General features: G+C 42.6%; 100 protein-coding genes, 7 tRNA genes and 1 rRNA gene (2 of these 108 only partly in view). 25 read left to right on the plus strand and 83 right to left on the minus strand.

The genetic code is table 11. The features are described from left to right. The 4 genes from WC441_03245 to WC441_03260 all read right to left on the minus strand — a co-directional run. On the minus strand, positions 1-81 hold the start of the coding sequence (locus WC441_03245) for a DUF3160 domain-containing protein (GenBank protein MFA5163519.1). 2,289 nt of this gene lie to the left of the window's left edge; only the first 81 of its 2,370 coding nucleotides appear in the window; the start codon lies at positions 79-81; its stop codon lies off the left edge, out of view. A 4-nt stretch (positions 82-85) separates the two neighbouring features. Beyond that, positions 86-1,033: an endolytic transglycosylase MltG gene (gene mltG / locus WC441_03250; protein MFA5163520.1), complete on the minus strand. Its 948-nt coding sequence runs from the start codon at positions 1,031-1,033 to the stop codon at positions 86-88. 2 nt (positions 1,034-1,035) lie between these two features. Then, positions 1,036-1,530, minus strand: a complete 495-nt coding sequence (locus WC441_03255; GenBank protein ID MFA5163521.1) for an adenylyltransferase/cytidyltransferase family protein — start codon at positions 1,528-1,530, stop codon at positions 1,036-1,038. 72 nt (positions 1,531-1,602) lie between these two features. Then, a complete protein-coding gene (locus WC441_03260; GenBank protein ID MFA5163522.1) occupies positions 1,603-2,601 on the minus strand; it encodes a reverse transcriptase/maturase family protein in 999 nt (332 codons plus the stop codon). A 7-nt stretch (positions 2,602-2,608) separates the two neighbouring features. Here WC441_03260 and WC441_03265 point away from each other — a divergent pair, with 7 nt between their 5' ends. Further along, a complete protein-coding gene (locus WC441_03265) occupies positions 2,609-2,965 on the plus strand; it encodes a four helix bundle protein (protein ID MFA5163523.1) in 357 nt (118 codons plus the stop codon). A 9-nt stretch (positions 2,966-2,974) separates the two neighbouring features. On the opposite strand, the gene WC441_03270 is transcribed toward WC441_03265, so the two are convergent. The 5 genes from WC441_03270 to WC441_03290 form a co-directional block, all read right to left on the minus strand. Beyond that, positions 2,975-3,169, minus strand: coding sequence for a hypothetical protein (locus WC441_03270; GenBank protein ID MFA5163524.1), 195 nt, complete (start codon positions 3,167-3,169; stop codon positions 2,975-2,977). Positions 3,170-3,480: 311 nt separating this feature from the next. Then, positions 3,481-4,110, minus strand: a complete 630-nt coding sequence (locus tag WC441_03275) for a hypothetical protein (protein ID MFA5163525.1) — start codon at positions 4,108-4,110, stop codon at positions 3,481-3,483. Between the two features lie 154 nt (positions 4,111-4,264). Next, positions 4,265-5,932, minus strand: coding sequence for a chaperonin GroEL (groL, locus tag WC441_03280; protein ID MFA5163526.1), 1,668 nt, complete (start codon positions 5,930-5,932; stop codon positions 4,265-4,267). A gap of 21 nt (positions 5,933-5,953) precedes the next feature. Then, on the minus strand, positions 5,954-6,241 hold the full coding sequence (locus WC441_03285) for a co-chaperone GroES (GenBank protein ID MFA5163527.1): 288 nt from the start codon (positions 6,239-6,241) through the stop codon (positions 5,954-5,956). 158 nt (positions 6,242-6,399) lie between these two features. Further along, positions 6,400-7,242 carry a hypothetical protein gene (locus WC441_03290; GenBank protein ID MFA5163528.1) on the minus strand — a complete coding sequence of 281 codons (843 nt, stop codon included), beginning with the start codon at positions 7,240-7,242 and terminating at the stop codon, positions 6,400-6,402. Between the two features lie 159 nt (positions 7,243-7,401). Between WC441_03290 and WC441_03295 the strand changes: the two genes are divergently transcribed. Together WC441_03295 and WC441_03300 are read left to right on the plus strand one after the other, a co-directional pair. Continuing rightward, complete coding sequence (locus tag WC441_03295; GenBank protein ID MFA5163529.1) at positions 7,402-7,731, plus strand: nucleoside triphosphate pyrophosphohydrolase family protein; 330 nt, start codon at positions 7,402-7,404, stop codon at positions 7,729-7,731. Between the two features lie 4 nt (positions 7,732-7,735). Continuing rightward, a complete protein-coding gene (locus WC441_03300) occupies positions 7,736-8,503 on the plus strand; it encodes an undecaprenyl-diphosphate phosphatase (protein ID MFA5163530.1) in 768 nt (255 codons plus the stop codon). A gap of 68 nt (positions 8,504-8,571) precedes the next feature. Here the strand turns inward: WC441_03300 and WC441_03305 are convergent, their stop codons facing one another. The 6 genes from WC441_03305 to atpA are packed head-to-tail and all read right to left on the minus strand — an operon-like array spanning position 8,572 to position 14,308. Then, positions 8,572-9,393: a hypothetical protein gene (locus WC441_03305; protein ID MFA5163531.1), complete on the minus strand. Its 822-nt coding sequence runs from the start codon at positions 9,391-9,393 to the stop codon at positions 8,572-8,574. A gap of 41 nt (positions 9,394-9,434) precedes the next feature. Continuing rightward, on the minus strand, positions 9,435-9,872 hold the full coding sequence (gene atpC / locus WC441_03310; GenBank protein ID MFA5163532.1) for an ATP synthase F1 subunit epsilon: 438 nt from the start codon (positions 9,870-9,872) through the stop codon (positions 9,435-9,437). A 7-nt stretch (positions 9,873-9,879) separates the two neighbouring features. Continuing rightward, the gene (gene atpD / locus WC441_03315) at positions 9,880-11,274 is read right to left on the minus strand and encodes a F0F1 ATP synthase subunit beta (GenBank protein ID MFA5163533.1); all 1,395 of its coding nucleotides are present in this window, start codon (positions 11,272-11,274) and stop codon (positions 9,880-9,882) included. 29 nt (positions 11,275-11,303) lie between these two features. Further along, positions 11,304-11,825 carry an ORF6N domain-containing protein gene (locus WC441_03320; GenBank protein ID MFA5163534.1) on the minus strand — a complete coding sequence of 174 codons (522 nt, stop codon included), beginning with the start codon at positions 11,823-11,825 and terminating at the stop codon, positions 11,304-11,306. A gap of 2 nt (positions 11,826-11,827) precedes the next feature. Beyond that, positions 11,828-12,778, minus strand: a complete 951-nt coding sequence (gene atpG / locus WC441_03325; GenBank protein MFA5163535.1) for an ATP synthase F1 subunit gamma — start codon at positions 12,776-12,778, stop codon at positions 11,828-11,830. A 9-nt stretch (positions 12,779-12,787) separates the two neighbouring features. Continuing rightward, positions 12,788-14,308 carry a F0F1 ATP synthase subunit alpha gene (gene atpA / locus WC441_03330; GenBank protein ID MFA5163536.1) on the minus strand — a complete coding sequence of 507 codons (1,521 nt, stop codon included), beginning with the start codon at positions 14,306-14,308 and terminating at the stop codon, positions 12,788-12,790. Positions 14,309-14,384: 76 nt separating this feature from the next. On the opposite strand from atpA, the gene WC441_03335 reads away from it, so the two are divergent. Then, positions 14,385-14,606 carry a hypothetical protein gene (locus tag WC441_03335; protein MFA5163537.1) on the plus strand — a complete coding sequence of 74 codons (222 nt, stop codon included), beginning with the start codon at positions 14,385-14,387 and terminating at the stop codon, positions 14,604-14,606. A 64-nt stretch (positions 14,607-14,670) separates the two neighbouring features. Here the strand turns inward: WC441_03335 and atpH are convergent, their stop codons facing one another. From atpH to mrdA, 13 genes are all read right to left on the minus strand, one after another. After that, on the minus strand, positions 14,671-15,072 hold the full coding sequence (atpH, locus tag WC441_03340) for an ATP synthase F1 subunit delta (GenBank protein ID MFA5163538.1): 402 nt from the start codon (positions 15,070-15,072) through the stop codon (positions 14,671-14,673). Between the two features lies 1 nt (position 15,073). Beyond that, on the minus strand, positions 15,074-15,562 hold the full coding sequence (gene atpF, locus WC441_03345; GenBank protein MFA5163539.1) for a F0F1 ATP synthase subunit B: 489 nt from the start codon (positions 15,560-15,562) through the stop codon (positions 15,074-15,076). Positions 15,563-15,619: 57 nt separating this feature from the next. Then, positions 15,620-15,832: an ATP synthase F0 subunit C gene (atpE, locus tag WC441_03350; GenBank protein ID MFA5163540.1), complete on the minus strand. Its 213-nt coding sequence runs from the start codon at positions 15,830-15,832 to the stop codon at positions 15,620-15,622. A 61-nt stretch (positions 15,833-15,893) separates the two neighbouring features. Further along, positions 15,894-16,754, minus strand: a complete 861-nt coding sequence (atpB, locus tag WC441_03355; protein MFA5163541.1) for a F0F1 ATP synthase subunit A — start codon at positions 16,752-16,754, stop codon at positions 15,894-15,896. 2 nt (positions 16,755-16,756) lie between these two features. Then, positions 16,757-17,059: an AtpZ/AtpI family protein gene (locus WC441_03360; protein ID MFA5163542.1), complete on the minus strand. Its 303-nt coding sequence runs from the start codon at positions 17,057-17,059 to the stop codon at positions 16,757-16,759. Between the two features lie 108 nt (positions 17,060-17,167). Further along, complete coding sequence (locus tag WC441_03365; GenBank protein MFA5163543.1) at positions 17,168-18,025, minus strand: TatD family hydrolase; 858 nt, start codon at positions 18,023-18,025, stop codon at positions 17,168-17,170. Positions 18,026-18,140: 115 nt separating this feature from the next. Further along, complete coding sequence (gene dnaJ, locus WC441_03370; protein MFA5163544.1) at positions 18,141-19,214, minus strand: molecular chaperone DnaJ; 1,074 nt, start codon at positions 19,212-19,214, stop codon at positions 18,141-18,143. 59 nt (positions 19,215-19,273) lie between these two features. Continuing rightward, entirely contained in the window at positions 19,274-21,175 is a 1,902-nt protein-coding gene (gene dnaK / locus WC441_03375) for a molecular chaperone DnaK (protein MFA5163545.1), read from the minus strand. An 80-nt stretch (positions 21,176-21,255) separates the two neighbouring features. Next, a complete protein-coding gene (locus tag WC441_03380) occupies positions 21,256-21,684 on the minus strand; it encodes an Hsp20/alpha crystallin family protein (protein MFA5163546.1) in 429 nt (142 codons plus the stop codon). 60 nt (positions 21,685-21,744) lie between these two features. Beyond that, positions 21,745-22,365 (minus strand): nucleotide exchange factor GrpE, encoded by a 621-nt coding sequence (gene grpE / locus WC441_03385; GenBank protein MFA5163547.1) that lies wholly within the window; start codon positions 22,363-22,365, stop codon positions 21,745-21,747. Between the two features lie 8 nt (positions 22,366-22,373). Beyond that, positions 22,374-23,057, minus strand: a complete 684-nt coding sequence (locus WC441_03390; GenBank protein ID MFA5163548.1) for a hypothetical protein — start codon at positions 23,055-23,057, stop codon at positions 22,374-22,376. 90 nt (positions 23,058-23,147) lie between these two features. Further along, on the minus strand, positions 23,148-23,639 hold the full coding sequence (locus tag WC441_03395) for a hypothetical protein (GenBank protein MFA5163549.1): 492 nt from the start codon (positions 23,637-23,639) through the stop codon (positions 23,148-23,150). A 19-nt stretch (positions 23,640-23,658) separates the two neighbouring features. Then, the gene (gene mrdA / locus WC441_03400; protein ID MFA5163550.1) at positions 23,659-25,743 is read right to left on the minus strand and encodes a penicillin-binding protein 2; all 2,085 of its coding nucleotides are present in this window, start codon (positions 25,741-25,743) and stop codon (positions 23,659-23,661) included. A 116-nt stretch (positions 25,744-25,859) separates the two neighbouring features. Here mrdA and WC441_03405 point away from each other — a divergent pair, with 116 nt between their 5' ends. From WC441_03405 to typA, 5 genes are all read left to right on the plus strand, one after another. After that, positions 25,860-26,528 carry a response regulator transcription factor gene (locus WC441_03405; protein ID MFA5163551.1) on the plus strand — a complete coding sequence of 223 codons (669 nt, stop codon included), beginning with the start codon at positions 25,860-25,862 and terminating at the stop codon, positions 26,526-26,528. Between the two features lie 313 nt (positions 26,529-26,841). Then, a complete protein-coding gene (locus WC441_03410) occupies positions 26,842-28,239 on the plus strand; it encodes a HAMP domain-containing sensor histidine kinase (protein ID MFA5163552.1) in 1,398 nt (465 codons plus the stop codon). A gap of 4 nt (positions 28,240-28,243) precedes the next feature. Continuing rightward, positions 28,244-29,533 carry a hypothetical protein gene (locus WC441_03415; protein MFA5163553.1) on the plus strand — a complete coding sequence of 430 codons (1,290 nt, stop codon included), beginning with the start codon at positions 28,244-28,246 and terminating at the stop codon, positions 29,531-29,533. Positions 29,534-29,565: 32 nt separating this feature from the next. Then, positions 29,566-32,106, plus strand: a complete 2,541-nt coding sequence (mgtA, locus tag WC441_03420) for a magnesium-translocating P-type ATPase (GenBank protein ID MFA5163554.1) — start codon at positions 29,566-29,568, stop codon at positions 32,104-32,106. A gap of 77 nt (positions 32,107-32,183) precedes the next feature. Beyond that, complete coding sequence (gene typA, locus WC441_03425; protein MFA5163555.1) at positions 32,184-33,971, plus strand: translational GTPase TypA; 1,788 nt, start codon at positions 32,184-32,186, stop codon at positions 33,969-33,971. Positions 33,972-34,016: 45 nt separating this feature from the next. On the opposite strand, the gene WC441_03430 is transcribed toward typA, so the two are convergent. The 4 genes from WC441_03430 to WC441_03445 form a co-directional block, all read right to left on the minus strand. Continuing rightward, positions 34,017-34,087 (minus strand) — tRNA-Gln (locus WC441_03430). A gap of 79 nt (positions 34,088-34,166) precedes the next feature. Beyond that, positions 34,167-35,075 (minus strand): permease-like cell division protein FtsX, encoded by a 909-nt coding sequence (locus tag WC441_03435; GenBank protein ID MFA5163556.1) that lies wholly within the window; start codon positions 35,073-35,075, stop codon positions 34,167-34,169. A gap of 8 nt (positions 35,076-35,083) precedes the next feature. Beyond that, complete coding sequence (ftsE, locus tag WC441_03440; protein ID MFA5163557.1) at positions 35,084-35,764, minus strand: cell division ATP-binding protein FtsE; 681 nt, start codon at positions 35,762-35,764, stop codon at positions 35,084-35,086. Between the two features lie 4 nt (positions 35,765-35,768). Beyond that, positions 35,769-37,244, minus strand: a complete 1,476-nt coding sequence (locus WC441_03445) for an RlpA-like double-psi beta-barrel domain-containing protein (GenBank protein ID MFA5163558.1) — start codon at positions 37,242-37,244, stop codon at positions 35,769-35,771. Between the two features lie 50 nt (positions 37,245-37,294). Here WC441_03445 and WC441_03450 point away from each other — a divergent pair. After that, a tRNA-Gly gene (locus WC441_03450) sits at positions 37,295-37,366 on the plus strand. A 13-nt stretch (positions 37,367-37,379) separates the two neighbouring features. Continuing rightward, positions 37,380-37,452, plus strand: a tRNA-Thr gene (locus tag WC441_03455). Between the two features lie 6 nt (positions 37,453-37,458). Here WC441_03455 and WC441_03460 read toward each other — a convergent pair. The 10 genes from WC441_03460 to WC441_03505 form a co-directional block, all read right to left on the minus strand. Then, positions 37,459-37,887 carry a septum formation initiator family protein gene (locus WC441_03460; GenBank protein ID MFA5163559.1) on the minus strand — a complete coding sequence of 143 codons (429 nt, stop codon included), beginning with the start codon at positions 37,885-37,887 and terminating at the stop codon, positions 37,459-37,461. A gap of 97 nt (positions 37,888-37,984) precedes the next feature. Then, positions 37,985-39,598: a glycosyltransferase family 2 protein gene (locus tag WC441_03465; GenBank protein ID MFA5163560.1), complete on the minus strand. Its 1,614-nt coding sequence runs from the start codon at positions 39,596-39,598 to the stop codon at positions 37,985-37,987. Positions 39,599-39,605: 7 nt separating this feature from the next. Continuing rightward, positions 39,606-40,184 (minus strand): 3'-5' exonuclease, encoded by a 579-nt coding sequence (locus tag WC441_03470; GenBank protein MFA5163561.1) that lies wholly within the window; start codon positions 40,182-40,184, stop codon positions 39,606-39,608. A gap of 59 nt (positions 40,185-40,243) precedes the next feature. Further along, positions 40,244-42,055 carry a type IV secretion system DNA-binding domain-containing protein gene (locus tag WC441_03475; protein ID MFA5163562.1) on the minus strand — a complete coding sequence of 604 codons (1,812 nt, stop codon included), beginning with the start codon at positions 42,053-42,055 and terminating at the stop codon, positions 40,244-40,246. A 4-nt stretch (positions 42,056-42,059) separates the two neighbouring features. Further along, the gene (locus WC441_03480) at positions 42,060-42,350 is read right to left on the minus strand and encodes a hypothetical protein (GenBank protein MFA5163563.1); all 291 of its coding nucleotides are present in this window, start codon (positions 42,348-42,350) and stop codon (positions 42,060-42,062) included. A 5-nt stretch (positions 42,351-42,355) separates the two neighbouring features. Then, entirely contained in the window at positions 42,356-43,054 is a 699-nt protein-coding gene (locus WC441_03485; protein ID MFA5163564.1) for an anaerobic ribonucleoside-triphosphate reductase activating protein, read from the minus strand. A 36-nt stretch (positions 43,055-43,090) separates the two neighbouring features. After that, positions 43,091-43,231, minus strand: coding sequence for an anaerobic ribonucleoside-triphosphate reductase (gene nrdD / locus WC441_03490; GenBank protein MFA5163565.1), 141 nt, complete (start codon positions 43,229-43,231; stop codon positions 43,091-43,093). 107 nt (positions 43,232-43,338) lie between these two features. Beyond that, positions 43,339-45,387, minus strand: a complete 2,049-nt coding sequence (locus tag WC441_03495) for a ribonucleoside triphosphate reductase (GenBank protein MFA5163566.1) — start codon at positions 45,385-45,387, stop codon at positions 43,339-43,341. A 22-nt stretch (positions 45,388-45,409) separates the two neighbouring features. Next, positions 45,410-45,868 carry a transcriptional regulator NrdR gene (gene nrdR / locus WC441_03500; GenBank protein MFA5163567.1) on the minus strand — a complete coding sequence of 153 codons (459 nt, stop codon included), beginning with the start codon at positions 45,866-45,868 and terminating at the stop codon, positions 45,410-45,412. Positions 45,869-46,090: 222 nt separating this feature from the next. Further along, positions 46,091-46,975: a hypothetical protein gene (locus tag WC441_03505; GenBank protein MFA5163568.1), complete on the minus strand. Its 885-nt coding sequence runs from the start codon at positions 46,973-46,975 to the stop codon at positions 46,091-46,093. A 192-nt stretch (positions 46,976-47,167) separates the two neighbouring features. On the opposite strand from WC441_03505, the gene WC441_03510 reads away from it, so the two are divergent. Beyond that, positions 47,168-47,719: a hypothetical protein gene (locus tag WC441_03510; protein ID MFA5163569.1), complete on the plus strand. Its 552-nt coding sequence runs from the start codon at positions 47,168-47,170 to the stop codon at positions 47,717-47,719. Between the two features lie 77 nt (positions 47,720-47,796). On the opposite strand, the gene ftsZ is transcribed toward WC441_03510, so the two are convergent. The 14 genes from ftsZ to WC441_03580 all read right to left on the minus strand — a co-directional run bounded on the left by ftsZ (position 47,797) and on the right by WC441_03580 (position 64,356). Further along, positions 47,797-48,963 (minus strand): cell division protein FtsZ, encoded by a 1,167-nt coding sequence (ftsZ, locus tag WC441_03515; GenBank protein ID MFA5163570.1) that lies wholly within the window; start codon positions 48,961-48,963, stop codon positions 47,797-47,799. A gap of 20 nt (positions 48,964-48,983) precedes the next feature. After that, entirely contained in the window at positions 48,984-50,246 is a 1,263-nt protein-coding gene (gene ftsA, locus WC441_03520; GenBank protein ID MFA5163571.1) for a cell division protein FtsA, read from the minus strand. A 106-nt stretch (positions 50,247-50,352) separates the two neighbouring features. Next, the gene (locus WC441_03525; GenBank protein MFA5163572.1) at positions 50,353-51,174 is read right to left on the minus strand and encodes a prepilin peptidase; all 822 of its coding nucleotides are present in this window, start codon (positions 51,172-51,174) and stop codon (positions 50,353-50,355) included. Positions 51,175-51,196: 22 nt separating this feature from the next. Continuing rightward, entirely contained in the window at positions 51,197-53,593 is a 2,397-nt protein-coding gene (locus tag WC441_03530) for an O-antigen ligase family protein (GenBank protein ID MFA5163573.1), read from the minus strand. 91 nt (positions 53,594-53,684) lie between these two features. Beyond that, positions 53,685-54,599, minus strand: a complete 915-nt coding sequence (gene secF / locus WC441_03535) for a protein translocase subunit SecF (protein MFA5163574.1) — start codon at positions 54,597-54,599, stop codon at positions 53,685-53,687. Between the two features lie 22 nt (positions 54,600-54,621). After that, a complete protein-coding gene (locus WC441_03540; GenBank protein ID MFA5163575.1) occupies positions 54,622-56,205 on the minus strand; it encodes a preprotein translocase subunit SecD in 1,584 nt (527 codons plus the stop codon). Positions 56,206-56,374: 169 nt separating this feature from the next. Next, entirely contained in the window at positions 56,375-58,033 is a 1,659-nt protein-coding gene (locus WC441_03545; GenBank protein ID MFA5163576.1) for an aromatic amino acid ammonia-lyase, read from the minus strand. A gap of 2 nt (positions 58,034-58,035) precedes the next feature. Further along, on the minus strand, positions 58,036-59,442 hold the full coding sequence (gene hisS / locus WC441_03550; protein ID MFA5163577.1) for a histidine--tRNA ligase: 1,407 nt from the start codon (positions 59,440-59,442) through the stop codon (positions 58,036-58,038). Between the two features lie 154 nt (positions 59,443-59,596). Continuing rightward, the gene (locus WC441_03555) at positions 59,597-61,576 is read right to left on the minus strand and encodes a urocanate hydratase (protein MFA5163578.1); all 1,980 of its coding nucleotides are present in this window, start codon (positions 61,574-61,576) and stop codon (positions 59,597-59,599) included. 163 nt (positions 61,577-61,739) lie between these two features. Next, positions 61,740-61,812 (minus strand) — tRNA-His (locus WC441_03560). Between the two features lie 59 nt (positions 61,813-61,871). Continuing rightward, positions 61,872-62,540 carry a M15 family metallopeptidase gene (locus tag WC441_03565; protein ID MFA5163579.1) on the minus strand — a complete coding sequence of 223 codons (669 nt, stop codon included), beginning with the start codon at positions 62,538-62,540 and terminating at the stop codon, positions 61,872-61,874. Between the two features lie 65 nt (positions 62,541-62,605). After that, complete coding sequence (locus WC441_03570) at positions 62,606-63,184, minus strand: GNAT family N-acetyltransferase (GenBank protein MFA5163580.1); 579 nt, start codon at positions 63,182-63,184, stop codon at positions 62,606-62,608. Then, positions 63,171-63,935, minus strand: a complete 765-nt coding sequence (locus tag WC441_03575; protein ID MFA5163581.1) for a hypothetical protein — start codon at positions 63,933-63,935, stop codon at positions 63,171-63,173. Before WC441_03575 ends, WC441_03570 begins: the two co-directional genes overlap by 14 nt. Before the next feature lie 91 nt (positions 63,936-64,026). Continuing rightward, on the minus strand, positions 64,027-64,356 hold the full coding sequence (locus WC441_03580) for a YerC/YecD family TrpR-related protein (protein MFA5163582.1): 330 nt from the start codon (positions 64,354-64,356) through the stop codon (positions 64,027-64,029). Between the two features lie 133 nt (positions 64,357-64,489). On the opposite strand from WC441_03580, the gene clpP reads away from it, so the two are divergent. Next, positions 64,490-65,071: an ATP-dependent Clp endopeptidase proteolytic subunit ClpP gene (clpP, locus tag WC441_03585; GenBank protein ID MFA5163583.1), complete on the plus strand. Its 582-nt coding sequence runs from the start codon at positions 64,490-64,492 to the stop codon at positions 65,069-65,071. Positions 65,072-65,132: 61 nt separating this feature from the next. Here clpP and tyrS read toward each other — a convergent pair whose 3' ends face one another. The 4 genes from tyrS to WC441_03605 all read right to left on the minus strand — a co-directional run bounded on the left by tyrS (position 65,133) and on the right by WC441_03605 (position 68,423). Then, positions 65,133-66,314 carry a tyrosine--tRNA ligase gene (gene tyrS / locus WC441_03590; GenBank protein ID MFA5163584.1) on the minus strand — a complete coding sequence of 394 codons (1,182 nt, stop codon included), beginning with the start codon at positions 66,312-66,314 and terminating at the stop codon, positions 65,133-65,135. A gap of 126 nt (positions 66,315-66,440) precedes the next feature. Then, complete coding sequence (locus tag WC441_03595) at positions 66,441-67,484, minus strand: hypothetical protein (protein ID MFA5163585.1); 1,044 nt, start codon at positions 67,482-67,484, stop codon at positions 66,441-66,443. A gap of 3 nt (positions 67,485-67,487) precedes the next feature. Beyond that, a complete protein-coding gene (locus tag WC441_03600) occupies positions 67,488-67,679 on the minus strand; it encodes a hypothetical protein (protein ID MFA5163586.1) in 192 nt (63 codons plus the stop codon). A gap of 12 nt (positions 67,680-67,691) precedes the next feature. Continuing rightward, on the minus strand, positions 67,692-68,423 hold the full coding sequence (locus WC441_03605; GenBank protein MFA5163587.1) for a hypothetical protein: 732 nt from the start codon (positions 68,421-68,423) through the stop codon (positions 67,692-67,694). 338 nt (positions 68,424-68,761) lie between these two features. Here WC441_03605 and WC441_03610 point away from each other — a divergent pair, with 338 nt between their 5' ends. Continuing rightward, the gene (locus tag WC441_03610) at positions 68,762-70,636 is read left to right on the plus strand and encodes a T9SS type A sorting domain-containing protein (GenBank protein ID MFA5163588.1); all 1,875 of its coding nucleotides are present in this window, start codon (positions 68,762-68,764) and stop codon (positions 70,634-70,636) included. A gap of 65 nt (positions 70,637-70,701) precedes the next feature. Here the strand turns inward: WC441_03610 and WC441_03615 are convergent, their stop codons facing one another. Genes WC441_03615 through WC441_03635 form a run of 5 tightly spaced genes read right to left on the minus strand, consistent with a single transcriptional unit; the run spans position 70,702 to position 85,657 of the window. After that, complete coding sequence (locus WC441_03615) at positions 70,702-71,016, minus strand: hypothetical protein (protein MFA5163589.1); 315 nt, start codon at positions 71,014-71,016, stop codon at positions 70,702-70,704. A gap of 9 nt (positions 71,017-71,025) precedes the next feature. Next, entirely contained in the window at positions 71,026-74,133 is a 3,108-nt protein-coding gene (locus WC441_03620) for a hypothetical protein (GenBank protein MFA5163590.1), read from the minus strand. Between the two features lie 19 nt (positions 74,134-74,152). Beyond that, positions 74,153-77,509, minus strand: coding sequence for a DUF4215 domain-containing protein (locus WC441_03625; protein ID MFA5163591.1), 3,357 nt, complete (start codon positions 77,507-77,509; stop codon positions 74,153-74,155). A gap of 25 nt (positions 77,510-77,534) precedes the next feature. Beyond that, positions 77,535-82,952 carry an Ig-like domain-containing protein gene (locus WC441_03630; protein ID MFA5163592.1) on the minus strand — a complete coding sequence of 1,806 codons (5,418 nt, stop codon included), beginning with the start codon at positions 82,950-82,952 and terminating at the stop codon, positions 77,535-77,537. 20 nt (positions 82,953-82,972) lie between these two features. Next, entirely contained in the window at positions 82,973-85,657 is a 2,685-nt protein-coding gene (locus WC441_03635) for an Ig-like domain-containing protein (GenBank protein MFA5163593.1), read from the minus strand. A 54-nt stretch (positions 85,658-85,711) separates the two neighbouring features. Between WC441_03635 and WC441_03640 the strand changes: the two genes are divergently transcribed. Beyond that, complete coding sequence (locus tag WC441_03640) at positions 85,712-87,193, plus strand: RelA/SpoT family protein (GenBank protein MFA5163594.1); 1,482 nt, start codon at positions 85,712-85,714, stop codon at positions 87,191-87,193. 47 nt (positions 87,194-87,240) lie between these two features. Here the strand turns inward: WC441_03640 and WC441_03645 are convergent, their stop codons facing one another. The 8 genes from WC441_03645 to WC441_03680 form a co-directional block, all read right to left on the minus strand. Next, entirely contained in the window at positions 87,241-87,474 is a 234-nt protein-coding gene (locus WC441_03645) for a hypothetical protein (GenBank protein ID MFA5163595.1), read from the minus strand. Beyond that, the gene (gene hisS / locus WC441_03650; GenBank protein MFA5163596.1) at positions 87,467-88,819 is read right to left on the minus strand and encodes a histidine--tRNA ligase; all 1,353 of its coding nucleotides are present in this window, start codon (positions 88,817-88,819) and stop codon (positions 87,467-87,469) included. The genes WC441_03645 and hisS (WC441_03650) overlap by 8 nt, the downstream gene beginning before the upstream one ends. An 8-nt stretch (positions 88,820-88,827) precedes the next feature. Continuing rightward, on the minus strand, positions 88,828-89,388 hold the full coding sequence (gene lepB / locus WC441_03655; protein ID MFA5163597.1) for a signal peptidase I: 561 nt from the start codon (positions 89,386-89,388) through the stop codon (positions 88,828-88,830). A gap of 123 nt (positions 89,389-89,511) precedes the next feature. After that, on the minus strand, positions 89,512-90,570 hold the full coding sequence (gene queA / locus WC441_03660) for a tRNA preQ1(34) S-adenosylmethionine ribosyltransferase-isomerase QueA (protein MFA5163598.1): 1,059 nt from the start codon (positions 90,568-90,570) through the stop codon (positions 89,512-89,514). A 186-nt stretch (positions 90,571-90,756) separates the two neighbouring features. Continuing rightward, positions 90,757-91,314: a hypothetical protein gene (locus WC441_03665; protein MFA5163599.1), complete on the minus strand. Its 558-nt coding sequence runs from the start codon at positions 91,312-91,314 to the stop codon at positions 90,757-90,759. Positions 91,315-91,544: 230 nt separating this feature from the next. After that, on the minus strand, positions 91,545-92,567 hold the full coding sequence (gene ruvB / locus WC441_03670; GenBank protein ID MFA5163600.1) for a Holliday junction branch migration DNA helicase RuvB: 1,023 nt from the start codon (positions 92,565-92,567) through the stop codon (positions 91,545-91,547). 11 nt (positions 92,568-92,578) lie between these two features. Continuing rightward, positions 92,579-95,569: an ATP-dependent DNA helicase gene (locus WC441_03675; GenBank protein MFA5163601.1), complete on the minus strand. Its 2,991-nt coding sequence runs from the start codon at positions 95,567-95,569 to the stop codon at positions 92,579-92,581. A gap of 140 nt (positions 95,570-95,709) precedes the next feature. Next, positions 95,710-96,978, minus strand: a complete 1,269-nt coding sequence (locus WC441_03680) for a pitrilysin family protein (GenBank protein MFA5163602.1) — start codon at positions 96,976-96,978, stop codon at positions 95,710-95,712. Between the two features lie 114 nt (positions 96,979-97,092). Here WC441_03680 and radC point away from each other — a divergent pair, with 114 nt between their 5' ends. Then, positions 97,093-97,821 (plus strand): DNA repair protein RadC, encoded by a 729-nt coding sequence (gene radC / locus WC441_03685; GenBank protein ID MFA5163603.1) that lies wholly within the window; start codon positions 97,093-97,095, stop codon positions 97,819-97,821. 2 nt (positions 97,822-97,823) lie between these two features. Then, positions 97,824-98,117: a hypothetical protein gene (locus WC441_03690; protein MFA5163604.1), complete on the plus strand. Its 294-nt coding sequence runs from the start codon at positions 97,824-97,826 to the stop codon at positions 98,115-98,117. Here WC441_03690 and WC441_03695 read toward each other — a convergent pair. From WC441_03695 to WC441_03735, 9 genes are all read right to left on the minus strand, one after another. Next, positions 98,051-99,316 (minus strand): O-antigen ligase family protein, encoded by a 1,266-nt coding sequence (locus tag WC441_03695; GenBank protein MFA5163605.1) that lies wholly within the window; start codon positions 99,314-99,316, stop codon positions 98,051-98,053. The genes WC441_03690 and WC441_03695 overlap by 67 nt on opposite strands. Further along, on the minus strand, positions 99,303-100,229 hold the full coding sequence (locus tag WC441_03700) for a hypothetical protein (protein MFA5163606.1): 927 nt from the start codon (positions 100,227-100,229) through the stop codon (positions 99,303-99,305). Before WC441_03700 ends, WC441_03695 begins: the two co-directional genes overlap by 14 nt. A 14-nt stretch (positions 100,230-100,243) precedes the next feature. Beyond that, a complete protein-coding gene (locus WC441_03705; protein ID MFA5163607.1) occupies positions 100,244-101,344 on the minus strand; it encodes a DNA recombination protein RmuC in 1,101 nt (366 codons plus the stop codon). A gap of 150 nt (positions 101,345-101,494) precedes the next feature. Then, the gene (gene mscL / locus WC441_03710) at positions 101,495-101,899 is read right to left on the minus strand and encodes a large-conductance mechanosensitive channel protein MscL (protein MFA5163608.1); all 405 of its coding nucleotides are present in this window, start codon (positions 101,897-101,899) and stop codon (positions 101,495-101,497) included. Between the two features lie 42 nt (positions 101,900-101,941). Next, a complete protein-coding gene (gene gyrA, locus WC441_03715; protein MFA5163609.1) occupies positions 101,942-104,524 on the minus strand; it encodes a DNA gyrase subunit A in 2,583 nt (860 codons plus the stop codon). Positions 104,525-104,538: 14 nt separating this feature from the next. After that, positions 104,539-104,967: a hypothetical protein gene (locus tag WC441_03720; GenBank protein MFA5163610.1), complete on the minus strand. Its 429-nt coding sequence runs from the start codon at positions 104,965-104,967 to the stop codon at positions 104,539-104,541. 16 nt (positions 104,968-104,983) lie between these two features. Continuing rightward, entirely contained in the window at positions 104,984-105,598 is a 615-nt protein-coding gene (locus tag WC441_03725) for a nucleoside-diphosphate kinase (GenBank protein MFA5163611.1), read from the minus strand. A gap of 24 nt (positions 105,599-105,622) precedes the next feature. Then, positions 105,623-106,267 carry an MBL fold metallo-hydrolase gene (locus tag WC441_03730; protein MFA5163612.1) on the minus strand — a complete coding sequence of 215 codons (645 nt, stop codon included), beginning with the start codon at positions 106,265-106,267 and terminating at the stop codon, positions 105,623-105,625. A 183-nt stretch (positions 106,268-106,450) separates the two neighbouring features. Beyond that, the gene (locus WC441_03735) at positions 106,451-107,347 is read right to left on the minus strand and encodes a hypothetical protein (protein ID MFA5163613.1); all 897 of its coding nucleotides are present in this window, start codon (positions 107,345-107,347) and stop codon (positions 106,451-106,453) included. Between the two features lie 651 nt (positions 107,348-107,998). On the opposite strand from WC441_03735, the gene WC441_03740 reads away from it, so the two are divergent. The 3 genes from WC441_03740 to WC441_03750 all read left to right on the plus strand — a co-directional run bounded on the left by WC441_03740 (position 107,999) and on the right by WC441_03750 (position 110,796). Beyond that, positions 107,999-109,477 (plus strand): 16S ribosomal RNA (locus WC441_03740). A 247-nt stretch (positions 109,478-109,724) separates the two neighbouring features. Next, positions 109,725-110,300 (plus strand): hypothetical protein, encoded by a 576-nt coding sequence (locus WC441_03745; GenBank protein MFA5163614.1) that lies wholly within the window; start codon positions 109,725-109,727, stop codon positions 110,298-110,300. Further along, on the plus strand, positions 110,278-110,796 hold the full coding sequence (locus WC441_03750; protein MFA5163615.1) for a hypothetical protein: 519 nt from the start codon (positions 110,278-110,280) through the stop codon (positions 110,794-110,796). Before WC441_03745 ends, WC441_03750 begins: the two co-directional genes overlap by 23 nt. Positions 110,797-110,863: 67 nt before the next feature. On the opposite strand, the gene trpS is transcribed toward WC441_03750, so the two are convergent. Beyond that, entirely contained in the window at positions 110,864-111,847 is a 984-nt protein-coding gene (gene trpS / locus WC441_03755) for a tryptophan--tRNA ligase (GenBank protein ID MFA5163616.1), read from the minus strand. Positions 111,848-111,962: 115 nt separating this feature from the next. On the opposite strand from trpS, the gene WC441_03760 reads away from it, so the two are divergent. The 5 genes from WC441_03760 to der all read left to right on the plus strand — a co-directional run. Next, positions 111,963-112,033, plus strand: a tRNA-Pro gene (locus WC441_03760). A 14-nt stretch (positions 112,034-112,047) separates the two neighbouring features. Further along, a tRNA-Ala gene (locus WC441_03765) sits at positions 112,048-112,120 on the plus strand. A gap of 14 nt (positions 112,121-112,134) precedes the next feature. Further along, positions 112,135-112,205: transfer RNA gene (locus WC441_03770), tRNA-Pro, on the plus strand. 166 nt (positions 112,206-112,371) lie between these two features. Continuing rightward, positions 112,372-113,955, plus strand: a complete 1,584-nt coding sequence (locus tag WC441_03775; GenBank protein MFA5163617.1) for an LCP family protein — start codon at positions 112,372-112,374, stop codon at positions 113,953-113,955. 2 nt (positions 113,956-113,957) lie between these two features. After that, a protein-coding gene (gene der, locus WC441_03780; GenBank protein MFA5163618.1) for a ribosome biogenesis GTPase Der crosses the window boundary here: on the plus strand, positions 113,958-115,343 show its 5' portion. 33 nt of this gene lie beyond the right edge of the window; only the first 1,386 of its 1,419 coding nucleotides appear in the window; its start codon is at positions 113,958-113,960; its stop codon lies off the right edge, out of view.

Raw genomic sequence — 115,343 nt, forward strand, 5'->3', positions numbered from 1 at the left:
CCGACGCGGTTTACGGCCCAGATTGCGATTCAAAACGGTCTTTTCATTAAGCTTGAATTCAGGCTTAACGGAATCGAACATATATTTATTTTAGATATTTCAATTTATTAGCGACATGTTCCTCGAAGCTACGGGAGAAGATGACCTGGCGACTATCACTTGGAGTCAGGAAATAATTATAATCGGAATCAATGGGATAGACTGCCGCTTCTAGAGCTAAGAGCCCGGGGTTGCAAATCGGAGTAGGTGGCAAACCGGGGTATTTATAAGTGTTATAGGGGGTATTAACTTCTAATTGGGCGCCGCTGTGCCGGCTATTCTTGTCGCCGAACCAATAAGACAGGGTGGCGTCAGACTGCAGGGCTTGGCCGATCTTTAGGCGATGCCAGAAAATGCCGGAGATTAGGCGCGCCTCGCGGTTCTCCTTGTCATTAGAATCAAAGGGCGCTTCTTTTTCTAAAATTGAAGCCATGATAACAACTTGATACAGGCTACGACCCTGATTAGCGATTTCCTTCCTCATCTCCGGACTTAACTTTTTTCCGAAATTATCCAACATCTTGAATATCGCCTCTTCGGCCGTGGAGGAGGCGTGGACACGATAAGTATCAGGAAAAAGAAAGCCCTCTAAACTATAATACTTCGGCTTATCTTTTAAAAAATCATAACGATCGGAATAATCCTTGGGCCAATCAGCTAATTTTTCCTGGCGATAATCATACTTAGGGGAGCCGGTTAAGCTTAGAAGCTCGTCGCTTGGCCACAAACCCTCACGTTCGAAATACTGGCTGATTTCACGAATATTCCAACCCTCGAGAACCTTAATGGTCTTTTCCTCTTGATAAACAATTTTGTTTTCTAAGTCACGATGCGTAACTTTTTCAATCACCTTGCGCCATGAAACTGGTAATTTCTTCTCATTGGGGATGACAAAAGTATGATAAATCAACTTAAGATTAAACAGACAAACCACTATACCAGTCAAAAAAATAATCCAGCCGCTCAGGATGAGATAACGGGTCAACTTTTTCATAACTACTTCTTCTTAGTTTTTAATTCTGCGGCTCGAGCAATCAAATGCGAGCTAGCTCTAATTTTCCGACCTAAACCATCGACCATCCTAATCCCTAATTTCTTGCAAACCTCGTATTCTGGCACATCATTAATATTGTGACGGTCACCGCCGTTAGCAAAAATATCTGGCTTCAGCTTAGCTAGAGACTTAATAACCGTCTTGTCCTTATCGGTCGATAAAAATACTTGGTCGACATCACGCAAAGCTGCTACAATCGCCAAACGATCCTTTTCCGGCATAAAAGGCACGCTACCCTTCAAGGCCACCTGCTTATCATTATTTACGATCGCCACTAATTTATCCCCCAACTTCTTAGCCTTACTGATCATCTCTAGATGACCGACGTGTAGGGGATTAAAATAGCCAGAAACGGCTACTAAGACTGGCTTTTTAGAGCTAGCCGCTTTAGTTTTACAGCTCTTCCGAACTGGCGGACAACAACAATTATGAGACATAATAAAAAATAAAAAAGTTTATCTTTAATAGTTATATTATAGCAGATAAATAAGGTGCTTCCAAATAGTAATTTAATCGGAATATAACCAATAAATATCTAATAAACGCTTTCTCAAATTAAAGGTCTGGCCACTACTTAAAAGCCCTAAATAAGAAGCTAAGTTCGCCGGCTCTGAACGACAAGACATCTTTCTTAACATCCGCCGCCTAGTCTTGGTTCTTAAAATATAGTAATCGGGAAAATATATATGCCCAAGAAAATCAACACCACTAGCTAAAGTTTTTAGATGCAATTTGGTTGGATGGAGTTCTAGTTTCAATCTTTCTCGCAAAAAACCTTCTAACAAGGTCAGCTTGTCTGACAGATAATCACAATTGTCAGATAATATGGCAAAATCATCGGCATAACGAAAATAATATTTTACCTTCAAATCATTTTTTACAAATTGATCAAATTCATTCAGGTAGATATTAACGAATAATTGTGAGGTAAGATTACCCAAGGGCAAACCTTTACCGGGCTGGCAAGAAAAACTCCTAATAATATTTTCTAAAAGGCTCATAATCCTCTCATCATCAATATATCTCCTTAAAATGACTATCAAAATTTCTTGATCAATACTATCAAAAAATCTCTTGATATCCGCCTGCAAAACCCAGACTGTTCTAGTTTTATTTAAACTAACTTTTCCACTAGCGCGACGAAATGCCAGCCCGGCTCGATGCGTCCCCTTGCCTAGCTGACAGGAATAAGAATGGGCAATAAAAAGCTGACTAAAAAACGGGTAAAGTTGGCGACAAACGGCATGATGGACGAGACGATCACGGACGCTGGCTTTATGAATATGTCTTAATTTAGGATCGCTGACATAAAAATCTTGATATCCTCCGTGTTGATACGAACCATTGGCAAGCTCAACCTGAAGTTGTAAAATATTATCGCCCAGATGTAAGGAAAATTTTATCACATCTTTTTTATTTTTCTTACCAATAATAAATTCGCGCCAAGCCGCTAACAAATTTTCGCCATTACTTATCTCTGAAAATTTAATTAATGATTTTTTACTCATGTAAAATATGCTAATATTACCCCCCCCCGATAAAAATTTTTCAATTCTCACAAAATTAAATGGAGCCTATCTTTTTTGGCAAGTTTCTTTCTTGCAAATGTCACGTTTGCATCGTTATTCCTTAGGAATCAAGATAGACAATCTTTTTACTGAAACATTAAAATTAATTCTAGCGGCCAAATATTCTCACCGCGACCAGAAACTAGAATTCATTAACCAAGCGATAATAGAGCTGGACACTTTAAAATTTTTCCTCCAAATTAGCTGGCAAAATAAATCCTTGGATGACAAGAAATATCTGCAACTTAGTGCTTCCCTAGCCGAAGTTGGAAAGATTATAGGTGGTTGGAAAAAACTGTTTTAAAAACCCGCTTCAAAGAAGCGGGAAAACAAAATACTTGCAAACAGCCAGGAAACGGCAATTCTCATTCCAGTCATTGTCAAACCAGTTGAGATTGAGCTTACGCCTGTTGTCGTCGACATCCAGATAAGGCGCGTTGCGATTGCCATTGGCATTCTGCCAAATAGAACCCAGTAAAAAATCGTCTCCCGCCTTCCTGGCCACCACCCCTTCAATATTTCGTCGGGGTTGAATATAACTTGGGATTTTTAAATCCGCCAGCGGGAAACGCCAAGTATTTTATTTTTAAAAAATAATAACCGGCACGCTAACCAACCGTTTAATTGATTATTCTGACCAAAATATTATTTTAGAATTCGGCCGCTTACAGCCGTAACCGTAAGCTGATTCGCCTACTATCCAAAGTCATCTTAGCATATTTTTATCTACAAAAAAACCGCTTCTTCAACTTGAGAAGCGGTTTTTTACAAAGAGCTAAGAGACTGAGGGCGAGGGCTAAGAGTTAAAGCGCTAAGCGCTTACTTGCAAACAGCCAGGAAACGGCAACGCCCAACCCAGTCATTGTCAAACCAGTTGAGATTGAGCTCACGCCTGTTGTCGTCGACATCCAGAAAAGGCGCGTCGCGATTGCCATTGGCATTCTGCCAAATAGAACCCAGGGCGATAATGGGAAATTTTCTCTGCAAGTCTGGGTATGATGCGCCCAGGGCGAGCAGTTCGACCAAGGTGGCAGGACGATAGCCTTGTTTATCCATTTCTTCAATGGCTTTCTGACTACTGATACTGTGGCCGAAATGGAAAAGCTTGGCTTGGACCTGAAGGCTTTGCCCGGATAGTTCTACTGGCAAGGGGAAATTTCTAGCATTAACGTCGCCGTTATTCCAGTCATAACGACCAGCGGCAATCATTTGCTCCAGAGTGAGAGAATAGTCAATTTTGAGCAGGAACCCGGATTGTTCGGGTTTAGCCGAATTAACATCGATTTTGACCGGGTCTATCTGTCCGGTAACTACTGCGTACATCTTTTTAGCCAGCGCATTGTCGCGGCTGTTTATGATTTCCTGACAAAGTTCGTCAGTGAATCCGGCTTTTTTAAGAGCCAAGAAGAACTCATGCCCTTTTCCGAGAGCGGCACACATTTCGTTCATGGTGTATAGATTTTAAAATAGCTATTACTCAACTACTAGGCCGTTGAGATTTGGCATTATTAATGAAGATATTAAAGCATTTTTTATTAATTATGTCAATATTAAACAAAAAGAGCCATCTCTGGCCCTTTTGTTTATTATGTATTAGCTAAGATTACATCATCCCCATATCTCCATAAGCTCCTTGGCCATGATCATGCTTATGCCCGCAAGACTTCTCTTCCGGCTTATCAGCAATAACAGCCTCGGTCGTTAGAAACATCATCGCGGCTGAAGCAGCATTCTCTAAAGCTGATCGGACTACTTTAGTCGGATCAACTATACCAGCCTTGATCATTTCCACAAATTCCCCGCTAGCGGCATTATAGCCCATGATATTTTTTGCTTTTTTGTTCTCCTCAATGATTCTCTGGAAGATCAGGGCGCCATCAACGCCGGCATTAGCCGCAATCATCTTGATCGGTTCTAAGATTGATTGATTAATAATCTTCTCGCCTACGCTGATTCCACTGGAATCCCTGAGTTCATTTTCAAACTTAAGAAAATCTCGACCATAGCAAGCAACCGCTAAAGCTAAGCCCCCACCAGGGACAACCCCCTCGGCGACTGCGGCCTTAGTTGCATTTAGAGCATCTTCGATGCGGTATTTCTTTTCCTTCATTTCTGTTTCAGTGGCCGCTCCCACTTTAATTACAGCCACTCCACCAGCTAATTTAGCCAAACGCTCTTGGAGTTTCTCTTTATCAAAATCAGAATCAGCCATTTCTTTTTCTTTACGAATAGCTTCGATGCGAGCCTTAATATCTTTTTCATCTCCGCGTCCTTCAACGATAGTAGTATTATCTTTAGCGGAAACGACTTTACGTGCCTGACCTAAGTCGCTAAGCTCTGTCTTGTCTAATTTCAAGCCTAAATCTTCAGAAATTACCCGACCCCCGGTTAAGACAGCGATGTCTTCTAACATCGCTTTCCGACGGTCACCAAAACCCGGAGCCTTTACACCCAAGACGTTGAAAGTTCCTCGTAATTTATTCAAAACAAAAGTAGTTAGAGCCTCGCCATCAATATCCTCGGCGATGATAACTAAATCCTTCTTGCCACTCTGGATAATTTTTTCTAAAAGAGGCAGGACTTCTTGGATAGAGCTGATTTTCTTATCAGTAATTAGAATATATGGATCAGACATTTCCGCTTTCATAGTGTCTTGGTTACTAATCATATAAGGAGAAATATAGCCCTTGTCAAACTGCATGCCTTCCACCACTTCTTTTTCTACTCCGAAAGATTGGCCTTCTTCAACTGTAATTACGCCTTCTTGACCGACGCTAGTCATAGCTTCAGAAATAATCTTGCCGATTTCCTCATCGTTAGCAGAGATAGAGGCGACTTGAGCGATTTCTTCTGGCGTAGAAATAGCCTGGCTTAAATTCTTCAGTTCACTGACAATCTCGGCTACTCGCTTCTCAATCCCCTTCCTGATTTCAATCGGGTTAACTCCGGCGGCCACGAGCTTTAATCCGTTCTGGATAATCGCTTGGGCCAAAACGGTGGCGGTAGTGGTACCATCACCGGCCGCATCATTAGTTTTAGAGGCAACCTCTTTAATAATGCTAGCACCGACATTTTCAAACTTATCTTCCAGCTCAATTTCTTTGGCCACGGTCACGCCATCTTTAGTGATAATCGGCGCTCCATAGCTTTTATCAATCACCACATTCCGACCCTTGGGGCCAAGAGTGACTTTAACAGCGTTAGCTAGTTGATCCACCCCGCGTTTTAAAGCTAGGCGGGCTTTTTCATCGAAAATTATTTGTTTAGGCATATTGGTAGATTTAAATTATTATTATTCAATAATTGCGATAATATCAGTCTCGCTTAAGACTAGATATTCTTCATCATCAACTTTAACTTCATCGGGAGAATATTTCTTAAAGATAACCTTGTCTCCGACTTTGACATTCATGGCTGCTAACTGGCCATTGTCTAAAATCCGTCCCGGGCCGACGGCGATTACCTCGCCTTTTTCCGGCTTAGCATCGCTGGAATCGGGCAAAACGATGCCGGACTTAGTCACATCTTCTTTTTTTAGAGCCTTAACGATGACGTTGTTGGCTAATGGTTTTAGGTTCATATTTTTATTTTTAATTAATAATTGCGCTTAGCAATCTAAAGCTAAGACTGCTAAACATTATAATATTCTATAGCTTCGGCGAACGGCTGTCAAGATATAAAAAAAGGGCCTGTTTTTGAGACAGTGCCCCTTTTTCAAGGATCGATATTTTTTCTTCTTTATAGGTGGATAAACAAGTATCCATTAATGCCACGGACTTCGTGGCAATAGGTCAGGACGAAAAGTCCGCCGCAATACTTATTCTTAAAGGACTTGATTCCGCCCCATTCGCCTCTCACGAGGTCTTTCTTTACCAGATCATATCCAGTATCACTGACTACTGAGTAGCCATGTCCCAGATCAACCTGGAGAAAATTGCTCACCAGATTGTCCTGGCGCCAGACAAAAACGTTAGAAACACGTCCGATGGTAGCAGTTAAGACCGTGCCCAGTTTCTTGTCGCCTTCATTATAGAAAGCGGAAGCAACGATCTTTTTGTATCCAATCTTGGCCTGGTATTCAGCCATTCCGTTTCTTTGGGCCACGCCGGCACCAATAGTCAGGTTATCATTAGCTTTATAGCTTGCCTTGGCACAAATTGCCATTCCGGGGATCTTGGACTCAGTCCAAGTCTCGAATTGACCACCAGCTGAAGTTGGCAGGGGACGCTGTTCGGTAACAAGGGTGCCCATATTCCCCAGGGAGATGGTGAGAGCCTTAGTCGGGTTGATAACCACGGAATACTGGTTCATGGCCCAGTCAGTCTTATTTGTCCTATCGTAGACCGACATAGCCTTGATGGCAAAGAAAGAGGATGGGCGCCAGGTAGCCAGAGCGCCAACACGGAAGTTGGTGGTGTTAGTAGCAGACAAGCTATCTACACTGAAAGAATTCCAACTGAGGGCTCCAGCATAGAGCTGGTTGATCGTAACCTCTTCGTCTACCTTGATATTTTCCATCTGGGCAAACAGGTTAGTAACGCTAATGAAAGCGAAAAGCGTGGCAACTGTGATTTTCTTCATGTTCTGGGTTTTTGTGTTTTATTGATTTATTTTTATCTAATTTTCAAAGAATAGTACTATTATATCACACTTACACGCTTTTGTCAATATACAGGAAAAGTTATTTTTGTAGTACAATAAATAGGCTAAAAACAGAAAAAATTTAAACATTATAATCATATGACTTTTAGAGAATACCAAGAGAACAGCCAAAAAACAGCCATCTACCCTAATAAAGGCAATAATTTTATCTACCCTACCCTGGGGCTATCCGGAGAAGCGGGCGAAGTAGCTGAGAAAGTAAAAAAAATAATCAGAGATAAAAATGGAGTGGTGGAAGAAATTGATAAAGAGGAAATAAAGAAAGAACTCGGGGATGTTTTGTGGTATGTTGCTCAAATTGCTTCTGAACTTAATCTCGACCTAGATTTGGTGGCTCAAACCAATCTTGATAAATTAATGTCCCGCTTAGAAAGGAATGTGATTGGCGGCAGCGGCGATAATAGATAAGTATATGACTTACATCCAAAGCTTGGTTTTAGGAATAATTGAGGGCTTAACTGAATTCTTACCCATATCTTCTACGGCACACCTCATGCTCGCCGGTGATTTCTTAAAAATCCCTAGTACAGAATTCCTTAAGAGCTTTAACATCTTCATCCAACTAGGCGCTATCCTGGCCGTAGTCATCCTTTATTTTAAAAGAATCATCAGTAATTGGCCTTTAGTAAAAAAGATAGCCGTGGCTTTTATCCCGACTGCCATCATCGGTTTCGCTTTATACAAGGTAGTGAAAATCTATCTTCTGGGAAATAACTATATCGCCGCCACCGCCCTTTTGCTTGGCGGAGTTGTTTTAATCTGGTTCGAAAAAAAATTCTACACCAAAGACAAAGCACTAAGCTCTGACATCAGCTACAAACAAGCCTTTATCATCGGCTGTTGCCAGGCTTTGGCCATCATTCCCGGCGTCTCTCGAGCTGGCGCCACCATCGTTGGCGGCTTGGCGCAGAAGATCGAGAGGAAAACAATGGTAGAGTTCTCTTTTATGCTAGCCATCCCCACTATGGCCGCCGCGGTCGGTTTAGATTTAATAAAAAGCGCTTGGAATTTTTCTCGTCCGGAAATATCCCTGCTAGGCCTAGGCTTTACGGCAGCTTTTATCACCGCTATCCTCGGGGTAAAATTCTTCATTAAGTTTATCCAAAAAAATAATTTCATCTCCTTCGGCTGGTACCGAATAATCCTCAGCTTGATAGTTTTTGCCTGGTTAATGCTGTAATAAGATATTTCCTATTTTAAAAACCCCTTTTTGAGGGGTTTTATAGTATCAAGAAAAAGACTCCTAGGCTAATTATTTTCTGGATCTCCGGGCCTAACGAAACCTTTAACTTGGACGCGGTCACCGAATTTCTGCACTGCTTCGCGTGCTAGCTTTTCCCATTCCGCTAAATCAGCATAATCATTGGCGGCGACAAAGATATAAAAAGGATGAGCCTGGTCAAAACGAGAACCAAAGCCATGGTCACCCAAAGCGATTCCGCTTAAAGTTTCCAATTCTGCCTTCATATATTCCGGACTGAACCCTAAACCGGCGCCAGTCGAAACAAAATGAGGCACCATGCCTTTTAAACTAGAAGAATCAAAACGTCCGCTTTGATCAAGAATTATGGCTCGCTCGTTATGGTTTTCGCTGGCCATCTCTTCCCGATTTAAAAATTCATACTCAGCCCCTAACTCTTCAGCTAACCTCTGCGCACAATAGACGCCGTAATCATCAGGACTACCTATGGTCGACGGGATCTCTTCCGGAGACAGGCTTCTCAGTTCGGAAAATTTCTTCGCCGCAGCACCACAATCAGCATGAGCGGTCACTTTTTTTATCTTGCCTTTATAAAGAGCGATGAATTTAGCCCTCTCTTCTTTCGGCAACAAGAGTCCTGAGCCCGCGATTCCGATCTTGCGTCCATCAAGCACCCGGCCGTCAGAACAGTCGATGGTATCTAGAGCTTCAGCGAAACTTTCAGAGAATCCCGGCAAGGATTCTAAAATTTTCTGGAGTTCTTCGCCCGCAGACAAGCGTTTAATGATTTCATTCTGGCTAGTTTCCGCCCAGCTGCGTTCAATCGAAACGCTGTCATGTTCGATCTGTTTGTCAATTCTCTGTTCCATAGTCTTGTTTTTATTTTTTACTGGCTAAATATTAATTTAATTTATTTAGAACTAGGTCGTAATTTTCGCCATTTATTCAGAGCTCTCTCTCGAGCTAATTCTTTTTCAATCCGAGCGGATAAATCGGTAAACTCGACATCTTCTTTGAATTTAGCGTTTTTCTTATTATCCTCGGCTTGCTGTCGGGCCAAGTTGATTCTTTCTTCATCTAAATCCTCGGCTCTCTCGGCGGTATCGGCTAAAATAACGATTTTATCTTTTAAGACTTCAATAAATCCTCCGGAAACCGACATGATCTCAATCGCCCCATCTTCTTTCTTTACCTCTAAGACCCCCGGCTTTAAGATGGAAACCAAGGGAATATGATCCGGCAAAATCGTTATCTCTCCGCTAGCCGTCGGAACGGTAGCTTGAAGGATGGCTTCCTTTAAAACCACTTTTTCCGGGGTCACGATTTCAAATCTTATAGTCTTAGACATAGGAGCTCTAATTAGATTCAACGCGGCCGACTTCCTCAATGCCGCCTACCATATAAAAACTATCCTCGGGCTTATCGTCGTGCTGGCCATCTAATATCTCCTTAAAGCCGCGGACCGTATCCACTAATTTAACATATTTACCGGGTCGGCCGGTGAATTGTTCTGCCACGAAGTTTGGCTGGGATAAGAATTTCTGGATTTTACGAGCGCGTGCGACCAGTAGCTTGTCTTCGGCTGATAATTCCTCCATGCCCAAGATGGCGATGATATCTTGCAGATCTTTATATCTTTGTAAAATTTTCTGCACGCCGCGAGCCACCTCATAGTGTTCTTGTCCGACGACTTTCGGATCTAAAATAATTGAAGATGAATCTAAAGGGTCTACCGCCGGATAAATACCCAATTCCGACAGAGAACGGGAAAGAACGACAGTCGAATCCAAATGGCCGAAAGTCGTAGCGGGAGCCGGGTCAGTCAAGTCGTCGGCTGGCACATAAACGGCTTGGATCGAAGTAATCGAACCGTTCTTAGTAGAAGTGATACGCTCTTGAAGTTCACCCATTTCAGTGGCCAAGGTCGGCTGGTAACCGACGGCTGAAGGCATACGGCCCAAAAGAGCCGATACTTCGGACCCAGCCTGGGTGAAACGGAAAATATTGTCTACGAAAAACAATACATCCTGATTCTTCTCGTCACGAAAATATTCAGCGATTGACAAACCGCTTAAAGCAACCCGAGCGCGTGAACCTGGTGGTTCGTTCATCTGGCCGAAGACCATGGATACCTTATCGATAACGCCACTATCTTTCATCTCGTGGAATAAATCATTGCCTTCCCTGGTTCTTTCCCCAACTCCGGCAAAAACAGAATAACCGCCGTGTTCGGAAGCGACGTTATGGATAAGTTCCATGATAACGACCGTCTTACCAACGCCCGCGCCACCAAACATGCCCACCTTACCGCCTTTAACGATCGGGCAGATTAAATCGATGACTTTAATGCCGGTTTCTAATATTTCCGTGCTATTTGACTGATCGACGAATTTTGGAGCCGAACGATGGATGGGATATTTTTTAACGGTCTTAGGCGTTTCTCCGCCATCTACTGCCTCGCCTAAAACATTAAAGATACGGCCCAAGGTCTCCTCGCCGACTGGAACAGAAATCGCCGCGCCGGTGTCAATCACTTTGTCGCCGCGCTTTAAGCCATCAGTCGAACCCATGGCCACTGTCCTGACTAGGTTAGAACCAATATGTTGTTCCACCTCTAAGACCAGCTTCTGACCCGGCCGTTCAATCTCTAAAGCATTAAATATTTCCGGTAACTTATCTTCAAAATAGACATCGACGACCACGCCGATTATTTGCTTGATGACTCCGGAATTTTGTTTAGAATCTTTCATAATATTAAAATTATTTTTATTGATAAAAGTTAAGCGGTAAAACCTTTGATTTCTTTACGTTTGACATTCTGGTTACCATAAATTAGGCGCTGAATCGCTTCCATAATTTCCCCTATCTTAACGTCCTGTCGACTATACCTTTTTTCCAAAACAGATAGGCGTTTATCTAATAATTCATAGGAAAAAGATAGTTTACGCATTAAAGTAAATACTCTCATAATAGCAATATTTGTCTGAACTGCTTTTTTGCTCTTTAAAATACTGGAAAGCATTAAAATCCCGTGCTCAGTAAAAACATAAGGCAAATATTTGATGTTAGAACCTCTTTTCAAGGTCACGATTTGTGACCTTAGACACCTGGATTCTTCCAGAGTTAATTGAAACATGAAATCAACTGGAAAACGATCAATATTTCTTTTAACTGCCTGATTAAGAACTTTTGTAGCCACGCCATACAATAAAGCCAAATCCTTATCTAACATAACCTTTTCATCTCTGATAACGAATATCTTATTCTCTATTAAATTTTTAGAAACCAAGCTATCTTTCATATTTATTCCGCCAAAGCATTCGCCCCGGCTGAAATTTCGGCAATCTCATTAGTAATACCGGCCTGACGGGCCTTATTATAGAACAGGGTTAGCTCTTTAGACATATCTTCGGCTGCTTCAGTCGCTTGGTGCATGGCGCTCATCCGAGCGCTATGTTCCGAAGCATTAGCTTCTAAAAAAGCCTGATACAGCTGGACTTCAATCAAGCGCGGAATCATCTTATCTAAAACCTCTCGAGGCCCGGGTTCAAAAGTATACTCATATGAATAATCTCCACCGCTTAGATGCTTCTTGTTTTTAGCGGCAATCATTTCTGGACTGGCCCCGACATTTGATTCTGAACTGACGATGCCTAAATATTGCTCAGTCTTTTCCGTTTCAATCGGCAATAACTGCTTGACACGAGCCACTTGCTTGGCCGGATTGATAAAATCAGTGTAGGCAACAAGAATCTTATCATATTTTTTATGAGCGTAATCGCTTAAAACCATTTTGACAATTGGATAGATCTCACTGGCATCTTTCAATAGTTCACTTTTTTCAAATTCAGCCGCGACCGTAAAATTCTGAGCATAAACCGCCTGACCGCGCTTGCCGGCTAAAATGAAATCCGTGGGGATAGGATGTTTAGTAATTGACTCTTTAGCTTTGTTGATCACCGCTGCGTTGTAACCGCCGCATAAGCCGCGATTAGCCGTAATCAGGATGATCGCTACTTTATTAATATTCTTTCTGGGCTTTAACAAAGGATGGATTGATTCATTGCGGCTCTTAGCGATGTTGGCCAAATTCAAAACCGTCTCCCAGCTTAAATTAGCATAAGTACGAGTCTTTAAAACAGCCTCGATAGCTTTACGCATCTTAGCAGCAGCAACCATTTCCATGGCTTTGGTAATCTTCTTGGTATTGCCAATGGATTTAAGGCGGCGGGAAATTTCCTTGGTTTTAGCCATAGTAAAAAATTAAAGCAAATAATCAAGCGTGGCCTTGTAATCTTCGACCAAAGATTTAATCTTATCTTCAATCTCTTGGTCCAACTCTTTCTTTTGATTAATCAATTTCAAAACTCCATCATTCAAATCAGCAAATTGATATAAGCCGGCTTCGAATTCTCTCACCTTGTCTACCGGGACATTATCCATCAAGCCGTTAATCAGGGAATAATAGATAATAACCTGCTTAGCCACTTCCAAGGGTTGATACTGGTCCTGTTTGAATATTTCATACAAACGCTTGCCTCTCTCTAATTTTTTCTTGGTATCTTCATCCAAATCGGAACCAAATTGAGCGAAGGCAGCGAGCTCGCGATATTGAGCCGCCTCTAAACGCATCTTGCCGGCCACCTTTTTCATGGCTTTGATCTGGGCGCTGGAGCCGACACGAGAAACGGATAAACCAGCATTTACGGCCGGACGGTTGCCTTGATAGAAAAGATCGCCTTCCAAGAAAATCTGACCATCGGTAATAGAAATAACATTGGTTGGAATATAAGCAGAGACGTCGCCAGCCTGGGTCTCAATAATTGGTAGAGCGGTAATCGAACCGCCGCCGTAATCCTTATTCAATTTACAAGCGCGTTCTAATAAACGGGAATGGAGATAGAAAACATCACCCGGGTAGGCCTCACGGCCTGGAGGGCGGCGGAGCAACAGAGATATTTCGCGATAGGCCACGGCGTGCTTGGATAAATCATCATAAATGATTAAAACATCTTCACCTTTATCTAAGAAATATTCAGCCATCGCGCAACCAGCATAAGGGGCGATATATAATAAGGAGGCGGAATTAGAAGCGCCGGCTAAAACGATGGTCGTATACTCCATCGCTCCGGTCTCAGTCAGTTTAGAAACGATGTTAGCTATTTTTGATTCCTTCTGACCGATGGCGACATAAATACATTTCATATTCTGCCCTTTCTGATTGATAATCGTATCGATGGCAATGGCTGTCTTGCCTAATTGGCGATCACCGATAATGAGTTCGCGCTGACCGCGACCGATTGGAATCATGGCGTCAATCGATTTGATGCCGGTTTGCACCGGCTCTTTAACTGAGGCGCGGGTAATAACACCGGGGGCAATTTTTTCTACCGGATAAAACTTATCAGTATCGACTTTGCCCTTGCCATCTAAAGGCTCGCCTAAAGGATTTAAAACCCGGCCAATAACCGCCTCGCCTACCGGTACTTCCAAGATCCTTTTAGTACAAAGTACTTCATCGCCTTCTTTAATAAGGGAATATTCACCCAAAATAATAGCTCCGACTAAATTTTCTTCTAAGTTAAGAGCAACCCCAGTTACCTCTCTCTCGGCGGTTTTAAAGATCAGAATTTCACTCATCATTGCCTCGGACAAACCAGAAATTAAAGCGATGCCGTCAGAGATCTTCAAAACTCTTCCGACACTTTTTTCTTTAATATCAGCCTTAAAATCTGCTATCTGAGATTTTATCTGCTCGACAATGAAATCTTTTGTACTTGACATATTATTTTAATTATTTTAATATTTGATTTTAATATCGATCCTTAAAAAACTTATCTCTCACCCTAATTCTATCAACATGAAAAATTCTAACATCTTTTTGATTTTGGCCGTCAGCTTCCTTGCCTTTGCTGTCGTGATAGGCATATTCGTAGGTAATCCCTATTCGAATGATCAAATCGCTAAAACGTTAAACTTCTCTTTAATAAAGGGTTTTATCATAATAGCGATGTTTATGGTTTCGCTAACTCTTCTCATCATTAGTGTTATTGAATCAAAAAAAGAAGAAGAGAAAGAATAAAAGAAAAAGGAAATGCCTCCCCGCGCCATTCCAACCCTCTTCCCCGAGGGTTTTTTATAAGAACTTATTTTTCCATCCTGACTTTCAAATTCTCTAAATTGCTTCTCAGGCTGCCATCGATAATCTTGCCTTCATACCTTAAGATAAAGCCGCCCAAAATCTTCTTATCTACCTTTTCTTCCAGCACTATCTTCTCAGAACCGGTCTTATCTTTTAAATAATCCATAACCATTTTCTTCGCTTCTCGTCCTAAATCCCGAGCGCTGGTAATTTCCGCTTTTAGCTCGCCTTCAGCCTGCTCCCATATTCTGGTTAATTCCTTGATAATTTCTCCAGCTTTGTTCAAATCCCGATTCTTAGACAAAAGCTGGACAAAATTAGAAATCGTTTCCTTGTTAGCGGCTGCGTTCTTCCCGGCAACTAATTCATATAACGCGGCCGCATACTGCTTGGAGCTGGTTTTCATATTATTTTACTAATTTTTTAATCAGGTCAGCATCTTTGGGGCTGTCCATCTTCTCGTTCAATAGTTTTTCTACGGTCATAACCACTAAGTCGGCCACTTCTTTTTTAATCTCTTTCAAGGTTTCCGCCTTCTCGTTTAAAATCTTAGCCTTTTCAGTATTAATAATCTGTCCAATTTCTTCTTTGGCTTTAACAATCATCTCATTCTTCTTTTCTTCCCCTCTCTTACCGGCCTCTTCGATGATAATGCCTGATTGTTTTTTGGCTTCATGGATGATTTCTTTCTGCTTGTCATCAGCTTCTTTCAATTTACGTTCAATCTCCTTGGCATCACTTAAACTCTTCTCAATCTTGGCGCTTCGTTCTCCCATCATCTTAATGATCGGCTTAAAAGCGAAAAAATATAAGACAGCAAAAACGATCCCAAAGTTAAGGGTTTGGGCGAGTAATAATTTAATATCGACGTGAAAGGTGGAAATTAATGATTCCATATGTTTGCTTAAATAATAAACTAACCTCCGCCCCCTAAGGGGCGTCTCGTTAAACTACTATTTAATACTGAAGGCAATGACTAAAGCGTAAATCGCGATCGCTTCAGCGAAAGCGGCTACCAGCAACATCGGAACTAAGATTTTACCAGCGGCTTCCGGGTTGCGGCCAATCGCTTCCATAGCTTTGGCGCCGATAAAACCGATACCTAAACCCGGGCCGATAGCACCGATACCGATAGCCAAAGCTTTGGCTAACATGATACTTTCCATAAAATATTGGGCGGCGGGAGCGAAAATATTCACTTACGTTCCAGCCGACTCTTTAATTTAATTAATGTTCTTCTTTTGTCGAATTAATAGTTAAATATGTCAAAATCAACATCATAAAGATAAGGGCCTGAATCAAGCCGACAATGACTTCTAAAAACATAAAAGGAATCGGGATGCCCCAGGCGAGAATCGCGGCCATCGAAGCTAATAGTACTTCGCCGGCAAAAATATTACCGAATAAACGGAAGGAAAGGCTAGCCACCTTAGCTAATTCGCCGATGATTTCAATTAAACCGACAAAAGCCTTAATCGGATTAACTAGCAGGACAGTCGGATCTTTTAATACTTTCTTGGGTATCTCTAAAAAAGCTTTGATATTGATAAATTTATTCAAATAATACCACCAGCCAGTAGCGATAACGCCGATGATATGACTGGCAACAACGCCGATGATAGCTAAAGCTAAAGTGGTATTTAAATCGGCTGTCCCGCCTCGAAAATAAGGGATAAAGGTTTCGTGGCCGTTCTCTAGAACTACTTGGCCAATAGAGCCGATACCAGGTAATATCCCTAACCAATTATTCAAAAGGATAAAAAAGAAAAAAGTTAGGGCCAGAGGGGCAAACATTAATGATTTCTTGCGGGAATTAGTCACCCCGTCAAACATATTTAAAAAACCTTCAAAAATTATTTCTAAACCGTTCTGCAAACCTCGGGGCACTAGCCTGATTTTTCTCCTTACTAAAATACCAAAGATGATGACGACTAATAAAACTAACCAGGAGTTAAGCAAAGAATTGGTAATGGGGAAATTACCGACATGAGCAATCGGCTCAGCGTATAAAGTATGCTCATGACCAGTCTCGCTGGTCGTTTCCTGGTTGATATTAGTATTCTCGTTTTGTTCAGAAACTGAGGACATAGTTAATTTTGTTCTTTATAATTATCATCTGATGTTTTTTCTGCCCGCTGGTCCAGTTTGCTTTTATATTCTTCATCGATCTTCTTAAATTCCTTAAGGGCCTTGGTAATCAAACCGTACATTGAGACCAAGAAACAAAAACCCAGCACGCTTAAAAATAGCCAGGGTTCGGTCCCGTATCTTCGGTCAAGCCATCTCCCTAAAAAAGTGCCGATTAAAACGGGAAAGGCTATCCAATAGGATAGGTTGATAAAAATCTTAAGGGCGTGAGACCAATCGTTCTTAGGATTATTGCTAGCAGGCATAAATTCCTATCAAAATAAAAAAGGCGCGTTTGTCCTTGTTTATTTTTACCAAAATATTGAAATAAACCCTACCTTTTTTATATCGCAAACACGGAAATAAGTCAATGATTACAGCCTAAAAAGCGCCCTAGCGTTAGCGAAGGTCTTATCAGCCACCCTCTCTATCGGCAAACCCTTAATGTCAGCGATCCTTTTAGCCACATATTGGACAAAAAGTGGCTCATTTCTCTTTCCCCGGAAAGGCTCGGGCGTCATATACGGGGCATCAGTTTCGATCATTATCCTATCCAAAGGGGTTTTCCTGATTAAATCATCCCATTGCTGGCTAAAAGTTACCAAGCCGGTAAAGGATATCATTAGGCCTAGGTTGAAGTACTTCCAGGCTAAATCTTCATCTCCAGAGAAGCAATGAATCACTCCCCAAGGGCGGTCGCTGGGCAGAGACCTGCTATATTCTTTTTTAAAATCTGTCAAGATAGCTAAAAGATCGTCATGAGCCTGACGGCAATGGATGATTACTGGCAAATCGAGGTTCTGAGCCAATAATAATTGCTGGACAAACACCTGCTGTTGTTTATGCTTGATGGCCGGCAAATCGCCGCTAGGATCCAAGTGATAATAATCTAATCCTATCTCCCCAATAGCCACGGCTTTTTCAAATTTCGCCAATTTCTCATAATTATCATAATTAAACTCTTCGGCCCGAGCGATAAAATTATATTCCCCCTCACCGTTCTCGTCATCATTTTCCACCCTCATATCCTCTAAATGGATAGGGTGCAGGCCGACGGCCGCATAGACCCCCCGCTGATACTTATTAGCATAACTCAAAGCTCGGTTAGAAGTCTTATACTCGGAACCGACCAAGATCATCCAAGTATTATTATCCAAAGCGCGATGGATCACTTCATCAGCGTCATCTTTAAAAGCGGCGAAATTCAAATGGCAATGGGTATCGATTAACATAAGCAAAAAATATTCTTCTTAAAAAACAATCTAATTTTAACATATAGAACCCACCCGTCAACCAGGGAAAAATAAAATCCGCTTTAGGAAAAAGCGGAATTTAATATCAATAAAATTATAGACCTAACTCTAACAAAGTCTGCTTCTGCTTCTTGCTCAGATTGGTCGGGGTTTTTATCAAGACACGGACATAATGGTCACCTTGACCACGGCCGTGCAATTTGATTACCCCTTTATCTTTAAGCTTAAAAACTGTTCCTGACTGCGTTCCTTCGGGAATCTTTAGTTTCAGGGGACCATGGATAGTTTCCACTTCAAGCTTATCACCTAAGGCTGCCTGGACGAAGCTGATCTTTTCTTCCGTTTTAATGTCATAGCCTTCCCTTATAAATTTCTTGTGCGCAGACACTTGGATCTTTAAATAAAGGTCGCCGGCCGGAGCGCCTTTCGGTCCGGCTTCTCCCTGACCGCTGAGACGGATAGATTCGCCACTATTAATCCCAGCCGGAATCTTGACCTTGATCTTAACCGTATCCTTCACTTGGCCGCTACCATGGCACCTAGAGCATTTCTGACTAGGGATCTTGCCCTCGCCTTGGCAATTAGAACAAAGCGCCTGCGTTTGGATATTACCCAAGATCGTACGCTGAACCTTGCTAACCCGACCGTGGCCATGGCAGACGGGGCAGGACTCAATCTTTGTCCCTGGCTCCGCTCCTTGCCCCTGGCAATGGCGACAGGTAATAACCTTGGGAAAATTCAATTCTTTTTCTAATCCAAAAGCGGCCTCTAAGAAATCCAAATTTAGAGCCATTTCTAAATCGCGACCGCGAGCAGGACGACGAGCCGACTGACGGCCACCAAAACCGAACATATCACCAAAACCACCAAACATTTCACCTAAATCTTCAAAATCAAAGTTAACTCCGCCCTGAAAACCTTCAAATCCAGAAAAGCCGCCCATGCCACCGGCTTGGCCATATTGAAAATTAGAGCCGAACTGGTCATATTGCTTTCTTTTGTCGGGATTACCTAAGACTTGATAAGCCTCATTATACTCCTTGAATTTTTCGGCGCTGCCGCCTTTATCCGGATGGTGTTCGTGAGCCTTCTTGCGAAAGGCCTGCTTAATCTCATCCTGACTGGCATTCTTGTCCACTCCTAATATATTGTAATAGTCCTTAGACATATTTCATGCGTCCAATAAATTACCCCTCAAAAGAGGGGTAATTAAAAAATAAGTAATTATTATTTCTGTTCCTCGACTTCGCCCTCGACGACGTCATCCTTCTTATCGTTATTATCGTTAGCCGTTTCCGCGTTACTGGTAGTACCAGCTGGATTAGCACCAGGCTGTTGATACATAGCCGCGCCAATCCGCTGTGCAACCGTATTCAAATCTTCCATATGCTTTTTCATCTCATCATATTGCTCGCTATCTTTGATTTTCTTTAAAGCCTCAACCTTCTCTTCTAATTCCTTCTTATCTTCGGGCTTCATTTTGTCGCCAGACTCCTTGAGCATTTTTTCCATAGTGAAAACAACGGCATCAGCTTGGTTTTTAATCTCGATGTTTTCCTTTTTCTTCTTGTCTTCTTCGGCATGAAGCTCGGCTTCCTTCTTCATTCTCTCAACTTCTTCCTTCGATAAACCGGAAGAAGCGGTAATGGTTATTTTCTGCTGCTTGTTAGTCGCTTTATCGGTGGCGGAAACATTCAGGATGCCGTTAGCATCGATATCGAACACAACCTCTACTTGGGGCACCCCGCGAGGCGCGGCCGGAATTCCGTCTAAGATAAAGCGGCCGAGGGTCTTATTATCGTGAGCTAAAGGACGCTCTCCTTGGACGATATGGATCTCTACGCTAGTCTGACTATCGGCTGCCGTCGAAAAAACTTGGGATTTAGAGGTAGGAATGGTCGTGTTGCGCTCAATCAAAGGGGTGGCTACTCCACCCAAGGTTTCAATGCCTAAAGTCAAAGGAGTAACATCAAGCAATAAGACATCCTTAACATCCCCTTGGAGAACGCCAGCCTGTACAGCGGCGCCTAAGGCGACTACTTCATCCGGGTTAACGCTTAGATTCGGTTCTTTACCGAAGAATTCCTTAACCTTCTGCTGGACTAGTGGCATACGAGTCATGCCTCCGACCATAATAATCTCATTGATTTCATTCATCTTAAAACCGGAATCAGCCAAAGCTTTCTTACAGGGCTCAATCGTTGCCGCCACTAAATCACCAACCAGCTCTTCCAATTTCGCCCGGCTGATTTTAAGCACTAGATGCTTCGGGCCGTTTTGATCGGTCGTAATAAAAGGCTGATTGATTTCGGTTTCCAGGGTAGTTGATAATTCGATCTTGGCCTTTTCCGCTGACTCCTTAATCCTTTGTAAAGCCAGGGTATCGTTGGATAGGTCTATGCCCTGATCTTTTTTAAATTCCGCGATTATCCAGTTAATCAAACGCTGATCGAAATCTTCGCCGCCTAAATGAGTATCACCATTAGTGGCCTTGACTTCAACCGTATCGCTAGAAATATCTAAAACCGAGACATCAAAAGTACCGCCGCCTAAATCATAGACGACTATCTTCTGGCCCTGTTTCTTGTCAAAACCATAAGCTAAAGCGGCTGCCGTCGGTTCATTAATTATCCTTTTAACTTCCAAACCGGCAATCTGACCGGCATCTTTGGTGGCCTGCCTTTGTGAATCGTTGAAATAGGCGGGGACGGTAATGATTGCCTCGCTTATCTTTTCTCCTAACTTAGCTTCAGCGTCAGCCTTGAGCTTGGCTAAGACCATAGCAGAAATTTCCTGGGGAGTGTATTCTTTTTCATTCATTAAAACCTTAACGCCTTCACCAGCTTGTACGATCTTATAAGGAGCGGTCTTGGTGTCGCGTTGGACCTCTTCATCATTAAAATGACGGCCAATTAGACGCTTAATCGCATACACGGTATTACTCGGATTGATTACGGCTTGGCGTTTTGCATTCTGGCCGACCAAGCGTTCGCCGGTTTTAGAGATAGCCACGACTGAAGGCGTAGTCCGGTTACCCTCAACATTCTCGATGATCTTAGGAGCACCGCCTTCCATGATAGCCATGGCAGAATTAGTGGTACCTAAATCGATTCCTAAAATTTTTCCCATATTATTTATCTTAAATTAAATTATTAAATACTTTTGATTTCACGGCGCCCGGCCTAAAGCTGGCGCCGGACAAATCAAAATTATTTCTTGCTCTGGATCTTAATCGTCTTGGCTTTAGCTTCGATCATTTTTGGGATGCTAACCTTCAAGACGCCATCCTCATTAACGGCTGTAGCCTTATCACCATCAACCTTAGTGGGCAGAGAGATGGAACGGAAGAATGACCCGCGCCTGATTTCCTTGCGATAATAGTTCTTATCATCAATCTCGCTCTTTTTCTCGCTCTCGCCCTTGATCGTCAAGACATTATTCTCAATGGAAACGTCGACTTTCTCTGGATCGATGCCACCCAACTGGGCTTCAACGACCAAGTTATCCTTATCTTCATAAACATCCAGGGCAGGAGTAAAGCCGAATTGGCTACCCCGAACGCTCGGCAACATGGATTCCATTTCTTTATCCATGTCGTCAAACTCTTGGAAAAAAGGTGTCCATTTTATAAGTGACATAGATTTTTTACTTCGCTTTTAAAACTGTGGTCAGTAGATAAAAGCGAATCATATAATTAATTATTCAACTACTACTTTAGCGGGCCTGATAACCTTGCCGTGCAAGGTATAGCCGCTGGATAATTCTTGCTTGACTAAATCGCCAGCGCCCTCCATCGCTTCCATCTGGCTATGATCGAATTTTTCTCCGACCGTCTTTATTTCCTCAACGCCGTAAGCCGCTAAAACTTCCTTGAACTGCTTGGCAACATGACGGACGCCTTCTAGCCAGGGGTTTTCGGACTCTTTAACGTTCGAACCGGCCAAAGACATTTTAAGATGATCATAGACTGGCAAGATATCTTGTAAAAAATTATCTAGAGCGTATTTAACGAATTCTTGCTTTTCTTTGGCGGTTTGCTTGGTTAAATTGTGGTAATCAGCCAAAGCACGCTTATATTTATTCTCCCAAGAATCCTTAACATCATCTTCTCCTAAAAATTCAAAACGATCCTTTAGTTCGCCCTCGATTTCCACCTGCTCTAAAAATTCTGCCTGTGGCCTGACCCAAATTTTACTTTCATCCTTCAAGTCTTGATAGACGACTAAGCGGCTCTGGTCTTCAGAATCCTGAGCCAAATTTAGAACTTGATATTCATTACCTTTATAATGGCGATAGCGGCCGATTTTTACCTCTGTCATAAAATTGATTAAGCAAACTTATTTTTTATAAACTCCACGAGGGCAAGATTGCGAGCGTAGTCCATTCTCATCGGGCCTAAAATACCAAATAGCCCGCTTTGCTTATTGCTCTTATATTTAACCAACACCGTGCTTAAGAAAGCTCCGAAAGGATTCTTTGAGCCGATCAAAACCTGTTTGCCGTTTTCAAAGTCTTCAAACACGTCCCCGATAATCTCCTCTAAACGGTCGATTATTTCTGAAACATCACATACCATATCCAAGCGCGTAAATTCCGGCTGGGAAAAAAGATTAGATAAGCCAGTGTAATAAAGATCGTTCTTATGGAAAGCCCAGAAGACCGCGCCGTTGGAAAGATCAGCTATCAACTTAGCGGTTTGACGGAAACTGGCTTCATTATTACTAAAAGAACTTTCCAAGGCTTTACGTTCTGCTTCCTTCAAGTCTTTTTTCTTGCGGCTAGAGGTTAATTCCAACTCATAAGCGGCTTCGGTCGGAACGCGACCAGCGGAGGTATGGGGTTGGAAAATATAGCCCTCGTCCTCAAGTTCCATCAGCTCGTTCCGGACGGTGGCCGGAGAGATATCTAACTTATATTTTTCCACCAAGACGCCAGAAGATACGGGTTGGGCCGTCTTGATATATTCTTTCACGAGAGTTTGTAGAATTATTTTTTTCCTATCGGAAATCATAATTTTATGGCTAATTATAGACTTGCTTATTATATAAAAAAATTAGCACTCATGTCAAGAGAGTGCTAAATAAGAAAGTTAAGCCCTTAATTATAGGCCTAATTCGGCCTTTAATTTCAAATTTTCCTCCCATTGGGCCTGGCTTAGCAAGTTGTGAGCCAGGAAGTCTTCTTGGCGACGATAGATGAAAGAGTAGAAGCGCCAAGGATAATGATTGATTATAACATCAGAGAAAAGATGTACGGTCATAGCCGCCGCCAAAACCAAAATAAAGACCCTGATCTTATGTTTGGCCTTTAGTAAGAGAGCAACCAAAAATAAAGCAGCGACTAATTCCCAGGCGTGAAAGATCAGATAAATGGTATCGCTTTTCAAGAATTGCCAACCCGACAGAAAACGGGACAAGCTGAAATGAAAACCGAAAACGAAAAAATATTCGAACACATGGTCGAGGTCAATCAAAAAACCTCCCAGAAAACCGGCTAATAGACCAATTTTTACCAGCTTAAAATACTTCCCTAAAAGATAGCCGCTAATTAAAGCCAAGGAAAAATGAATAAAAAGATGCAAGCTTAAAGGCATAAAAAATAAATTACTTTTGTTAGTTTGGCGCAGCCCCCGCCTTTATCTTCTTATTATAGAAATACCAATCCAAGACTTCGCGGGCGATCGGAACCGCGATCGTACTCCCCTCGAGCCCTTCTTCAACTAAAACTGTAATGACTATTTCCGGTTTTTCATAAGGTGCAAACCCGGTAAACCAAGCGTGCGGGGCGCCGGTGCTCGACCATTGGGCTGTCCCTGTCTTGCCGGCCGCGCTAACCGGCAGAATGCCTAAACTACGGGCACTGCCGGAAGTAACCGTCTGACGCAAGCCTTCGCGAACTATCTTTAAATTTTCCGAACTTATGAAATCCCGACGCAATATCTCGGGCTTAATTTCTCTCTGCAAGGAATTATCCTCATTCAGAACCCCTTTGACCAGGTGTGGCTTATACAAGGTGCCATTATTGGCGACAGCTGCCGTAAAATTGGCCACTTGGAGCGGAGTGACCAAGACATCGCCTTGGCCGATGGCGAAATGATAGGTATCACCGATATACCAAGGTTCATCTTTCAACTCTTTCTTCCAAGCGGCAGTGGGCACGAAACCGCTAGCTTCACCCGGAAGGTCAATACCAGTCTTGCTACCCAAGCCGAACCAGCGCGAATACTTTACTAAACGTTCAAGCCCTAAACCAGAGAAATCATTATAGCCGCCACCGATATAATAGAAAAAAGTGTTGACTGATTCGGCCAAAGCCTTACGGACATTAGTTAAACCGTGACCGCCAGCTTTCCAATCAGGAAAAAACCACTGCCCGATTCTGAGCCCGCCGTTACTGACGAAGCTAGTGTTTTCATCGATGACTTTTTCTTGCAAGGCGGCGGCGGCGATCACTAATTTAATGGTCGAGCCCGAAGGAAACTCGCCACTGATCGCCCGGTTATACAAGGGACGATCGGGATCATTTAAAAATTTCTGATATTCTTCTTGGTTAATACCTCGGGAAAATATATTATTATCATAGGCTGGCCAGCTGACTAAAGCTAAGACCTCTCCATTGTTGGGATCCAGGGCGATGACTGAGGCTTTTTTCAAACCAGCTTTCTTGAGATAAGCGTCTAATACGTTTTCTATTTTTTTCTGCAAGTCCAAGTCAACTGATAAGAGAAGATTAACTCCGTCTTGAGCGGCTGTTTCATTGATAACCTTCTTCTCTTTGCCTAAAGCGTCGACTTCGATATTCTTTTGCCCTGGCTTACCCTTCAATTCTTTTTCCCAGCTATACTCTAGGCCAGATTTACCCGTATAATCAATCAAGGAATAATCTGCACCGAGGCTTTCCAGTTCTTGCTGGTTAATCTTGCCCGTATATCCCAGGACATGGGATAAGCTGCGCGGGCCAGATTGACTAAGATCGATCTCCCCTACCCCTAAATATTGGCGACGGATTTTGCTAGATAAAAATACGCCTGGCAGGCTATCTATTTCTAGGGCCAAGCTGATTGCCTTGTCATACTCAATATTGTCTGCGATAAAAAGCGGTTGATACGATTTCATCGAACCGAGACGTATTTCTGACAAGGATTCCTTTATCTGATAAAAAGATGGGCTATCGGAAATAAGGGTTAAATTATTTCCAGGACCGCCAATATTATTTGCTGACTCCTGAGAACCTTGATCTAAAATCTTGGCCACCCGGCGGATGACTTCATCCCGATCTAATTCGTTGCGCGGCAAATCAATCGGTTTTAAATATAAGACGAAATTGGCTTGATTGCGCACCAGAGGCTTCATTTCACGGTCATAAATAATGCCGCGCCTCGGCTCTAGACTTTCTATGCGTAAACGATTACCCTCCGCTAAAAGGTAATAGTAATCATTCTTGATAATCTGTAACCAAGCCGCCCGAGCTAATAATAAGCCTAAAAGCAATATTCCAGCGGCAACAACCAGGCGCAAGACTGATAAATTAAAAGTTAAACCTAAAACCGGCTTGGATTTACCTCGGGAAGAAAAAAAGGAATGTTCTGTCCAGGTAGTATGATAATATGAATCTTTAAGTTGCCCAAAACTAAACTTACCTTCGCTAATGACAAAGGGCCCCTTGTTATTATTCTGATATAGACGCTGCTTAGCCATATAAAGCCTTTTAATAATATTAACTTGATTTACAGGTAAAAGCAAACCGCTTGAATTTGCTAGTCAGAAAAAATTAGGCTAAAATTTTAATGTTTTTGCCTAAACTATTTCAAGCTATGAAAATCCTCCTAATAGAAGATGACCCGGAAATCAGCCAGCTATTAAAGGCCAGCCTTAGGGCGGCTAATTTTACCGTAGAAATAGCCAGTGATGGCGAACGAGGATCGTTCCTAGCTAGGGTGAATAAATATAAATTGATTATTCTTGATTACAACCTGCCAAAAATGGACGGCTTGGCTGTTTGTCGAGAAATACGTAACGAAGATAGAGAGACACCGATAATTATGTTGTCCGTCCGCTCAGAGATTAAAGATAAGCTAGACTTATTCCAAGCTGGCGTAGACGACTACCTGTCTAAACCCTTCTCTTTTTCCGAACTCCTAGCTCGCATCCAGGCAATCTTAAGAAGGCCAAGAAAAAGACAAGATGAAATGATCCGGGTGCAAGATATAGAACTGAACCTAGACACGAATATCGTCAAACAGGGCGGCAAAGAAATTTATCTAGGTAATAAAGAATTTGCCCTACTGCGCTACCTATTAGAACGGCCCAGTCAGCTTATTTCTCGGGAAATGATCAGAGAAGAAGTTTGGGGTGATAATTGCGATCCTTTCTCAAATACCATCGAAACCCACATTCTGAAACTCCGGCGAAAACTGGACAGGGGCCACAGACTCATCACCACTATCCCTGGACGAGGCTATCGATTGAATAGTGACATTTAAGAACCGCCCTGTCTTTTGGCGGTTTTTTGATTTTAAAAATAATTTAAATATAATTTAAGCGGCCGATAGTATAATAGAATAGTTAAGCGCCCAAAAAAAATTTGCTAACTAAAGGTCGAAGCAAATAAAACCAGACGCTTATCCTAATTTAATAAATTATGACCGCTATTATCCAAAAAATCCTCAATTCGCCGCGGACTCGTTCCCTGACAGCCATCAGCGCTTTGATCGCCGCCACCTTTAGCGCCGGCACGCCCTGGCGGGATTAGGACATCCAAGCTTCCGAGCTAGCCGGAAGCTTGGATAGAACCCTATGTTCCTAACAATGAACAATCTTAAAAGATTCCTGGATGCTATAATCCAAGCGAAAAGCGATAACGAAAACCAAAGACGGCAAACCCTGATTTTAAATATCCTTTTATTGAGCTCAATCATCCTCCTTATCGGCATCAACTTCATCCGCATCCTTGATATCATCCAATCAGGCAGCGATCGTGGCTTGCCCCTAGGAGTCACTATTGCAATCCTCTTATTTTTTATCGGGCTTCTATACCTATCAAATCTTGGTCGCGCGCGTCTGGCCACCTATCTATTTATTAGCGCTTACTGCCTGCCAACTTTTTATTTTGCCTACCGTTGGGGGACGGACTTGCCGGCCGTATTATTATTGTCGGTTCTAGTCATTATTATGTCCGGCGTCTTGGTCAGCGCCAAATTCGCCTGGATAAGCACCGGGGCGATATCCATAATATTATTCACCTTAACCAATCTACAACTCAAAGGCCTGATTCTAGTTAACTCTTATTGGCGATCTGAAAAACATGAAAAAGAGGATATGATTGCTTATATTATTATCTTTGGAGTAATCGCCGCGGTCGCCTGGCTTTATGCCAGAGAGATTGAAAAATCCTTAAAAAGAGCACGCTCATCCGAACATGATTTAAGGATGGAAAGAGATTCCTTAGAAATTAAGGTTCAGGAAAGAACCAAACAAATCAGGGAATTAGAGATGGAAAAGATTACCCAACTTTACCGTCTAGCCGAATTCGGGAGACTCTCTTCTGGAATCTTCCATGATCTGATTAACCCCCTAACGGCCGTAAGCCTAAGTTTGGAGAAAATTAAAAATGATCCCGAGTTTCAAGTAACCAATAACCATCTGGAACAAGCTTTCCGAGCCACCAGCCGAATGGAAAATTTCATCCAAAGCTTAAAAAAACAAATATTAGGAACCAAGAGTAAAAGATATTTCTTGGTGACTACTGAAATCAAAGAAACTTTGCAGATACTAAACCATAAGCTGACTAAAGCCCAGATATCTTTGGATCTTGTTGCTCCCGATGAAATCCAATTATATGGAGACCCTCTTAAATTTAGTCAAATTATTGCTAATCTTATATCTAACGCCGCTGAAGCTTGCCTAGCGACTAATGATAAAAGCCGAAACAAAATTAAATTGATATCTTCAGAAAAAGAAGGATGGATAAAGATAGAGATTTCTGATAATGGCACCGGCATCAAACCAGAACATAAGGAGGAAATCTGGAAAGCCTTCTTTTCCACTAAACAAGGTGACGATTGCGGCTTGGGGATTGGCTTAGCTTCAGTAAAAAATATCATTGAAAAAGACTTTTCGGGAAAAATAGATTTTACATCCAGTCCTCAAGGGACCAGATTTATCCTAGAGTTCCCTCGCCTATCTAAAGCCTAACCCTATGAAAACAAAAAATCAGAGACGGCCCGAAAAACCGGCCCTTATTTTTAGTTTGGAATCGCTTTTAAATAATCTGGGACGGCAAATAAGAACTAAAAGAGAAATTAAACCAGAACAGTGGCCCTTAATCCTAAAAGTTTTAACTGACAACGAAGTCTCACCCGGCGGCCCATATTATAATATAAACAAAGAAATCGACCCGGTCTTAAACCTTAGAATTTTTAACTTTCTAAAAAGCCAAGGAATAATCTTGCCAAAATTAGAAAAATTTCTTAACCAGGATCCACGGAAAAAAAATTCAAAAAAAATCATCCCAGCAGAAAAATTAAGCCCGGATGAATCTAAAATTTATCGTACAATCCATCGCCAAATCAGCCGTGACCTGAAAATCTGGCCTCAAATAATAAAAGCCAGGGGCCGGCAAGAATGGCTAGAGCTAGGCAGAAGTAATCAAGCTAGAGAAATTATCCTCCTGCCCCTCTGGTTTATTAAATCTTTGGGTATAGATTTAAACCAAAGATGTTGCGATCTAGCAGAAAACTTAGGCCGAGCCAATTTTTATCTCTGGCTTGCTTATAATATATACGATGACATTTTAGATGAAGGGATTGATGCTTCTTTGCTGCCTATTGCTAATCTGGCCTTCAGGAATTTTGTGGCCATACTGCAAGGACAAAAACTTAGTCCTGCTTGGGATAATTTCTTTCACAAACTAATCAACGAACTAGAAGCCCAAAACTACCAAGAGTACCACTTTTCTAAACAATACTTTAAACAGCCGATAACCCTTCAAAAAAAATTGAACTTCGAAAAATTAAGCTCCGGCTTATACAAAAAATCTATTGCCCACGCCGCTGGCCCCCTGGCAATACTATCATTCCTTAAGGTTTCTCCTGGAACCAAAGAATTTAGAATAATCTTTTCTTTCTTTAAAAACTATCTCAACGCCCGGCAACTTGATGATGATGTCCACGACTGGGAGTCTGATCTAAAGAGAAAAAAGGCCACCCCGACTCTGATATTTCTAACACAAAAAGCGGCTAACCAAGCCAAGAATGATTTGGACCACAAACATCTTAGAAAGATAATGTTTGAAATTGCTCTGCCCACCATAAATATCCAACTAGCTAAATTCATAAAAGTAGCCGACCAAAATCTAAAAAATTCCACACTGATAAAACAAAGAGCTTATTTAAAGCGCCTGATCGAACCATTGTCTGAAAATATGGCTCGGACGGAAAGCTTGAGGTCCGACTTGCTGAAATTCAAAAATGCTTACCAAGGATTTTAGCGTTAGCGCCTTAAATCTGCTATAATTTAATCATGGAAAAAATTTTTAAACTCCAAGATATCAAAGATAAGAAACCAGTCGAACTTTTTAATTTGCTAAAAAGCCGTCCGGAGGGTTTAAGCGAAAACGAAGCCAAAAAACGCTTAGAACTATACGGAAGCAACGACCTTAAAAAAAGACAAGAGATAAACCCGATAGTCAAGTTCGTTACCTACTTCAAAGACCCCATGATCATTATCCTTACCTTGGCTGCAATCATTTCGGCCGCTACTGGATCGAGCCGGAGCGCGATGGTAATAGGCGCGATGATTCTAATGAGCGTATTGCTAAATTTCTATCAAGAGCATAAATCAAACCGGGCTGCCGCTAAGATCGCTGCCCGGCTTAATATCTTCACCACCGCCCTCAGGCAAGGAAAAAAAAGCAAGATAGCAGCCCACACCGTAGTACCAGGAGACATCATTCTGCTTTCAGCCGGAGATATCGTGCCGTCTGATGGCATTATTCTTGAAGCCGATGATTTTTTTCTGAATGAATCCGTCCTGACCGGAGAAAGCCTACCAGTAGAAAAAAGCGCTGATCAAAGTCACAACCTAGTCTTTTCGGGGACGAATGTTGTTTCTGGCTTCAGCAAGATGTTAACGATAAAAACTGGAGAACAGACTGAATTCGGCAGCATCGCAAAAAATCTAGATAAAAAAGAGGAAGCTAACGCCTTCGAACTAGGTATTAAGAAATTCGGTTTCTTGATCATTCGGACTATAGCGATAATCGTCGCGATTATCTTTCTACTGAACGCCATCCTTAAGAAAGATGTCGTCGAATCATTAATCTTCTCAATTGCCGTCGCCGTCGGGGTGATGCCGGAACTCCTGCCGATGATTATTAGCGTTACCATGAGCCGAGGTTCAATCAGGATGTCTAAACGCGGCGTATTGGTCAAGAAATTAAATTCTATCCCGGACTTCGGCTCCATGGATATATTGTGCACCGATAAGACCGGCACCTTGACCCAGGATAAAATCACCGTCATTAAACACGTCGACCCCTTTGGCAAAGATTCGAGATCCGTCTTCGAAAATGCTTATATTAATGGTTATTTTGAAACTGGAATCAAAAGCCTTTTAGACCAAGCCATCCTTGACCATGACCAGATAGAAACGTCGTCGCTAAAAAAAATCGAAGAAATACCGTATGACTTCAACCGCAAGCGCTCGTCTATCATCTGTGCCGAAGGCAACAACTTAAAGATGATTAGTAAGGGGGCGCCGGAAGAAATATTTAAGATTTGCAGCTATTATCAAGAAAAAGAGGCTATCAGATCATTAGATGAAAGCGCTTTAAAAAAAGTTAAAGCCACCTATGACGATCTGAGTCGTGAAGGATTACGTGTTCTAGCCGTGGCGTCCAAAGAAATCAAGGAACAGAAAAAAGTTTATCGCGTCGACGAAGAGACGGGTCTTATCCTCCTTGGTTTCATGGCTTTCTATGATCCGCCTAAACTGAGCGCCAAGGAAACTCTTAAACTGATGAAGACTTACGGCGTAGAGATAAAGATCCTGACCGGCGATGCTCCCTTGGTCACGCAAAAAATATGTTCAGAACTTAATCTACAGGTCAAACAAGTAATCAGCGGTGACGAAATAGATCTTAATAAATTAAGCGATGATGAATTATTCCATAAAGCCAGGCCAGCCACTATCTGCGCCCGGCTTTCTCCTAGCCAAAAGGAACGAATAATCAGCGTCCTGAGGAAAAATAATCTAGTCGTCGGCTATTTGGGTGATGGTATTAACGACGCCCCAGCCCTAAAAAGCGCTGATGTCGGCATCTCTGTCGACAATGCCGTCGACGTCGCCAAAGAAAGCGCCGATATTATCTTAATGAAAAAGGGCTTACAGGAACTTATGGACGGAGTTATTGAGGGCCGCAAGACTTTCGGCAATACCATGAAATATCTCATGATGGGTCTAAGCTCTAATTTTGGCAATATGTTCTCCATGATTGGCGCCACTATTTTTCTGCCATTTTTCCCCATGACTGCCGGACAAATTCTGTTTAATAACTTCCTCTACGATGTCTCCCAACTATCCATCCCTTCGGACAGGGTTGATCAAGAATATCTGATCAAGCCGAAACATTGGGATATCCGCTTTATCAAAAGATACATGATCGTATTCGGCCCGATTAGTTCCCTGTTTGATTTTCTAACCTTCTTTCTCCTGTATAAAATATTTGCCTTGAGCGGCGGCGCCTTCCAGGCCGGTTGGTTCATAGAGTCGCTGGCCACCCAGACCCTGGTCATATATATTATCCGCACCAAGAAGATTCCTTTCTTGCAATCAGCCCCGAGCTGGGCTTTGGTTAGCACTACTTTAGCAGCGGTAGGCACCGGCTTGTTATTCGTCATGACTAATCTGAAACACATCCTAGGCTTTGACTCCTTAAGCACTCAAATCCTCTTGGTCTTAGGATTACTAGTAATATGCTACCTACTGATGGTAGAGATAACTAAAAGAATCTTCTATCATTACACCGAAGCCAAAATTCCTTCTATTTCTCACCTTAATTGACAGAAATTAATAATTTTGATAAAAAGAATAAACAAGTATTTTAATACTAGGCCGGTGGACCCGGTCTATTATATTTTATGGAAATCAGAAATATTGCCATTATCGCTCACGTCGATCATGGAAAAACTACAATCACCGATGCTCTCTTGCGCCAGAATGGCGCCGCCGATGATAGCGTCAGCATGGACAGCAACTCGCTTGAGCAAGAACGAGGCATTACTATCTACTCTAAAAATGCCAGTCTTTTTTATAAAGACACTAAAATAAATTTAGTCGATACTCCTGGTCATGCTGATTTCAGCTCTGAAGTCGAACGCATCTTACGCTCAATCGACTGCGTTCTCTTGGTTGTCGACGCTCAAGAAGGTCCGATGCCCCAAACCAAGTTCGTACTTAAAAAATCACTCGAACTAGGCCTCAAGCCCTTAGTAGCAATAAATAAAATTGATAAGCCAGCCGCCCGACCCAAAGCCGTAGAAGAAATGATTTATGAGCTTTTCTTGGATTTAGGAGCCAACGACGAGCAACTAAAATTCAAGACCGTCTATACCATCGGCCGCGAAGGCAAGGCCGGCTTACAGCTAGACCAGCTGGCCAACAACCTTAATCCAGTCTTAGATTTAATATTAGAGAACGTTGCTCCGGCAGCGACAGCGAGCATGCAAGAGGAACAGTTAGCTGCCCAGCCTTTCAACCTGGCTTATGATAATTTCTTGGGACGATGCGCTATCGCCAGGATATACAGCGGCAGTCTGAAAGCCGGGCAAAATGTCTATACTATTAAAATAAACGGCGAGACTCACGCTGGAAAAATTACTAAACTCTTCACCTTCAACGGCCTTAAACGTCAGGAAACGAACGAAGCTGGAGCAGGTGATATCGTCCTTCTCGCCGGCTTGCCGGATATTGATATCGGAGAGACAATCACGGATAACCCCGACCTCGAGGCCCTACCAGCTATCAACATCGACGAGCCGACAATCTGTCTCAGCTTCTTAGTCAATAATTCCCCTTTCGCTGGCCGGGAAGGAAAATTCGTAACTAATCGTCAACTCAAAGAACGCTTAGAAAAAGAGCTGGAGGTTAACGTCGGACTCAAGATAGATTTTTCGGACCCTAGCTTCTATAGGGTTTATGGACGAGGCGAACTCCATATCGCCGTTCTATTAGAAAATATGCGCCGCGAAGGCTATGAAATCCAGGTCTCCCAACCTCAAGTAATTATCAAAGAAAAAGACGGAGGCAAACAGGAACCTTTTGAAGAGGTTCTGATTGATATTCCTGACGCTTACACCGGTGCCATCATTGAGAGTATTTCTAAGCGTCGAGGACGTATGCTTGATATGAAAAGCCATAACGGCCAAACTCGTTTAATCTTTAAGATGCCTACCCGAGGGCTATTGGGCTACCGCAATGATTTTATCATTGCCACTCGTGGTGAAGGCATACTATGTTCTCATTTTACCGGTTTTGATGATTATGTCGGCGATATCGAAAAAAGTGAACTAGGCGCCATGATTTCGATGATAAGCGGTAAAGCCCTAGCCTATTCCCTTTGGAATCTACAGGAAAGAGGCGTACTTTATATTAAGCCCAACACTGAAGTCTATGAAGGCATGATCATCGGTAACGTTGCTAAAGGCAATGACATGACCGTCAATCCTATCAAAGGTAAACAACTAACCAATGTCCGCGCCTCTGGCACCGATGAAGCTATTATTCTGACCCCTCCTTGGGATCTCAGCTTGGAGAGGGGTTTAAGTATCATGAATAAGGATGAATATTTAGAAATTACGCCCCAGAATATCAGGCTTAGGAAACAAATCCTTAAAGAGGTGGACCGCAACCGAGCTAATAGAAAATAATTGAGATAAACAAAAACAGGCCCAAGAGGCCTGTTTTCAATTCCGCTGCGGGACCTGGATTCGAACCAGGATAAGCAGCTTCAAAGGCTGCCGTCCTACCTTTAGACGATCCCGCAAATAACAGCTAGATGTTATAAAAAATATCCGTAAAAGTCAACTGAAAATCGGATATTGATTATGGCTTATGTTTATAAGCTAGATCCTAGCGTATTTTCTAACCGCAAACAAACTGGCGGCTACGTTAATAAACAAAATCACTAAGAATTGCCAACCGAAAATAGGAAAGAATTTATCCAAGAAATAAGCGAGAATGTTAATATTATAACCAGCAAAAAAAGCTTCCAAATAAGGCTGTAGCAAACTCAAAAAGGGATAAAAGACGATAATTATCAAAAGCAAGCTGACTATAGTATAAACTAACGCGGAGGCTAGATAGGGCAAATAGATGAAATAATTTGAAGCGCCGACTAAACGCATGATTTCAATCTCCTGGCGATGAGTATAAATAGCCACTCTGACGGTATTATAGACAACCAGTAAGCTGGTCAAGAAAAATATAGAAATGAGCAAGAAACCAACCTCTTCAACCCGTTTGGTAATTCGATTGATCTTCTCTAATATCAAGGAGTTGTCAGAAAAATCTCGAGATTCAATTACTTCGCTATTAATCCTTTTCAGGCTTTCTATCAAAGCTTCGGTTTGGCTAACATCTTCAGGAGTGATCGTCAGGCTGGGTGACAGAGGATTTTGCCCTAACTCCCTGAGAGCGGCGATAACCTCCTGCTTGTCTTGATTCTGGGCGCGGAACTTTTCTAGAGCCTTATCTCTAGAGACATACAAAACGTTCTTAACGTTAGGCAAAGAGGCGACCTGATCCTTGACCGCGGCAATCTCGCTTTCGGTAGCCTCTGACTTAAAGTATAAACTGATATCCATTCGAGATTTGACCGCCCCGATTGCATTCTGACTAATAAGTTGGACGGTAATCAAAAGGTTGATGGATAACAGTGCTAAAAACAGAATCGTGACCGTAACGGCTGATAGCCAGACATTGCGAATTATATCTTGCAAGCTAAATTTTAAAACACGCCAAAAGAATAACATAATTTTCTTTACAATAAATATTTGCCCTGGGCTTGATCGCTAATGATCACGCCCTTTTCCATGGTAATCACACGACGATGTAAACGATTAACAATATCTTTATTATGAGTCACAAGAATAACGGTAGTGCCAAACTTGTTGATACGCAACAAAAGATTAATGATTTCTTCAGCATTGATAGCATCTAAATTGCCAGTCGGCTCATCAGCTAATAGTATCTTGGGCTGATGAACTAAAGCGCGGGCAATCACGGCTCTTTGCTGCTCGCCGCCGGAAACTTCACGAGGATAACGGTTGGCCTTATCTTCTAGACCGACAATTTTTAGGACGCTTGGTACGATCTTTTTAATCTTGCTCACCGGACTTCCGCAAACCTCCAGAGCAAAAGCGACATTCTCTTGCAAGGTTTTCTTAGGTAAAAGTTTAAAATCTTGAAAAATAACTCCGATTTGGCGACGCAAGAACGGCACTTCCCGCTTACTTATTTTGGTAATATCCCAATCACCAATAACTACTTGCCCCGAATCGATTCTTTCCTCGCCAATCAAGACTTTCACTAAAGTCGTCTTGCCCGCGCCCGACTGCCCGACAATCGAAACAAACTCGCCGGGACTGATATGCAAACTCAGGCCGTCTAAAACTTTAGAACGTCCGGCATAAGCCTTGGAAGCGTTAGAAATCTTAATCATAAACTTACTTATTTAAAATCCGACTACCAAAATTGATTAGCTGTTCATTATCGGCAAAGCTTTTTTGGCTACTAGTAGCCTTGAAATTCACGACAATCAAATTCCCCTTGGGCGTAGCCACTCTGGTCATCAAACAATAGCCGGCTTCATCCAGGTAACCGGTCTTAGAACCCAAGAACTTATACTTGCTAAGATCTAACAAGCGGTTAGTATTAGTTAAGGAATGCTTCTTTTTGGTATTCCTAGTACTGAACTGATATTTCCAGGTCGTACTGATCTTTTGCAAGGTGGCATTCTTAAAAGCTTCTTTAGTAATTATAGCATAATCCAGGGGTGAACTCATATTTTGCGGGGCTAAACCAGTCGGTTCAATAAATATCGTGTGATTAGCGCCAATCTTTTTAACCCAATCGTTCATCCTCTTAATAAATTCATCCCTCTTTAGACCGCTAACTCTCACCAAGGTCTCGACCGCGTTATTGGCTGACCCGATTAAGGCCGCATATAGGAAATCATTGATCGAAGCCGTTTCTCCATCTTTTAATTTCAAGAGAGCTGCTTCCCCGGGTTTGCAATACTTATAATTCATCTGTTCATCTTGTTTCTTATAAGCGACGACTTTCTTTAAATCGGGTTTAGTATCTAAGAAGATCTTCATGGCTGCTATCTTGGTCAAACTAGCCAAAGGCATGACCTGATCTTGATTCTTACCCCAAAGCAATTGGCCATCCGCCTCTTTGATGATGGCGGCAGCCACAGAGTAAATCTGGGGCTCGCTACTCAAGCTTGGCTTAATAAAATCATCTTCATACAAAGAGAAGCTTAAAGGCTCTATCCTGACAGAAATCAAACCCTCTTTAGTATCAGCAATTTTCTTGAAAGCTTCTTTATCCAAATCTACTACCCGGTCCGGGTGTTTTAAGCGATCGGGGCCGTAATCATTAATCGTGACGTCAACGAACTTGTTATTCTTATTATTATAGACCCTGATAACTGAGCCTTTCTTAAAATCAGGCGAGGCCGCAAAATTGCCTCCCTTATATTTATACCAACTAGCCGTGCCGCTGGTTAGGATCTGGGGCCGGGCAAAAACCGCGATCTTGCCTGATGGATAAGCGAATTGGGCTCGGACTTTGCTTTCACTAGGATAATCGATTGTATTAAGCGGTCGCCAAATATCTCCGTCCAAAAAATACATCTTCTTATAGCTGTTATTCTTGGGATAAGACATCTCTAGATATAAAGGAGAGCTGCTCGCGTTTATAACTGGGCTGGAGGAGGCGTTCAAGCTAAAATCATAAATAGGTCCTAGTTTTTCTAAATACCAAGGCCAAGAAGAGCTAGCTATCGACTCGCTCACTATCCAATCACTAGGCATCGTTCCCGGCAATTCCGGCCGTAAAGCCGCTGCCTGAACCTGAGAAGTAGTAAATAAAAAGATTAATAATAAAGCAAGGCTGTTTTTCAGGATATGTTTCATAAATTGACTTAAAATTTCAATTACGTTTATAATGGATAACAGGCAAGCAGGCGGGTGTCGTATAATGGTTATTATGTCAGCTTCCCAAGCTGAAGACGGCGGTTCGATTCCGCTCACCCGCTCTAAAAAATAAAGGCCGAGATAGCTCAGCTGGTAGAGCAACGCATTCGTAACGCGTAGGTCGTGGGTTCGACTCCCATTCTCGGCTCAAACATTATCTCTGCGTTTGAAAAAAATAACGCCACCATTTCGACCAATTACTACGAGTCGTCGCTGTTGTCGTCGTCGCTCCGCCATCATTTATAGCCTCGCTTTGGACAACCACGACTTTTTCTCCTGGCTTTTTCAGGCCCAAATTAAGACGAGCCTGCTCTTCCAAGGATTCGTTGGATTCTAAATAATCCAACATCGCGCTCAAATCTTTATTCTTACTCTCAAAGTCAGCGATTTCCTGCTGGATATCCTTAATTTCATTAGCTACCGCCCTTTGCTTGGCATAATTTTTCAGCAAAGGGACTAATATTATAAGCAAAAAAATCAAACCAATAAAAAAAACTAGGAGCTGGCTGGTCCAAAAATATGACAGGCGGCGACGCGGCAAGCCTTTGTTCTTGCCGATAAAGCTGGGCTTTGGATTATTCATGATAATTATCTTAAACAACTTATATATTATAATATAAAATCAAGAAATTGGCCAAAATAAAAATGACCCAGAAGGTCATTTTTGTTTTATCCTTGATTTAATTACTAATTTTACCTGATTCGTCTACCCGGGCCTTCGGAGTGACGAAAAACCCCATATATTTGCCACGCAAGAGCCTAACTTGGGCGTCAAGGCAAGGAATCGCGCCAAAAAGTATGATCGTTACCGGGACAAAAACCCATTCGATGACCATAAAGACATTCTTAATAGCTTTATAGCGGCGCGGCCGAGGCGGCAACAAGAGGGCCGAAATCAGGGCTGATAAAATCATACCCACCATGGCTAAATTCATCAAATTACGGCTAACCACCGGTAAATTAATAGATAGGACAGTGGCGTTAAAACGATCCCCTCCTAAAAGCATAGGTAACCAGCCGACGACCGCTATAATCAAGGCGCTCGTGGCCCAAGAATGGAAACCGTAAATTTGAATCAATATATGCTTCATCAGTTTCCGGTGATCAAGCTGGCGCCAGCGCTTAGTAGTATTAAATATCAAATAAGGGATATTTTCCGCCCCCCAAGCCCAACGGCGCTGCTGCTTATATAAATTAGACGCCGTCTGCCATAAGGTCTGATCCAGGGTAACATCCATCGAGACTGTATGATACAAAGGTTCGACCCGATAGTTGCCATTATAGTAAAGCAAACATTCCCAAAAAATACGGGAATCCTCACTAACCATGTTAGTCGACCAAAAACCTATATCAAGCAAAGCCTTGAAAGTCATGGAGTGGGAAGAATAAGTCACGAGCTTTTCCTCCCTGATCTGCATCATCATCTGCCAGAAGGTATTAGAGGAAGCAGCTAGACGCGAAAAGAAGGGTGCTTCCCAAATATTATTATGATAAACCGGAATTGGCTGATAAGAAGCCCGATAAGGTTCAGACACGCTGAGAAACTTATAAGCCAAGGCGTAAAAATATCCCGGACTGACAACCGTATCGATGTCAAAAACACTGACCAGGATGTTATCATAAGGCAACTGCTCGGGATCAATGATTTTAGCTTTAGCTTCTTTCATCGCCCAGGCCTGATTGGCGCCCTTGCCTTTAAGCTCGCCCGGAATGTCACCAGGATGGAAAGTAATTAAAAAATATTTAAAACGAGAAGAAAATTCTTGTTCAATAATCTTAGCCTTCTCTCGGGCAGAAACGCCAGCCCGATCCTCCATCGCTAAAACTACCAACATCCTTTCCCTGGGCCAAGAATCATTCTCAATCGCCCGCAAACAGGTTCGCAGTATTTCTAAGCTTTCCTGATAAGTCGGCAGGATAATTACCTGCCACAAATCTGAATGTTTCAAGCCTTGTTTGGCCAAACAATCCGCCGGCAAATCTTTTTGAGGATCGAGTGCAATCTGTTTTTCATCTAATAGGCGGCACTGTTCGCGCCAATTTACCCGCTTACCTTTCTTTAATTTAAAGAAGGAGGTGAGAAGATAAATAGCTAGATATAAAACTAATAAAAGCCAATAAACGTCAAAGGCGATTAAGAAATAAGCGACCCAGACTGGCTTAAAATAAGAAAAAATGATCAAAATTAAAAGCGTACCTAAGGATAAGAATCCAGGCAATATTTCTAATATTCGATAAAATTTCCGGTCTCTACCGGATAATTCCGTCGCTTTTCCAACTTTCAGGTAGTCCATAGACAAACTATAAATTTAAGACTCCCTTACTTTTTAACGCAAAAAGGCAACGAGCGCAAGCACTGACGTCGACGTCAGCATCATGAGCTTCGGCAAAATTTTCGCCGAACAATTTAAAATGCAACTCTGAAAGATTGGGCCATTTATATGAACCGCGCCCATTCGGCAAAGCACAAAAATTGGCGCTAGCTTTCATGGTGCAAATCTTCTTGGCTTCCTCCACTACATCCTTTATGCTGTGCCGCCAAAATTCGGCACCGATAATTTTTTCATCAAAGCTGATGTTGTGGCCGACTAAAAATTCCGCCCGCCTGACTTGAAGAGCAAATTTTTCTAAGACCTGACGCAGATCTTCACCGAGCCTCAAGGCCTGTTCATGGCTGATCCGGTGGATACGCGTCGCCTCTTCCGGTATAACAAAACCGTCTGGACGGATAATATGGTTATGCTTCTCCCATAAATTTCCATCAGCATCATAAACCTGCCAAGCCAGTTGCACGAGTCGCGGCCAATTATCAGAATCACTGACCGGTGCTTGGTAATTCTTCGGTAAGCCGGTAGTTTCCGTATCAAACACTAAATACATAAGCTGATAATAATAATTCCGCGCGAGCGCGGAAATTAAAAAATAAGATTATTAGGATCTTAGTCCTTAAAAACCACTTCCTCCCCTTCACTAAAATCTTGACCACTTAATCTAGGCGCTGGAGTAACTACGCTTGGCTTAGATTGTGGTCGCGAAGTCTTTTCCGGCCGACCCCTAAAATCCAGGGGTTGGATATTCTTCAAATCTTGCAAAGACAGGCTAGGGGCATTATTTTCTAAAGATAGTTTAGCTAATTCAGCCTGTTTGGCAAGCTGCCTGGCTTCTAGCTCTTGTTTCTTATCTTGCTTTTTCTTACTCAAACAATCCTTGCAGAAGATTGGCCTGATTCCATCCGGCACGAAAGAAACTTCGGTAATCACGCCACAAGCTGAGCACTCAGCTTTAATACCACCCTGACCCTTAGTTCCGACAGTCTTGGCGCTTCCCCTGTCTTGACTAACGACTTTCGGCGCAGTTACCGGCGTCGCGCTTAATGATTCTAATTGTTTCGGAGATAAAGTAGCCGGACTCTTCCTCAGCTGGAAATTATCTTCATTAGGATTAATATTTTTTACCACTGTCATGTTTTCTTCATAGCTCTCATGCCAGTTCATAATCTTCTCTTCCACCGCTTCCCGTTCGGAAGCATACTTCTCTCGAGAATAATGAATGACTTTCTCGGTGTTTCCCGTCTTTTCTTCCCTAGTTAAGGGCGGTAAACCGCGAGCAGAAAAAGGGTTGGAAGAAATGCCGTCGATCATCAGCTTCAAATACATCTCGTATTTAGGCAAATTAACCAAGTCTTCTTCGGTAAAAGTCGGAGTAAACTCCTTGACCAATTCTTCGGCATCAGTCGCTCCCACTCGGAAGACGACCATCGTGCCGACATTACCAAAAACAGCCGGTCGCACCTTATCGCTGAGCTGTTCGATATACTGATGGGCCAAGATCAAATTCAAACGGTATTTACGGGCTTCTGATAAGATATTAGCAAAGCTATCGGTCGAAAAATTCTGAAATTCATCAATATAAAGATAGAAGTCGCGCCGATCCTTCTCGGGCACATCCACCCGGCTCATGGCCGCTAACTGAATCTTGGTAATCATCATCGCTCCCAAAAGAGCCGAATTATCTTCGCCAATCCTGCCCTTGCTTAAATTCATGATTAAGATCTTTCCGTGATCCATGATATCACGGATATCAATGGCTGACTTGACTTGGCCGATAATATTTCTCATCAAAGAGCTGGACAAGAATTGGCCGACTTTATTCTGGATAGGAGAAACAGCTTCCGCCGCAAACTTATCCGCATAGGAAGCAAATTCTTTCTCCCAGAAAGATTTGACTACTGGGTCCTTAATGTTAGCTACGACGCGTTTTCGATAGTTCTTATCGGATAACATTCTGACTACCCCTAAAAGAGTAGAACCGGGAAAATCTAAAATCGCCAAAATAGCATTACGCAAGATATATTCTAGACGTGGCCCCCAAGAATCAGCCCAAAGTTTTTGAAAGACTCCGATCAAGCCAGAAGCCACTAGATGGCGCAAATGGGCATCAACTTGTTCGACTACGTTAAAGGCAATCGGGTAATTTATATCTGAAGGATTAAAATAGACTACCTCGTGAATCCGATTGCTTGGAATATACTCGATAATCTTTTCTGCTAGATCGCCATGAGGATCTACAACCGCCACGCCGTGTCCGGCCCGGATATCATCCACGATCATATTCTCTAGAATGGTTGATTTACCCATACCAGTTTTCCCAATCAAATACATATGCCGACGTCGATCGTCAGTTTTGATGCCGAATTTCTTAAATTCGTTACGAAAGGTTGTCTGCGCAAAAAAAGCTATTTCTTGAGGCATAACGCTATCTTAATAAATTATCAGGATTCTCATTAGCATTAAGGCTGGTGGTGCCGCTATCTAAGCCATAAGCAGCTAGGAGATCTCTAAAAAGGGGCGGTAAATATAATAAGCCCCAGACGATCGGGATGACGATCAAAAACACCTTGACCCAGCCGATAATCTTTTGCCAACGGACATAGGTCTTAACATAGCGAGACAATTCCAAAATTTCTTGACTCACCGCCAAGTTTTTTTCTAATAGAATTCTCATGTCTTCTGACTCAGTAGAGAGACGAGATTTCACATCTGCCATAGATTTTAGTTTCTTAGTTCGCAAAGTTCGACAAACGCCTGGCCTGCTTTAGCCATCGCCCGCATTTCCTGGGCAGAAAAAGGACGAGCCGACTCATAATCCGGATTAACTAAATCCGTATCTGACTTAAAAGATTGTAAATACCACTTGCTAGCACCTTTAATCAGCTGTCCCATCGCAGGGATATCGCTAGCTTCAATCAGCCCCGGAACCAAGGTTGTACGGAACTCATAGGGCAAACCGCTAGCCATTATTATTTTAACACTTTTTTTTATATTATTACAGTTAACTGCTACGCCAACGCTAGCAGAATATTTTTCTAAAGGAGCCTTTAGGTCCATAGCAATATAATCGAGCAGCCCATCCTTGATCAATCTCTCTAAAACCTCGGGATTAGTGCCGTTAGAATCAAGCTTCACTAAATAACCCAGATCCTTTACCGTCTTGATAAACTCGGGTAAATCAGGATGCAAAGTCGGTTCTCCGCCAGTGATGACCACCCCCTCTAACTTGCCTTGGCGGCTTTTTAAAAAAAGAAAAAGGTCTGACTCTTCAAGAGCCGGACCTTTTTCCTTATTAGGTAAGACAAGCTGGGGATTATAGCAAAAGTGACAGCGAAAATTACAACCTTGGGTGAAGATAATCGCGGCTAAATGCTCGGGGTAATCTAATAAGCTCAATTTTTCTAAACCGCCGATTATCATATATTTAAAAAGCTAAAAACTTACCTGGACAGTCCTCTATTTTTCACAAACCTTAAAAGTCTTCCGATCCTTATACTCGGCCGCTTTGCCTTTGTTGTAATTCTGAACCGGGGTTAACCAACCGACGACACGGCTGTAAACAATGCATTCTTGACGTTGAGTTTGCACAGGGCTCATATTTTTTAATTTTGCCTGGGATGAATGCTTCAAGGATTCCGTTCTCAAACCATTAACCCAAACTTTTATTTTATTTATAATTTTTATATTAATTCAATGATAGCAAGCTAGGCTTCTACTCTGACCACCTCTTCATGCTTCAAGTCTTCCTGATAACCGATTTCTTCATCGCATTTAGGGCAATACTTATGTTCACCCGATAAATAGCCGTGTTTAGGACAAATTGAGAAAGTCGGAGTAATGGTGAAATAAGGCAAACGGTAATTTTCGATGATTTTACGAGCTAATTTCTTAGCGGCTTCACCATTATTCAAGCGTTCCCCTAGGTAACCGTGCAGAACCGTGCCGCCCGTATACTTTACTTGGAGCTCATCCTGTAGGTCTAAAGCAGAAAATATATCGTCAGTATAACCGACCGGCAAATGCGTAGAATTAGTATAATAAGGATCGGCCTTCTGGTTCTTGACTGCATTATTATTGGCGCAAATGATGTCAGGATAAATCTCTTGGTCCTTCTTGGCAAAACGATAGGTGCAACCCTCACCCGGAGTCGCTTCCAGATTGTATAAATTATTAGTTTCGTTCTGATAATCCATTAATTTTTCTCTCATGAAATCCAGGGTTTCAGCGGCGAACTTATGACCTTCGGGCGTTGTAATATCCTGGCCCAATAAATTAAGGGCGCATTCATTCATGCCATTAATGCCAATGGTATTGAAGTGATTCTGCCAATAAGTGCCGAATCTCTGATAAATCCCATCGAGGTAATACATAGAATAGGGATAGAGACGATCCTTAGTAAACTTCTCAATTACCTTGCGTTTTATCTCTAAACTTTCTTTAGCTAAGTCCATGAGATCGACTAAACGTTTTCTGAATTCATCTTGATCCTTGGATAAATAGCCCAGGCGAGCCAGATTAATAGTTACCACCCCCAAGCTTCCGGTCAGCGGATTGGCGCCGAACAAGCCGCCACCGCGCTTTCTTAATTCCCGGTTATCGAGGCGTAAGCGGCAGCACATTGAGCGGGCGTCATCGCGCTTCATGTCAGAATTAACAAAATTGGAAAAATAGGGGATGCCATACTTAGCGGTCATTTCCCATACCGGCTTCAAACATTCCCTGTCCCAATCAAAATCCTTATCGACCGTATAGGTAGGAATCGGGAAACCGAAGACGCGCCCAGTCGAGTCGCCTTCGAGCATAACCTCAGCGAAGGCCTGGTTGAACATATCCATTTCCGCCTGAAAATCCTTATATTTTTCTGGCATTATCTTGCCGCCGATAATCACATTTTCCTCTCCGACTAAAGGAGAAGGGGTTACATCCATTGTAATATTAGTAAAAGGAGTCTGAAAACCGACGCGAGTCGGGACGTTAATGTTAAACATGAATTCTTGCAGACTCTGCTTGACGTCCTTATAGCTCAAATTGTCATAACGGATAAAAGGAGCGAGATAGGTGTCAAAATTAGCGAAAGCTTGAGCGCCGGCAGCCTCACCCTGCATCGTATAGAAAAAATTGATAATTTGGCCTAAGGCACTACGGAAATGCTTCGGGGCATTACTTTGGACTTTTTCCCGGACACCTCGGAAACCGCGAGTTAAGAGGTCTTTTAAGTCCCAGCCGCAACAATATGGAGCGAGCAAACCTAAATCATGGATATGGAAATCACCGTTGACGTGGGCCAAGCGAATCTTCTCTGGATAAAGCTTATTCAGCCAATAACGGGCCGAGATGGCCGAGGCTACGTAATTATTCAAGCCCTGGACGGAAAAGCTCATGTTACTGTTCTCTTTTAAGCGCCAATCCGATTGTCCCAGATAGCTTTCCATTAATTTTTCGTCCTCGGTCGCCTGATTGATATCACGGAGCTGGCGATGCTGATCACGATAGATGATAAAGGCTTTGGCAATCCGGGTTTGTTTCTCTTCAATCAAGGTTTCCTCGACTAAATCCTGGATTTCTTCAACCGCGGGAATACTATTCTTATGAAATTTAATACGCAGCTTCTCTACTACCTTATCACTCAACTCTTGATAAAGAGCTTCGTTATTAATACCAACCGCCATCGCCGCATTTTTGATGGCTTTGGTGATTTTTTTCTGGTCAAAAGCGGTAATATCGCCGGACCGTTTACGAATCTGGGTGATCATTTCAAGCATAGGGATTTTGAAATTATTTTTTATCTTTAATTAGCTTATTAAGCTCCTTCTTGAATTCATGGGCGTCCTTAAAAGACTCATAGACGGAAGCATAACGGATATAGGCGACTTGATCGAACTTTTTCAGGCTTTTCATAACCACCTGGCCGATCTGGCGCGAGGTGATTTCTGATTTTTGGAGCTTTTGCAGGTCCCGCTCGATATTATGAATTAATTTTTTGAATTTATCTTCGGTAATCGCCCTTTTTTCTAAGGCTTTCTTTAAACCGCTGGTTAATTTTTCCCGGCTATAAGCCTCTCTCCGCCCATCCCGCTTAACTATCACCAAATCTAGGAGCTCAATCTCCTCATAAGTGGAAAAGCGGAAATCACATTTCAAACACTCGCGGCGGCGGCGGATTGAAAGTCCGTCGGCCGCTACCCGTGAATCGATTACCTTGGTATCATGATAGTAACAAATCGGGCATTTCATAGGCTTTTTACCATATTTAGTGGCCTCTTTAGGCTTCAAACACTAAATATTGTGGTACACCTATATTTTAGCAAAATTGGGAATAAGGGTCAAATAGGCTAATTTTCCTGAAAAAATAATATTTTTTACAAAAAATCATAAATTCTGTGGATAACTTAAACAATCTTTACTAATAAAAAAAGAGGCTCCTGTGTTATTCAGAAACCTCGTGGGTTATTGTTTTTAAGATCGCCATAATTGATATAAATTAAAGAAATCTACGCCCACTTCAATTACGTGGAAGGGCTGGCCGAAATCGGTGCCATAACGAAGGCGATACTGGAGGTTGAACGCCTCTAGATACCTATCGCCCTTCATGAAGGAAAAAGCTATGCCCGTACCATATTCAAATAGGTCTTTACGGCTGCCACCATCATATAAATATCCAAGTACAAGCTTGGGTTCCAGCCGCCCGCGGCCTGAATGTATCTTTTTTCCGGTAGATTCGGCTTGTACCTTGAAATAGGTCTTATTCGTGGCTTTAAAGTTTAGCCATTCGTCCTCGATAATGCCTGTTCGTTTAGACCAGAAAGGCTTTTGGTACATAATGTTAACCTTATAGCTTCTAAACCAACGATTAAGATTGTCGTTGATATTAGCTCCGAAGACGCCATAAAAACCATAATCCTTTTGCCAGGCTTGATTAATATAACCACGATCATGGCCGTAATCTCTGAAAATTTTAAAACCTGGTTGAGCCCAGAATGAATAGGAGCGGGTTACGCCCCACTTGCCCCAACCATCAAGAGCTGGCCCGAGGGTAAACTCGGTAGCCACGAAATCATAATCATTAAAGCGTACATATACTCTGGTGGTATTAGTAAATACACCCCAACGCATACTGCCTTTCTTGGCCATCAAGCCTAAGCAGGCATAGGTATAGCCGCCAGAACCGCTGTAATCAAACATGTAGCCGCTACCGATAAAAATGCTCGGTTCCAGCACCGTACTGTCAGCCGGTTTAACGCTTGGCGGCCTGATAGAATCCTGAGCAAACAGGATATTAACTATAAGCATGAACATAGACGCCATCGCCAAGGACATGCAAAATTTAAGGGTTTTCTTCATTATTTCCTTCGTTTTAAGTTACTATTATAGGGTTATTAAAGATCTATTTATAATCTATAAGATAGAATGCATGATAATACAATATAAAATATAAAATATAAAATGTCAATAGTAATTAATAATTGACATAAAGCCAAAAAAACAATAAGCTGATATATTAAAAGATCTTTCTAAACAACAAAAACCGATATAATGAAAAACATTCTTCTAATCACCGTTTTGGCCGTCTTTTCGGCCTGGTCCGCTCGGGCCCAAATCGATTTTAAAAACGCCTCAAAGGAGGAAGTTGCCAAATTCTATGCCTCCCTGCCAACCGACAGGGTTCTGAAAGATTTCAGGCTTAATCCGGAAATCAACCCGGAGGTAAAGGTGCTAGACGCTGACTCCAGTACTGTTATTAAAGCTAAAGGAGAAATCCTGTACGAAGAGAGGTGGCTCTATTCCTATTACCTCCAAACCATTGCTCCGACCGGTGTTTACCATGGCTGGGTCGATCAGGGCAAACACTACGTCCTAATGATTTCTGCCAACCGACAAAGAGGCCTTATTTTCCTCAAGACAGCGAAAGGCTATGAATCCCTGGCTCCTAACGATATCGCCTGGATAAGGGGCAAGCTGTTCGAGCTTAAAGACGCCGGCCAAGGCCTGATAATCGCTCGCATTATCCATGTTCCTAGTCAAAGGATAAGTGATTCATTCATCGTCATTGATCTTGTTTCTAAAAACGTGGAAACGTTTGACTAAATTGGTAAGCTCCTAAAAAGGGGCTTATTTTAAAAGAAGGCCCTTTGAGAGCCTTCTTTTGAAAATTTAGAAATTTCTTAACCCATCTTCTTCCGAATAAATGCTGGCACGCTCAAATCATCCTCTTCCTGTTTCTTCTCCGGCTTCTTTTCTATAACTGGCCTATTCTGGATGTTCTTAAAAATCGAAAGCTTGCTTTTCTCTTCTGGCGCCGTTTCTTTTTCTATCTCCTTCTCCATAAAAGCGCTGGGGGTATAGGCCTTGCTTACTTCCAATTTTGGACTACGTCCCTTGCCGTCAAAACCAGTAGCGACGACCGTAATCTTAATCTGATCTTTAAGCTTTTCATCAATAACTGCTCCGAAGATGATCTTGGCTTCATCGTCAGCCGCCGAGGTAATAACTTTAGCCGCTTCACTGACCTCGTTCATGGTCAAGTCTGTGCCGCCAGTAATGGTAAAGACGATACCCCGAGCACCATCGATCGACATATCTAACAGATTGGAATTAATAGCGGCTTTAGCGGCTTCAATCGCCTTGTTCTCACCGCCAGCCTGGCCAATACCCATCAAAGCAGAACCAGCATTAGCCATGACCGCCTTAACGTCGGCAAAATCAGCATTAATGATGCCAGGAACGGTAATAATTTCGGCTATTCCCTGGACACCTTGGCGCAAAACATCATCAGCGATCGTAAATGCCTCTAACAGCGAGGTTTTCTTATCAATAACCTGTAATAATTTATCATTAGAGATAGTAATTATCGTATCAACTTTATCAGCCAGCTCAGCATAGGCCCGATCGGCAATATTTTTCCTCTGGCCACCCTCAAACACAAAAGGTTTGGTAACAACCGCGACTGTCAGGGCCCCTAAGTCACGAGCAATCTGGGCTACTATCGGCGAAGCGCCTGAACCGGTGCCACCGCCCAAGCCGCAGGTCACAAAAACCATATCACAATCCTTTAGGGCCTCTCTCAGGTCATTCTGAGACTCTTCGGCCGCCTGGCGGCCTAAATCCGGGTTCATACCCGCTCCTAAGCCCTTGGTAACAGTCTTTCCGATATGAATTTTCTCTTTGGCTTTATTATAATGCAAAGCCTGGATATCCGTATTAACAGCCACGAATTCCACCCCCTTGATGCCGGCCTCAACCATACGGTTGACGGCGCTTCCGCCGCCGCCGCCGACGCCGACTACCTTTATTTTAGCAAAGGTCTCTACTTCTGGTTTTACTTCCGCCATAAGTTTATATTTAATACTTTTTATTTTGGCATTATTTTCTGGAAAAAGCCTTTAGTTTTTTCGAATATCCCTTTTAGATTCGGCTTAAAGCCAGCTCCGCTACCAGCCGCTCCATTTTCACCGCTGCCACCCCAAACTACCAAGCCTAAAGCGGTCAGAAACTCTGGATGCTTAACCTTATCAATAATTACTTTCGTATTTCTAGCCTCCCCATTGCCAGCCGGTAAACGCAATTTCTTTTTGGCAATATCGATTAACCCGTTAAGTTCGCTGCCACCACCGACGAAGACTACGCCAGCTGGCAACATCCCGGCTCGGTCGATCTTTTTAAATTCATGCTCCACTTTTTCTAAAATTTCTTCCACCCGAGCCTCGATAATTTCAGCGACATACTTACGGGAAATCAGGGAAATATCATCATGAACCTCTTCTTCTTTAACTAAAGCGCTGATATCAACCTCTTCTTTGCTAGAAAATACTGCCGGATTTGCCTGGCCATATTCCTTCTTTATCCTTTCCGCTAAGTTGATTGGGCAACGCAAGCCAATAGCAATGTCGGAAGTAATATGTTCGGAACCGATTGGCAAAATAGCCGTATGGATCAAGGTCCTTTCTTCATAAACAGCTAGCGAGGTGGTCGAAGACCCGATATTAACCAAAGCCACCCCCAGCTCCTTCTGCTTTGAGCTTAAAACTGCCTCAGCCGCGGCTAAGGGAGCCAAAACCAAATCCTCAATCTCTAAACCGGTCCGATATATAGCCTTAGTTAGATTTTTAATCTGCGTACTTAAGCCTTGGACTATTAAAGTTTCCACTTCCAGCCGGATGCCACTCATGCCAATCGGATCTTTGATGTCAGCCTGATTATCAACCGCGAATTTAACCGGCAAAACATGGAGTATTTCGTAATTGACCGGCACGGCTAAGGCTCTGGCGGCTTCGACAGCACGCTCCACGTCATTATGGCTTATTTCGCCGTCGCTTTTAGAAACGGCTACCACGCCTTTGTTGCGCTCGCACTTGATATAAGGATCATTTATGCTAACCCAAACGCTAGAAATAGGCACGCCAATTAAACGCTCCGCCTTTTCCAAACAAGCAGAAATAGAAGAAGTTGCCTCCTCGATGCTATTGACTATTCCTTTACTAACGCCAGCGGTCGGCACAGACACAGCGCCAATAATCTGTAATTCATCACCAGCCAAACCGGAAACCTGTTGGCCGATAACTAAACGGATAGAGGTTGAACCAATGTCTAAACCGGCGATAATGTCATTTTTCATAGACACTTTAATACCGAGCCGGCTTGGCCGGGTCGGTGTTTTATTTATATAAGCTAATTATACTAAATTTTATAAATTTTAACAATAAAATTCTCCGCCCTGGAGGCTAGGCTCTAAGGGTCAGATAGTAGCCAATGATTGCCTGCCCGAAAAGCAGGATAATTATGGCTCCAATAGCCAAAAACACACCTAAAGGCAGCTTAGAACCCCATTTTTTCCGACCGCTTATCATTAAGGCTAAGCCCACCAGGGAGCCCAGAAAATAAGAGCTAATTATCATCAGCCACCAGCTGGGCAAATCAGGAAAGATAAAACCTAATAATAAGCCTAGCCAAATATCACCTTCCCCCAGGCCGCGACGCCGCGTCACTACAAATTGGAGCCAAAAAAAGCCAGCGCTGATAAGGGCAAAAACCAAGGAACTCAGCCATCCCAAACCCAAAATAATATTTAAAATAAAAATTATAACAGCCGCCGGCCAAATAACTAGATTGGAAATAAGATACCAGCGTAAATCATAAACCAAGACTATCATCATGGCAGCGATAATGAAATAATCTCGACCCAAAGACAGATAAAAACGAGCTGAGCTAAGATGGAATAAGATGTCGCTTGAGGTGTAGGCGCTTAACTGCGCCCAACCACCAAAATTCTTAATACCCGCTAAGACAAATAAAACCCCTGTCAATAATTCAAGCGCTGGATACTGCCAAGAGATCCTTTTATGGCAATGACGGCAATGTCCGCCTAAAATAATGTAACTTAGCAGCGGGATATTATCATACCAAGCGATCTGGTGCCGGCATTCCGGACAATATGAACGTCCCCAAAGGCTCTCTTCCTTATATAAGCGCCAAATCAGACAATTCAAAAAGCTGCCAATAACCAGACCGAAAACAAACATCGATAATAATAAGAAGAAAACCATAAAAATTTAAATTAATAAACTGTTATTTTAAATATAGTTGGCGTAAAGATTCTAAGTCCGGATTATCCGGCGACAGCTGGAGCGCTTTATTCAGATAATCAAGAGCCTTAACTTTATCTCCCGCCTCACGATAAGAGAGACTGATAGCCAGCGGCCAAGCATAATCTCCCGGGCTGCGCCTAAAGCCTAATTCATTATAATAGACCGCCTTAACAAAATCGTGACGGAGGTAGTAAGTATCAGCGATATTTTTATAGAGAGTGAAGTCGCTGGGATTAGCTAAATAAGCCTGATGATAATGCCTGGCTGCTTCAGAATAATCGGCCCGCTGGAAATTCATATCCCCCCATTCTTTCTCTAAACGATAACGGTAAGTTAGGGCGACCTGGCGATGCTGAAAATTCATTTGCGGATCAGCTACATCGGGCATATGTTGGAGCGCTAAGCTAAAATTGTTTTCTGCCTGCGGCCAATCTTTTTTCAAACCAGCAATCCGCGCTCCGTCCAGATAGGTCTGGGGTAAATTGGGCCCTAATTTGCTAGCTGATTCCCAGTCTTTGTCGGCTTCGCTAAAATTGCCCAAGACAGCGCTCGCCTTAGACCTAGCTAATAAATTTTCATAACCCCAATCGGGTAAAACCGGAATCGCTTGGGATAATTTAATAAGGCCGAATTTCTTTACGCTTAACTCAGAGATTGATGGCCAATCGCTACTTAGTTGGTTAGCAAAGATTTGGCGGTAATAGACCTGGTTATTAGGGCTAGTACTAGTGTGAACCAAGTAGTTATCCAAAATATAAGCGGTAAAGTATTTTTTATCAAACAGATTAAAATATAAGGCATTAAAATAATGATCGGCGATCAGGATCTTGACCTGGAAAGCCATCTGCCAAGTCGCCATGACTACCACGGCGATAGCCAGTAAAATCTTAAGTTCTTTTTTCATTTCTCCACCTAGAATTACCTGGCGATGCTTTAATCTTTTCGATAAATTCTCTAAGCGCTGGCGGATTAGCTGCGGCCACAAACCCGGCTCTTGGCCTGCTTGCTGATAAGAAACGTGCAAAGCCACTAAAACCGCTAACAAGGAGAAGAAATAAATGTTACCGCTGACGAAAGAAAAACCAAAAACCAAAGAAAGCAGGTAGGACAGGATGGCAAAGGCCAAGCTTTGATTAAGAAAATAATCATCCCCAATCTTCAAATTATCTTTTAACAGGCGCCAGATGAAATAGAACAAAACCAACCAGGCACATAATCCAACGAGTCCGCCAGCCAAAAGTATGTCTAATAATAAATTATGAGCGCGATCAGTGTAGGCATTTATATTCCCATCCGCGCCCCATTGAGGCTGATAAGCGGCTAAAAACACTTGGGAATAATTTTCCAAGCCGTGTCCTAAAATTGGGTGCTTGGCTATCGCCGGCAGACTTATGTCCCAGAAACGCAAACGAATAGCGACACTACCTGATTGGAAGCTAAACATGGCCGATAATCTCCCGTCTGAGATCTTATTAACTCCGAAAGCCGACAAAAATATTAGAATTAGGGCAAAAATAGAGACAAGCAATTTTCGGCTTTTCGACCATTTAAGCCTGCGCCACAGATACAACAAAAAGAATAAGCCGATACTGACAAACAAGGCGACCCAGGCGGCGCGGCTAGCGGTAAAAAGCAAGCAGATGGATTGGAGAATCAGGGCTAAAGCTGGAAGAAGCTTTCGCCACAAACCCCTGTTTTTCACTAGATAATAAAAACTAAAAGGAATGTTAATCAGGAGCCAAGAGGCTAAAAAATTAGGTTGGCCGAAAGAAGAAAAAGTCCGCCTAGTAATAAGAGGCGGTTCCGGCCAGCTTAAGAAATCCAAACCCCAGAATTGCATGATGCCATATAGGCTGACCAAGCTCGAACTAACCAGGATAGTAATGAATAATCTCTTTAAATTCCTGTTTACCCTAGCTTTCAAGCTAAGCTCTTCCGTCTTATTCAGAAAAGAGTTATTCAGGCTTAAAATATTAAATACTAGCAAAATAAACCATAAAAAATAGAAAAGGTAATTCACTAAGCCCTCCTGGCGCGCATAAGAACCCCAAAAGCTAAGACCAATATTAGAAGAACATAAGCAAATTAGAGCCAGCAAAGAAACAAACAAGATTGGAGCAATAAAATAACGTCCAGCCAGGCGACTAAGACTTGGCTCGGCCTTAAAAGGAGAAAAAGGATAATAAAATATTATCCTTAGTAGGCTCAGAGCAAGCAAAAAAAGAACTCCTATCCGGAAAAGCACCAATTTATCAAGTTCAAAAATATTATAGGTCGGAAACAGGATTCCGAAATATAGAGGAACGCCAAAAACCAGGGCTAAAGCACTGACTTCGCTGAGCATATCCAAAATATCGCGTCCGAAAAATTTTTTCATAAATGGCTAGCTTAAACTATTCTGATTATAACACAAGTAAAAAAGAGCTGGTATGGCCAGCTCTTTCTATATTTAACACTATCAGACTGAATTACTTACCGCGCTTAGCTTGTAATTTCTCCCAAACTACTAAAACTGGACTGGCGATGAAAATCGAGCTATAAGTACCGATAAAGATACCGATCGCTAGAGCCAAGGCGAAATCCTTGATGGTAGCACCGCCAAAAAACAAGATGGCTAATAAAGCTAAGATAGCTGATAAAGAGGTGTTAACGGAACGAGTAATAGTTTGGTTGACGCTGGCGTTAACCGTGCCTTCAAAATCTAGGCTACTCTTGGGCAGATTCTCCCTAATACGATCAAAAACGATGATAGTATCGCTGACGCTGTAGCCCAAAACCGTTAAAACCGCCGCGATAAAAGGAGTATTTATCTCTATGCCGTAGAAATGTCCTAAGACAGAAAAGACTCCGAGGATAAATAAAACATCATGGATCAAAGCGATAATAGCTGCCGCGCCATATTTCCAAGAAGAAACCGGCTTGGACACCTTACGGAAGGCGTAGGATATATAAAGGATAATGACGATTAAGACTATAAAAGCAGAATTAAAGGATTTGCTTTTAAGCTCTTGGCCGATCGAAGGACCGACAGAATCAAAGCTTAGCTCCTTGATGCTAGCATCCTTATTATTTTTAACTGCTAAATCCTTAAGCATGCTCAATACCTGCTGATGCGCTTCCTCGTTATTTTCTTTAAAACGTAGGATAACTGAAGATTCGGTGGGTTGGATAACAAGATTGTGCAAATTAGCATCCTTGAGACCATCCTGGATTTCGGTAATCTTGGGTTGGTAGTTCTTAAACTCTACCTCCATCAAACTACCTCCGGTGAAATCGATCCCGAAGTTAAGGCCCCAGAAAAACAGGGCACAAATCGAAGCGATGGCCGCCAGGGTAGACAGGGACAAAAAGATTTTTCTCTTTTGAATAATTTTATACACCATATATTTCTTATGAATATGCGATTTATTTATTTTCTCCTGATTCCAACTTCCGTCTCACCCCTAATAGCCATAGGTTTTTCTCCAAGCGCTTTCCTGCCGCTAACAACAGGAATATCCTGGTAATAACGATAGCGCTAAACATAGAGACGGCGACACCGATAAATAAAGTGGTGCCGAAACCTTGGACTGAAGAAGTTCCGAAGAACATCAAGATGAAACAAGTTAAGATGGTCGAGACGTTGCCGTCGCGGATTGAGGGCCAAGCTCTTTTAAACGCGTTATCTAGGCCCAGACTTAAAGACTTGCCTTCCCGTAGCTCTTCCCGAAGACGGGCAAAAATCAAGATGTTCGCGTCGACGGCAATCCCGATAGACAAGATGAAGCCGGCGACACCGGATAAGGACAGGGTGACTGGCTTTAAAGCGTAAAAGAACAATAAGATGCCCACCACCACGAACAAAAGGGACATGACGCCATTAAATAATTTCAATTCATTAAAAGTATAGAACATGAGACTGACCATCAGGGCCACAATAATCAAGGCAAACCAGACTGGCAGGGCTTTAAATATCGCCAATACGGTCAAACCGTAAACCAATAAAGAAATAACGGACAAGAAGCCTGGTAAACGATAATATAAGATCATGAACAAAGACACAAGAAGTAAACCGATCAAACCGGCTTTCAAACTATTATCGATTGACTTAGAACCCAAACTTGCTTCGACCGTCTTCTGGGATACCAAAGAAATAGGTACTGGCAGAGCTCCGGAATTCAAACGCTTAACCAACATCTTAGCCTCATCGGTAGAAAACTTGCCGGAAATGACCGCCTGCCCCCCGGTAATCTTATCATTAACGGTGGGAGAACTAATCAAATATCCATCCAAAAAGATCGCTACCGGTTTGCCAATATTACGACCAGTAATATCTTCGAATAATTTAGAACCATCATTATCAAATTCCAAAGATACTTCCGGGCTGCCATCCTGACCATTAAAAGTCAGGTTGGCCCGCTTCAAATTCTTTCCAGTTAACTCTGTATTTTTCCAAGAGGCATTTAGATTAAGATTGACCGGAGTGGCCGTCGCTTGGCCATCTTTTCCAGGAGTAACTTCTACTGGCTGAGCCGCTATCTCGCCCTGTTCCTTGAATTCAAGCAAAGGAGTCTCGCCGATGCTCTTGATCGCTTCTTTGACATCCTTCACTCCAGCTAATTCAACGATGATTCGGTATTCGTTGTTAATTCCGCGATTAACCTGTACCAAGGGCTCGCTAACACCAAAAGCGTTCACCCTTCTCTCAATAACATCGCGAGAAGCGTCAAGGGCTCCTTGGCGATCACTTTCTGGAATATTACTCACATCGGCCTTGTAGACCAGATGGGTACCACCTTGCAAGTCTAAACCCAGACTGAAAGGCAGGTCCTTGACCTTCGGCAAAACCACGATATGGTTAGTTTTCTTAGCTAACCAGTCTTGCATCCGGTTATAATAAGGGGCACCGCTAGCCAAACCGACCATGATGGCAAAAATGAAAATAACCGCCAAAATCCACCAAGATTTGGCGCGAACAGACATTTTAGAGATTCTTTCTCCGATCGACATAAGTTTGAAATTTAGTATATGAAACTCCATTAATCTTAAAAGAAAAGAAAATAAAAATCAAGCACAAAAACATCAAAAATAAGGGGAAAATAATAAAAAATGGAGATTGTCAATATTTAAAAAAGCTGCCAGTTTAATACTGACAGCCTTAAAAAATTTCAAAGAACAATTATAAAATACTCAGCAATTCATCACCCTTCATCAATTTGAGCATTTCTTCGGTGTCCAGGGACAACATCCGGTCATCATCCATGGCTTTAATGTGTTTACGGATAAGCGAATAGGCAGCCCCGGTCACCTCGCCCAAAGTATCGCAACCATGAACAGCCAACTCTTTCTCAGTTAAGGAAATGCCCTGGCAAGCAGCCAATATTTCACAGGCGATAACAAAACGGGAGTTGGCTAAAACCTTGTGGGCGTGACGCGCAGAAATCGTGCTCATGCTAACGTAATCCTCCTGATTGGCCGAGGTTGGGACAGAATCAACCACTGAAGGATGACACAGCACCTTGTTCTCGCTAACCATTGCGGCTGTCGAGTACTGCAGGATCATGAAACCCGTATTCAAATCCTGGTGGGTCAAACCGGCCAAATCACTGGGCAGACCATAACTGGTGCCGGTCATGGTTAAGGCATAAATACGGCGATCGGAAATGTTTGCCAGCTGCTGCAGGGCGATTTTCAAAAAATCCATGGCTTGCCCCAAAGGTTCACCATGAAAATTACCACCGGACAAAGCTTCGAAACCGCCATCAGGTTTAGGGAATATCAAGGGGTTATCAGTGGCAGCGTTGATTTCATCGGTAAAAACACGTTGAGCATATTTAAAAGCTTCATAAGCGCTACCGGCTACCGGCGGATACGCCCGGAAAGAATAAGCATCCTGAACGCGTGGCACCGGCTTTCCGCCTTCATCATACTTTTTAGTATGAGCGTCAACTTCTGCTTTCAGAGGCACATCTTGTGATGCTTTCGTCATTCTCTTTGAACCAGCAGTAAAACGTAAGATGGTTTTAGCGATTTTAGCCGCTCCCTGATGATTGCGGGCACCGATCAATCTCTCATCAAAGGCTGCTTTTTCACCTCTGATGGCTTCCAAAGACAAAGCGGCGGCCAGATCCGAAAACTTAAACAATTTTTCCGCGTCATAAATCGCCAGTAACCCTAAAGCCAGGGTAAAAGTTGCGCCATTTGTCAGCCCCATTGCTTCTTTAGCCCTGAGAACCAAAGGTTTGATTTTGTGAAGTTTCATAGCTTCAGGGGCTGAACAAATAGTCAGAAAGGAGTCATCATCTTCTGCCCAAACATCCTGTCCGGGCAAACCGGTTAGAGCAGCAGCCACATGGGCTAAGGGGGCAAGATCGCCGCTTGAGCCAACCGAACCCTGCTCCGGTACACAGGGGATTACACCTTTGTTGTAGAATTCCAGAATTTTTTCACAGGTTTCCAGGCGCATACCCGAACAACCGGTAGCGAAAGAATTGACCCTTAATATCATCGCAGCCCTGACAACCTCTTCCGGAAAATAATCCCCGGTTTGGACGCAATGAGCTGGGATATAATGCTTTTGATAAGCATCGATTGTTTCGGTGGGCAGAATCGTACCTTTCTTGATACCACATCCGGTATTGACTCCGTAAATGATGTCACCGGCAGCGATTCTTTCTTCTAAGCCGGCCCGCTGTTTTGTAATTCTTTCTTTTGCATCATCCGATAAGGTCACTACCGGATAAAGATGATCGCCAGTTTCGTCGACGTAGCCGCGAGCAATCAAAACAACCTCTTCCAAGGTCAGAGTGCTGCCCGTAATAATAACTTGTTTTTCCATGGTTACATTGTTTTGGAAAGTGAAATAAAATAATCGCTCATTCTTTCTGTGGGGACTTCAGTTTGTTCCCTGGTAAAAAGATTCTTAACCTTGATTACATCGTGATGAATTTCATCGGCGCCAGCGATAATTACGAATTTAACATTTTGGCTAACAGCAAAGTTAAATTGGGATTTGAAGGTTGTGTCCTCTAACAAGCAAAGCTCAGCCTTTAAGCCAAGATCACGCAATTGCTTAGCTAAACGCAAATAATAAGAATCGTGGCTATTAGTTAATCGAAGAATCAGCACCTCAGCCGTCGTGATTGATTTGACTTTCACGAGTTCAAGCTGCTGTAAGGCGGCAAACAAACGGTCGACGCCAATCGAGGCGCCAACCGCGGGTAATTCGCTCCCAGTAAATCGGGCTACTAAATCATTGTAGCGACCGCCAGAAAAAACACTGCCAAATTCCGGAGCGTCTACTAAGACGCTTTCGAAAACTGGACCGGTGTAATAATCTAGACCGCGAGCGATGGAGAAATCTATTTCAACTGTTCCTTCGGGTACTCCAAAATCTGACAAATAAGAAATAATTTGTCTCAACTCAGATATACCCTCTTGAGCAATTGAAATTCTGTGGAAGACGGCCTCAGCCTGGTCAAGCTTAATGGAGTTGCTGCCACTAATCTCTAAAAAACGAGAAATCCTTGTAATCGCATCCGGCAATAAACCAGGACTTGGATCATATTCGTTCTCCGGAGTCATTTGCAGCTCAGATAAGACTTGATTGAAGCCGATTTTAGGAATTTTATCCAAAATTCGCATTACCTCTTTTGTAATATCGTCAGCGGAAACCTGGCCTCTGCCAGACACCCCTATCAACTCTGCTAAACCGTTTAAGATCTTGCGGTTATTAATACGAATTAAGAAGCGCTTTAAACCTAAAGCGGATAAGGTTTGATAAATAATAGCGATAATTTCTGCATCTGCCAGCATAAGAGAAGAACCGGCAATGTCGACATCAAACTGATAAAATTGGCGATATCTCCCTTTTTGAGGGGAATCACTACGGAAGACTGGTCCTAAGACCATGCGCCGCCACGGTAATTTTACCCCCTCTCTTTTCTTGTCGTTATAAGGATTGGCTGATAAAAAACGGGCGAATGGTACCGTATGATCGAACCTTAAAGATAAATTATCTTCATTACTACTTCCACGGCTTTTTACCTGGAAAATGTTTTTCGAAGTTTCATCTTCACCGACTAAAACTTTAGAAAATTCTACCATAGGCGTCTCAATCGGATTATAACCAAAGGAACGAAAAACTCCATTAATTATTCGCAGCATCTCTTCCCTGGCCAAAAATTCGCTGGTGTTAAAATCCAGAAACCCGCCAGGCTTTTCTGGTTTGATTTTGTTTGCTTTCATAGTCTGTTTTTATGGTTGTTATTCAATTTTCAAAGATAAAATACAAAAAATGTATTCCCCTTATATTAGGATAAAGCTGGAATAATGTCAACACAATAAAAAAGAGCCCTATTAAAAAAATAGGACTCAAAAAATTACAAAAAACTCATAAAAATCAATATACCAAATTATCTAGTAATTGTTCATCAACCAGATAAGGAATGGTGATCTGACCATTGGCTTGATGTTTATTATTCCAAAGTGCGGCTGTTTCCATAGCGCCTTGACTTCTAGCCCAACTGCGCCGAGCGATTCCACACATGACGTCCCAAGACAGGCTGCTTTTTAAAACTTCATCTACTCTTTGACTGCCATCCAGAAAAATACCATTGCCTCCATTACTAGATCGTCCGATGCCAACGCCACCGCCGTTAGATAAAACTACCAAAGTCATCCCTCGAGCTATATTACCAGCAAAACATTGGGTAGACATATCAGCTGTCGGTCTACTACCATCGTAAATATTAGCAGTTTCCCGAAATGGTGAATCGGTTCCAGAAACGTCATGATGATCACGTCCAATCATAATAGGGCCTAAGCGACCATCCCTAACCGCTTGGTTGAAAGCCAAGGCGATATTTATCCGTCCTTCTTCATCAGCATAGAGAATCCTGGCTTTAGTACCGACTACTAAATCGTTGTTTGCAGCATTAGCAATCCAATGATAATTATCGTAATGAAGAGGGCTTAGGGATGGGTCTATTAAAGACATAGCTATTTGATCTGTCAAACGAAGATCTTCGTCCTTATGACTAAGACAGACCCAGCGGAAAGGACCAAAACCACGATCGAAGCAAACCGGACCCATGATATCTTCAACATAAGAAGGCCAGATAAAACCATCGTCAGTATTGACTTGGTTTTTGGCGATAGTCTTTTCTCCAGCCTGAAAAATGGAATTCATGAAATTATTACCATAATCCCAAAAATGCGCCCCCTTAGCGATTAATCTCTCTATAACTCGGAAATGACGAAACAAAGATCTATTGACTAAAGCGATAAAATCGCTCGGATAATGTTTGAGCAACTGGCGGCCAGATGCAAAATCTAAACCGGCAGGAGTATAACCACCTTCGTAAACGGCATGGCAAGAAGTTTGATCGGAAAAAAGCTCAAAGAAAAAATCGTTTTCATCTAAACCCTCTAAAAGATCAACTATATTACCATAATAAGCCAGGGCTAAAGGCCGACCAGCATCCTTACTTTCTTTAGCTTTCTTCATGATAACTGACAAATCATCAGAATAATCATCAATAGACTTTTGCTTCAGACGTAACTGAATTCGGCTATAATCGACTTCCGCAATAATGGCTACCCCTCCGGCAATTTTAACCGCCTTAGACTGGGCACAAGACATCCCCCCGAGTCCGGAAGACACAAAACAAATGCCTTGTAAATTTTTATCTTGACCCAAGCCTAAATATTTACGAGCGGCATTTAAAATTGTTATGTAAGTTCCGTGAACAATCCCTTGCGGGCCAATATACATCCATCCGCCAGCTGTCATTTGCCCATAATTGGAGACACCCAAAGCAGCTAAACGCTTGAATTCGGTGATATTATTCCATTCTCCAACTAACAATCCATTAGTATTTATGACCCGAGGCGCTTGAGGCGAAGACGGGAATAGCCCAACCGGATGTCCAGAGCTGACAACCAAGGTTTGGTCTTCTTTCATTACTGATAGATATTTTTTAACTAAAAGATATTGCATCCAGTTCTGGAATATCTGGCCAGTCTCTCCATAGGTGACCAACTCATAAGGATAAAGCGCTACCCCGAAATCAAGATTGTTATCAATCATGACTTGCAGAGCGCGGGCAGCTGGTATGCCTTCATACTCATCAATAGGCTTGCCGGCAATTCTACCTTCCGGTCGAAAACGGTAACCGTATATACGACCCATAGTTCGCAATTCTTTCAAAAACTCGGGAGCAAGAATCGAGTGTAATTCTTCTGGTAAATACCGCAGAGCATTAGCTATTGCTAATTTGGTTCTTTCTGGATCCAATGTTAAACCACGATCTGGAGCGCGAAGTTGCCCTGGATCGAATGTCTTAACCGGCGGAAGCTCATTAGATAATTTAATATCCATGGCTTCAAAAACTTGAGGATTTGTTAAATTTTTCATGATTCAGATTTTAATATTAAACAATTTTAAAGAACTATCTTATTAACGCTTTAAAGCAATCTTAAACCCCGTCCTGACTTAAGTCAAATATTTAAAAAGCCTGTTTCTTATTTAAAACAGGCTGGCGGGGGTACGACGGGATTCGAACCCGCGACCAATAGATCCACAATCTACCGTTCTAACCCCTGAACTACGTACCCCGTATATTTGAAAAAGAAAATTTTGTTTCTCAATATGTTAGCAAGAAACTTAATACCTGTCAATCAATAATAACTGAAGAATAGAGAGACTTCTTGCGGCCATAAAAACTAGCCCATTCTTTATCTCCATAAGAAAAATGCCACCATTCTCCGTTAAAGGGAGCAAACCCCTCCTTGAGCAAGAGACTCCTTAATAAATAACGGTTATAACGCTGTTCTCGATTTAGACCCTTAGCGAAAGCCTTGATCTTCTCCGGCTGGCTAAAATCAGCTATCCTGGTCCCCATATCTAATTCTTGGCCATCTTTTTCAATACTTATATCTAAAGCACCGCCAGTTGGATGGCCAGCCACATCTGGTACAGCCACAAAAGCATGGACTAAACTTTTGAGTTTTTCTTGGCTCAAGTTGGGTTTTTCTAAATTTATTTTTTTAAAAACCCTTTTAAAATACTTTTCCTGGATGGCTGGGTGGCGGTAGCCATAAACAACTTTTAGACGAAGACTGGGGTCTTTTTTTTGTAAGATTTTATTTATCCGGCGCAATTTTAGGGCCACGGCTTTTCTGACAAAAATTTCCGGACCGCTTATCCTCAACATATCCTTCTTCTGGTAGTGACAATTTATCTCGGGACAGAGAGAATTTAAAGAAACCAAAGGATCTTTATTTTCCCCCGCTTTGATTTTCTGTAAATCGGAATATTTAAGAATTTTTCTATTATTTAACATAAGTTATTTAAATTTTATCATACTGTTCTTAAAAAGCCCACCTTTATAGTGGGCTTTAGTTTTTTCTAATCAATCTCTCCATAGAGAAAGATGCGTTGCCGGCTTTTCGACTCAACTCCGATTCCTGTAACATCTTGCACTAAACCATCAATTTCCTTCGCCCCTAAATGCTTATACATCCTTACCGAATTACTACCTTCAGCGGCTGTCCTCACAATATAATGGGATAGGCCGAAACTTTTGGCCCAGCTCCAACGCTGACGTATCAATTCGGTTCCGATACCTAAGCCGCGAAAATCTGACAAAACTGCCAACTCTGACATATAGCAAGCGCGATTTAGCGGGATGGGCAAAGAATCTAACCGGGAAAAAAACAAATTTTTAACATCTTCATTAGCTTCGCCTGGCATGATGTTAAGAATCGGGATACAACAACCAAGACCGATAACCTCATCACCTTTCATCGCCAATACAATGCAACCTTTTTCCAAATGGGAATCCCAGGCAGAATAAATCACTTCCTCATCAGAATAAGTCTCAAAGTATGGCGGACCAGCAAACACCTCTTGGTAAACCTTAATGAAAGCTGGCTGATACTTCAGCCCATCCTTACGACTCAAAATCAGATAATTAATACTCTCCATCTGTAACCTCCATTTCGCTAGTTAGAATTACTTCTTTATCTTTAATTAAGACGGTAATAACCTTGCCGGTTGGTTGAAAAATCTGGCTAAAGCCTAAAACTTTAGCGGCCGCGATCGACCCAGACCCGCAGGAAGATTCATAAAAGAAAGAGTCTACGCCTTTTACCCAGACGACCGGATCAATCTTGGCGGTAAACTCACCTTTACTGACCCAAACTACTCCGACTGCTTCTCGGTTATCCAAGTTTAAAGCTTTAGTAATTTGCCGATGCTTGATTTCGAAATCAACTTCCGGAAAAGCGGCCTCAATGATAACGTGGACGATACCGCCTAAATCAACCAACGTCGCTGTTTGACCGATATCAACCGTCGAAACCTGCAAAGGCATTTCTGGAAAATGGCACTCCACTAAGAATTGGCGAGGAGCTAATTCAGATAAGGAGGCACGAACAGTTTTTGGAAAACCAGACATCGTAAATTCAACCTGGTTTTTACCAATCAACTTAGAGAACAAGATGGCCGCCGCCCTAGCTGCATTACCGCAGAATTCGCCGCCGCTCATCTCAAAATGTTGGTCAGCAATTACTAGAAAGCCGGCCTGTTCAACGGATTTATCCTGGTTATCAAAAATTAAATCACGGCCGATTTTTTCATATTCGGCACGAGTTTTAGCTTTTGATAAAACCATGATAGCCGTAGCATTACCACCAGCGGCAGTAATGACATAAACTTTGTTTTCCATGTTTTTCATACATGAGATTTTTAAGGGTTTATTTTTGGTTTTAAAAAAGAGCGTTATTATTCTTCTGTTAAGAAGAGTTTGAATTACGATCAATGAGATCTTAAGCCAAACCCTTCCTAACAGTCAAATGGTGTTGATGCGCTCTAGTTCTCTTAATAATTAATTTGTAGCCATCCATACCAGAATTCAACCATTTAGAAATCCTGGCGACGGTCGCAGAGCTTAAACCCGTTTCTTGCTCTATGGCGGCATAGGACTGCTGGCCAGCTAGCATCTGAGCAGCCCGCCATCTTCGACTGAATTCTAAAATCTCCTGTTCGGTTAACAGGTCGCGAAAAAACCTTTGAGCTTCATCCAGATTCCTAAGCTTTAAGATGGCAGAATACAGATCATTAATATAAATATTGTTTTTTGATTCTCCGGCTGGCATAATATTACTTTATCTAAGTAAAGTGCTTTATTATAATAAAGCATATCAAAAATAATGTCAAGCGCCAGACATTTACAAAAACATCGCTTTAACCTATAATTAGTGTTAAATAACTAAAATAAACTAAAAATATATGCCTCTAATACCAACCGTTATCGAAAAGGAGGGACAAGTAGAGAGAGCCTATGATATCTACTCCCGTCTCCTTAAAGACCGAATAATCTTTCTTGGAGAAGGGATCGATGACCATACCGCTAACATAATTATCGCCCAATTCTTATTTTTGGACGCTGAAAATAAGGATAAAGATATCAAGTTCTATATCAACTCGCCCGGCGGATCAGTCACGGCCGGCTTAGCCATCTACGACACCATGCAATATATAAAATCGGACATATCTACTATCTGCGTGGGCATGGCTGCTTCTATGGCTTCAGTTCTTTTGGCCGCCGGCACGCCGGGTAAGAGACTGGCTCTGCCTAACAGCGAAATCATGATCCATCAAGTCATGGGCGGCGCCGAAGGACAAGCGACTGATATTAAAATCAGAGCTGAACATATCCTAAAAATCAAAGACAAGATGAATAAAATATTAGCCCAACACAGCGGCCAAAAAATAGCCACGATTGAGAAAGATACTGATCGCGATTATTTCATGACAGCCGAAGAAGCTAAAAATTATGGATTGATTGATAAGATAATCAAAAAACAATAATCCTAACCAAGACAAAAAAACCACCGCCTGCAGGCGGTGGTTTTGTGTAATCCTAAAAAATTTATACTATCTTCAAAAAATTAATCTTCCCCTTCTGGATGACTGCCCCCGAATGAACCTGAGCGCCCGGATCCTTCTCTACCACCTGATTTATCTTGACCCCTCCCTGTTCAATCACCCGTCTCGCATCCGACTTAGAGTTAACCAGCTTAGCTTCTACTAAAATCGAGACCAAGTCGTATGCATGAGGTTTGAATTCTTCTATCTCTTCCGGAACTTCCTTATGGGAAAAAGTCTTGATAAAATTATCCTCCTGAGCTAGAGCCTCGGTTTCAGAGAAATAAAATCTCACAATCTCTTTGGCCAATCTTATCTTATAATCCCTCGGATTAGCTCCGTTTGCTAAAGCTGATTTAAAATCATTGATTTCGGCTAAATCCAAACGGGTAAGCAAAGTAAAGTAATCGATAATCGACTCATCGCGCAAAGACATGATCTTACCGAACATATCTTTAGCGGAATCCAATAGATTAACAGTGTTACCCCAGCTGGAGCTCATCTTGCGACCATCCAAACCTTCAATTATGGGGTTGGTAATGATATTCTGAGGAGTTTGCTGGTAATAGCGTTGCATCTCCCGCCCCGCTAAAAGGTTGAACTTCTGGTCCGTACCCCCGATTTCAACGTCAGCTTTTACCATGACTGAATCATAGCCTTGCATGAGAGGATATAAGACCTCGCGCAAAGAAACGCGAGAACCAGCTTCTAGGCGACGACTGATATTCTCCCGAGAAATAAATTCATTGATAGAAAATATATTAGCCTGGCGGCAGATCTCTTCATATTTCAGCTTCCGCAACCAGTCACCATTATAGTGGACTTCGCATTTCTTAATATCTATTATCTTTTTAGCCTGATCAACGTAATTCTTAATATTATGCTTAATGGTCGCTTCGTCTAACATCGGCCTCTCACTGGTCTTGTCAGAAGTATCTCCGATAGTGCCAGTAAAATCACCGATGATAAAGATTATCTGGTGGCCTAATTCTTGAAAATCACGCAATTTTAATAAGGGCACTGAGCGTCCAAGATGGATATTAGAACTGGTCGGGTCGATACCTAGCTTCACCCTGAGCTTCTGGCCACTCAATAATTTCTTACGCAAGTCGTCCCGATCAATCGCTTCTGCCACCCCTCTGCTTAATAGCTCATCAATCTTCTTAACATCGCTTATTATCTTCATATGATTATATTTATTGCCTTTTAAAAAGATTATATAAAAATACTAACACACCAAACATCTTTTTTCCAGATATAAGCTAAAGGAGCCGCTTCTGGCTCCTTTTATGACCTAATTGCTGTCTTTTAATCAAGGCTGGGTTTTAACTTTTAGGGAATTAAGCATCAACCGGAATATATTAGGATAAGCCAGGTTTTTCTCATCTAAAGGGGTATAAGCTAAAACATAAATATTCTCTTCCTTATTATCGGTAAAATAAACGGTCAGGCCATCATCACTCATTACCCCGTTGCCCCAATCTTTGGCAATCAGCTGGGCCTCCGGTATATCTAGCACGGCAAATTCCTCTTTATACCAAGCGGCGATGCTTTGCGCGTTCAGATTCTTCTGGACCGACAGTTGGATAAATGATTCGTCGGCCGCGGTAAAGATTACGGCGTCATCTGTCGCTAAAGGTTTTAATGCCCAAATCTTAGGATAAAGGATTTCATATTTAGCCAGCGAGTATTTAGCTAAATTAACATTGGCGTCAAGCTTGCCGGTGCTGATCGGGTCATAACCGGCCTGGATCTCGGCTAAATCAGAAAAACCATCGGCATCAGTATCTTCTAAGTTAGGGTTAGAACCCAAAATCACCTCTTCTAAATCATTAATGGTATCACTATCGGAGTCTACCACCGGTTGAGTCGAAGAAGCAATAATATTGCCTTCCCCCTGGAAAACCAAGCTAGAGCTAGCACTAGAAGTCGCGACTTCGGTCGTAATCGTAGCTAAACTAGCCTCATTAATATTGGTCGGAATTTCAGCTAAGATCGGATCCGGGGTGACCGCATTATTTATTGGATTACTGTTAATCTTCGGGGCATCTTGATTTTGAGACACAGGTCGACTGGTAGCCGCCGGCTTGATCATAAAAGTATAGGCGGCATAAATAATACCACCGACCACCAGCAAGCTACCAACGATAATGAACAGGCCTATTTTTTTGTGCTTCGACTCTGAATTTATGATTAAGGCGCCGTCAGCCCCAGAGGCATAAGAAGAATTAGCCAAAACACTCTTAGCTGGCATACTATGAATAGAAATATCCTGATCTAGACGGGCGCTTAGATCCTGCTTCTTATCTTTATCATTTTCTAAATTTTTTTTTGTTTTCTTAGCTTGCAAAAACATATTTTATTTAAAACACAGGTAAGCTAAACCGGCCATGATCATAAAAGTGATGAGCCCGGCCCATAACCAGCCACGACCTGGAAAGATGGTTTCTCCCGGTTGGGGCATGATGTGCAAATTTAGCATTAAATTACGGCTCGGCTTAACGGGCGCCGCACTTTTAAAAGTCTGACCGTTGGCTAAATTGCTTAGCATAGATAAAAGTCCTTATCTCGATAGCTTACCTGGACCGTTAGGATTATATCCGCCACGGATTTCCACGCTGTCAGTAAATCCATCGTTATCGCTATCGGACAATAAAGGATTGGTTTGATAAGTATTCACTTCCTCGCCGTCGCTTAAACCGTCATTATCGGAATCGATCAGGTTCGGGTTGGTACCCAGCTGATTCTCTTGGGTGTCATTTAAACCGTCACTATCAGAATCAATCGTGCTCAAATCGGGCACAGTCGGAGTCACCACCACGGTTGAAGTCGGAATATCACTGATTATATCTGAGGTGCTGGCCATGTCTGCCGGAGTCGAACTAGGTGTTTCGGATACTGACGGTGAATTAGTAACCGGAGGGGTCGGCGCACTTGTTTCAATCGGAGAAGGTTCTGGCTCGGAATTCACCAAAGATGACTGAGCTGTAAATTTGGTATAGGCAAAATAGGCCCCGGCTCCCAAAATGCCAAGGATGATAAAAATAATAACTAATTTTTTAAGTACCTTGCCGCCTGAGTGTTTAGGGGCGTCTTCCTCTTGATGGGCTACTGCACCTAAACCGACAGTCTGGGCTTCAATTTGAGGCCGAGCCTGAGAAAAGACGCCGACACTGTCCACACGGTCGGTCTCGGAAAAGATATCATCAACCTCTTTCTTAGGAGGAACCGATCCCGAGGCTGGAGTGGGGTTCACGCCGTTAGCTGGCGGGGTGTTAGTGATCTCATTAAACATATTTTTTGTTATATAAAAATACCTAAAATTAATCCTTTCATCAGGCTAATATAAAACTAATTACAGTATAACATTTTTTTAATTTTATCACTATACACAGAACGATAAAAATACAAAACATTGTTATTTCAGGATTTTGGGGCTATTATGATAATAGAAAAGATTTAAATTTTTAAACAAGAAAATCTAAATCGTTCCTCTTGACAAAATCAACAAAAAAAACTAATATAACAAGTCTATCTAAAAATAGGCTGAAAGGAGCCATAAAGGCCCAAATAACCCAGAACATTAACAAAAAAATAATAAAAACCATGCTAAACCCTTTAATTCAGAAACCCATGAAAAAGTTGTTCTACTTTTTTCTGCTTTTTGGCTGGCTGTTGATTAATTTCCGGCCGGCTGTTTCCCAGAGCATCACGATGCAAGAAAACTGGAATGTCGCCCTCACCGCCGGAGAAATCTGCCAGGATCTGCAGGTTATGAACGGCTATGCTTACACCTTAATTTACCGAGGCTACTGGGTAAATTTTGATCATTACCGCGTTGAAAAACGCGATGCCAGTGGCAATGTTGTCGCCTCAGTCAATAAGGATGATGTCAAATATGACATGAATATGTTGTGTTATGATAATAAAGTCTTACTAACGAGCATGATAGATAATGGCCACTTAACCGGAGTAAAACTCTATAGCGATAACCTAAGTTTGCTAAAAGACACTACCTGGACTGGTCTAGGAGTCTACCAAAGCCTTTCTTCTAGATTAGATTATTACGGGAATTATATCTGGTGGACGACCGAGGGTTGTAATCTGGCAACTATGGTAAAAATTTACAAGATAAACCCAAATACTTTAGCCAGCGTAAATGATTTAACCATTGACTCAACTAATTTCTCTGGTCTTCTAAAAGAATATGATCTTTTTAATTCATACGGAGGATCTTATTACTTAAATCCTATAATATATAGTTCGGGACCGACAACTTCTCAGAAAATCAAATTTGATGGCAACCTGCAAATATTGAATGCTGACCCACCAGAAAACTTAATCTTTTTGATGGATTTATTCGGTTACAATAGTTCGATATACTACCTAGGTGGTATAAATTCTGGAAGCGGAGGAATTAAACTAATCAAAAAGGATACGAATAATTTTACTAACGCGTGGGAAGTGTCGTTAACCAATATAAGCACTTATAGGCGCCCTGGCATACACCCAAATAACAACGTTTTCCTTTTTGCCGACGGGGATGGCACGGTTAGAAAAATTAACCCAAACACCGGCAGCAATTTAGGATGGGTCAACGTTGCCAGCCTCTCGCCGATAGATGACGTAGCTCACTATTTCGGGAAGATTAACTGCGGCCAGGATTATCCTTTCATGATAATCGGGCCAACCGGGACCAACCCCAGCGAACCATTCAAAATCTACCTCCTCGATCCAGCCAGCCTCGGAACGCTGTCGATTAAGACTATGAACAATATTAGTCCTAATTACAAAATCATAGAAGCTGGAGATAAGATCTACATTATCAACGACCGAATCATTGAATTATCGGTTTTAGTCTGGCCAAGCATCAACCTGGTTGACCTTGGTAGCGGGCAGGTTATTAACCCTGGCAACTACATTATCAACCTTAGCACGCCCAATGTCCCGGACACGGTCATCTTCAACAGCAATGGAGACTTTGGTATCAAGAACGTTAGCGGTAGCTCAAAAACCATCAAATGCAAAAAGGTGATACTGAACCAAGTCAATGGCGCCAGTAACTGCTTTGTCTGGGATACGCTCTATAACTCTTCCGTTTCTATCTCGGGACCGCTGATAATAGCTTCAGACAGCATCTTTAGCGGCTTTCGATCTCTTTACAGCTGGAATAATCATTTAGGTTGGACTTCTATCCGTTATGTCTTCTTCAATCAGGACGACCCGACAGATTCTACCTGGTACCAAGTAACCTATGACATCGTCACCGGACTGGAAGAAAATCAAGCCACAAGCTTAAAAGTCTATCCTAATCCGGTTAAAGATTATCTCTATTTGGATAACGCCCTTAATCCTGTAGTAGAAATCTTTGATGCCCTGGGCAACCTGGTGTTGACTGCCAATGCTACTCGCCTGGATCTTTCCACTCTCCCTAGCGGCCTTTACCTTTGCCGGATTAAACAAAACGACAATGGCAAAGTAGAAGTAAGGAAATTTCTTAAGCAATAAGCTCTTTACGGCTCTATACAAAAATCCTCTGTACGAGAAACAGAGGATTTTTTAATTTCCTAAAACTACTGCTTTATTTCTGGCCGAGGCGGCCTTTGAACTTCAAGCTGCCGCAAGTCTGTCACGACATCGCTGTCTTTACGGATAAGCTTATAAACAATTACATTGTTGCCGGAGTCACGCTGAATAACCTGTGCCCTAGTATTAGGGTCAAGATTCTTGGCTGCTTTCTCGGCGGCGGTCATATATTCAACCTTGAAACTCTGCGCTGGCGCTTGATTATTATTAGCCCCTTTATTTATCCTGACAAAAACCCAGGATAAAACTGCGATAAGGATTAAAAGGGCTAGGACTAATAAAATTATTTTCTTTTTATTCATAAATTTATTTTATACTGGGCCTTGGTTGCACATCGAGGGGTTATCATGCGGGAAACAAAACTCATAGCTGGTTTTATGACAGCAAAGATAGCCGGTTTCGCAATATTCATAATTCCCGCAATTCGGCAATTTGCATTGCTTATTGCTAGTGCAAACCTTGCCTTCGGGACAACCATCGTCTCCGGTGCCAGTGCCGCACAAACCGCCACAACCGTCGGCTCCGCACTGTTTATTAGTACAATTCCTTTGACAGCATTGACCATTCTTGCAAATCTGCCCAGGCGGAGTTTCGCAAACGCCACAAGATCCGCCGCAGCCATCTGGGCCGCATTGCTTATTAGTACAATTCGGGCAACAACCTTCTCTTTCACAACCATCAACCACGTTATTATTGCAATTTTTCCAACCGACTGCACAGGTAAACACTGAATTATTAAATACCTGATGGGGATACAAGCATGTCCCATCCGCCCCGGTTGGATTATCAAACTGGCAATTGCTTGCACATTTTAGGGTTAAGCCTCCATAGGGCGCAACCGACCAAAAATTAAAATCTTTGCAGGTCTTGCCGCCAAAATCACACTGCCCGTTAGTAACATCGCAATCGCAAACTTCGCTAATTTGATTAATAATACCGTCACCACAAGTGGCCCCGGGGGGTGTACTACCGCCAGCGGCTTGTCCGCAATCTTCCGGGGCATTGATAGGAGTTTCTAAAGGAAGGCCGCTGCTATAATCTATAGTTTCACATAAGCCATCACCTTTAAACCCGCCGCCCTTAAGAGGCGAAGAGAACACGCAATAAGAACCGTTTTTTATCGGATACACAAAATCAGAATTTGAATCACAAGAATACTGTCTGGAAATACTGCTGTTAGCCGGCCAATCGCTAATAAGAGGCACGGAACGGGTCGTTGAGGCAATGCCGTCGCAATCCTCAAAACCATCATTATAATAACCACCCTTCCCCTCAGTGTTCGGATAACCCTTCACCCCGTCGCCGCAAAAACTATTAATCTTCAAACTAAAAGATTTACTACTAGCGGTCTTAAAATCATTGGTAGCTGTAATCGTCACGTCATATGAACCAATATCACCGATAGTAATATTCGGAACCGCAGTATTATTATGTATATAATAACGATTTGAATCAATCTCTCCGGGGTTATTTATGGCCGCATAAGCTTCCTTATCAACGAATAAACTAGAAGAGCCAAACAAACCGCTTAACAATCTCATAAACCACGATTTTTTAGCTACTGTATTAGTATTTTTATCTTTAGAAACCTGACTATAGTTGTTATCAAGTATTAAAGCATTACTAGAGGGCAAGCCAATGGCGGTATAGGAAATTGTATAATCACCTTGTAACCTATTACCAATAAAACAAGCATAAGGGCGGCCAACCCTGGCTTCTGCTGGACAATTAAAATCAAGAATTGGAGGGGTGACTACTATATTAAACTTGATTTTTTTAGAAACTCCACCAGGGCCACCAACAGATAATAAATAAACTGTAGTTGTGTTGGATAAGAAGGGACCGTTAGGATAACTTCCAGTGCTTAAAGACTTTAAGTCATTTCTATTAGACTTCATTTTTATCTCATATTTATTCTCGCCCAACCTAGTAGACGACAAAAGAGCCGGGTCAAAATCACCTAAATTTCTCCCGCCGCCAGTTTCGCGTGTTAAAGTTTTTGATAAGCTACCATCTCCAGTATAAATAAAGGAGTATTCTAGATTGCTATTCGGCTTGAGCACGTGCGTGATATCTTCGGCCTCGAGAAGGACTTGAGATTCAGAGATCTTAATCGGTATAGTGGTGGTGGTCATGGTGCCATTACCATCATTAACGGAAAAACTGAAGTGATAGTTGCCCGGATCACCGGCCTTAGCTGCGTGCAATTTGATCTGGTTAGGATTATTAGTCATTTGCATCACTGGCATATTATCCCAGGACCAATCATCGGTAGGTACAAAATTAAAAGTCAAAGGGTTGTTTTCAGCATCAAAAACTTTGATGAAACCGTTAAATTCCTGGCCGCTAATACCGTTTAACTGATAATCAACTATCTTAGGCGGGGTATTGGCAGCGCTGGTATTATTAATAATGGCATCAGCGCATCTAAACTTGGATAAAGCGTTGCCAGAGGTGTTATATTCATCCGGACTTTCCATACCGGCGCATAAAGTATAGGCTGAGCCATTACTGTCAGTAGAGTAATAGATAACTCGACTCATAGCTGGAAACTTGAGGTGCTTCCCGTCGGATGTCTTTTCAAAAAAAGTGTTATTATTCTTATTCCAACAAGTAGCCGCCTCAAAGCCTGGGCAATAGCCCATGGAGTCGATGGGGTCACTAAGCGTACTTAAACTTAAAGCCGGCAAGAGCACTTCGCGCCAACTAGGCCAAGTTGAAACTGTCTTGTGTTTTACGAAAGTGCCAGCATCTAAGACCGGGAAACGCTTATTGGCCGTTCGGTAATTCGCTAAAGCTGCATCTAATTCTGACAAACGAGCCACCCGTTCAATATCTCTCGTTATTTTAGCTTTCAGGCTGGAACAAAAAACGCCGACTGAACAGTCAGTATCCGAATTACACTTTGAATCATTCTGAGGAATGCATTTATTGCGATAATCGCTGGCATCAGCGCTGCATTTATAACCAGTGGCACAATCTTTATCAGAATTACAGGGTACGGAACCAATATTGCAATTGCCTTCCAAAGAAGCCGAAGGGAAATTCTCATTAAACTTCCAATGGGAAACGATACTCCCTAAAACATCGGAAGTTTGGGTATTAGCGGTTTGATTATATGAGATCAGATAAATATTAGTATATATGGTGGTGCCGATAACATTGGTCGCGTTTACATAAACTGTCCGGCCATCGCGGATTGCTTCATAGCCATCAACCGTCAAGGCTTGGGGGGAGCCTTTGAAGCCCTGCTCTTTATACCAGCGGGAAATCGAATAATGATGAGGATTAGGTAGCACTCGGACCGCAATGGCGTCGGAGCTGTCTTGCTGGGCTCTAGTTAGCGGAGAAAAAAATAATAGGCTACCGAAAATAAAACCCAAAGCAAGAAAAAAAATTATAAATTTATGTTTTGACATATTTGAAATGATGCTAATTTTATCGTAAACCTCCGCCTCCGGCCTGCTCATATTCACAGGTATCCCAATCTAGAGTATTTTTATTAAACCAATTACTCTTACAACTATATGAACAGTTAGAAAGACTGCAACTACTATCATTATATATCGGGGGCTTGGTAGCGGATAGATCCCATGACGTACAGGTGGTACCGTTGAAACTTATACAAGGGACAGAAAATACAGGGCTAGTACAAAAATTTACGTGATTAAAATTAGTATAACCCTTTGTCTGGTAAAAAGATTGGTATTCCGTGCTGCCGCAAGCGACATCTTTATATAGCCTACAATCTGAGCCACAGGTGAAACTGCCCTTCCCGGGGCCATCGCACTGTTCGTTGCCATTAATCACGCCATCGCCACAGCGTTCACAAACACCGCTATTGCAATTATAACTTCCAGGGCAAGTTTGCCCGCAGTCACCACAATTTGTCTTATCGTTGCCCTGGACATTCGTTTCACATCCATCTTTAGCGCCAGTACAATCTTTATAGGGAGCATTACAACTATAATAACAAGCATTCAAAGGACAAGTGCTGTTATTATAGACTGGGGGCAGCGTGCTTGAATACTGCCAACTGCCTGCCGGGCAATTATTGCTAATGTTATATTTACCATTTTCACAATAAACTTTAAAAACCACGGCTGAAGACCCGCAAAAATTCATGCTAGACCAATTACTATAACCATTAGAAGACCAATAAGTCTGATATCCAGGACTAGTACAAGCAACTTGTTGATAAACTTTACAAGTCTCGTTGTCGCAGTATAAACCTCCGCCAGGATCAGTACCATCGCATTCTTCATTACCGTTCTTCACGCCATCGCCGCATCTCTGGCAGCTGCCGGCTATACATTGATATGACCCCGAACAAGTAGAATTAGGGCCGGTACAAGCACCACAATGATTTTCATCACTACTTAGGTCAACCTCGCAAGTATCGATATCCTGCCCGTTACAATTACCTTTGCCAGCCTTACAATTATATTCGCATTGCTTATAGGCATTGCAAACGCCATAAGGATCGGGAGAAAAAACAGGATTTTGAGTTGGCCCCCAAACACTACAATAAGTCTGGCCTCCTTGGACAGCTGACCCGCTACAAATCTGAGTGTAAGTGCCACAGAAAAAATTTATATTATTTAAATTAGAGTAACCGGAATCTGCGCAAGACATAGTCCTAACTATTTTACAATCTAAATTACAGGACAAGGACGGAGTTTCGCTCTTAAAATTGGGGCTGGAATTATAATCGCATTGTTCTGACCCAGTCACAAAACCATCGCCGCAACTACCCTCCTTACATACTTTATTGATTGGATCCCATTCATAGCCTGGACTACAAGCACAGGAACCGCTCTGGCAAAAACCATGGCTACCAAAACTACCATTGTTACATTTATTACCGCACGTGCCGCAATTTAGCAGGTCATGCTGAAGATCTACGCAAACACCGCTACATTCGCCAGAGGAACAAGCGCAGGATCCATTAACACACTGGCTCAAAGTCGGACAAGCGTTATTACATGCGCCGCAGTGGCTGTTGTTAGAGGCGGTATTTATTTCACAACCATTAGCAGTATTTTCGTCACAATCACGGTAACTCCCGGAACAATCGCAAGATTTGCTGGGCCAAGTGCCAAGACAATCATAGTTCTTACCTGTATCGCAAGCTTGGCCACAGGCGCCGCAGTTGCTAAAATTGCTCAGACTAGTCTGACAACCGACATCGGTGCCACATTTGCCAAAAGGTTCATTCGGATTGCATTTAAACCGGCAAGTAGTTTCTGATCCTTGGATGTTATATTCGGTCACCAAATCTTTAGGCGGGTTAGCCTCCCAGGCGCCACAAGCATTATTAGCGCCATTAGCGCCGGTGCATTTAATGTTATATCCATTCACAGAATTAAAAACATTATAACCGGCCGGAAGGGCGGGACAAGAATAGAAATAATTTCCATATTTACAATTTTCCGTACAGCCAGAACTCGCATTATTATTACCAGAACCAAAATCACATTGTTCCGGACTAGTTACCAGGCCGTTGCCACAGATAGGAGCTGAGCATGAAGCGTTGCTACTGCCCGCCCCAGACCCAAAACAAGTCCAAATATACTTGCCTCCAGAAGGAGTGACCGCTGAAGCGCTCCCGCTGGCACAGAGTCCTGAGGTAGGCGTAGAAGTAAGCGGCAGGTTATGGGCCTCACCGCACACTCCGCTAGACCGACGAGTCGCCGAACAATTGACTGGGCTACCGTTATTGCCATCACAACTCCAATTCCAGCCGGCAGAGTTGGAAACAAAATCTTTGACGGTCCCTACACCACAGTTGCCCGCATCATAATAAGTCAGGCTAGTTAAATCCTTGCCATTGTTAGCCCCGCAAACCGGAGTTACTTTACAATCGCTCCACAGACAAGCATCACAAGTTTTTTTGCCAGAAAACCCACTCCAAACACAATCCTGAGGCTGAGGCCAAGCTCCGCTAGAATCTTGTTCACACTGCTCACGGCCTTCCAGTTGCTTATTACCACAAGCCTGAGAACCTATATTGCAATTCCCTAGATGACAACCCGCTTCACAATTAGTTGTTCCTGAGTATAAACCGAGATTGCAATTGAAAGATCCCGAGCCGTCACAAGCTTCAGGACCGTTAGTAATTCCATCGCCGCAAGATTCGGCTGCTTGGCAAGCATTCCAAGCCCGGCAACCATCAGTTTCGCTGCTGCTAACGCAAGTCTGCTGCCCCCTATAACTACTGCCTGATAAAATACAGGCTTTCGAATTATTATCGCAAATCTCATTATTACCCGGCTCTATCAAGCCATTACCGCATTTATTAAGATTGCCGAGATCAAGAGCGATCGGCTCAGATTTATTACTCTCGACTCCATTCGCTCCAATAGCGCTCAGGGCAAAATAATGGATTTTAGGACTCATCTGGCTATAATCAAATTCGATATTAGAAGCCTTGAGTTGCGAATCATATGACTCGCTATAGACGCCCGACTCTACCCCGTGATACAAGCGATAGAATTGGGTGCTGTCGTTATTTGGCGTCCAGAAAAAGTTGATCGTCTTAGAACCAGCCGCTAAAGCCGCGCTCAAGCCCAAAGGAGGCAGGGCATTCTTCTTAACTAGATTCATCCTACCGCTATTTAGCAAGGCTTGGATTTCGGCATCGCTCTCCTTATAGAAATCAGAAAAAGTCCTTTGGATGACTAAAAATTCCAAACCGAGGATAAAGGTAAATACTAATAACAAGATTAGCTTTAAATTATGCGGCAACATCGGCTTGGTTTTCTTTTTCCCAGCCGTACTTTTTTTGGAAGCCATATATAATATAAAAATTAAACGCTAATTAGCCGCCAGCTCCGAAACCCAAGGGCACTAGAGGTGGGCGCATATCAGTCGGAGTCACTTCGGCCGGGTCGGATAATTCACTCTCTTGGTTTTTATTGGTTAAAGCCGTTATCCTAAAAGAATATAACTGCTTGTCGCTAAGACCGGTAATAGTATATATACAGACATAATCTAATCCGCTTTCCACACAATTATCAGACGCTAACACCCGCTTATTACTTTGAGAGGCTCCGGAAATACCATAATAAATCTTATAGGTACTAACGCTAGTCGACTGGTCAACCGCTCTGATAGAACGCCATTGCAATTCGACCGTACCACCAATCTTTTTATCAGTAGCGCTAACTATCGTCACAATCTTCGGCTTAGCGGCCCTAAAGAAATATGATTCCTTCAAAACATTAAAGATGCACTGGCCATAAGAACCGCAAGCATCACCGCTATTAGCTCCCGTGGGGCAAGGCTCGCCGCCAACGCTGCAGATGAGGGCGCTATTTTGTCCCCTGGTCACCGGATCTTCGTTAATAGCCGGTAAATCATCGGCCGTACCTGGTTGTCCGGAATCACGGCAATAATAGAATTTATAATTAAAGTTATTACAAGCGCCGCCAGCATCACAATTAGAATCATCTAACCAAGGACTCCAAATTCCCGAAGCTGGCACTGATGGCCAAGGATTCTCGCACACAAACACATAAACTGGGGCGGAACCAATAGCGCCGTCCCCGGCGGTGATTACTGACTTCATATCTACTTCGGCAGTAACAGAAGTGCTGTCATCAGTCACTCCGGTCTTAGCTCGCAGCAAAGTCTTATTCTCAGCAGTCCCCCAATTAATCCCCGCTACTTGGTCGACCACATCAGCATCATCTACGCCCCAAATCCAATCCCAATCATATTCAGATAACGGATTCAAATATTGGCCATCTTTACTTAACGCATAGGCGCTAAACGCCTTATCGCTATCTCGTTTAGAATCAAAACTAGAATTAGTCGAATCAGAATCATTTTCGTTCAGATCATTATTGGTCGTCTGGAACAGATATGAAGAGGGAGAGACTTGGACGTGATCAACCGTGCAGATGCCAGCGTCTGCTCCCTGCGAAGACATAGTCCGGAAAACGGAAATATATGAATTAACGTAATTTATCTTGTTGAAGGAAATATCCTGTCCCTCGATCGTCGTACCCCCACCCAGATTCAAACCAGCACCGTTCAAACCGGTCGCCCAATAGCTAAGGACGCCGCTATCGCTATGCAAGAATTGATCACCTTTGACAACTATATAATATACGGTGTTAGGGTTTAAAAGCTTCTGGGGGCTAAAAATAAGGGTATCACTAGCAGATTTTTCATTGCTGACTAAACCAGGAATAGAACAATACACCTTGTCATTATTATTTCCTGGATTAGTGAAAGCGGCTAAACTGGTCTGTCTAGAAAAGACTCGGGAAATATTTCGCCCAACATAAAATACCTTATCCAGGATCCGGGCTAAGAAATTTTTAGATTTAGGTTGTTCTAACAAACTGTTATCAGCTAAGAAAGTTCCGGAGGGACAAGATGACCCCGGGGCACGCTCCTCTAAAAGAAGCACGTTACCGGTAAAACTATTAACATCCATCGCCTGGTTGAAAGTAACTTTAATCAAGGCGTTACGGCAGACATTTTCAGCGAGCTCAGCTGGAGTGGTCGAGGCAGTTTTAACCTCTGGCCTGGTTCGACAGCAGGAATTAATATCACAAGCGACATTGTCAGAACCGCCGCAATGTTCATCTTCAGAGCAACCGCAACATAGGCCGCGGCCAGCTCCGGAACAAGGGGCTTGATCAGCCTCGCATTGTAGTTTTAAATTTGGTTCTCCGGTGTTGATTCCGGCGCAAACGTCAGTAGCAGCGCCAACCTGACAGCAACAAGCACCGCAATCGCTAGCCCCCGCTCCGCCGACGCCGCCATTTTCAAGGAAACAACCGAAAGGCTGAGGGCAAGCGAAAGCATTACAACCGCTGGCCGTCAGATTAGAGCAAGTCATGCCTACGCCACCCGGACTACAGCTAGTCTGACATTTATCCTGGCTCAAATAGCTACCCGTCTTATTAGCCGACGAACAATCAGGACAAGTATAATAAGCGCAATAACCGATATCAGCACCTGTTTCTATCCTCTCCTCGCCTTTACAGACATTATTACTAAAATCCCAACAACAGCTGGCGTCCATCAAACAATCATTTTCCACGCTTATTGCGGCACAATGGCTTGACCCAGGATTATCCTGGCAAGCCTGACCGCAAACCTCTGTATTTTCATATAAACCATAGGCTAAAGGAGTATTAAGGCCACATTGGCTGGGATTAGCTTGGTCACAATCATAATAAGAACAATAGCCATAATAAGTATCTGTACTGTTCTCACTCACCCGGCCGCCACTCACATTAACGCCACGGCAAGCGCCGCCACTAGCGCCGTCGATACAGCAAGAGGCATGGCTGGCGCACAATCCATTATTCGAAGATAGGATATCGCAATCAGCGCAATAGCCTTCAGGAAATTCTGGATCGCCGACTTCGCAATATTGCCCGCTATGTCCAGAACAGTTACAAGCAGCATCCCAATCTGCCTGATTGCCACCAGGCGTCTTACAGCCAGTACATTTACCCAGACCGCTGTTTTTATCTTTAGCTGGATTAGTGTCAGAGCCGCAAGCGCCGCCGCAAGTCAAGCCGGCACAGCAATCCTGGGCCGCTTGTTCAACCCGACAACAGCATTGACAACTAGGACTTTCATAGCATTTATTATCCGTAGCATCACAGCTGGAACCGCCAGGACAATCAACTGGCTTGGCACAGACACCAACACTGCCGCTAGTATTAAAAGCAGCGCATTCAAAACCATCGGCACAACTGATACAAGAAGTACCATTTTTATTGTCTCTATATTTATTATTACCAAGATTAATCCAGCCTGTGCCGGCATCTTGAGGCGGATTAATGGCTGGATAGCCAGCGCTATTTACCACCCAATGATATTCATTATTAGCCGACTTAGTGCAAACACGGAAAGAGTTGATATCCTTTTCCCAAATAGATAAATTGCAAGGAGATTGAGTATCGTCGACACATTTATCTAAAACATTATTATATACGCCCGACGTGCAACAGACTCCTTTGTCAACTTTAGTGGTTAAATTAAAAGGAGAGCATTGGCCAGGAGAGTTGGGGCAAGATTTGCCTGTTTGGCAGGTCCCGACCGCCTTAGCCCAGCCATTACAACTATATTGGTCTGTTAGATTATAGTAATTAGTATCAAATCTCCATTCAAAAACGGATTTTTTAGTGCTCCCAGCACAGTCACTCTCACTAGCCACACAGGAACCTTTCTTGTAGCTCCCTTCCTGGCAACAAATATTATCAACCCCGCATTCTCCGTCGGTTTTACAGGCGCCAACGGAAAAGTTAAAAGGATTGCTGGAATTCCCGTTATTAACCACCACGACTGGACCGGAAGCGGCTCCGCCAGGAACGTTTGGCGCCATCTTTTGGGATTTATTCTTTCCCTGTCCTTCGGTGGTAATCGCAGCGCTGACTGCTTGTTCGCTATAAAATTTAGTAGTACCATTGGCACCCGATCCAAAATATTCGCCCCACAAGGCTACCGACGTGCCCACCTGTCCTTTGATCGGAAACATTTTACATAAACCAGGGTTTAAGGGGTCGTTAGCTTTAAAAATAAATTCACTGTTATTAGGCGGAGTAAGATCCTTAGTGCTCAGCCTTTCTTCTCCGCCAGCAAAAACTATATCCAGATAATAGCTGCTATTGTCGGCTAAACCGCTAGGAACCTTAACGATAATCTGATCCTCGCTCCAAATCGCATCCGCGCAGACTTCGGGAAAATCAAAATTGGCATCCGTCTCGCTCATAGGGTTACTGCCTTTTAAGACGAATTTAACTGTGCTCTTCCCTTGAATCCGGCCAAAACCCTTTCCCCTGATGGTCACATATTGCCCAACCGGCCCTTTATCGGGCGTGAAGCCGGAAATAAAACGAGTCAAAGTTTCTTCGCCCACCTTTCTGAATTTAAGATAATTACTTTTTAAAGGAACGGCAGCAGCCATCTTAGTTACGAAAAAAGTTGTCTTGCCAGAGACAATATCAGGAATAATCGATTTGCCCACCTTGTTGTCTGTCACTAAGTCAGTCCCCTTACTGGAAACAGCCGCTTCATAAGAACCAAAATATGATTTAACTCCGGTCAGGTTAACGCCGTAGTAATAAAAATCTCCCTTTTGTCCTTCAGCTGGATCAAGGGAACACAAGCCAGGCCGGACTATGTTATTAGCGATAAAATCTGGCACCTGCGGACCATTAGCATCATTAGTCATATCCGATTGGCCGTCGCTCCGCACTATTTTTAATTGATAAGATCCATTTAAACCGCTTGGGACACTGATTATTACCTGTTCGCTAGTCCAATTACTGACGCAAGGAGCGCCGGGCGTCCCAGCTAAGGTTTCACCTGCAGGATTAACAAACAGGATCTTGCTACTCGCAGCATCATAATCGCCAAAATTATAACCATAGACAGATAATAGGTTGCCGCTAGCGCCATTAGGATTACTTAAATTACAAATTCCACTCGCGCAATCAGTATCGCTAACACAGGGGCTATCGGGAGCAGATTCGCAATAGCCTCCAACCGGACTAATTTCATTTATCATCGGAGCGCCCTGGCAGGTACAATCACTTTCACTGCAAGTCAAAGCCGGACCGCACTTACTTTCGTCCTTATCGCAAACAGCCGTGCCCGGATCAGCATCGCAGGACTCTCCTAAACCAGCCGGGGGAACACAAAAACAATTAGAATCGCAAGTGTAGCCGTCTTGGCAACTGCCGTCTTGGCAACCGTTTCCGCCGGAGGTGGTGCATTTTTCTAAATTAGCGAAACCGCAATTACTACCAACGCAAGTCCCAAAACCGCTGCTGCAATCCCAAACCCCGGAACAGCCGCAAGGAGCGCCGGAAACACAACCACTTTGGCTGCCATTACCAGTAGCATCAACTAATTTATTCAGAACAAACCTCGCTATTCCCCAAGAAGCTAAGATGATAACTAAACCTATCGCTCCATTCCGCAGGAGCTTTTTAGCATCTTCAACTTTCTTTTCATCGCCATCGCTAGTCATCCATTTGAAACCTCCGGCCAACATGATGACCACAGCTATCGCCGACAAGAAAAGCATGGCGATATTTATTATTCTGGCACCGATCGCCCGAGGATCATCGGTCCCTAAAGCGATCTCATTATCAATTTCAGCCACACCGACATCGATTTGAGCATTGGTAATCTGGAAAAAAGCTAAAATGCTGAAAAATATCAGGATAAAACTAAATAATTTTAAGATGTTTTTTCTCGACACAGGCGTAAATTTAAATATTTTTATTGGGCACAATTACCTTTATTATCCAAGCCATTCTCGGCCGTGGGGCTACCAAAACAACAAGAAGATTGAGTATCGTCCGCTAAACAAGTCCCGCCAGCACTAGGCTTGAAACAATTTTGATAGATGTCACGCAAACCAGAGCCGGCTTGAGCATTATAGGTCACAGATTCATTAAAGTTAGAGTGGAGAATATAAACATCACTCCTGTCCGGCCAACCGTCTGGGTTATTTTCATCTTTATTTTCTATCCCCGCCCAGTACCCTAGAGGCTGGGGAGTCTGGCTCCAAAGGTTAAGATAATTATGGGTGACGCCGTCCTTCTCTTCGCTGCCGGTCTTAATCGTGCTAGCCATCATCAAAGTATCAAAAGGAATCTTAATAGCCGCAGTTAAATCAGTGGGCGAACCACTCACTGGGCTAGGACTGCCAGAAATTTTAGGCGGATTAACTTTGATCTGGTTATTTATGAAAAAATACCATGAATAATTGTCTCCATGTTGAGGGTGCTGATTAATCGAATTAGCAACATAAGGTATGCCCGCTGGGCCGTCACAAAAACCATCCTGATCGCCATCTAAAGAATTATTAGCCAGGTCAACCAAGCCATGAAGATTTTGGGGGTTTAAATCGGCTAAAGGATAATTTCTTAAATTACTATCCCGACAAGTCTTGTGATCCAATTCCACATTAGGCAAACATTTATAACTACCGAACTTAGTGCAGTCACCATCACTAGAACATGTAAAAAGTTCAGCGGCATTCACAAAAGCCATTAACTGGCTATCTGATGGAAGGCAATATATCTTATCACCGCAACCGTTCATCCCGCATTCATTATTAGAAATAAACTCTACCGTCTTATAATTGCTACCCGCCGCAAATTTACCAGACAGGTAATCACCGACACATTTACCATTCTCACATTTAGCTGATAAGCATTCTAGATCGCCAGAACAATTATCTCCATTTCTTTTATTAGAAACGAAATTGCCAGTAATATTTAAAATCTGGAGATAGTCCTTTAATTCATCAGCACTACCAGAGATAGTCATCGGATTAATCGGCTCATCAAAGACTATCTGGATTACTGAATTTCTTGGCTGGTCCGGCTTGCCTTGGACATTCATGCCTTGGACATTATCTAGCCCCCCGGTCATTTGGGATAAAGCTATATTAGAATCATTGGTTTTTAGAATAATATTATCCCCGGCTAAACCTGCCTCCCTCGCCCTAAGCGATAGGGTGCCACCATTAAGACTACTAACCTCGACATCTGGATTCGGCTGGCTCGGAGAATTAATTTTCTCCTTTAAATTCGAGGCGGAATCATTGATGCTGCTACCAACCTCGACATTATTGCCGTTAGAATTACCAGCAAAAGAATAAACAGTCTGCCCGACCGTGACGGTGCTAGCTATTTTCTCTGGATTAACGGAAATAGCCCAAGCGTCACCTGCTTCCGGATCAGCATCAATGGTAAAGCCGAAATAATTAGGAAAATCGATAGAACGCCCATTAAAATCGGCGGCCATTAAATTAATATTGGTTCCGCCTGAAACCTTAAATAGGACTCCTTTGCCCTTATCAGCGTCATAACTAACCTTAAATGACGCATCCTGGCCGTGATAGTTATTAGAATGTTTTTCTGTATCATCAGGCATAGTCGAATTGTCGGGCGTAATATTAGCTACGCTGGCCGCCTGATAGGCTTGGGGTTGTGAATTTAAAGTTACGCTCCCCTGAGAACGCCTTTCTACCGCCGGATAAGGCGTATCTTTTTGATTATCCGGTACCGGGAAAACACCGATGATCTTAGGCGGGGTTAAATCTAATTTATTGCTGACTTCAAAACTCCAAATATAAGTATCTGACGCACAGGTCTTAAAAATTGATTCATCCAGACCGTCTTTCTTTATCTTTCCGCTTAAAGTTATGGAATAATCAGTATAGCCCGTATCAGAGCCCAGATATTCGTTGGTCCTAATAACCAAAGTTTTCTTATCGCTAGTGATAGAAACAGTGGCCGCCGCAGCCGTAGTACTGGTTTCAGCTAAAATCGAGACACTATCTGTTTTCAAAGCTTCATTGTCGCAATTGCCGTTACTATTTGCGTCTTCACAAACAGTCGTCGGGTTAATCGGCTCTTTAAACGTCACTAAAATAGCCGTATTTCTTGGTACCTCTTTTTGGTCTGGCGCCGGATACACACTTTCTAGAGTACAATTACCCAAAGCCCCAGCTCCTGATTCCAAAGCTGATCTTTTAGCGCCAGCTGGCTCACTGCTCGTCCCCTGGCTTTGATCGATAAGCTTGTTCAATATGAAGGTAGTAATGCTCCAAGAAGCAAAAATAATAACCAGACCGATGACTGATTGTTTTAAAATCCGTTTAGCCTGGCTGATCTTATCTTCATTGCCATCACTCATCATCCAAAGAGCGCCAGCATAAATTATCAGGATAACGGTGACCGCGCCCAAGAGACTAAGGAAGATCTGGATGATCCGAGCGGCCATCACCCGGGGGTCATCTGAAGAAAGCCCGATGCTATTATTTACCACCTCGATACCAGCGTCGATTCCCTGGGCCTTAACCACAGAAAACCACAGGACTCCTAAGCTTAAAATAACTAAAAAAAACCAGCTATTTCTTAACTTTTTAGAAATTTTTGATTTAATTATCATGGGTATTATGTTATACTGAAATTATAGCATAAAAATAAAAACAAGAGAACAAAAATGACCATTGATCGCATCATCAAAAAATTCCAAGAGAACAACCCGCAAGCCGATACGGATATTTTGCGTTTAGCTTATGATTTTGCGGCCGCAGCCCACAAGGGACAGCTCCGTAAAAACAACGAACCCTATATTAACCACCCTCTTCACACCGCCTACCTTCTGGCGGAAATCAAGGCTGATCTCCCGACTGTTACCGCCGGGCTACTCCACGACGTGCCGGAAGACACAGAATATACTTTAGATGATATAAAAAAGAACTTCGGCCCCGAAGTTTATTCATTAGTTAAAGGCATTACGAAATTAGGCAAGATCAAATACCGCGGCATTGAACGCTACCGGGAAAACTTGCGCAAGATGTTCCTGGCGATGGCTAATGACATCAGGGTGATATTTATAAAATTCTGCGATCGTTTGCATAATTTACGCACACTAGACTCTCTGCCGCCAGAAAAACAAAAGAGGATTGCCCAAGAAACCCTGGAAATATACGCTCCGATCGCCGGTATGCTCGGCATCTGGCGCTTACGCTGGCAGATGGAGGATATTTGCTTCAAATACCTTTACCCGGAAAAATACAATGAACTAGAACAGAAATATGAAGTTGAAAAAAGGACGGAAAGCAACCAATTTTTCCAAAAAGTAAAAAATATCTTGGAGCCGAAGCTAGAAGAGGCCGGCCTTAATTATGAACTAGAAATCCGCTTCAAGCATCTCTACAGCATCTTCAAGAAAATGGAAAATAAAGACCGGAAATTCGACGAAATCTATGATGTTTTCGCCTTAAGGGTAATCGTCCCGGAGGTTGAAGATTGCTATAAGGTCTTGGGAATAATCCATACCATCTGGAAGCCGAACCCCAACCGTTTCAAGGACTATATTGCCGTACCCAAGCCTAATGGCTACCGCTCTCTCCACACCACCGTCGTGGGACCGGAAAATAAAGCAACCGAATTCCAAATCCGCACCTATGAGATGCACGAAGAAAACAGCTACGGTCTCTCTGCCCACTGGTACTACAAAGCGAGAAGCCAAAAAGACACTAAACAACAACCCAGCTGGGTCAAAGAAATCCTGGACATCCAAAAAGAGATTACTAACACCCAAGAATTCGTGAAAAAAATAAAATTAGATATCTTCCGCGACCGCATCTTCGTTTTCTCGCCCAAGGGTGATGCTTTCGAGCTGCCAGAAAAATCCACCCCTATCGACTTCGCTTACGCTGTCCATACAAACATCGGCAATAAAGCTTCCAGTGTGCTAGTCAACGATAAGCTGGGACGTCTCGACCAAGAATTAAAGAATGGCGACATTGTAGAAATCATTATCGAAAAGAACCGCCAATATCCCAATCGCGATTGGTTGAAGTTTGCTAAAACCAAGAGAGCGCGTGACCGGATCCGGCAGAATGCCAAGAAAACCACCTTTGAAAATATCCGTCGCTTTATCCCAGGAATGCGCGGCCATAAAAATCCCGAATAAACAGATTAAAAAAAGCTCCACCTATTAGGCGGAGCTTTTTTATGTTCTTAACGATTATTAACGGTTTCTTCTAGTTTCCCGATTTTGCGCAGATATTCTTTCTTTTTGCGCATATCCAAGCTAATCAAGGCAGACTTCTTGACCTGGCGCTTAGTCTTCTTCGGTTCCAAATATTTTTTGGAACGAGCTTTTTCTAAGCGTTTACTATTCTTCAAGGCCTTCTTGAACTTACGCAAGAAACTTTCAAAACTTTCTCCTGGTTTACGTTTTAAATCAGCCATATAAAACACCTCTCTTTCTATTTATTTTTTTCTCTAATTTATCCTTAATTTTCTTATAAGGCACAACCTCTTGGACGGCCGAATCCATATCACGCATAATAATGGTTTCATCCATCACTTCCTTCTTCCCTAAAATCAAACTTAATTTAGCCTTCATATTAGTCGCTTCTTCCATTTGATTCTTCAAGCTATCAGAACAGAAAGAATGACGAACGTTAAATCCGGCCTTCCTTAAATCTTCAAATAACAACAAAGATTTTATTTTTGCTTGCTCGCCTAGCTGTCCGATAAAAATAATATCGTCAGCCGGAACATAGAATAGATCTCGATTATCTTTAGCCTTAATCACTGTTCTCTCCAAACCGATTGCTAAGCCAGCGGCTGGAGTAGCCGGACCGCCAAAAGATTCGATCAAAGTATCAAAACGCCCGCCGCCAGCCAAAGCTAATTTGCTCTGAGCGACGCCATCCTCTGATACCGGCCAAAACTCAAATACTGTATCGTTATAATATGACAAACCTCTCACTAGATAAGGATTGAAATTATAGTTAATACCTAATTCATCCAAGTGCTCTAAGGCTTTTTTGAAATGATCTCGACTCGCTTCATTTAAATAATCAGCGATCTGCGGCGCCTCTTCTTTCATCTTAGCGCAAGCGTCTTCCTTACAATCCAGAAGGGTTAGGGAATTCTTACCCAGATTCTTCTTGCAAGCATTGCAAAGCTTGGAACGGCGACCGCGCTCCTTATAAAAATTAAGCAAACGGGTATTATACTCCTTGCGGCATTCCGGCCCACCCAAGCTATTAACTTGGACTTGGACGTTAATTTTTAATTCTTTAAAAAAATTATTAGCTAAAGCGATCAAACCAACCTCGGCCATCGGTTTATTATCACCGATAATCTCCAAATCCAATTGGTTGGATTCACGATAACGTCCTGATTGCAACTTTTCCTGTCGAAAAATTGGCCCCATGGAAAAGATTTTCAAAGGCAAAGTAAACTGGTTGATATTTTCCAGGTAGGCCCGGATAATTCCTTGGGTTATTTCCGGCCGCAAGACGATCTTTTCCGCCTTTTCTCCTTCGACCCAATATAATTCCTTATCAATCGGACGCCGGCTGGATTTTTTATATAAATCATAGCTTTCTAGCAGAGGAGTCTTTAGATAATTAAAGCCAAAATATTCCGCCAATTCATAAGCGCGATCCGAAACGGCCTTAAAATAGCGCCAGTCAGAAGGTAGGGTATCTTTCATGCCCAAAATCCTACCAGAAGATTGAGCCTTCTTTTCGGGCTTTTTAACAGCATTATCCTTGGTGGCATTTTTTTTAGGTCGAGGCATAGGTTTTATTAATATTGAGGCAAATCTTTAAAAACTTTTATCTTATTAAAGGGGTAACCGCGAAAATAAACGCGTCCCGTGATGAAACTTTTATTCAAAGGACCAAAAATCCTAGAGTCTTTAGAGGCATTACGATTGTCGCCTAAGACAAAATATTCATCTGGCCCCAAACTTATCTTGGCATCGCTAGCGCTATAAGTACCTAAATCAGCTGGCAAATAATTTTCTTTAAGGACGAAACCGTCAGGGTTAGCCTGGTTATAAATATGGACTTCCCCGTCTTTCACCTGCACGCTTTCGCCCGGCAAACCGATGAGCCTCTTGATGAAATATTCTTGCGGGTCCATGGGGTAACGGAAAACTATGATTTCACCTCTTTGTGGCTCTTGAAAACGGTAGCTTATCTCATCAATAATCAGATATTCGCGGTCGTGGAAGTTGGGCTCCATGGAAGCGCCTTTGACGTAGAAGGGTTGGATTAAAAAATAGCGGACTGGAATGATAATTGCCAAAGAAATCGCCGCTACTTTAACAAACTCCCACAAAAAAATAAAAAATCTTTTAAACATATTTATCCTCCTCTAAAATATCACTATCTATTAGTAAAGAATCCAAGTTGAAAAAGCTTGAATTCGTAATTAACACTATAACAGAAAAATTTAAAAAAATCAAATCGGTCTTTTTCCTTATCTTTAGCGAATAAACATCGCATCTCCATAGCTGAAAAAGCGATATCTCTTCTTAATTGCGGCCTGATAAGCCTTGTCAATATTATGCTTGCCCGCTAAAGCGCTCACCAGCATCAGGAGACTTGACTTAGGCAGGTGGAAATTAGTGATTAAGGCGTCAACAACTTTAAACTTATAAGGAGGATAGATGAAAATATTCGTCCAAACCTTAAAATCCTTTAAGCTCTTAATCTTTTTTTGTTCATTCACCTTCCCTCCCCAAGTCTCGAGCGTCCGGCACGAAGTTGTGCCCACGGCAACAATCCGCCGTCCCTCGCTTTTAGCTTTTAAAATCTTTTTTTGGACAAGAGTCTTCATCTCAACCAACTCACTATGCATTTCATGCTCAGATATATTCTCGCTCTTGACGGTCGCGAAGGTCCCCAGACCGACATGAAGAGTAACAGCCAAGACCTCAACTCCCATCTTTTTAATCTTCCTTAAAAGAGCTGGCGTAAAATGAAGGCCGGCTGTCGGCGCCGCCACCGAGCCTCGTTTCTTTTCATCGGCATAAACGGTTTGATAAGATTGCTTATCATTATTTTTCTGCCCGTCTCTCTTAATATAGGGAGGCAGAGGAACTTGCCCGATCCGATCGACTAAATCCAAAAATTTCTGGCCGCTTTGATTGAATTCTACTTCCCAGGTACCATCGCCTCTATCTTTTGTTAAAGTCGCTTGCAGCTTTCCGGAAAAATTAACTTTTAAACCAATCTTTGTTCGCCCCTTTACTAAACACTCCCAACGGTTGTGATTAAGCTGATGATGCAAAAATATTTCTCTCTGCCCGCCGCCAAGCTCCGTCTTGCCGATAAGACGGGCTGGAAAAACTTTAGAATTATTGACCACCAAAACATCGCCGGGGCATAAATATTCAAATATATTATAAAAATAATCATGCTTAATATCACCGCCTCTTTTATCCAAAACCAAAAGCCGCGAATGGTTGCGCGGCTTAGCCGGATTCTGAGCAATCAAACCCGGCGGAAGATTGTAGTTGAAATCGCTGAGAGTTAGGGGCATAAAAAATATAAATAAAAATACTAACTAGGCCACGCGAAACCTTGGCCGCTCGCAGATTCACCTTAATCATTTCTATAATGACACAATATTTTATTTTAAAAAAGGACCTTGGTTATACAAAATGTATATTTATAAACCAAGGTCCAAGAACAAAAATTCAAAGAGCCGAGGGACTAAGTCCTAAGCTCAACTTGCGAGAGCGGCCGGGTGGCCAGAGCTGAAGTCGCCGCCAAGTAAGAAGTAGAACCGAGACCACTCGGAGCCGCGCCAGCCGAGGCAACGGACATACAAAGCACCATTCGGGTCACGATAAATCGTTCCCCAAAAAAAGATAGCTTTACCCTTCCAGGACTCCGGGATCAGCTCAGGATGAGCAAAGAGGTAATCCAAAACATTGGCGTTCATCACCGGCTTGGCGGCCAATTCTTTTCTTAAATCGTGACCGCAGATATAGCCTGTCTTCTGCCTCTTAGACAAATAAAGAGCAGCTCTAGTAGGAACAAATTTTAACAACCCACTTTTTTTATGTTCTTCAACAGACAAGCCGTCGGGCACAAAAGGTGCAGCATCACAGTCGATGAGATGCTCAGGATAAGAAATTGTAGCCAAGCCGGCCAACAGATCCCTGATCTTACCAAGCTCAGCAAATTGTTTCAGTTTGGTCACCTCGTCAGGGGTGAAACCGGCTTTTTCCAGAGCATCGCCCAATTGGTTCATAGCTCCAACGGAATAAAGAGTTGACATTGTCAGTCCTCCTGTATTTTGTAACTCGTTTCTTTTGGTTTTACGTTCTTGAAACTTGTTACTGATTTAACTGCTCTCAAATCATTATTGATTCTGCAACAGCGGTCAAAAATCTAACATTTTAGATTGCTAATCGCTAAAGCAGAATATTTATTAAAGGCCGATTCTAATAGAACAATTACAGCACAAAATTAAATTAATGTCAATATATAACTCATGAACAGCTATTTTTACACTAACTTATCCACGCCAAGTGGCTTTAAGCCCAGATGCCTATAGCCTAAATCAGTGACTATTCTGCCTCGAGGCGAACGGTCTAAAAAGCCAAGTTGCATCAGATATGGTTCATATATATTTTCAATCGTATCCATCTCTTCGCCTGTAGCCGCCGCTAAAGTATTAAGGCCCACTGGACCGCCCTTGAATTTATCAATAATGGTTTCCATCAATTTGCGATCGACTGAATCTAGGCCCAAAGTATCAACTTCCAACATGTCCAGCGCCTCTAAGCATAAACCCTGAGAAATGACTCCATCACCTTTAACTTCGCAATAATCGCGCACTCTTTTTAGGAGACGGTTAGCGATGCGTGGTGTGCGCCTGGATCTTTGGGCAATATTTATAGCAGCTTGAGGTTCAATTGAAGCTCCTAAAATCTTAGCGCTCCGGCTGATAATCTTTTCTATATCGCTTATTTCATAGAAGTTAAGATGATGGGTCAAACCAAAACGGTCGCGGAGCGGCGAAGATAATAGGCTGGCCATGGTGGTGGCGCCGATAATTGTAAAACGAGGCAGGTCCAATCTCAGGGTCCGGGCGCTCGGACCTTTGCCGATAATAATATCTAAAGCGTAATCTTCCATAGCCGGATAAAGAACCTCTTCAATTGTCTTGTTCAAACGATGAATCTCATCAATGAATAAAATATCGCCTGGAGCCAGGTTGGTTAAAATAGCTGCTAAGTCACCAGCCTTCTCGATGGCTGGACCGGAAGTAACGCGGATATTAGCGCCGATTTCGTTAGCGATAACGTGAGCCAAGGTGGTTTTGCCTAAACCGGGAGCACCATATAACAGAACGTGTTCGATGGGCTCGCTCCTTTTCTGGGCGGCAGCGATGGTAATCTCTAAATTAGCCTTGATTTTTTCTTGACCAATATACTCAGCTAAAGTTTTAGGGCGCAAGCTCAAATCGAAGGCATCTTCGCCACCCTTGGCTACTGGTGAAATCAAGCGTTCTTCGTCTATCTTCATATAATTGATATTTAAATCTTCCTAAATTCACAAATGTCATTAAAGTCACAATAGCGACAAGTAATCTCATCCGGGGTCGGGGAAAAATCATATCTCTTAATTGCCTCGATAATCTCCCTTATCTCTAGCTTGAACTTTTCCAGATCCTTATCTTTAGCGCTAAAAACAAATTTGCTGCCATCCTGTAAATAATAGAAGGCCAGCGAGGAGACTTTTAGGCCTAAAAGCTCTTCGGCGACTATCTGATACAAGAACAGCTGGCGTTTAGCCGCATAGTCCAAGGTCTTTTTCGGGCTACCCGTCTTATAATCAGCAATCTCACAAGTGCCATCAGGTAATTTATCAATCCGGTCAATCGTTCCCTTAATGACTTCCTTATTAATCTTGATCGTAAAGCTTTTCTCTAAAAATAATATCTGCGGTAAAGAGTCTTTCAGAAAACTATCGAAGAATAAGGCGAGATTTTTTTCACCTTCCCGATAATATTTTTCTCTATCCCCGGCGCTTTCCCAATTCTCGGGGCTAAAATTATCCCGATAAAGCTTGAGCAGGTTTTCTTTTTTTAATACCGGAATAGAATCTTTCCCGAACAAACTAGCCTGAGGCGCGCTGACCAGCGGCAACAAGAATTCATAAAGGCTGCGATGGATAAGCTGGCCAAAAATAAACTGATTCTTGGTAGCGGCCGGAATCTTGAGGAGGAAAGCGAATTTATATTGTAAGGGGCAAGAGCTATAAGCAGCAAACTGGGAAAAAGAAAACTTATCAGGCAGAGCTAATTTGACGCTTTCTTCTTGAATTTTATCCAAGCCTTCCAAATCTTTTATTAAATCGCTACCTTTAACATCTAAGTTAACTGGGCTATCTGCGACTATTCCCATCTCAGTGATGAATTTTGAGGGTTTTTTCTCCCGAGCCCCGCCATAATCTTTGGCGGCTGTCAGATAAAGTTCGTCTTTAGCTCTGGTTAAGGCGACATAGAAGAGACGGCGCTCTTCTTCCAGATGAAAATCACTGCTGCTTGTTGTCTTTTCTCTCACTAAAGGCTCCGGTAACTCAATCTTCTCTCCGCGATGGATGCTTGGAAACTGCTTATCAACTAAATTAGGCAGAAAGACGTATTTGAATTCCAAACCTTTAGCGGCGTGGACGGTCATTATCTTAACGACATCAGCATCTTCAAAATCACGCGCCAAAGAACCGCTTTCGCCGGATTCAAGTTCCAAGTCCATCATTTGTCGGAAGTCTTTAAGTTTCAAATCCAGGTCGGCCTCTTCCGCTTTCTTGATTTTCTTATAGAACTGATTGAGATAAGAATAAATTTTTACGTCACGATCGCGATCCAGGCGTTTTAATAAGCCGGAATCTTTTACGAACTCCAAGAAAATACGAGATGTCTTGCCGCCCACCGCTAAAGTCGATTGCTTCTCTATCATGCCCAGAAGCTTATTGATATTTTGGAGAGATTCAGGGCTAATTTCAGGAATAGCGGCCGCATTCTTTAGAGTTTCATATAAAGACCAGACCTTACGCCGGGCAAACTTGTTGATTGTAATCAAGTCGGGATAAGAAACTTTAAAGACCTCCATGTTCAGAACCCTGAACAAAGCAGACGACTCATGATAGTTGTCTAATAGCTTCAAATAAGCCAAACAATCCAAGATTATGGGTTTGTAATAAAGCCCGCGCAAGGATACGAACTCATTAGGAATATTATGACGATTCAACTCTTTGACGAATTTATCGGCAATGGCATTAGAGCGGACCAGAATAGCAAAATCTGACCAGGCGGTCTCTTTATCAGCTTGATAAATGTCTTTGATGCTCCCGGAAACGAAAGAAGCTTCTTCGGTTTCCGTCGCAAAATTATGGAAACTAACCTGGGATTTTTTGGAAGATGGTTTTTCCGCCTTCTCGCCCTTTGCCTTAATCTTCTTATCCAAGCCCAATTTAGTTTCCAAACGGTTGGGATTATTATTTTGGATAAAATGATAGGCATAATCCAGGATTTCCTGGTTAGAGCGGTAATTATCAGTCAAAAGGACTTCCTGGGCCTGAGGATAATCATCTTTAAATTGCATGATATTAGCGATTGAGGCTCCGCGGAAACGATATACCGCCTGATCATCATCTCCAGTGACTAGCAAGTTATTATGACCAGCGGCCAATAACTTCATTAATTCATACTGAGCGTAGTTAGTGTCCTGAAATTCATCCACCATTATTTGCTTGAACTTCCGTTGATAAAACTGGAGAATATTAGGGCGATCGCGAAAAAGCTTCAGGGTGTAGATGATTAGGTCGCCGAAATCCAAAAAATTATTTTTTAACAGTAACTGATTATACACGTGGAAAGCATTCGCTAATTCCCGGAGGCGTTCGACTTCTATTTCATCAGTCTCTTCTCTGTCGTCATCCGAACTAATTTTTTTTGCCCTCGAGGCTTTTTTGGCTTTAACCGCTCCGCTTAAACGCCTATCCCGGTCTGATTCTAAATTCTCAGCATATGCCAAATATTCAGCGGCTGAGATATCCTCATCTTTAAGGCGAGAAAAATGTTTGATAAGTTCGGCGATAAACTTAGTCGGGTTGCCGAGAGGGCGATAATAATTCAAATCGAAATCATCGAGATTCTTCTTAATCAATATCCATTGTTCGGTCGTATTTAGTAATTTAAAATCCGGATTCAAGCCGATATCTAAAGCATGTTCACGCAGAAGCCTTTCACACAAGCCATGGAAAGTATAAATCCAAAGATCAGTATAGCCATAAGGCAAGAGGCGGTCGGCTCTTTCAGTTAGTTCACCCACGGCCTTCTCGGTAAAAGTAGTTAGGAGAATTTCATCGGCTTTGAGACCGACCTCTTGAATCAAATATAGGAGACGGTTGATCAAGACGGTGGTCTTGCCGGTACCGGCGCCGGCAATAACCAAAAGAGGGCCGCTGGTATGCTTGACGGCAGCCCGTTGTTTATGGTTTAAATTGGCTAATAAATCGGCCATTATAAGAATTTTAGGTTATTGAGTTCACATTAATTCTATAGCTTTTAAGCTTAATTGGCAAATAAGAAATAACTTTCGGGTTTAATAAAATTCCGCCTTATTTTCGGGCGGAATTATATTAAATGATTTCCTAGCTCAACCTAAAAATGCAATATCTTCTTGAGCCTGGCCGGATTTTTGATGTCACCGATCAGAGCCAGATTTAAGTGGCGACTGATAAAGATCCTCTTGGCGACACGCTTTATGTCCTCGGCTTTAACCGCTTTGATTTTTCTGATCATTTCGGAAGGCTTAACTACAGGACTTGGCATAATAACCTGGCGACCATAGAAACTAGCGATATCATCGGATGATTCCAGCTGCATGGTCAGGTGGCTGACATAGAAATCTTTCGCCTTCTTTAACTCTTTGGCAGGCACCGCCTCTAAGCTGATTTTTTTATACTCTCCCAAGATCGTCTTGATAGACTGCTCTAATTTCAGTAAAGGTACGCCGGCGCGAGTAGTCAGATAACCGGCGTCAGAGCTGAGTTCGGTCATGGTGCGGACATGATAGGCTAAGCCTTGCCGTTCACGCAAATTAATGAACAAGCGGGAACTCATTGAGCCGCCCAAGATAATACTTAAAATACCTAGGGCTGATTCGTCTGGGTCGCCATCCGGGAAGGCACGCACCGCTAGAGACAGGGTAACCTGGTCTGTTTTCTTATAATGTACCTTAACCTGCGGGGCATTTTGTTTATCTTTGATAAGCGGCTTATCTTGCCATTTATTCCTCTTAACCGATTCAAATAATTGCCTCAATTTACGGTCCAAATCTTTAGGCCAAGCGCCGGCTAAAAGAATGTACATGGACTTAGATCCATATTGACGCTTAAAGTAATCTATAAAATCCTGGCGCTTGAAACTCTTAATCGTTTTCTTGGTGCCGATAGTCGACCAACCAGCGGGCGTATCGCCATAAAGGCATTCTTCCAAGATATCCTCGATCAACATCAAGGGATTATCTTGGTACATATTGAATTCCTCGATTATCACACCCTTTTCCCGTTCGATTTCCGTGGCGTCAAATTTAGATTTCTCCAGCAGCTCGTGAATGATATTAACCGCTACCGGCATCTTGGCACTCGCCGTCTTAATGAAATAACCGGTATATTCCTTACTAGTGAAAGCGTTATACTCTGCACCGATTTCATCCAAAGCGCTAGATAAAGAGAGGGTGTCCGGGTATTTTTCCGTTCCCTTGAAGAACATGTGCTCTAAAAAATGGGACAAACCGCTAGTCCGGCGGTCTTCATATTTCGAACCTGTCTTAAACATCACCAAAATCGTCGCCGTCTTCATGCTCGGTACCGGCAAACTGATGATGGGCAAGCCATTAGCCAGCCTTTTTAACTTATAGTTATTCATATTTTAATGGGACTTTATTTTACTCTCTGAAAAAATAAAGAAATAAATGATTTATGTTAACCCTTTAAATTTATCATGTTTCTGATATAATTAATAGACGAATAAATGAAATATATGGCTTATAAAATCAAAGACCGGGATTTCGTCTTGAAATCAGAAGACAAACTACTACGGCAATATAAGATTAGTCGGATTAAGGATTTGCCAGACAGCGAAAAACCTCGGGAAAAATTACTCGATAGCGGTCCAGGCGCCCTATCAGCCGCCGAACTCTTGGCGGTAGTCTTAGGCGTCGGCACCAAAAAGGAAGAAGTTTTTTCCATGTCTTCCCGTTTATTGAGAGAGTATGGAGAAAAAGCTATAGTCCACCAAAAAGATCCCAAGGCGATCGCCAAGGAATTAAAAATCCCAGAAATCAAAGCCTGTCAGATTGTCGCTTGTTTTGAATTAGGCCGACGCTTTTTCCTGAAAACTCCAGGCGGTTCAATCACGATTCGTAATGCCTCTCAAGCTTTTTCCCACCTCAAAGATATGGGCCTGCTCCAGAAAGAGCAATTCCGCGGTTTATACCTTAACAGTCGCTATCAGTTAGTACACGATGAAGTAATTTCTCTGGGCACTCTGACGTCCAGCTTAGTCCACCCTCGGGAAGTCTTTAAGCCGGCGTTAGAATACTCAGCGGTAGCGGTGATTATCGCTCACAACCACCCCTCCGGCAGCCTCAAGGCTACTAGAGCTGACCAAGAAATCACCAGCCAATTGATTGAAGCGGGCAAAATATTAGAAATAGAAATTTTGGACCACTTAATCATCGCTAAAAATAAATTTATTAGCATCCTTTAGCTGTGAAAGAGATAAAGAATAAAAAATATAATATCAAACCGGTCACCCTGATTATCCATGATGAGGCTAGCGTTAGATTTCACGTTAAAAATGATGACTATTTCGGCACGATTGCGACCGTTCTTAGCTTGATAAAACAAGACTGCAAAAAATCGGCTAGGATGAACCAGTCACAAACTCTCAAAATTCTTGGAAGATTAGAAAAAGACTTGTTATTCCTGCAAAAAAATTACCAAATCAAAGCTAAAACTAGCCAAAAAAAGATAATACCAAAAGGCAGGCTCCAAAGCCAATGATCAAAAAACATGAGTACCGCTAAAGCCACAATAAAACCAGCGCCAACTTCAGTCGCGCTGGTTTTTTTCAAGCTATAAAACAACCAAAGTGCGAAGGCCGCAAAGCCGAACACGCCGATTTCCGCCCAAGCTAAAATAAAAACATTATGGACTGGTTGCGGATAGGATTCTTCATCCCCTAAATTAGCCACGTAATTACCGCGCCCGATTCCGAAGTAAGGTCGCTGCCTGATCAGATTAGCGGCTTGATATAAATATGTCTGCCTTTCATTAATTGATTTTTCTTCCAAGCGCCCTGAGGCCTGCCAGCGGTTAAACCAGATTTCCCTAAAAGGAAAACAGAGAGCCCCGCATAAAACCAAGGACAAGAAAGCTAAGGCGGCCAACTTAGCCAGATTATTCCAGGCTTTCTTGGTGATATAAAAAACGGCGAATATAAACATGGCGGCTAGATAAGCTAAAAGCGCCGCCCGAGAAAAAGAAAATAATAAGGCGCTTAAGCCCAGGAAATAGGCCAGCCAAAAGAAAAGACTGGAGCGCCACCGGCTTTTACTGCCCCGGTCAGGCAAATTGATGATATAGTAAGCTGACAGCAATAAGACAAATACCATGACTCCGCCCAGAATATTAGGATGATCGAAGCCACCATAAGCCCTCAACCAACGGCCGAAGGAGCTTTCAACAACAGAAGCCCCCGGTAATCCAGAGTCATGGAAACTCAAACCGAGGTATTTGCAGGCCCAAGTAGTCTGTAATAAAAACTGACTGATAGCTAAGATCGCTTGCAAGCTTAAACTAGCTAAGAGACCGACGACTATCTTAAAACGGCTTAGATTTATCCCCTTATCCTGAAAAAATAACCATAACCCGATTCCTAAAATGAACAAAAGATAATAATTCCAAGCTAAGAGCTTATCAGACGCGAAAAAAATAGAAATTAAAGTAAATAGATTCCAAGCTAATAGTAAATAAACCGGCAAACCAATTCCCTTGATTGATAGTTTCCATCTAATCTGTCCGTATTTCAATTTATAAACAGCAAAACAAAGCAATAAAATAACCAGAACAGATTCCCAAACATACAAGCTAATCTCGTTATAATTAGAGAAGCTAGGACGCAAAATTAATTTAGTTTGCCAAGGCAAAAGAAAAACTGCTAAATAGCTTAGATAGACAATGATTCTCTTAAGCGCTCCCATATTTTTTTATTTTATCCCAAAATTTGTTTCTTAACTCTTCTCGCCGATCCGAGAGATAAAGCTTAATAACCTGATCGCTAATTATCACTCGGCTATCTTGGTTCATTATCGACTTTAAAGCTCGAGGCATTATCTTAATCTGCCAACGACGAGCCAAGCTTTCCCAGCTAGAGAAAATCCTGCTATCGGGAAAAAGCTTAAGTGGTCTCAACTGGCGCCTCGGACTGGCTTGCGGCCAGATAAAATTAGGAAAAATTAACCTGAGCCAGTGGTTGGCGCGGATAAATTGATTATAGACTCCCGATTGATCGTAAATGGGCACTAAACCCGCCAACCAATAGTTAAAATAAAAATCATTTTCGTCTAGACGGAAGCTTTTTAAATCCAAGTTAGTTTCACTGACATAGAAGCTTAGGCAGATCTTATCCCGTTTAGTCTGGGAATTGGGCCGCAAACGCAAAATCTTGGCCAAACCAGCGCAAAATAATCTAGACAGCCAAATCCGGCCAGGTGAGGTGATGACAAACAAATCGATATCGCTACCCTCGCGCAGATTGTGGGCGCCAATCAGATTAGCTACCGCGATCATCCTGACAAAAGGCAGGAGGCGGAACCAAGCCGACACCCTGAGGGCAATCTTCAATTTCCGATCCGTATAATTATAGCGGGCCAAGCGTAAACTGATGATATCTTCGCGACCAGATAAAAAATAAAAACCATTTTTTTCCTGCCAATCGGAGACGGCTGAGCTGGAATTTAAAAACACCAACAAATCGCCCAAATCGATCTTTACTGTTAAATATTGCCAAATCTCATAAGCAGTCAGGGGATAATCAAACAAATCAAACCAGGCCAAAACTTTTACAATGGCCGGCTCTAAATCATATTGATTACTACCAAGATTATCTGCCATAAAAAACGATGACCCTACTGCCCTTTAGGCCTTTCAATCTGCAGGGCTTCGACCCGGCTGTCTCCTCCAGTTATTTTCATGATATCCTTATCCATCTTTCGGAATTCCAGGTAAGCGTTATTATAATGATTAACCGTGGTAGACATGCTCAGACCTAATTTTTTCAAGAATTCCTCGTAGCTCAGCATGTGCTTCCCTAATTTTTCGATATTAGCCTTTATCTCCTTAGCGCTCTCTTCTATCTTCATAGCTTTCAAACCCTGTAAAACAGTCTGCAGATATGCTAGGAAAGAAGTCGGAGAAACGATAATAACTTTTTTGTCGCGATAGGCGTACTCGATCAGATCTCTCGTGTTAACTTTGACCGCGCCAACCTTATTGATCAATAAGTCATAGTAAATCGCCTCGGATGGTATGAACATGAAAGCGAATTCCATGGTTTTTTTGCCTGGTAGTATATACTTCGAAGTTTCATCGATCCGGTTTTTCAAGTCTTGCTTGAAATTCTGCTCTAATTTTTCTCTAGTCTCCCTATCTTTCGCGTCTAGGATCCTCTCATAATTCTCCAGAGAAAACTTAGCGTCGATCGGAATAAGCTTGTCTTTAACAAAAACGACTGCATCCACTATCAAGTCCTTGCCGCTGCGTTCATCCTTGCCTAATTTATACTGCATCTCATACGAATTAGGCGGCAGGACATTCTTTAGGGTTTCTTCTAAAAAATATTCCCCCAGGACTCCTCGCTGTTTCGGGTTCTTGAGAATATCCTGCAAATTCTGAAGCTGAGCGGAAAAATTAACCACCTGTTTGTTAGTCTCATCTAATTTGGTCAACTTCTCGGTCACTTCCGATATTAGTTTAGCTGACTGACCAGTAATACTCTGAATGATCTGGGTTGTCTGCCCGAATTGTGCTTGGCTCGCCTTATGCGTTTCCGATAACTTGCGATCTAACTCTTGGCGTAATTCCCGATTCTGTTCATTAAGCTGATTAAGCTTCTCTGCTAGAACAACTAATTTTTCAGTATCCCCGCTGCCCTGCTTACGTAGCAATAAAAAAATAATAACGACAATACCCAGGATCAAAAGACTGAATAATATAAAGCTTGCTTCCATATAATTGATATTTTATTAATAATAGCAATACTATTATAGTATAGACCCGCCTTTTGATAAATATTGCCGAAGTCTTGTTTCCGTGATGACTGACAGCAATAAAAAAATCCCTAGGATTCCGTCCAGGGATTTTTTTTAAATATATATCTTCTATTTCTTCAGTAAATCTCTAATTTCAGTCAATAACTTTTCTTGTTTGCTTAATTCCGGTTCCTTGGCCGGGGCCTCGGGCTCTGGTTTCAAGCGCCTCAATCTCATTAGCAGTTTGATGGCGATGAAAATGGCCGCTGAAATCACTAGGAAGTCGAAAATATTCTGCAGGAAAACACCTAAATTCATAATAATTGCCGGGTGACTGTTAGTGGCAGCTTTGAGGGAAACTTTAATATCGGTGAAATTAACCCCACCGATCAATAAGCCCAAAAGCGGCATGACGATGTCAGCTACTAAAGAGGAAACGATCTTGCCGAAAGCGCCACCGACAACGACTGCCACGGCCAGATCAACCACGTTACCCCGCATTATAAAGGCCTTGAACTCCTTAATGAATTTCATATGATTTAATATACAATATTTTTAAAAAGCCTTCAAGGATATTTATGCCCAGGTGACGCTAGCCACCCTATCCTTCTCTTCCTTAAACCTCATAATCCTCACCCCTTGGGTATCGCGGCCCAAAACACTGATAGATTTGAAGGGGAGGCGGATCACTTGGCCTTTTTCGGAAATAATAATCAGATCTCTATCCGCCATGCTTTCAGCATTAATAAGGAAGGCGTTAGTCAGGTCTCCTGTTTTATCAGTCACTTTAGCGGTCTTGATGCCGCTGCCGCCACGACCTTGTACTTTATATAAAGCAAAGTCGCTGCGCTTGCCGAAGCCGTGAGCCATGATGGTAAGTATCTGGTATTTCTTTAATTTATCCTTATCCGCTGTCTTGGCTACACCCATCCCGATAACCCGGTCATCCTTTTTCAGCCTGATGCCATGGACACCAGCGGCTCCACGGCCCATATCACGGACATCTTTTTCAGCGAAACGAATGGCTTGGCCATGAGCGCTAACCAGCTGGATATGGTCACTACCGCTGGTCGGCTTAGCCCAAATCAGCTTATCATCATCCTTGATCTTAATAGCAATCAAACCGCTCCGACGGACATTAGAGAAAGCCCCTAAATCGACCTTCTTCACCAAACCCTTTTCAGTGGCAAAAAATAAATACTTACTGCTTGATAATTTATCCAGAGGCAAAATCGAAGTAACTTGTTCACCGCTGGTTAATTGTAAAAAATTAACTATCGGCGTCCCCTTGGCGATACGAGAAGCTTGAGGTATCTCATAAGCTTTCAATTGGAACATCCGACCCTTAGTAGTAAAAAATAGAATGTCATTATGAGTAAAGGTGGTAAACATGAATAAAACCGAATCTTCCTCTTTGGTGGTTAGACCGATTACTCCTTTGCCTCCCCTGGCCTGGACTTTAAAGATATCAGATTCAACCCGCTTAATGTAACCATCCCTTGTCATCATGAATAAGGTTTCTTCGTTCGGCACTAAGTCTTCCATATTGAATTCCTTAACGCCATGACTGACCACCTGGGTGCGGCGCTCGTCTCCGAACTTCTCGCCTAAAGCCTTGATTTCGTCCTTGATGATTCCCCTAATTCTAGCTACTGATTTAAGAATCGCCTCTAATTCCTTGATTAATTTCTGTTTCTCTTTCAATTCTTCTTCGATTTTTAACCTTTCCAGGTTCGCCAAGTTCTGCAAACGCATTTCTAAAATCGCGACTGCTTGGCGTTCAGATAATTTGAACTTTTTGATTAAATTATTTTTAGCCTCCTCTTTGTCCTTGGAAGCCTTAATGGTCTTGATAACAGCGTCGATATTCTTTAAAGCGATCATTAATCCCTCTAAGATATGAGCTCTTTCTTTGGCTTTATTCAAATCAAACTGGGTGCGGCGCCTGACTACTTCTTCGCGATGCTTAATATACTCTTCGAGTATCATTTTCAAAGTCAAAACCTTGGGCTGTAAACCATCGATCAGGGCCAAGGCATTAACATGGAAAGTTTCTTGGAGCTGGGTATGCTTATATAAACTATTTAAAATCTTTTTCGGATAAGCATCTTTTTTCAAATCCAATACGACCCGGACCCCATCCTTATCCGATTCATCCCTTAGATTTTTGATACCCTCGATCTTTTTATCTTTAACTAGGTCAGCGATCTTCTCTACCAGAGTCGCTTTGTTGACCTGGTAGGGAACCTCAGAAATTACAATCTGATAAGCTTCGCCCTTGCCTTCGACTATTTCGGCGCGACCGCGCATAACGATACCACCTTTGCCGGTAGCATAAGCGCTCAAGATGTCCTTCTGATTATATATAATGCCGCCTGTAGGAAAATCGGGGCCTTTGACGAACTGCATCAAATCCTCGATAGTCGCCTCTGGGTTATCGATCAGGTGGCTGACAGCCGCTGTCAATTCTCTTAGATTATGAGGAGGAATATTAGTAGCCATACCGACTGCGATACCCATTGTGCCGTTAAGGAGTAAATTGGGCAATTTAGCCGGCAAGACTCGAGGCTCTTGCTGTGAGCCATCAAAATTAGGAGAAAAATTAACCGTATCCTTATCAATATCAAACAACATCTCTTCGGCTAAAGCGGCTAGCTTGGCTTCGGTGTAGCGCATGGCGGCCGCACTATCGCCATCCATAGAACCGAAATTACCCTGACCGCGCACCAAGGGATAGCGCATAGCGAAATCTTGAGCCATTCTGACCATCGAATCATAAACAGCGCTATCGCCATGAGGATGGTATTTACCTAAAACCTCGCCGACCACCGTTGCTGACTTTCTGAATTTGGAGCTCGATCTAAGGCCAACGCTCCACATCGCATACAGAATGCGCCGATGAACGGGCTTGAGTCCGTCACGCACGTCTGGCAAAGCCCGGGAAACGATGACACTCATAGCATAATCTAAATAGGAGCGGCTCATTTCCTCAACGATCGGCTGATCCTGGACCAAGCCATAGGCTGTATGTTGGCGAGAATTGCCATTACCGTTATCAGGAGAATCAGAATCTGCTTCATTTAAAAGTGCCGCCTCGGTCTCGAGATTGCTTTTAGTCTCTTTTTCTTTCTTAGAAGACTTCTTGTCTGGTTTAGACATAGATCAATAGTAATTTACTTATTTTTCTTATTAGCATTTATCTTAGCTTCTATAAGCTCCAGAGAGCTTGAGGCATCAATATTGTCTAACGTGTTCAGCGCCTGGTTAGTTGGTAAGCCGGTAAGCACTGGGGCTTGGTCAGCCGTTCTTTTTAAATTTACCTCTTCAACTAACTTATCAAGCACCGGAGCGGCCGCCTGAGCAATTTGTTTATTCTTTGCCGCCTTAAAATCCTGAGTCACCTGATTGAAGGTGGTGCTAAAATCCTCTTTAATCTGCCCCCAATCAAAATCTTCTTTTTCCGAGCTGCTCTCATAGTTGAATTGAAAAACATTTTTCAGGTTTAGGGAATAGAAAACGAGCAACAAGCCCAGGAAAGAAATTAGGCCTAAGCTGAGTAAAAATTTTTTCTTCTCAGGGGCTGAATTTTTAGAGCGGGGCATAATAATCAAAAAGTTATTATTCCTTTAAGCCATCAAGATTAATATCGTATAGGATTTCTTCTGCAATCAAGCGATAGCTAAGAATCTCTTCCGGCTTAAACCATAAAGCTATCTCTCTTTCCGCCTCGTCAGGATGATCAGAGCAGTGGATAAGGTTGCGGACGGCCCGGTTATCAAAATTAGATAATTCATAAGTATCAAGGGTAAAATCACCCCGGATGGTTCCAATGTCGGAAGTGGCAGGTTCGGTACCACCAACTAACTTTTTAATGATAGATACTGCTTGGTTTCCCTCCCACACCATCGCCACCACCGGACAGGCAGTCATAAATTTAACCAAGCCGCGCACGATATCCTTGCCATATTCGCCGGCTTCTTTCTCGACCGGGAGATTGGAAGCCTGAAGATTAGCTATGAATTTAGCACCTTTTTCCTGGAACCATTTATCGTCCTTATTATAATGAGCCCAGCATTGATCTTCGTTCGCTTGGACTAATTTCATCGCCATCAGCTTCATGCCAGACCGTTCTATCCGCTTAATCAATTCGCCGATCAAGGAGCGTTGGATAGCGTCCGGTTTAAGGATAACGAAAGTTCTCTCTTTTTTAGGATGGGAAATATTCTGTGCCATAATTTTGTAATTTATAGTAATTTTTTAAATACTTAGTATAACCAACTCCATATCTTCGCTCGGCAATTCCTTCTTAGAAATCTTTAATTTCTCTTCATAGGTTGGAGCCACCCCTAATTCCTTAACGAATTTATCCACGCCTTCGACGTCTATTTTTGAATCCTTGGTCTTATAGTGCATCGGGATGACTAAACGCGGTTCTATTTGAGAGATAACCTCTACCGCCTTCTTAGCGTCCAGTGTATACTTCCCACCGACCGGAATTAGAAGGATGTCAGTGCCGGCTAATCTCTCCAATTGGGCATTATCTAGAACTTGCCCCAGATCACCTAAGTGGACTATAGAAATATCATCCATCTCAATCCGATAGATGATATTATCGCCCCTCTCTTTCCCCTCTTTATCGTCATGATAAGAAGCGATGCCTTCTACCATTACTCCTTTGACATCATATTCGCCGGCCGAATCTATAATGAAAGGTTGCCCGCGTAAAGCGCTGGAATTATTATGGTCGTGATGATCGTGGGAAATGGTTACTATGTCGGCCTCAAAATTAGGAACCTTCAAACCAACTTCTTTACTGAAGGGATCAGTTACGACCGTCAAGCCGTCTGGCCCAATTTTATCCTGGATTTTAAAGCAAGAATGCCCCTGCCAAGTAATAATCATAATGTTAAAACAATAAAAATAGGTCACTAAAACCTTACGATTATTATAACAAGGCTGGGGCCTAAAGTCAATTTAAAAAATACCGGCCAAAGCCCCCTTTTAACGAAAAAGAGCGCCTATTTCCAAATGGTTATCCATTTGTCATAGACGCTCTGAGTAGGGCGAGTTAATAAGCTTTAGGAGTTACTCCTGCACAATGTAGGCTTTTGCCTGATCTTTTTCTGTTACCCGTATCACCGGATCCTGCGGAGTAACAATCTTCTCCAAATTGGCACGGCGCTTCAAGCCATCTTCGCCATAAAATTCTATGACAAAGTTTTGAAAGCCGTAACTCAGCTGAAGTTTTTTCTTACATCTGCCTCCAGGGGAGATGGCGTAGCCCGAGAAGATTCCGTTTGTAATAACAAACTTTGTCTTCGTATCATTATACATATAGAGCTTCGTTTTATCCCTCATGGCTATCCCAAAATCTGAGTTCTTAACATCAAGGACAACCATGTCCTGAGTTATAATCCTGGTCACAACAATTTGGCGGAGTTGTTTGTTGTCAGCTGTGTCGGTAAAGATGATAGGGAAATTAAGGACGCCGGTTGAAACCGTTATAGAAAACTTGGACGTATCCAAAGGCTGGATAGCCACGTTCTTGAATGGTCCCGACAGGGCGGCAAAGGCTTTATCTGACCCGTTAAACAATTTTAGGTTGACCTGGGTGCCAGAATTATCTGCCGGCTGACTGCTTGGCAAGTTAGAAACTACAGGGTTTTCGGGGCGGGCAGGAGCCACCGTTTTAACATAGGTGTTAACCAGGCCACTGCCCGTTTTTTCCAACACAATCTGGCAATCTCCTGCCTTCTTAGTGATGGTGGTTTTTTTGAGAGCGTCGCCCTCAACATACATAATATTCAGAGTGACCTCCTGCTCGCAGCTGAGGCCGGGAAGGGTTGTAACTTCGCCGCTACGAGCGACGACTTTGTTTACCTGGACCATTTTGATCCCCTTTACGGTTACCGTCACCTGAGCGACAGCATAATTAGCCAGAATCCCAAACAGGACTACGGTGGCAATAACGAACGATTTCATAGTGTTCTTCATGTTACTGGTTTTATTTTTTGTTTCTGATTATTCTGATTATGCGGTAATTTTGCCAAAGGCAAAAAACTAATGGGGTTTATATATAGGAGGCTTCTAAAAGCTTATTGTCTTCAATTTTAAAGGTACTATTTTGACCTTCAAATTTAGCATACTTTATTATTTTTGTCAATGTTATAATGCATAATCTAGAATATACAGAATATATTTGCTAATAATAAATAAAATATCGCTATTTATTAATACCGGTTTAACGATTTCAACAAGCGTATAAGGATGAAGAGAAAAACTCCTCTCTTTTCTCTTCTTTCCCAATCTTTTAAGGGTCTAGATCATGATTTATAAAAATATAAAAATTCCCTTGACATGGTTTTTAAAATAATATAATATATGGTTATTAAAAATAAAACAGAATAAATCTATAAAAAACAAGATATTTTCATGTATCTCTGTTTTTTTCTAACTTTATTTTTAAGATCATTAAAAAATGAATTTTGGTGAGAACCCAGGAAAAATCCTGGGTAATCAAATTGTGATGCTAATCGGCATCAATTCGGATAACAAAATTTTTATCTGTTTCTGAAACAGATTACTATATAAATGCGTAAGCATTTATCAGGAGCTAACCTGATCAAAAACTTTTAACAAGAGAGTTTGATCCTGGCTCAGGATGAACGCTGGCGGCGTGTCTAAGGCATGCAAGTCGAATGCTTAGCTTGCTAAGCATGGCAAACGGGAGAGTAACACATTGATAACCTACCCCTAAGACGAGAATAACCTTGCGAAAGCGAGAATAATACTCGATGGTATTAAAGGACATATGTCTTTTAATTAAAGTTCCGGCGCTTAGGGAGGGGTCTATGGCCTATCAGCTTGTTGGCGGGGTAAAAGCCCACCAAGGCTACGACGGGTATGGGGTGCGAGAGCATGGCCCCACTCACTGGGACTGAGACACTGCCCAGACTCCTACGGGAGGCTGCAGTCAAGAATCTTCCTCAATGGACGAAAGTCTGAAGGAGCGACGCCGCGTGTATGAAGAAGCCCTTCGGGGTGTAAAGTACTTTTATCAGGGACGAATCAATGACGGTACCTGATGAATAAGGGGCTGCTAACCTCGTGCCAGCAGCAGCGGTAATACGAGGGCCCCAAGCGTTATCCGGATTTATTGGGCGTAAAGCGTCCGTAGGTGGTTTATCGCATCTCCTGTTAAATCTCGAGGCTCAACCTCGAGTCTGCGGGAGAGATGGATAAGCTAGAGACCGGAAGAGGCAAACGGAATTGCTGGTGTAGGGGTTAAATCCATTAATATCAGCAAGAACACCAAATGCGAAGGCAGTTTGCTAGGACGGTTCTGACACTCAGTGGACGAAAGCGTGGGGAGCGAATGGGATTAGATACCCCAGTAGTCCACGCTGTAAACGATGGTCACTAAGCATTGGGAGTATCGACCCTCCCAGTGCTGCTAATCTAAGGTAACCCGTTAAGTGACCCGCCTGGGGAGTACGAGCGCAAGCTTAAAACTCAAAGGAATAGACGGGGACCCGCACAAGCGGTGGAGCATGTGGTTTAATTCGACGATAAGCGAGGAACCTCACCAAGGTTTGACATGTAGCTGCAAGGCCTGGAAACAGGTCCGCCTTCGAGGGTGCTACACAGATGCTGCATGGTTGTCGTCAGCTCGTGTCGTGAGATGTACCGTTAAGTCGGGAAACGAGCGCAACCCTGATCCTATGTTTTATATGTCATAGGAGACTGCCCGTTTTAAATGGGAGGAAGGTGGGATGACGTCAAATCAGCATGGTTCTTACACCTTGGGCAACACACGTGCTACAATGGGAGGTACAGAGGGATGCCAAAGCGCAAGCTGGAGCCAACCCCTAAAACCTTTCTCAGTTCGGATTGAGGTCTGCAATTCGACCTCATGAAGCTGGAATCGCTAGTAATCGTGGATCAGCTATGCCACGGTGAATACGTTCTCGGGTCTTGTACTCACCGCCCGTCAAGTCAAGGGAGTCGGCAGTACCCGAAGCCCCTTCTAAAGGGTCTAAGGTAAGGCTGGTGACAAGGACTAAGTCGTAACAAGGCATCCGTAGCGGAAGCTGTGGATGGATCACCTCCTTTCTAGGGAGAAAATTTTTCTTCTCCACGTGGGAAGAAAAATAGTCGACATTATTAGTCGAAAGACTAGTGGTGAAAACCGAGTTGGTGCCGATTAGACTCATAAAACAAAATTCATTTTACAAAAAACAAGCTTTTCAGGCTTGTTTTTTGTTTCCCTCCCTAGCTTGACAAAAATTCATTTAAACACTAAATTAAGAGCACAAAAAACTGATCTTTAAAACATATATTAATAACCAAACCCCACCCCATGAAAGAAAATTATTGGAAACCGCCGCTAGCTTTTGCCTGCGGACTAGCCATTGCCCTAGCTTTCTGCCTAGTTAAGCTACCAGAAACGCAAATTACTTCAGCCCCACATTTACAAATAATTATCCTCCCTTACCTATTCCTGTATATTATCATTAATCGTTCGCCCGAACTTAAGTCTTACGGACCGCCATTCTTAGTCTTGGCAACCCTAATGACATTGGGGAGTGATATCATCGATGGCGAACGTGGCTGGGCAATCTTCCAATTCATATTCGTGGTGCTGGCCATAACCATGATGGTCAACCTCGATTATAAAGAATTATCGAAGAATAAAAAGCATGCCTTTTGGCTGCCAACGGTAATTTTGGCCGAGCTAGCTTTAGTCCAATTCAGTATTAACGGACAGGGAAAGATAGTGATCGCTATTTCAGCCATAACCCTACCATTGATCACAAGTGCGATTGAATATGCCAAACAAAAATTTAATCGAGCCAGCCTGTTTGCCAAAAGTAATGAAAAAGATGATACAAAAAACCAAAACCTCACTAACCATGAAAAATTTTCTGCTTCTTAGCCTCTTTCTGGCGGTAGCGAACCTTGAGGCGCAAATCCTGCCAGATATCGAAAGTTTTGACGGCGCAATCTTAAGGAGTGTGCCGGCACTTAAAAAAGCAGCGCAGAAAGAACTGCGATTTGCTTCCTTGGTGGCCGGTTTTGAACAATTCTCTGTTTCTGAAAATAGAGCTATCGGCGGACCAATGTTTATCATCTCTGGCTCCGCTTGCCAAATTTCCATTTTCTGCGGCAGAAACAAGGCTCGTGATGAATGGATAGAAACTGATTATTCCACCCTGAAAAGAGTGGGTGATTTCTATGTCGTCATTGAAACCGATGAGACGGAAAACATATACTGGCGAGACAGGCACGGCAACGGCTACTTCATCATTTATAATGAATTCGGGCCCATTATTTTTAATGGCGATAGCTACTCCCTGATGAATGAAAACGAGGTAAAAGCATTAAAGGAGAACGTAGCTAATATCCTAAAGATCATCCGCAATGGCACCTAAACTTCTTTTTATAAACACAAACAAAAAAGTTCCTGACTTAAGCCGGAACTTTTTTTATTTTCTAAACCTAGATTAAACCGATTGCCTTTTTCACCTGGATCAACTTCTGGCTAGCCACTAGCTTGGCTTGTTTAGCCCCGGATGCCAGAATCTTTTCTGCCTGTTTATCAGAAATCATACTATACCTCTTCTGAAATTCGGACATGAACTCAAGCGTCACTACAGCTAGATCGTGTTTGAAATCACCATAGCCGTGGCCAAAATATTTTTTTTCTATCTCTTTAACACTGAGTCCGCTGAGCAAAGAATATATGCTTATGAGATTAGAGATGGCCGGCTTGTTCTGGCGATCATATTTTATTTCGCTACCCGAATCGGTCACGGCTCGCATGATTTTCCTCTTAATAACTTCCGGGCTGTCAGTAAGGCCCAAAAAATTAGCTGGGCTATCGGCGCTTTTGCTCATTTTTTTACTAGGGTCATCAAGCCCCATAATCCTAGCCCCTTCTTTCCTGACTTTATAGTCTGGGACCTTGAAAGTGTCCTGAAAATCATTATTGAAACGTTTGGCTAAATCACGGGCTAATTCAACGTGTTGAATCTGGTCATCTCCGACCGGCACTAAATCTGCATTATACAGGAGAATATCAGCCGCCATTAACACTGGGTAATCAAAAAGGCCCACCGAAACATTTTCCCCATGTTTCAAGGATTTATCTTTAAATTGAGTCATTTTCTTCAGGTCGGAAACCCGGGCGCTAGTGCAATTTAAAATCCAAGCTAGCTCTGTATGTTCCGAGACTAAAGATTGTTGGAAAATAACGGATTTTTTGGGGTCAATCCCGGCAGCTAAGTAGATCTTGGTGAGCTCAAGAATTTTTTTGCGTAACTCTTCAGGATTTTGCTTAACGGTAATCGCGTGGTAATCTACGATGCAAAAAAAACAATCATACTCTTTCTGCAGGTCTACCCATTGAGTAATAGCTCCTAAATAATTACCGATATGCAAGTGCCCGCTAGGCTGGATGCCGGAAAAGATAATTGGTTTCATATATTTATACATTATATCTCCTATTATCATAATTTAATTGCCTGGTTTTGGCAAACCTGCTAATCGAAATATAAGTTGAAAAAATAAAAGGATTGTGTTAATTTAAAAGCATTCTCGGGGTGTAGTATACCGGTAGTACGCATGCATGGGGTGCATGTAGACCGGGTTCAATTCCCGGCACCCCGACAAATAGTCGCAAGGGGCTTGTAGCTCATCTGGTAGAGCGCTGCCTTCGCATGGCAGAGGTAAGGGGTTCGATTCCCCTCAAGTCCACAGAATCTAAAATACGGGCTGTGGTATAGTGGTATTACGCACGCTTCGGGTGCGTGTAATCCCGGTTCGATTCCGGGCAGCCCGACTGATAAAAAAACATTTTTCTTCCAAAAAAATGTTTTTTTATTCCTAAAATTTTTATAAAATCCGGTAGAAAAGTAATTTGCCAAAAGCTAATTTTACTCCTATAATATCTAAGTGAAACTTAGATGAATTCAAAACTAACGGGTTTGAATTATTTTTTATTATTTATGATAGATTTCAAACAAAAAATGGAAGAAGAGCAGAAGCAAGCTAATCCTGGCTATGATCCAGAATGGGAGAAACTTTTAGCCGCCAGTAAAAAAAGACGGAGACTGATTACTTATATCATCGCTTTAGTCGCCATCGGCATTATCTTTACAGGTAGGGTTATTATGTCTAGCCAAAGCGCTAGCGGCTGGTTTGGCGAAAATTCCTGGTTTGGAAAATTAAAACATCTAACCGGCATCTCTGACAATAAATTAAAAGGCGAAGAAGACGACCGGGTCAACATTCTTCTGCTTGGCATGGGCGGCTCGAACCATGAAGGCGGATATTTAACCGACACGATCATGCTCGCGAGCCTAAAACCATCGACCGGGCAAGTCGCCTTAATTTCCATTCCGCGTGATCTCACTGTACCGATAGGGAATTCCGGCTGGAGAAAAATCAATAATATCAATGCCTTAGCCGAAGCTAAAAATCCAGGTAGCGGTAGCCAGGCAAGCATCGATGCCCTCAGCGATCTCCTAGGCATACCGATTAAATATTACGTTAGGGCTGACTTTGCTGGATTCGTCGAGGTAATCAATGAATTGGGAGGTATCGAAGTTAATGTCGAAAACGTTCTTAACGACTATGAATACCCCATCATGGGCCAAGAAGATAACCCCAACTATTACGCCCGCTATGAACATCTTTATATACCGACCGGCCCGCAAAAAATGGATGGAGAGCTAGCCCTAAAATATGCCAGAAGCCGTCATGCTGCCGGAGCAGAGGGTTCGGACTTCGCCCGCTCCAGAAGGCAGCAGCTGATAATGGAGGCGGTTAAGGAAAAACTATTATCCCGCGACAATCTACTCAAACCAGTAATGATCGCTAAGATTATCAATCAATTGGAAACCCATATAAGCACTAACTTAGAAATCTGGGAAATGGTCAGGCTCTGGGATCTCACGAAGAATATCGGCCGCGATAATATCATCAATAAAGTCATCGACAACAGCCCGGATAGCTTCCTGATCGACTCTCGAGGTGAAGACGGCGCCTATATATTAGTGCCGCGCAGCGGAAATTTCACCCAAATAAAGAATTTCGTACAGAATATATTCGGTGATAATAATTCTAAGGAAGATGGGACGGATATCGGCCTTAATAATTTTATTAAAAGCACTGGCCGACAAAAATCTACCAGCAGCTCTCGGGTGGAAGTAATGAACGGGACTTGGATTAGTGGCCTAGCCGGGCAAAAAGCCGGACTATTAAAAGAATCTAACTTTAAAGTCACTAAGGTTGGAAACGCCGCTGCCCGCGATTACACTAAGACCCTCGTCTATGATCTAAGCTATGGCAAAAAAGATGCCGATCTCAAGCTGCTCATCAGCTTAACCGGAGCCGAACAAGCCTTTGATTCTCCAGATTGGCTATCTGCCTATACCATCACCCCGGCCAGCTCCAGCCCGGAGAACATCCAAGATGTAAGCACCAGCAGCCTTATGCTTGCCACCAGCACCGCCAGCAGCAGCCTAGATATTAATAAAGACATACCGGATTTTATCCTCATATTAGGTTCATCTTCAACTAACTATTAAGAATGACTAAATCTATAAAAAAAATCCCTAGCGTCGCCATTTTCGGACAAACCAATGTCGGCAAGTCCACTCTTTTTAATTGCCTAACTGAAAAAAAACAAGCTCTAGTCTCAAACATACCCGGCACCACCAGGGATAGTAATATCAACCGAGTAACTTGGAACAACCAGGAGTTTGAACTGATCGACACGGCTGGCATAGCTGACCAGAAATTTTTAAAGGGACAAAAGCTAAAACCCGAAGAAATCGATGCCCGCGCCCAAGATCGTACGCGCGCTTATTTAGAAAGCTGCGAGCTTATTCTCTTCCTCTGTGATAACAAGGCCGGACTTTTGATTTCCGACCGGGAGCTAGCCCGCTTTATCCAAAAAAATCCAAAACTAAAAGATAAGACTATCTTGGTAGTAAACAAGGTTGACAACTTCCGACAGGCTAATGAAAGCGCTATTTTTAACAAACTTGGATTAGGGGAACCGATGAGGATTTCTGCTCTGACTGGCGCCGGCACTGGAGACCTGTTAGATTTAGTGATTAAAAAACTTTTCAAAAAAACATCTAAAGCCAAGACTGCCCCAAAAACTGATAAACAAGAAGAAAAAACTAGCCGAGAAACCACCACTCTGTGCATCATCGGCCAACCGAATGTTGGCAAATCCTCTTTACTTAATTCTATCCTGGGTTATGACCGTGTTATTATCAGTCCAGTGCCTCATACTACGCGAGAACCGCAAGATACGGTGATAGACTACAAGAGCCAGCCAATCACCCTAATTGATACAGCTGGCATCTCGCGCCATGGACATAAGGACGGAAAAAAACTGGAAAAATACGGAATTGAAAAATCTCTCAAGGCTTTAGAAAGGGCGGATGTCGCCTTATTAGTCTTTGACATTTCAGTGGGCCTCAACCATCAAGATGCTAAGTTGGTAGAAGAGATTGCCAACCGCAAAAAAAGCCTGATCTTTATCGCTAATAAATGGGACAAGATAGAAGAAAAAGATACTAAGAAGCTTTCTAATTACATCTACGGCAAGCTACCTTTCGCTACTTATGCCCCCATCCTATTCGTTTCCGCTAAAACCGGGCTTAAAGTTAATAAAATTCTAGACTTGGCCTTAGAAGTCTCCGCTAACCGCAAAATCAGCTTAAGCGATGCCGCCCTCAGCCACTTTCTACAGAAAGTTATCCGTATCCATAAGCCAGCCAAGGGCAAAGGTCTAAGAGCCCCACGGATCTACTATATCAAACAAGTCCACGATGATCCGCCTAAATTCGAGATAAAGATCGGCTCTAAGGATAATCTCCACTTTTCCTATGTCCGTTTCTTAGAAAACAGGCTAAGAGAAAAATTTGGCTGGGTCGGTACACCCCTAACCGTGTTTGTTAAT

The sequence above is a fragment of the Patescibacteria group bacterium genome (assembly GCA_041651355.1).
Classification (GTDB): domain Bacteria; phylum Patescibacteriota; class Patescibacteriia; order Patescibacteriales; family UBA12465; genus JAPLVX01.

Bases quoted from the DNA above. Each gene is read 5' to 3' on its own strand.
- WC441_03255 (MFA5163521.1), bottom strand. From the start codon at position 1,530: ATGTCTCATAATTGTTGTTGTCCGCCAGTTCGGAAGAGCTGTAAAACT.
- WC441_03640 (MFA5163594.1), top strand. From the start codon at position 85,712: ATGACCATTGATCGCATCATCAAAAAATTCCAAGAGAACAACCCGCAA.
- WC441_03460 (MFA5163559.1), bottom strand. From the start codon at position 37,887: ATGAATAATCCAAAGCCCAGCTTTATCGGCAAGAACAAAGGCTTGCCG.
- WC441_03480 (MFA5163563.1), bottom strand. From the start codon at position 42,350: ATGGCAGATGTGAAATCTCGTCTCTCTACTGAGTCAGAAGACATGAGA.
- WC441_03435 (MFA5163556.1), bottom strand. From the start codon at position 35,075: ATGTTATTCTTTTGGCGTGTTTTAAAATTTAGCTTGCAAGATATAATT.
- WC441_03680 (MFA5163602.1), bottom strand. From the start codon at position 96,978: ATGAATAACTATAAGTTAAAAAGGCTGGCTAATGGCTTGCCCATCATC.
- WC441_03530 (MFA5163573.1), bottom strand. From the start codon at position 53,593: ATGAAAAAATTTTTCGGACGCGATATTTTGGATATGCTCAGCGAAGTC.
- WC441_03335 (MFA5163537.1), top strand. From the start codon at position 14,385: ATGAAAAATTCTAACATCTTTTTGATTTTGGCCGTCAGCTTCCTTGCC.
- lepB (MFA5163597.1), bottom strand. From the start codon at position 89,388: ATGTTTAAAAGATTTTTTATTTTTTTGTGGGAGTTTGTTAAAGTAGCG.
- ftsE (MFA5163557.1), bottom strand. From the start codon at position 35,764: ATGATTAAGATTTCTAACGCTTCCAAGGCTTATGCCGGACGTTCTAAA.
- WC441_03295 (MFA5163529.1), top strand. From the start codon at position 7,402: ATGACTTTTAGAGAATACCAAGAGAACAGCCAAAAAACAGCCATCTAC.
- WC441_03725 (MFA5163611.1), bottom strand. From the start codon at position 105,598: ATGGCACAGAATATTTCCCATCCTAAAAAAGAGAGAACTTTCGTTATC.
- WC441_03470 (MFA5163561.1), bottom strand. From the start codon at position 40,184: ATGTATTTAGTGTTTGATACGGAAACTACCGGCTTACCGAAGAATTAC.
- groL (MFA5163526.1), bottom strand. From the start codon at position 5,932: ATGCCTAAACAAATAATTTTCGATGAAAAAGCCCGCCTAGCTTTAAAA.
- WC441_03290 (MFA5163528.1), bottom strand. From the start codon at position 7,242: ATGAAGAAAATCACAGTTGCCACGCTTTTCGCTTTCATTAGCGTTACT.
- ftsA (MFA5163571.1), bottom strand. From the start codon at position 50,246: ATGAAAAATGACATTATCGCCGGTTTAGACATTGGTTCAACCTCTATC.
- WC441_03540 (MFA5163575.1), bottom strand. From the start codon at position 56,205: ATGTCGATCGGAGAAAGAATCTCTAAAATGTCTGTTCGCGCCAAATCT.
- WC441_03625 (MFA5163591.1), bottom strand. From the start codon at position 77,509: ATGGCTTCCAAAAAAAGTACGGCTGGGAAAAAGAAAACCAAGCCGATG.
- WC441_03275 (MFA5163525.1), bottom strand. From the start codon at position 4,110: ATGAACGAAATGTGTGCCGCTCTCGGAAAAGGGCATGAGTTCTTCTTG.
- WC441_03390 (MFA5163548.1), bottom strand. From the start codon at position 23,057: ATGATTTCCGATAGGAAAAAAATAATTCTACAAACTCTCGTGAAAGAA.
- WC441_03735 (MFA5163613.1), bottom strand. From the start codon at position 107,347: ATGAAATCGTTCGTTATTGCCACCGTAGTCCTGTTTGGGATTCTGGCT.
- atpE (MFA5163540.1), bottom strand. From the start codon at position 15,832: ATGGAAAGTATCATGTTAGCCAAAGCTTTGGCTATCGGTATCGGTGCT.
- WC441_03615 (MFA5163589.1), bottom strand. From the start codon at position 71,016: ATGAATAAAAAGAAAATAATTTTATTAGTCCTAGCCCTTTTAATCCTT.
- WC441_03365 (MFA5163543.1), bottom strand. From the start codon at position 18,025: ATGTTAATCGATACCCATTGCCATTTGAATTTCGCCGCTTTTAAAGAT.
- hisS (MFA5163596.1), bottom strand. From the start codon at position 88,819: ATGCCTCGACCTAAAAAAAATGCCACCAAGGATAATGCTGTTAAAAAG.
- WC441_03750 (MFA5163615.1), top strand. From the start codon at position 110,278: ATGAAAAATTTTCTGCTTCTTAGCCTCTTTCTGGCGGTAGCGAACCTT.
- WC441_03775 (MFA5163617.1), top strand. From the start codon at position 112,372: ATGATAGATTTCAAACAAAAAATGGAAGAAGAGCAGAAGCAAGCTAAT.
- gyrA (MFA5163609.1), bottom strand. From the start codon at position 104,524: ATGTCTAAACCAGACAAGAAGTCTTCTAAGAAAGAAAAAGAGACTAAA.
- WC441_03620 (MFA5163590.1), bottom strand. From the start codon at position 74,133: ATGTCAAAACATAAATTTATAATTTTTTTTCTTGCTTTGGGTTTTATT.
- WC441_03580 (MFA5163582.1), bottom strand. From the start codon at position 64,356: ATGCCAGCCGGAGAATCAAAAAACAATATTTATATTAATGATCTGTAT.
- trpS (MFA5163616.1), bottom strand. From the start codon at position 111,847: ATGAAACCAATTATCTTTTCCGGCATCCAGCCTAGCGGGCACTTGCAT.
- WC441_03705 (MFA5163607.1), bottom strand. From the start codon at position 101,344: ATGGAAGCAAGCTTTATATTATTCAGTCTTTTGATCCTGGGTATTGTC.
- WC441_03410 (MFA5163552.1), top strand. From the start codon at position 26,842: ATGTTCCTAACAATGAACAATCTTAAAAGATTCCTGGATGCTATAATC.
- WC441_03305 (MFA5163531.1), bottom strand. From the start codon at position 9,393: ATGGAACAGAGAATTGACAAACAGATCGAACATGACAGCGTTTCGATT.
- WC441_03600 (MFA5163586.1), bottom strand. From the start codon at position 67,679: ATGCTAAGCAATTTAGCCAACGGTCAGACTTTTAAAAGTGCGGCGCCC.
- WC441_03265 (MFA5163523.1), top strand. From the start codon at position 2,609: ATGCTAATATTACCCCCCCCCGATAAAAATTTTTCAATTCTCACAAAA.
- WC441_03700 (MFA5163606.1), bottom strand. From the start codon at position 100,229: ATGGCAGATAATCTTGGTAGTAATCAATATGATTTAGAGCCGGCCATT.
- ftsZ (MFA5163570.1), bottom strand. From the start codon at position 48,963: ATGGCGGAAGTAAAACCAGAAGTAGAGACCTTTGCTAAAATAAAGGTA.
- secF (MFA5163574.1), bottom strand. From the start codon at position 54,599: ATGGTGTATAAAATTATTCAAAAGAGAAAAATCTTTTTGTCCCTGTCT.
- WC441_03485 (MFA5163564.1), bottom strand. From the start codon at position 43,054: ATGATAATCGGCGGTTTAGAAAAATTGAGCTTATTAGATTACCCCGAG.
- atpD (MFA5163533.1), bottom strand. From the start codon at position 11,274: ATGAAAGATTCTAAACAAAATTCCGGAGTCATCAAGCAAATAATCGGC.
- mscL (MFA5163608.1), bottom strand. From the start codon at position 101,899: ATGAAATTCATTAAGGAGTTCAAGGCCTTTATAATGCGGGGTAACGTG.
- atpG (MFA5163535.1), bottom strand. From the start codon at position 12,778: ATGGCTAAAACCAAGGAAATTTCCCGCCGCCTTAAATCCATTGGCAAT.
- WC441_03695 (MFA5163605.1), bottom strand. From the start codon at position 99,316: ATGGGAGCGCTTAAGAGAATCATTGTCTATCTAAGCTATTTAGCAGTT.
- typA (MFA5163555.1), top strand. From the start codon at position 32,184: ATGGAAATCAGAAATATTGCCATTATCGCTCACGTCGATCATGGAAAA.
- atpA (MFA5163536.1), bottom strand. From the start codon at position 14,308: ATGTCAAGTACAAAAGATTTCATTGTCGAGCAGATAAAATCTCAGATA.
- WC441_03605 (MFA5163587.1), bottom strand. From the start codon at position 68,423: ATGTTTAATGAGATCACTAACACCCCGCCAGCTAACGGCGTGAACCCC.
- ruvB (MFA5163600.1), bottom strand. From the start codon at position 92,567: ATGAAGATAGACGAAGAACGCTTGATTTCACCAGTAGCCAAGGGTGGC.
- nrdD (MFA5163565.1), bottom strand. From the start codon at position 43,231: ATGAGCCCTGTGCAAACTCAACGTCAAGAATGCATTGTTTACAGCCGT.
- atpH (MFA5163538.1), bottom strand. From the start codon at position 15,072: ATGAAAACCAGCTCCAAGCAGTATGCGGCCGCGTTATATGAATTAGTT.
- tyrS (MFA5163584.1), bottom strand. From the start codon at position 66,314: ATGAAGATAATAAGCGATGTTAAGAAGATTGATGAGCTATTAAGCAGA.
- WC441_03575 (MFA5163581.1), bottom strand. From the start codon at position 63,935: ATGAAAAACATGGAAAACAAAGTTTATGTCATTACTGCCGCTGGTGGT.
- atpB (MFA5163541.1), bottom strand. From the start codon at position 16,754: ATGTCCTCAGTTTCTGAACAAAACGAGAATACTAATATCAACCAGGAA.
- WC441_03745 (MFA5163614.1), top strand. From the start codon at position 109,725: ATGAAAGAAAATTATTGGAAACCGCCGCTAGCTTTTGCCTGCGGACTA.
- WC441_03320 (MFA5163534.1), bottom strand. From the start codon at position 11,825: ATGAAAGATAGCTTGGTTTCTAAAAATTTAATAGAGAATAAGATATTC.
- grpE (MFA5163547.1), bottom strand. From the start codon at position 22,365: ATGACAGAGGTAAAAATCGGCCGCTATCGCCATTATAAAGGTAATGAA.
- atpC (MFA5163532.1), bottom strand. From the start codon at position 9,872: ATGTCTAAGACTATAAGATTTGAAATCGTGACCCCGGAAAAAGTGGTT.
- WC441_03555 (MFA5163578.1), bottom strand. From the start codon at position 61,576: ATGGATATTAAATTATCTAATGAGCTTCCGCCGGTTAAGACATTCGAT.
- WC441_03445 (MFA5163558.1), bottom strand. From the start codon at position 37,244: ATGAAACATATCCTGAAAAACAGCCTTGCTTTATTATTAATCTTTTTA.
- queA (MFA5163598.1), bottom strand. From the start codon at position 90,570: ATGCCCCTAACTCTCAGCGATTTCAACTACAATCTTCCGCCGGGTTTG.
- WC441_03285 (MFA5163527.1), bottom strand. From the start codon at position 6,241: ATGAACCTAAAACCATTAGCCAACAACGTCATCGTTAAGGCTCTAAAA.
- WC441_03395 (MFA5163549.1), bottom strand. From the start codon at position 23,639: ATGCCTTTAAGCTTGCATCTTTTTATTCATTTTTCCTTGGCTTTAATT.
- WC441_03675 (MFA5163601.1), bottom strand. From the start codon at position 95,569: ATGGCCGATTTATTAGCCAATTTAAACCATAAACAACGGGCTGCCGTC.
- WC441_03510 (MFA5163569.1), top strand. From the start codon at position 47,168: ATGAAAAACATTCTTCTAATCACCGTTTTGGCCGTCTTTTCGGCCTGG.
- WC441_03545 (MFA5163576.1), bottom strand. From the start codon at position 58,033: ATGGAAAAACAAGTTATTATTACGGGCAGCACTCTGACCTTGGAAGAG.
- radC (MFA5163603.1), top strand. From the start codon at position 97,093: ATGGCTTATAAAATCAAAGACCGGGATTTCGTCTTGAAATCAGAAGAC.
- WC441_03525 (MFA5163572.1), bottom strand. From the start codon at position 51,174: ATGGTTTTCTTCTTATTATTATCGATGTTTGTTTTCGGTCTGGTTATT.
- hisS (MFA5163577.1), bottom strand. From the start codon at position 59,442: ATGAAAGCAAACAAAATCAAACCAGAAAAGCCTGGCGGGTTTCTGGAT.
- WC441_03380 (MFA5163546.1), bottom strand. From the start codon at position 21,684: ATGTCACTTATAAAATGGACACCTTTTTTCCAAGAGTTTGACGACATG.
- dnaJ (MFA5163544.1), bottom strand. From the start codon at position 19,214: ATGTCTAAGGACTATTACAATATATTAGGAGTGGACAAGAATGCCAGT.
- WC441_03635 (MFA5163593.1), bottom strand. From the start codon at position 85,657: ATGATAATTAAATCAAAAATTTCTAAAAAGTTAAGAAATAGCTGGTTT.
- WC441_03565 (MFA5163579.1), bottom strand. From the start codon at position 62,540: ATGTTAAATAATAGAAAAATTCTTAAATATTCCGATTTACAGAAAATC.
- WC441_03665 (MFA5163599.1), bottom strand. From the start codon at position 91,314: ATGTCAACTCTTTATTCCGTTGGAGCTATGAACCAATTGGGCGATGCT.
- WC441_03720 (MFA5163610.1), bottom strand. From the start codon at position 104,967: ATGCCCCGCTCTAAAAATTCAGCCCCTGAGAAGAAAAAATTTTTACTC.
- WC441_03610 (MFA5163588.1), top strand. From the start codon at position 68,762: ATGAAAAAGTTGTTCTACTTTTTTCTGCTTTTTGGCTGGCTGTTGATT.
- WC441_03360 (MFA5163542.1), bottom strand. From the start codon at position 17,059: ATGCCTGCTAGCAATAATCCTAAGAACGATTGGTCTCACGCCCTTAAG.
- WC441_03405 (MFA5163551.1), top strand. From the start codon at position 25,860: ATGAAAATCCTCCTAATAGAAGATGACCCGGAAATCAGCCAGCTATTA.
- WC441_03570 (MFA5163580.1), bottom strand. From the start codon at position 63,184: ATGGAGAGTATTAATTATCTGATTTTGAGTCGTAAGGATGGGCTGAAG.
- WC441_03505 (MFA5163568.1), bottom strand. From the start codon at position 46,975: ATGAAGAAAACCCTTAAATTTTGCATGTCCTTGGCGATGGCGTCTATG.
- WC441_03465 (MFA5163560.1), bottom strand. From the start codon at position 39,598: ATGGACTACCTGAAAGTTGGAAAAGCGACGGAATTATCCGGTAGAGAC.
- WC441_03260 (MFA5163522.1), bottom strand. From the start codon at position 2,601: ATGAGTAAAAAATCATTAATTAAATTTTCAGAGATAAGTAATGGCGAA.
- nrdR (MFA5163567.1), bottom strand. From the start codon at position 45,868: ATGAAATGCCCGATTTGTTACTATCATGATACCAAGGTAATCGATTCA.
- WC441_03495 (MFA5163566.1), bottom strand. From the start codon at position 45,387: ATGATCACCCAGATTCGTAAACGGTCCGGCGATATTACCGCTTTTGAC.
- mgtA (MFA5163554.1), top strand. From the start codon at position 29,566: ATGGAAAAAATTTTTAAACTCCAAGATATCAAAGATAAGAAACCAGTC.
- mrdA (MFA5163550.1), bottom strand. From the start codon at position 25,743: ATGGCTAAGCAGCGTCTATATCAGAATAATAACAAGGGGCCCTTTGTC.
- WC441_03595 (MFA5163585.1), bottom strand. From the start codon at position 67,484: ATGTTTTTGCAAGCTAAGAAAACAAAAAAAAATTTAGAAAATGATAAA.
- WC441_03415 (MFA5163553.1), top strand. From the start codon at position 28,244: ATGAAAACAAAAAATCAGAGACGGCCCGAAAAACCGGCCCTTATTTTT.
- WC441_03475 (MFA5163562.1), bottom strand. From the start codon at position 42,055: ATGCCTCAAGAAATAGCTTTTTTTGCGCAGACAACCTTTCGTAACGAA.
- WC441_03730 (MFA5163612.1), bottom strand. From the start codon at position 106,267: ATGATTATTACTTGGCAGGGGCATTCTTGCTTTAAAATCCAGGATAAA.
- atpF (MFA5163539.1), bottom strand. From the start codon at position 15,562: ATGGAATCATTAATTTCCACCTTTCACGTCGATATTAAATTATTACTC.
- clpP (MFA5163583.1), top strand. From the start codon at position 64,490: ATGCCTCTAATACCAACCGTTATCGAAAAGGAGGGACAAGTAGAGAGA.
- WC441_03300 (MFA5163530.1), top strand. From the start codon at position 7,736: ATGACTTACATCCAAAGCTTGGTTTTAGGAATAATTGAGGGCTTAACT.
- mltG (MFA5163520.1), bottom strand. From the start codon at position 1,033: ATGAAAAAGTTGACCCGTTATCTCATCCTGAGCGGCTGGATTATTTTT.
- dnaK (MFA5163545.1), bottom strand. From the start codon at position 21,175: ATGGGAAAAATTTTAGGAATCGATTTAGGTACCACTAATTCTGCCATG.
- WC441_03645 (MFA5163595.1), bottom strand. From the start codon at position 87,474: ATGGCTGATTTAAAACGTAAACCAGGAGAAAGTTTTGAAAGTTTCTTG.